Source organism: Kribbella sancticallisti, from assembly GCF_039530625.1.
Classification (GTDB): Bacteria; Actinomycetota; Actinomycetes; order Propionibacteriales; family Kribbellaceae; genus Kribbella; species Kribbella sancticallisti.
On the sequence record NZ_BAAAOS010000048.1, the window covers coordinates 1 to 113283 of the forward strand.

Consider the following 113283-nt stretch of genomic DNA (forward strand, 5'->3'; position numbering starts at 1 on the left):
TATGCCAGGTTCTCGGTTTCCTAAACCGTGCGTCGCAGGTTCGAATCCTGCCGGGGGCACAAATCGGCCTCTGATGCGATGAAGGAGCGGGGCCTCTGCTCCTCGTGGGTCCCCGGCGGATGCTGGGGTTGCTCGCGTTTCACGACGAAGGAGGCCCCTGATGGAAGGCTACGCGGGACGGCAGTTTGTGGGTATGGATCTGCATCGTCGCCGGTCGGTGCTGGTGCGGATGACGGCCGCGGGAGATGTGCTCGAGCGGGTCCGGATCGTCAACGATGTCGATCGGTTGGCGGCGGTGATCGCCCGGGCCGGGGTGAGCCCGGAGGTGGTGTTGGAGGCCACCTATGGCTGGTATTGGGCGGTGGATGCGCTGCGGGAACAGGGCGCGGCGGTGCATCTGGCGCATCCGTTGGGGGTGAAGGCGTTCGAGTACCGGCGGGTCAAGAACGACGAGCGGGATGCCGCCGACCTGGCGGACCTGTTGCGGATGGGACGGCTGCCCGAGGCGTGGATCGCGCCGCCGGCGACCCGGGAACTGCGAGAGCTGGTCCGGCACCGCCAGAAACTGGTCGGGCTGCGTTCACATTGCAAGGCCGAGGTGCACGCGATCCTGGCCAAATGTGGGGTGCAGGTCTCGATGAGCGACTGTTCGGTGTCGATGGCACCGCGCTGCTGGACCGGTTTGGACCTGGCGGCGCCCTATGCGGCCAGGATCGGGTCGCTGCGGCGAATCATGGACGGGCTCGACTTCGAGATCGACCACGTGGCCGCGATGGTGCGGGGCCGGCCGGCGGGCGACCCGGGGTATGTCGCGGTGCAGCAGATCCCCGGGATCGGGCCGACCCTGGCCGCGGTCCTGGTCGCCGAGATCGGCGACATCACCCGGTTCACCCGGCCCGAGCAGCTGACCTGCTGGGCCGGGCTGACACCAACCCACCACGAGTCCGACGCCCACGTCCACCGGGGCCGGATCACCAAGCAGGGATCCCGGCTGGTCCGGTGGGCGGTGGTCGAGTCGGTGCAGATCCTGCCCGCGACCACCATGGTGGGGCGGTTCCGCGACCGGGTCGCTGCCCGCCGCGGCCGCAACATCGGTGTCGTCGCCGCGGGGCCGCCGCCAACTCGAGTACGTCTTCTACGCGCTGCGCGACCACCACGTGCGCGCCTTGGACCGAGCCCTGGACAAGACCACCCACCAACCCGCGACCGTGGCATGAACCGTGGTCGCCGCGGACCGGTCGCCGCGGATCGTGCAGGTCAAGACCCCCACTCGTGGGTGGCGTGGTCGCTCCTCTGATTGATCCCGACCGACCGGCACACTGCGAACCCCATCACGCCGCTACCTGACCGCGGCGAAGGGATGACAGCAGCCATCCAGGCCTGCCACCACCGGGGACACCCAGGCCATGACGAGCGCTACGTCAACACCTCGCTGAACCCCCAGGGAGCGACCCCAGATCTCTTCTCCGCTGTCCAGATCGTGCGCCGACGGCGCCGGCGTCAAGGCCCTCCGGCCGCTCCGCGGTCGGGCTTCGCCCGAGCCCTGACCCCGACGCCCTATCTCGGCGCGCCCAAACCACACCGAAGAAGCAGGAAAACAACGGTCACACACCTCTTGACCGACCCCGCTCCTTCAGGGATGACCTGCGGAAACACCGCAGTCAGGGATCGATTCGGGCCTTCAGGCGGGTAGCAACTAAGAGGGTGGACACACAGTTTCGGGAGCGGTTCCCAGACCGATCCGGAGGACTGTTCCATGACTAGCGCTCCAAGCCGTGCGCCGCACCGGCCAGCGCGTGCCCTGCGCGCCGTACCCACCACACCCGGTCAGACCACCCGCGCCGAACAGCGCGACCTGTTCGCCGACATCCTGCGCGCCGAGCCGAGCAAGCGCGGCAAGCCGTACAGCGAGCGCACCATCGGTGCATACCTGGATGCCGTCGATTCTCTCGGTCGCTGGCTGACCGGTACCGGTCACCCTGATCGCTTCGACACCCTGACCGTTGCCGAGTTCAACAGCTACCTCAGCGACTACCTGAAGCGGCACACCCTCGGCGGCACCGTCACCAAGCAGGGCAACCTGCGCGTGTTCCTCAAGCACCTGACCGAGGAGTACGGGACCGAGAACATCTGGGATCACTCGAAGCGCAGCCGCTATGGGCGACAGGAGGAGCGGACACCAATCCTCGCGTCCGACCTGATCACCGCACTGCTGAAGTGACCAGCGGTAAGGCATTCGAGGACCGTCGCGACCATGCGCTGATCCGCGTAGTGCTTATCGCGCCGAGGCGGCAGGAGGTCGCCAGCATGCACGTGGAGCATCTGGACCTCACATCCGCTGTCCGGTCAGCTGCAGTGGTCGGACTCAAGGGCCGCCCCAGTCGCCGCATTCCGCTCGAGCCGCGACGTGCTGGCGCTCAAGCGTTGGCTGCAACAGCGGGCTAGCATCGTCGGGTTCAGTCTGCGGATGAGGGGCCTCTGTGGATCGCCGAGAAGACCGGCGCGGACCTGAAGGGCGATGGCATCTACCAGATGCTGCGTCGTCGCGCCGTACAAGCGGGCTACCCGCGCGAGGCCGTGCGACCGCACCTGTTCCGCCACACCTTCGCCCATGAGGCCAAGGCGGCAGGCATGTCCGATGAGCAGATCATGGCCATTGCTGGATGGAAGGACCCGTCAATGCTCCTCCGGTATGGCGCAACTCTGGCCGAGGAGCGCGCCCTGACAGCGTTCACCCAATCTGGGTTCGGCAACCGCTACTGATCGGCCACCAGCGCCGCGGCACCTCCCCAGTGGGTGCCGGGGCGCTGGCATGTCAGCCCCCGCGTCCACCGCCCGCCTGGCAGCCTCGCAGCCCCCAGACACCCGCGCCCACCTGCGGCCGGTCAGCACCCAGCGGAAGCGCCTCAGCCGCGATCTCCGCGCTACAGTCGGCATTGCCCGGACCGGGAAGGGGGAACCTCTAGCGCGAGCGGGCGACCTGCAACCCTCGGCCAGCATCGCGCGTACTCTGGCGATCGGGCCGAACCGGCACAGGTACGCGCGATCCGTTGCCCGCCAGGCGCAGGCCAACTCAGCGCCCAGACGGTCATGTGATGAACTCGATGCCGAGGCCCTCGGCGCGCTTCTTCCAGTCTTGGACGATCTTGCGCATGTGGCCGGGATGGCACCGGTTACCCAGTGCTTCACCGACCAGGTGTGCCCTGACCGGTTCGCCTGCTCGGGCGCGCCGCGCGCACTCGGCATAGACGAGATCTCGGAATGCGATGCGGCGGGGCGGCTGCGCAGCGGTCCTGTTCCGCAGCAGCCACCCACAACACCTATCCTCTGTTCGAAACTGCGTCAGCCGGTCCAGCAGTTGGTCAGCCAGATTGATGAGCCCGTCGAGTTCGTCTGCGGTGCTGTGTGGTCTCGTCATGGACACGAAGGTACGGCCGGACTGAACCGATCCCCGAGCGTTTCTCGCGGCGTGTCGCTTGCAATATCGCTAAGCGGGTATACGCTTACGCTCTTCTCTGGGCACCAGCCAGGCCTCGACCTCGGCCAGCTCGCCGAAGTCGGCGTCGCTGTCCTCGTCGTGGTCGTGGCAGTGGTAGGAACCATCCTGGTTTAGCGTGATCTTCATCCGCGAGGCTCCGAATGCACCGATGCTCCACATCGCCTCACCATCATTGACGATGTCAAAGTGCCACCCGGGGCGGTGGCCTAGCAGGTCACCCAGACCTTGCCAGTGCTTGGTGAAAGCCCACCCACCGCCGAAGGCTTCACAGGCGGTCAAGCACTCGAAATCAAATCCGACGTCGATGCGTACGGGCTCTTGGCGTTGCTCGTTCATGGCCGGCGAGGTCATCGCCGTACTCGCGGTGCCGTTCTGAGCATGCCTGGTTGGTCAAGCCGCACCAACCACTCGCGGTCACATCCGCGTCTTCCCCTCTGCTGTCTCGTGGGTCTCTCAGAGTCAAGACGGCCCGATCTAGAGTGACCTGGATACGCCTGAGGATGTCTATGTCGGTGCGGTGGGTCGGTTTTCCTGAACCGTGTGTGAGTCACCTGAGCCTCACACACCCTTTCCTGCCCCGATCCGCTCTGAGCGAGCTGACGAGACGATCTGAGGACCGGCCCACGCTCGCGGCGCGACGGAGGGACCAACTGCCGGCACGAATGCCGAAGCGCTCGGTCTCACACCTCAGCAACGTTACTTCCCGACGATGAGTACGCCGAGCACTCCCGCCACAACGCCGATCACCAGGGCTGCGCCCACCCCGTTTGTAACGTCTAGCTTGCCGATGGTCACGTAGTCACGCCAAGAGGAGCGGCGCAACGTCAGACGATTGGTGGTGGAAAGGCGACGAAGGTAGCGGCGCTTGCTGAGTCCGAACCCAGTCCAGTCCGCCGCAATCATTCCGATCAGCGCAGCGAGAACTCCCGCCAAACAAATGATGGTGTACCAAAGTGGTCCGGTGTAATCGAATTCAGGTGCCTTCGCGGGATCTACTGAGGGCAGTTCATGCGACCAAGCGCTGTACATAAGCCAGACAACGATCAGCATGCCCGCGGGCCACCAAAGGTAGAACCGACGGCCACGGATGCGGCTCTTCACAGTCCTTTTGAACCCAACTGCCGCATCCTGTGCATCGCCTGAGGTACTCCAGCGCCACCGGTCAGTTCCTCCCGAATCGAACCATAGGCGAGATCCATCGCCGTACGTAGCCTGAAGGACGAATCGGCGCGCGTCAGCCAAGACGAGCGCGAACTCGGTGGCGGAGCATTGACCCGTCCATTCGCGCTGCACCAGCCTGTTGTCCTCCTTCGAAGCGGTCAGGGTTAACTCGGCATCGCTAGTCGCGAGGCAGGCAAGAGCCTCGACGAAAGTCGGGTAACTGGCGCCCCCAAGTGGGAGCTTGATGTCAAAGCGATTTTCCTCACGATCCCAGCTCGGCGGCGTAGGAACCGCTTGTGGAACTGCACCCTGCGCACTACTCACTGTGGTCTCCCCCCACATGACAGAGGTACATTGTCTACCGAGCGTGTTCTTTCGTCTACAGCAACGCACCATCGACGGAGTTCAACTCGCGTGCCCAGCGCAATCGATAGGGCAAACGGGATACCTCGGGCGTCTAACGAGCCGCCTCGCAGCAGACGGTTCTTCAGCCTCAGATGTAGTGCCCAGAGTCGACTTAGTCCTGTGGCCTAAGTTCTACAACATCTCCGAGGCCTTCTGTCTCCTTGGCCAACGGGCCAAGGACTAGTGTTGGGCGTTTACCGCGAGCAGGCTCGACCAAGCCCGCGGCCACCAGGACAGCCATCGCACGGTGGGCTGTACTGGCCGCCACGCCGTACCTGGCTGCCAGCTTCGCCTCAGGGGGTAGCCGGTCGCCAGGCGAGAGGATGCCACTGTCGATTGCTCCTCGGAGGTCTGCTGCGATTCGTTGGTATGGCTGGACGTCGTCGTCAGTCGTGCTGGGAAGCGTCGGGGCCTTGAGAGGCTCGACCGCTCCGCTCAATGTCGGGCGCGGAGGTTTTCGACCTGTGATCGGTCCGGCGGCCCGTTGGTCGGCTTCTGACACTCTCGCTGTGTAGACCTTGAGTGTTGTCGTCCCGCCACCGCCGTGTCCCAGGCGAGCCGCGACTGTACCCAGCCTGTGGTTTGCATAAATCAGCTCGGTCGCGTTGTAGTGCCGCATGTTCTTGATCGACGTGTCGATTCCGAGCCGCTTCGCCAAACGGGCGTATCGCTTTGACACCAGTGTGAGGTCCTGGGGCCGACTGCCATCCGGAACCGCGGAGAACATATAGCCGGCGGAGTTGAAGTCCATGCTGACGACATCTGCGGGCTCTCGAGCGCGAGCTTCAGCTTCGTCGAGAACCGTGTCCGTTTCGGGATCGAGGACTAGCCCGCGCTGTTGATGGGTCTTGGTGTCTTTCTCCGCAAGCTTGCCGTCATCGTCGTAATAGAGCGCTCGCGCCACTCGAAGTATTGACGGTTCCCCCGGCTGTCGCTCACGGTCGGTCCAGCGCAGCGCGCACATTTCGCCGCGGCGGTTGCCGGTGGTGGTCTTCAACCACAAGAACGACCCCCAGTCTGGGTCCTCGTCCCATGCAGCGAGGATGAGCTTTGCAATCTCGTCCTGTGTGGGTGGCTGTGGGTTTGGGATGGGCAGACCTGGCTTGTCTGCCTGCTCGGCCGGGTTCACCGAGATCCATTTCCAAACGACGGCTCGGTCCAATGCACCACTCAGGATCCAGTGCATCTGTCGAATCGTAGACGCGCTCAAGCCCCTGCACTTGTGGGGCTTGCACATCCGCCGGCAACGACCACAGTTCTGGGGATTATTGCGCAGGCAACGGTCGTCTTCGTGCTCGTCGCACTGGTGCGGCCTGTCGGTCCGATGCTCGATGAACTTGCGTCCGCGGCTATGAGTGCGACATGTTCGGAGCATCGAGTAGAAGGAATCCAGCATCTCGATATCGAGGCGAGTCAGCTGCTGAGAGCCGAGGAGCGGCTTGATGTGGTTCTCGTACTTCGACTTGTAGCCGCGCAGGGTCTGGGTGTCGACGTCGATGACCTCGAAGTACTTGGCGATCAGTTGGTCGACCGATGCGCTGGTCTTCGGATTGCGCTTCTCGTCGACCTGATTGAGCAATCTCGTGCGTGCCTGATCGGCCAGCTTGGCCTGTCTTGGGCCAGCGGGGACCGCCTCAGTCAGATCGAGCCGACGCTTCGAGACTGGGTCGATACCCGCATACACACGGACCCGAAGGGCCCCTGACGGAAGCTCGTCGATCTGACGGAAGCTCGTCGATCTGTCCACGTTGGCGCTTTCGCCCTACCGGTCGACCGGTAGGGCGACCATAGCAGCACTCGCGTCACGAGGCGAGTCACGCCAGCCTCTGAGCCAGCGTTGAACGGAGCCGAAGATGGCCTCTGACCTGCAAGTTCGTACTGTGGGGCGGGTGGGACTCGAACCCACGACCCAGGGATTATGAGTCCCCTGCTCTAACCGGCTGAGCTACCGCCCCGGGCGGCGGTGCCGCGTGGTGATGGTATCGGAAACCAGGGGTGGGTCAGGGGGATGACTGACCGGATGGCTACCAGGGGTAGGCGATGATGGGGAGAGTAGGGCCTACTGAAGGGAAGTCCGATGGGCTGGTTCATTTTGCTGGTGCTCGTGGTGGGGGCGGTGGCGGCTTACAAGTTCCGGGTGCCGTTGATCGCGAAGCTGACGGGGCAGCCGCAGCACCGGATTCAGCGTGCGATCGACAAGCGCAAGGACAAGGGCCGCTGACAGGGATTTAGGGACGCTCCGTGGCTTTCGGGGTGCGCTGCGGTGCGCACCGGAGGCCGCGGGGGTCTCAGGACATGCGAAAGGCCGGTTCCTGGTGTGGAACCGGCCTTGTCTTGTTGCTCCCGCGACTGGACTCGAACCAGTAACCTGCCGGTTAACAGCCGGCTGCTCTGCCAATTGAGCTACGCGGGATCGAAGCACTTCCCGCCCTCGATCCCCGAGGACCTGAGTAGGTTAGCAGGCCCGGGACCAACTACAAAAACGGGATTGGGATCGCTTCCAGCTCAGATTCCGAACTCGTCGCGGACCGCTGCCAGGGCCGCCTCGGCGCGGTCGACGAGGCCGGGCTGGTCGGGCTCCAAGCCCTTGTCCAGAACGAAGTTCCAGGTGACGGCGGCGTCCGGTTCGGACGGGTTGCGGCGGCCGACGACCCGGACGCCCTTCTTGCCGACCAGGGGGACGTGGCGCTGGACCAAGACGCTCGCGTCGATCCGCTCGCGCAGGAGCTGCCCGAAGCGGCCGGGGTCGTCGACCTTCAGCTCGGTGGCGCGCAGCGGAGTACCGAAGGCGGTGGTCTCGTAGACACGGAGGATTGATTCCTCGGAGTCCCAGCCGGCCCGCTCGATCTTCTCCCAGCCGACGCGGCGTACTGCGCCCTCTGTCTCCGTCGGCAGGTACAGCGCGGCCCGGCTGCCGGCGACCCACTGGCCGTCGATCAGCTGTACTGCGGCCAGGATGTCCTCCTTGCCGCCCGGGGAATGCCTGGAGGCGATGGTGACCGCCTCGGTCAGCTCGCGCGGCCACGACGTACGACGAAGTCTCAGCACAGCGCCATGATCTCAGCCTGCTCCAAAGGTCAGGCGGCATAGTCCCGCAAACCGATCCGGCAGCGCCTTCGAAGCTCGCGCAGCGCCTCGGCCTCCAGCGCGCGAACCCGGTCGGGATCGAGGCGCAGGATCGCGGCGGTCTCGTCGACCGTGGCCGCGGCCAGGCCCGACAATCCGAAGCGCAGTCGCAGGATCGCCCGTTTGAGGTCGTCCAGGAACTCGAGCTGATAGTGCAGGTCGCGCCGCAAGGCGGCCCGCAGGACGATCCCGTCGTCATCGATCTGCTGGTCCGCCTCGTCGACGTCCAGCGTCTCTGGGCGCAGCTTCCAGGCACGGGCACGCTCCACCCGCGCGATGGTCAGGCACGCGCCGGCGGCGACCTCGGCGGTGGACGGCTCCCGCCCGAGCCGTTGGGTGAGCTCTCTCTGCACGACCGTCACCTGGCTAGCGTCGGTGTAGGCCTGGGCCGGCATCCGGACCAGCCGGGAGCGGTCCGAGATCGCCCGGCCGATCGCCTGCCGGATCCACCAGATCGCATAGGTGGAGAAGCGGTTGCCGAGCCTGTGGTCGAACCGCTCGACCGCACGCATCAGCCCGAGGTTGCCCTCCTGGATCAGGTCGAGCAGCGAGATCCCCTTCCCCGTGTACCGCTTGGCGAGCGAGACCACGAGCCGCAGGTTGCCCTCGATCATCCGCCGCCAGGCCTCGTCGCCCAGGGCAACCACCGCCGGAAGCTCGGGCTCCGCACGACCCGCCGCCACGTGCTCGGCCGCGAGCACGCCTGCCTCGATCCAGAACGACAGCTCGGCGACCTCCTCGACGGTCAGTAGTTCATGGCGCCCGATCTCGCGCAGGTACGCGACGAGCGCGTTCACGTCCGCCGGGTCGCAATCCAGTTCAGCCACGGCGATCTCCCCTCTCTCACCAGGGATCCTGCCGGGATTCGGCCGCTCAGAACGGGCGAATTGCCGACCGGTGGACAACTACGACAAGTAACCGCGCAGTAACAGAGAGCCTGTGGACAGGCTCAGGACGCCAGGAAGGCGCGAGGCTTATCCTGCGCTCGAGCTCATCAGATGGCGCCGGAGATGGCCTGTTCGCGGAGTTCGGCTCGGTAGCGTTCGAGGGCGATGAGTTCGCCGAACATGCGGTTGTAGTCGTCGGCTCGGTCGATCGGGTTGGTGCGCTGGAGCTTCGACTTGAGGTCGGCGATGCGGCGTAGGCAGGTGAGTTCCTGGAGGCGGGCCAGGTGGGCGCGGGCGTAGGTGTCGTCGGGGTCGCGGCCGAGGCGGATGGGGTCGACGGCGAGGGCGCTGACGACGGCCGCGGCCGGGTCGATCCCCATGGCCTCCCGTACTGCGACCACCCACGCCTCCCCCGGCGCCGCCTGCGACGGACCGCCGAGCTTCGCCATCGCGGACCGGACCGCCGCGAGCCACGGATGCGTGAAGTCCTGGTCATCCAGTTCGTCGAACGCCACACCCATCAGATGCGGGTGCTGCATCGCGATCTTCAGCACGTCCCACTCGATCACGAACCGCTGGTCCCGCGGCGACGGCAGGTCCACGCGAGGCGGCGGCGGAGCCTCCGACGTCACCTGCACAGGCCCACGATCCGGAGCAGGGGCAGGAGCGGCAGGACGAGAAGCAGCCCGGTGTACTTCGGTCCGCACCTGGTCCACCTCCATCCCCAGATGTCCGGCGAGTTCGCGCGTGAACGCGTCCACCTTCGACCGGTCCCGGATGCTCACCACGAGCCGGGCCGCGTCGCGCAGCGCGTCGATCCGGGTGTCGGCCCGATCCAGGTCGTACTTCGTCAGCACGTTGGACAGCACGAACCGATACAGCGGAACCCGTCGCCCGATCAACTCCCGTACCGCGGCGTCGCCCTTCTGCAGTCGCAGGTCGCACGGGTCGAGCCCGTCCGGTTCCACCGCCACATACGTCTGCGACGCGAACGCCTGGTCCCCCTCGAACGCCTTCAGCGCGGCTCGCTGCCCGGCAGCGTCCCCGTCGAAGGTGAAGATCACCTCGCCGCGGAACTGGTCGTGATCCAGCAGCAACTGCCGCAGCACCCGCGCGTGGTCGTCGCCGAACGACGTACCGCAGGTCGCGACAGCAGTCTGTACTCCGGCCAGGTGGCACGCCATCACATCCGTGTAGCCCTCGACGACGACCGCCTGCTTGCCCTTGGCGATCTCGCGGCGGGCCAGGTCCACGCCGTACAGGACCTTGGACTTCTTGTAGATCGCGGTCTCGCCGGTGTTCAGGTACTTCGCTTCGATCTTGTCGTCGTCGAACAGCCGGCGCGCGCCGAACCCGATCACGTCACCGCCGGCGTCGCGGATCGGCCACATCAGCCGGCCGCGGAACCGGTCGTACAGTCCGCGCTGCCCGTCCGCGCACAACCCGGAGGCGACGAGTTCGGTGTTGGTGAAGCCGCGGCCGCGCAGGTGCGCCACCAGCGCCTCACCGCCACGGGGCGAGAAGCCGACTCCGAAATGCGCAGCGGCGTCGCGGTCGAAGCCACGCTTGTCCAGGAACTGCCGGCCGAGCATCGCCTCGGGCGCGCCGAACAACTGCTCCGCGTAGTACTCCGCCGCGACCTTGTGGGCCTCGACCAGCCGTGGGCGCTGGTTGCTCTGCGACCGCTGGATCGGGGCGCCGGAGTCGTCGTACCGCAGCTGGATGCCGACCTTCGCGGCCAGCGTCTCGACCGCCTCGTGGAAGCTGATCTGATCGATCTTCTGGATGAAGTCGATCACGTCGCCGCCCTCTTGGCAGCCGAAGCAGTAGAAGAAGCCGCGGGCCGGGGTGACGTTGAAGGACGGCGACTTCTCGTCGTGGAACGGGCACAGCCCCTTCAGCGATCCGCCGCCGGCGTTCTTGAGCGTGACGTACGAGCCGACGATCTCGTCGATCCGGGCCCGCTCGCGGACCAGCGCGATGTCTTCTTCCTTGATCCGGCCTGCCACGCGGTGAGTCTACGGTCCAGCCGAAGCGAACGGGACCATCGGGCTTCCGCCCCGGACGCTAGACCTCGGACAGCTCCACCGAGGAATCGGCGAGCCGCGCGGGGTCAACAGTCTTCTTGGACCGGATGAGGTCCTGTACCGCGTCGATCGCGCCCCAGGTGTTCACGTGCATCCCCGCCAGCACCTGGTTGTCGTCGGACAACCAGAACGCTAGGTAGGCACCCGAGGCCGGATCACCTCGCAGTACTACGTGGTACGACATGCCGCGCGGTACGTCGCCCGCGTACTCCATGCCCAGGTCGTACTGATCGGTGAAGAAGTAGGGGATCGCGTCGTGCGCGACATCCTGACCGAGCATCGCCTTCGCGGCCGCGGCGCCACTGTCCTTCGCGTTCTGCCAGTGCTCCACCCGGATCGAGTGGCCGAGCAGCGGGTGGTCCCAGCGAACCACGTCGCCGGCCGCGTACACGCCCGGCACCGAGGTCTGCAGGTCCGGCCCGGTCACGATGCCCGAGCCGCTCTCACGGTCGGCGACGTCGATCCCGGCAGCCTCGGCGAGCTCGGTGTTCGGCTGGACGCCGACGCCGACGACCACCAGGTCCGCGGGCAGCACGTCACCGCCGGAGAGCCGGACGCCGGTCACCTTGTCATCGCCCTCGAACCCCTCGACGCCGGTGCCGAAGCGCAGGTCGACGCCGTGCTGTCGGTGCAGGTCCGCGTACAGCTCGCCGACCTGCTCCCCCATCACCGCGGCGAGCGCGGTCGACTGCGGCTCGACCACCGTCACCTCGCAGCCGCGTTCACGCGCCGCCGAGGCAGCCTCGAGGCCGATCCACCCGGCGCCGACGACGACCACGCGCGGCTTCGCGGCGTACGCGTCGGTCAGGGCCTGGGACTGCTGCGCGGTGCGGAGGTAATGGATGCCGGGGAGGTCAGCGCCCGGTACGTCGAGCTTGCGGACCCGGCTGCCGGTGGCGATCAGCAGCTTGTCGTACTCGACCTGCGAGCCGTCGGACAGCGTGACCGTCCGGGCGTTCGTGTCGATCGCGGTGGCTTCCACTCCGAGCCGCAGGTCGACGTTGTTCTCGTCGTACCAGGCCTGGTCGTGGACCTCTCCGACGTTGGGCTTGTCCTTCCCGAGCAGCACCCCCTTGGACAACGGCGGTCGCTCGTAGGGCAACTCGGTCTCGTTGCCGATCAGGACGATCTGTCCGTCCCAGCCCTCGCTCCGCAACGTTTCGGCGGCCTTCGCGCCTGCCAGGCTCGCTCCGATGATGACGATCCGCTCCGAGTCGCTCATGGTGAGAGATTAGTGCTTCAGGCCTCCGCGCGCAGGCCGACATAGGATCTCCGCTGAAGAGCAAAGGAGACTCGGATGCGGACGGGGGCGGCGCTGGAGGAGCGGATCATCGCGCTCATCCACGAGCGCGGGCTCGTTCCCGGCGCGGCGATGCCGACCGAGCCGCAGTTGACGGACCTGCTCGGCGCGAGCCGGAACAGCGTGCGGGAGGCGATCCGCGCTCTGCAGGCGCTCGGCATCGTGGACATCCGGCACGGGCACGGGACGTTCGTCGGGCAGGCCTCGCTCAGCGGGCTGAGCACCTCGCTGGCGTTCCGGGTCCGGTCCAGCGACAGCATCCGCGCCATCCGCGAACTGGTCGAGGTCCGCGAACTGCTGGAGATCGGGCTGATCGGCGAGGTCGCGAGCGGGCCGCCGGACGATGCCCGACTCGATGCGCTGGATGAGTTGGTCAGCGCGATGGCTGAAGACCTCGAAGCCGATCGCGCGTTCCACGCGCTGCTGTACGAGGACTGCGACAACGAGTTGGTCCTGCAGTTGATCGACTTGTTCTGGGACACGTACCACCAGGTCGAACACTTCCTTGGCGCGCCGGCCGACAAGAAGGACGTCGTCGCCAACCATCAGCGGATCGTCACCGCACTGAGAGAGCGCGACCCCGACGCAGCCCGCGAGGCGATGCGCCGGCACTTCCTCGACGTCCGGCTACGAATCGCGCGGGCCGACGAGTTGGGTGTGCCAGGCCTGGGCTGACGGATCGGTCAGCGAGGCGACCTGGTCGATGATGACGCGGCGGCGGGCGTCGTCGTCGGCCGCCTCCTTGAAGTCCGCGGCGAAGGCGGCGTCGAGGTGGTTCGGGGCCGAGGTGAACAGGGCCTCGACCAGTTCGGTCAGGAGTTCCCGCTGGACTGCTCGGCGAGCCTGTCTTTCAGGGGAGTTCAGGGCGTGGAACATGCCGATGCCCTTGAGCAGGCCGATCTCGGTACGGACGCCGTCCGGCACCACCAGGTCCGCTTCGTACCGGATCAACCGCGACCGGCCGAATCGCGCGTGCGTCGCCTGCTCCGCCGCGGTGACGAAACGGCCGATCAGCTGGCTGGTCAGGTCCTTCAACCCGCCGTGTGCGCGCCGGCTGTCGTCGAAGGCCACGGCCGGCCAGTACGGCAGGCTGGTCAGCCGCCGCCAGCTCTCGTCCAGCTCGGCATCGGTTGCCTCAGGCAAATAGAGCCGCCGGACCGTCTCCCAGTACTGCGCCCGCTCCGCGCCGACCCGGCGCAGGTCGATCTGGTGCGCCACGATCCCGTCCTCGACGTCGTGCACCGAGTAGGCCACGTCGTCGGCGAAGTCCATCACCTGCGCCTCGAGACACCGCCGGTACTGCGTACTCACCCCCGTCGCGTCCACCCCCTGGCGCAGCCACTCGAACACCGCGGCGTCATCGTCGTACGCGCCGAACTTGCGCTCTCCGGGACGGCGGAACCACGGGTACTTGGTGGCGGCGTCCAGGGTGGCGCGGCTGAGGTTGAGCCCGACGCTGCGCCCGGCCGGGTCGAACGTCTTCGACTCCAGCCGGGTCAGCAGCCGCAACGTCTGCGCGTTCCCCTCGAACCCGCCGATGTCCTGCGCGAGTTGATCCAGCGCCCGCTCGCCGTTGTGCCCGAACGGCGGATGACCGAGGTCGTGCGCCAGGCACGCAGCGTCCACGATGTCCGGGTCGCAGCCCAGTGTGCTGGCCAACTCCCGGCCGATCTGCGCGACCTCCAGGCTGTGGGTCAGCCGGTTCCGGACGAAGTCGTCGCTGCCGGCCGTGACCACCTGGGTCTTGGCCGCGAGCCGCCGAAGCGCGGCGCTGTGCAGCACCCGGGCACGGTCACGCGCGAAGGCGGTGCGGCCGGGCCGTTTGACCGGCTCCGCCACCCACCGCTCCGCGTCGTGCTCGTCATACCCCTCATGCTGCTTCCTCATCACCGCTCACATTAGCGGCGATCACCGACAGTTTTCCCCGGCGCAGAAGAACGTCAGCCCCAGCCGCCCTGGACCATGGACTGGAACTTCCAGTCGCCGTCGACCTTGAGGAGCAGGTCGCCGTAGCGGATGGGTTGGGTGTGGCCGCCGTACGTCATCGTGCCGTCGGTGACCACGAAGACCAGGCCGGCGGAGAGGAAGTGCGGGGTGCGAGTGGTCTCCATGGTCACGTCACCGCCGCCGCCCATCACCTGCGCCATCTGCGCGACGTAGCCGGCCCGGTCGTACTGTGCGGCCGAGGCGTTGCCCTTGCCGTCGTCGGTCACCTCGTTGAGCGGGAAGACGGCCTGGTCGGCCATCCCCTCGTAGTCCCGCGCCGCCGCGAGCGCGTCGAATCGCACGAACCAGGCGTGGACACTCGCCACCTCCGCCTCGCTCGGCACGAATCCCGCCGGGCCCGGAATGCTCTGCGCCTCGGTCAAAACCAACTCCTTCATCACGTCGAACCAGGAAATTCGTACAGTGTACCCAGTTTGGGCCTGGAGGCAAACCTCGGGCCGAAAGGAAAGCTCAGGCGGTGCAGTAGCGGAGCCAGACGATGCCGCCCTCGAAGACCTCGGTGTTGGCGAGTCTCAAGTCGAAGCGGCCGTCGAAGGCGCCATGCCAACGAGGGCCGGCACCGACGACAACCGGATGGACAAGCAGGCTGAGCTCGTCGATCAACCCCAGCGACAGCAGTACTCCGACCAGCGTCCCGCCGCTGTCGACGCGAACCACCTGGGCGCCTCTGCGATGGAGAAGTTCGAGCGCTTCGGCGAGGTCCACCTGCTCGTAGCCGGCCACCAACTCCCCGGTGGTGCTGTCAGGTGCGCGCGCGGGCGTCTGGTCGGAGTACAGACCGATGACGTCGGACCAGTAGCCGAGGTCGCGCAGGTCCTCCAGATTGTGGACGCGGTGGCGACTGTCGACGACTGCGAGCAGCGGGCCGGCCGCACGAGGACCGGGGCGATCGGCGGTCCGCACGGCGCTTTCCTGGGCCAGGATCGTGTCGGCTCCGACCAGCGTCACGTCTTCCTGCCACAGCGTCGCCATCGCGTAGAAGCGCGCTTGATCGGCCTCGAACCCGGTCGTCGCACCGTCGATCGAGACCGCTAGATGAGCCACCACATGAGGTCGCATAGCTCGAACGTAGAACCCGGCACCGACAGAAAATCTTGCAGAGGACCCTTTGCAGAGGCTTCTCTGCAGAATACGATGAGGGCATGGACCGACCGATGCGACGGATCGACGCGCGCAGCCTGCGCGGTCTCGCCCATCCCCTGCGGATGCGGATCCTGGAGGCGCTGGAGCTGGACGGATCCGCGACGTCGACCGGGCTGTCCGCGCGCCTGGGCGAGAGCACCGGCACGATCAGTTGGCATCTGCGGTTACTCGCGGAGCACGGCTATATCGAGGAGGAAGTCGAGCGCGGGACCAAGCGCGAGCGCTGGTGGCGGGTGCCGCAGGGGCGGACCGAGTTGAATCCAGCCGACTTCCGCGATGACCCGGAGACCAGCGGCGCGCTGAAGGTCTATCTGCAGCAACTCGTCCAGCAGTACTTCGAACGGGTGCAGGACTACGTCGCCGAGGACTGGCCGGGTGAGTGGCAGCATGCGGCCGAGTTGTCCGACTGGCGCGATCTGAGGCTGACGCCGGCGGGGCTGATCGCTCTGAACGACGAACTGAAGGCCGTGATCGAGCGGCACGTCGAGGAGAACAAGACGCTGACTGAAGGCGGGGAGCAGCAAGCAATGCCCGTGGTGGTGCAGGTGCAGTCGTTCCCTCGGATGCCGGGATGAGTCTTCTGGTGCGGCACCGCGACTTCCGGTGGTTGTGGGTCGGCGAGACGGTCAGCCGGTTCGGGAGCGCGGTGTCGACGGTCGCGTTGCCGTTGATCGCGGTTTCGGTGCTGCAGGCAACGACGTTCGAAGTGGGGTTGCTGAGCGCGGCGGCATGGTTGCCTTGGCTGCTGATCGGGTTGCCGGTCGGCGCCTGGGTCGATCGGCTCCCCCGGCGTCCGATCATGCAGCTCGCGACGGCGGGATCACTGCTGTCGTTCGGCTCTATTCCGCTCGCGGATCAGCTGGGACTGCTGACGATCGAGCTGCTGCTGGCGATCGCAGTACTGACCGGGACGGCGGCCGTGTTCTTCCAGACCGCCTACACCGCCTATCTTCCCGAGCTGCTGGAGCCGGCCGATCAGGCCGAGGGAAACGCCAAGCTGCATGGCAGCGCGTCGGCGGCGCAGATCGCGGGTGTCGGTTGTGGCGGGCTGATCGTGCAGGCGATCGGAGCCGTCGACGGCATGCTCGTGGACACCTCGACCTTCCTGATCGCACTCCTTTGCCTGACCGCGATCCGCCACCGCGAGCCGCGAGCCACCTCCGACCGGAAACCAGCCCTCGTTGGCGAAGTCATCGCGGGCCTGCGCCTTGTCGCGGGTGATGTCTGGCTGCGCACGATCACCATCTTCGGCGGCGTCTCCAACCTCGGCCTGATGGGCTACCAGTCGATCATCGTGGTCTTCCTGGTCCGCGAAGTCGGCCTGACACCTGGCGTCGTCGGCGCCCTCATCGCGATCGCCAGCAGTGGCGGAGTCGCGGGCGCCTTCGCAGCCCGTCGCGTCGCGAACAGAGTCGGTACTGCGCGCGCCATGCTCCTGTTCGAACTGGTCCTCCCGACCCTGGCCCTGCTGATTCCTCTCACCACTGGCGGCGGGCTCGCCTTCTACCTGGTCGGCGCCTTCAGCATCGGAGTCGGAGTGGTCGCCGGCAACACGATCAAGGCGACCTTCCACCAGTCCTACTGCCCGCCCGAACTCCGCGGCCGCCTTGCCGCCAGCTCCGCGTTCCTGAACTACGGCACGATCCCCCTCGGCGCCCTGCTCGGCGGCACCCTCGGAGAAGCCCTAGGACTCCGTACTGCGCTGTGGATCACGACCGCGGGTGTCCCCCTGGCCGGCCTGATCCTGCTCTTCTCGCCCATCAGGCGCCAGCGCGACCTCCCCGATCACCAGGGCAGCGCAGTACCGGCGGCGGCGGCTTCGAGCCGGGCGCGGATCGACTGACGAGCTCGCTCGTACACGGTGTCGTCGTTGTCGCGCAGCAGCGACGCCATGTTCGCCGAGTCGTAGAAGGCGTTCAGCTCGAAGGCGAGTTGGCCCGGGTCGGCCTCGAGTTCGCCGCGTTCGATCGCCTCGGAGATGGTCTGCTCGACCAGTTGCATCCACTCCTGGTTCACCTCGGCCAGGTAGTCGTGCACCGGGCCGCGGCGAGCGCCGTACTCGTGGGACGCCTTCGCGAAGAAGCAGCCGCCGGGGAAGACGCGGCGGCGGGAGTACTCCAGCCAGCTCTCGCTCATGGCCCAGACCCGCCCGAGGCCGGGCTCGACGGCGAACGCGGGCTGCACGACGGCGTCGGCATAGATCCGCCGGGCCGCGCGGATCGTCGCCAGTTGCAGCTCTTCCTTCGACCCGAAGTGCGCGAACACTCCGCTCTTGCTGACGTCGAGCTCCTTGGCGAGCCGGCCGATCGACAGCCCTTCCAGGCCGTCCACCGAGGCGATGTCGACCGCCTTCCGCAGTACCAACCGCCGGGTCTGGTCGCCCCGGACCAGCCGTCCGTCGACTCGCGTCTCCATCGCCACCTCCGCTCCGGTCAGGCCAGGTCCAGCACCGCATCTTAGTTGGGTTGACGCCGCCGGTCCGGCAAACTAATAATACGATCGTTCGTACAGTTTATCGACAGCAGGAACGGATCCTCATGAGCTCAGTGCTGAGTGACCTCGATCCCCGCGCCCTCGACCGAGCGGCGACGGCGTTGTGCCTGGACGCCGTCGCCGCGGTCCGACCGGACCAACTCGATCTGCCGACGCCGTGTTCGGAGTGGAACCTGGGCGAGTTGGTGGCGCATCTGGTCGCGGAGAACCGCGGCTTCGCGGCGAACTCCGCGGGCGTGGTGGACCGGACCGCCTGGCGACCGGGCCCGCCGGACGAGATCACGCTGGCGAAGTTCCCGGCGTCCGTGGCGAGGGTCGGCGCCGCCTTCGCGGGGTACGACGTACTGGATCGGCCGGTCGAGGTGCGCGAGTTCGGGGTGTTCCCGGGGCGGGTCGCGGTGGCTATGCACTTCCTCGACTATCTGGTGCACGCGTGGGACGTGGCGCGCTCGATCGGACGGCCCGATCCGATTCCGGACGACCTGGCCGAGGCGGCGTTGCGGATGAGTCCGCTGTTTCCCGCCGATCGACCCGCGGGCGGGGCGTTCGCGGCCGTCGTACAGGTTCCGCACGACGCGCGGCCGAGTGAGCGGCTGCTCGGGCTGACCGGACGCGACCCCGAATGGAGCGCACGATGAACCTCAAGATGCTGAACCTGCTTCCGTCGAGCATCGCGGGGCGGATCGCGTTCGAGTTGTGGCAGCGGCCGTTCAAGCGCGGCCAGGTGCGCGACACCGAACGCAAGATCCACGAGGCCGCCAAGGTCGAGATCGTCGACGGGGTCGTCACCTACGCGTGGGGCGACGGCAGGCGGCCTGTTCTGCTCGTCCACGGCTGGCGTTCGCGCGCTTCGCGCTTCCACGCCTTCATCACGCGGTTGCTCGACCTCGGCTACAGCCCGATCTCGTACGACGCGCCCGGGCACGGCGACTCCCCCGGTCCGGTCGCCTCGATCCTCGGCCACCAGCGCATCATCCAGGGCCTCGAGCAACGGCACGGCCCGTTCGAAGGCGTGATCGCGCACTCTCTCGGCGTCCCGTTCGCCCTGTACTCCGTCCGCGAGGGCGTCGCGGCCGGCCGGGTGGTCGCGATCAGCGGGCTCGCGGAGTTCGACTACCTGGTCAACGCGTTCTGCCGCGCACTCGGGCTCGGCGCGAAGGTGAACCGGGCTTTGCGGCGGTCGATCGAGCGCGGCTATTTCGGCGGCGACGACCAGATCTGGACGAAGTACTCCGTGTCGGCCGGTGAGGTCGACCTGCTGGTGATCCACAACGACGAGGACGACGTGGTGGATCCCACCCAGGCGCCGGTGCTGCTGGCGGCGTACGGGCCGCGGGCGCACTTCCTGCAGACGTACGGCCTCGGTCACCGCCGGATCATGATCGATCCGGCGGTGATCACCGAGGCCGTGGCCTTCCTGCAAGAAGGAGACAGGCTGCGGGAAGGAGACAGGCTGCGGGACTCAGATGTCGCGGAACGTCTCGATCTGGGCGCCTAGCGAGTTGAGCCGGGCGGCCAGTTCCTCGTAGCCGCGGTTGATCACGTACACGCTGCGCAGCACCGAGGTGCCCTTGGCCGCCATCATCGCGATCAGCGTGACCACCGCCGGGCGGAGCGCCGGCGGGCACATGATCTCGGCGCCGGAGAAGTGCGTCGGGCCCTCGACCATCACCCGGTGCGGGTCGAGCAGCTTGACCCGGCCGCCGAGCTTGTTCAGGTCGGTCAGGTAGATCGCGCGGTTCTCGTAGACCCAGTCGTGGATCAGCGTCTGCCCGGTCGCGGTCGCCGCGATCACCGCGAAGAACGGCAGGTTGTCGATGTTCAGACCCGGGAACGGCATCGGGTGGATCTTGTCGATCGGCGCGTGCAGGGTGGACGGCCGGGTGGTCAGGTCGACCAGCCGGGTCCGGCCGTTCTCGGCCAGGTACTCGTCGCTGCGGCTGTAGTCGAGGCCCATCTCCTCCAGCAGCGCCAGTTCGATCTCCAGGAACTCGATCGGCGCCCGCCGGATGGTGATCTCCGAACTCGTCACGATGGCCGCGGTGAGCAGGCTCATCGCCTCGATCGGATCCTCGGACGGCGCGTAGTCGACGTCCACGTCGATCTCGGCCTGACCGTGCACGGTCAGCGTGGTGCTGCCGACGCCGTCGATCCGGACGCCGAGCAACTCGAGGTAGAAGCACAGGTCCTGGACCATGTAGTTCGAGCTCGCGTTGCGGATCACGCTGACGCCGTTGTGCCGGGCGGCGGCCATGATCGCGTTCTCGGTCACCGTGTCGCCGCGCTCGGTCAGCACGATCGGCTTGCCCGGCGTGATCGCCCGGTTGACCAGCGCGTGGTACTCCCCCGCGGTCGCCTTGATCTCCAGACCGAACGGGCGCAGCGCCGACATGTGCGGCTCGACCGTCCGGGTGCCGAGGTCGCAGCCACCGGCGTACGGCAGCGCGAAGGTGTCCTCGCGGTGCAGCAGCGGGCCGAGGAACATGATGATGCTGCGGGTCCGGCGGGCCGCCTCGGCGTCCATCGCGGCGAGGTCGAGGTGCGCCGGCGGGACGATCTCCAGGTCGCCGGCGTCGTTCAGCCAGGTGGTCTTGACGCCGATCGAGTTCAGTACTTCGAGCAGCCGGTTGACCTCTTCGATCCGGGCGACCTTGCGCAGCGTGGTCCGGCCCTTGTTGAGCAGGCTGGCGCACAGCAGCGCGACCCCGGCGTTCTTGCTGGACTTCACGTCGATCGATCCGGACAGCTGCCGTCCACCGGCCACACGAAGGTGGACCGGGCCGCCACCGAGAGAGACAATCTCAGAGTCGAGTGCTTCGCCGATCCGGGCGAGCATCTCGAGAGTGAGGTTCTGATGGCCCTTTTCGATCCGGTTCACCGCACTCTGACTGGTGGCCAGCACGTCGGCGAGCTGGGTCTGCGTCCAGCCGCGGTGCTTGCGGGCGTCCCGGATGAGGTTGCCGATCCGGCTCAGGTAGTCAACAGTCATGCGCCGGACCTTATCTCACATGTGAGATATCCCTGCATCGACCCGCCGCTCAGAGCGTAGCCGATGTCACGCCGCACCGACCGGCTGCCCCGGCCGACACTCAAGCCCCTTACAGTAGGCGCACCCCGCCGCCGCCCGGAGAGGACCATCTGATGCCCGACGACGTCAACACCTCCGGGGTGGTGACCGAGTTCGAGGCGGAGTCCTGGCCGTTGGAAGCGGCCGCCGAAGGCCTGCACCAGGTCATCGACGGCTTCCAGAACGGCGACACCCGGCCGCTCGTCATCGGTGACGGCGACCAGCCCGTCCTGGTGGTGCTGGCGATCGCCGACCTGGCCGACTTCCGCGCCCGGATCGCCGAACTGCTCGGCAATCCGGTGGATGCGGGCTGGCTGCGCTATTACCTGCGCTCCACCTTCGACATGAGCTCCGAGACGCTGGTCGAGCAGCTCGGGGTGGACGCCGACCACGGGTTGTCCTCGCTGGCGAGCCAGGTGAATGTCGAGCAGGCCGCGGCGCTGCTCCCCGACCACCTGCGCCGGACCGAGGCCGGCGGCAACCCGCTGATGCTGATCGGCGACGGAATGCTGGCGACGGCGGCGCTGATCGCGTTCCCGGCCTTCTCGGTGCTGCTCGCGATGGAGAACGAGGGCAAGACCGACGACGACTCCTGCGTGCACGACGAGGAGGAGAAGCCGACCACGCCGCTGGAGGTGCTGGCCGAGCGGCTCGGGCCGATCTCGACCCAACTGGTCGCGCAGATCAACGCCGGCCGCGAGCCCGGGCTGCCGAAGTACGACCTGCATTTCGAGGACGAACTGGTCGAGCACCTGCGGGATCTGGAGAAGCGCGCCCAGGCGGCCCCCGGCGGTGGCGCGTTCGCCGAGCTGAGCGACCTGCTGCACTCGTTCGACCAGATGCGCAGCGGTGAACTCGGCGAGGACGGGGAAGAGGAGCCGGCCGAGGCGCCGTACATCGAGGTGACGGATCTGCCGGCCGCGCTCGGCGAGGTACGGGACGCGTTCCGGGCCGGCACGGACGACCCCTACCTGATCGGCATCGACGGGAGCCCGCTGGCCGGGCTGATCTCCTTCGACCTCTACGAGATGCTGCAGCAGGTGTCGGTCGACCTGGGCGGCACGGACGAGGCGCCGGTGTTGCCACTGCCGGCGCCGCGCTGGGAGGACGGACCGGCACCGGTGTCCTTCGACGCGGCGGTCGCGGTGTGCGGCGCGGTCGTCGAGGACATCTCGAACGGCGAGGTGTCGATGATCTTCGTCAACGACGAGGTGGACGAGCCCGAGATGGTGCTCGCTCCGCTCGTCTGGCTGTGGGCCTACGTCGACCACCTGGACTTCGAGACCAGCGAGGCCTAGAGCCGGTCAGGCCGGCTGCACCGGGAACAACGGCTGCCACTCCTGCAGCGACGCGATCTCGTAGACGTCGGCCGGGGTGTAGGGGTCGTTCGCGAGGATCTCCCGTACCTCGGCCTCGTCAGCGACGTCGTAGATCAGCAGCGCGCCGGTCTGGTCGGCGTACGGACCGGCGGCCAGGAGCTTGCCCGCCTGGTGCAGTCGGGTGAGGTACTCGCGGTGCGCCGGCCGGACCTGCATGCGGCCGTCGGGGTCGGTGAACCGGAGTTGGAGCGCGAAAAGGGCCATGACCGCAACTGTATAAGCTGCCCGGCCAGGGCCCCCGCGACAGGAATTTGGTGCGGGAAGGGAGTCACGAGCCGCCACAGCGGCTGGTTCAGGTCGGACCCGAAAGTCGACGAGTGATCGCCCTTCCCGCTCGGTTATTTTGACCACCGAATCACTCGGATGCAAGAGGCTGGTTAAGGCGATTTGCTGCAGTCAGTTCTGTCAGGTAACGCTTGGTGATCGCGCCACCCTCGGCCTCGATGCGAGCGCCGATACAGTCGTACAGTCCGTCACGGGCCTCCGTTGTCAAGGCTCGATGTCCTGAGTACGACGAGATCAGATCGAGGTACTCCGAGGTCGTGTAGGTCTGTTCCCACTCGTACCGGCGGAAGATCACCGGCCCGAACAGCCCGCTCTCGTCGATCTCGGCGGAGTCCTTCGGGATCGCGTCGGCCGGGCGCAGGCCGACCTCGTCCGCGTCGTCGGTGAACCGCCGATAGCAGTCCTGGACGTCGAGCCAGTACTGCGCACTGCCGCCGGCGATGTGGTGCGTGGAGACGATGGCGAGCAGACCGCCCGGGCGGAGCGCGTCGGCCGACTTCGGCACCCGGACCTCCGGGTCGATCCAGTGGAAGGCCGTCGCCGAGACAACCAGGTCGAACCGCTCAGCGGGAAGCGGCCAGTTCTCGAAGTCCGCGATGATCACCTCGAGCTCCGGCAGCTTCTGCCGCGCCACCCGGCCGAGCTCCGGGCTCAGCTCGACCGCCTTGACCGACCAGCCGCGCTTGATCATCGGCGCGGTCGCCTGCCCGGTCCCACACCCGATCTCCAGCACCCGCGGGCGCCGTGGATTCCCCAGCAACTCGGACAGGTCGTCGTACAGGCGAGGTGGGTACGTCGGCCGGACCCGGTCGTACAGCTCCGCGTCCTCCCCGAACGTCTTGCGCAGTCGCTCCCGGCTCATTGCGGCAGGCTAGCGCCCTCCGGGCGAAGAAGGTGACGAATCTGTGGAGGACTCGGAGTCGTTGAGTCGCTGTGTAGGCCTCGCCGCGAAGCGACAGCCCGAGGGCGACCGCGCCGGTGGTGCTGATGCGGACCTCGCCGCTCTCCTGGGAGCCGTCGGCAGCGGTGAGCGTGGTGCGGAGGGTGGTGAGGTCGCGCCAGATGTTGCGGGAGCGCTGTGTCTTGGTGCCCGCCAGCGACCACTTCGTGCCGCTGGACGCGGTGAGGGTGAGGTCGTAGCGCATCGCCACGTTCTGGTTGTCGGGGAAGAGTGCAAGGGTGCCGGCCACTGTCGCCGACGCGCCATGAACGGTCGCCTCGCCGGTGACCTCGAGCTTGTGATTCTCATCCGCCGCGAACGCCTTCCATCCCGGTAGACGGACCTGCAGCTTCAGATCGAGGTCGTCGCCGGTCATCCGCTCGCTGAAGTGCACGCCGAAGCCGGCGGTATCGCGCTGTGCCCGGGCCATCGCCGCCATCGCCGCGTCCTCCGGAGCCGCCGTCTTCACCACGTACTGCGTTTCCGGCGCGCGCCAGGTCTCGTCGCCGAGGATTCCTCGCACGGCGTGCTCGACCATCCGCTCGGCCATCGCCAGGATCGTGCCGGACGGGTTGGTCCCGGTCGCGCCGGGCACGGCGGCGCCGTCCACGACGTACAGGCCGGGGTAGTTGTGCACCTGGCCGTACTCGTCGATCACGCCGTCCGGGCCCATCGGAGTACCGCCGAGGTTGTGGACGGTGACGGCCCTGCGGAAGAACCGCCAGGTCGGGGCGACCACACCGCGGCCGGTCAACTGCTTCGCCATGGCCCGCGAGGCGCGGCTCTGGGCGCGGTACAGGTCGCGGTTCGCCAGGTTGTCCCACTCGACGGCTGCCTCGTCTTTGTGGTCGAGCACGAGCCGGCCGTCCGAGGTGTCGCGGCCCATCAGCAGCAGGGTCATCATGTTCCGGTCCTTGGGGCGGCGGAACGGGGTGAGCCCGTCGACGAGCATGCCGAGGCGCTCCGGGTAGCTGCCGTCCTGCACCTGGAACCAGACCTTCCGCCCGTCCACCTCACAGTCGACGATGCTCGTGGTGGTGATCGTCGGCCCGTGCCCGGGATCGAGATCCGCCTTCGGCTTCCGCACGAACGCGAGGAAGTCGCCGTTCCCGGAGAATCCCTCCCCCAGCCGATCCGACAGCTCGGGCAAGCTGGTCTTCTTCGCCTTCAACAGCAACTCAGTCGTGCCGACCGCCCCGGCGGCGAGAAAGACCCGTGCTGCGTGGATGGTGCGGAGCCGTCCCCCCGCCGCAAGATCGCCCTTGGCGCGAATGTCGCTTTCCCTTGAGCGGTCGACGTAGGAGACCCCGTAGCCGTCAATCGTTTGCTGGATGGCTACTACCTCGCAGTCCGTGCGGGACTCGGCGCCGTGCTGCTCGGCGACGGACAGGTAGTTGTAGTCGAGGCTGTTCTTCGCGCCGCGGTTGCAGCCGAGGACGCATTCGCCGACGAACGTGCAGGCGCGCTGCTCGGTGCCGTGCCGGTTGACGATCGGCTGGTCGGTGTCACCGAACCGCACGGCCAGTTGCGGCCGGACGACGCCGGCCGGGCGGCCCATCCGCTCCCCCGCCCGGTCCATCAACTCGGTCCGCTTCGGCAACCTCCCGGTCCGCGGATCGGTCGGCAACTGCCGTACTTCGAGCATGTGCGCGGCCAGGTCGAAGTACGGATCGAGCGTGTCGCGCCGGTAGCCCGCCGGCCAGTGGTCCTCGAAGACCTGCGCCGGCGGCCGGGCGAAGACGTTCGCGTAGACGAGCGAACCACCTCCCCACCCGGCCCCCTGGACGCTGATCATCCGGTCGAGCCAGCGCACGTCGTACAGGCCGCGGCCCGAACTCCACAGCCAGCCGTCGCGCAGGCTCTGACCGCGCGGGAAGTCGCCGGCCCGCCACCGCCGCCCGCGCTCCAGCACGACCACCCGCTGCCCGGCCTGAGCCAACCGGGCCGCCGCGACGGCGCCACCGAACCCGCTTCCGACCACCACGACGTCAGCCTTGTTATCCATAGTCAGAAAAGTTACACCCTCTAACTATGGTGACACAAGGCCTAACTAGGCGCTGCTCAGTCCAGCGTCGCCCGGCCTGCCTCCAGCCGGGCGACCGGCAGCCGGAAGGGCGAGCAGGACACGTAGTCCAGACCGACCTCGTCGAAGAAGTGGATGCTGTCGGGGTCGCCGCCGTGTTCGCCGCAGATGCCGAGCTTGAGGTCGGGCTTGGCGGCCCGGCCCTTCTCGACGCCGGTCCGGACCAAGGCGCCGACGCCGTCGCGGTCGATCGACTCGAACGGGGAGACCGCGAAGATGCCCTTCTCCAGGTAGCGGGAGAAGAACGAGCCCTCCACGTCGTCCCGGCTGAAGCCCCAGGTGGTCTGGGTCAGGTCGTTGGTGCCGAAGGAGAAGAAGTCCGCCGCCTCGGCGATCTGGTCCGCGATCACCGCGGCCCGCGGCAACTCGATCATCGTCCCGATCGGGGTGTTCCACTCGACGCCCTCGGTCTCGGTGACCTCCCGCAGGACCCCTTCGACCTCGTCACGGGCGAGCTGCAACTCCTGGATCGCGCCGACCAGCGGGATCATGATCTCCGGGCGCGGGTCCTTGCCCTGACCGCGGAGCTCGGCCGCGGCCGACGCGATCGCCCGGACCTGCATGGCGAACAACCCCGGCACGACGAGGCCGAGCCGCACACCGCGAAGCCCGAGCATCGGGTTCTGCTCGTGCAGCCGCTCGACCGCGGCCAGCAGCACCTTGTCGCGGCCCGCGTCCTCGCCGCGCTCCTCGGCCAGCGCGACCTTGACGGCCAGCTCCTCCATCGACGGCAGGAACTCGTGCAGCGGCGGGTCGATCAGCCGGATCGTCACCGGCAGGCCGTCCATCGCGGCCAGCAGTTCGAGGAAGTCCCCACGCTGCAACGGCTCCAGCTCGGCCAGGGCGGCCTCGCGTTCGGCGTCGTCGTCGGCCAGGATCAGCCGCTCGACCGCCTCGCGCCGCTCCCCCAGGAACATGTGCTCGGTCCGGCACAGCCCGATGCCCTCGGCACCGAACCGCCGGGCTCGATCCGCATCCTCGGCCGTGTCCGCGTTCGTCCGTACGCCGAGCCGGCGGATCTCGTCGGCGTGGGTGATCAGCCGGTGCACGGCCGCGACCAGTTCGTCACCGGCGTCGGGCGCGAGCGAGCCCTCGAAGTACTGCACGACCGGGGAGGGCACGACCGGCACCTCGCCGAGGAACACCTCGCCGGTGGTCCCGTCGATCGAGATCACGTCACCGGCGGAGATGGTCGTGCCGTGGACCTTGATCCGGCCGGCGGCGACCTCGACGTCGAGCTCCTCCGCGCCGCAGACGCAGGTCTTTCCCATGCCTCGGGCAACTACTGCCGCATGCGAGGTCTTGCCGCCGCGGCTGGTCAGGATGCCCTGGGCGGCGATCATGCCGTGCAGGTCGTCGGGGTTCGTCTCGCGGCGGACCAGGATCACCTTCTCGCCCTTGCCGGCGGCCTCGACCGCCGCGGCGGAGGTGAAGACGACCTTGCCGGAGGCGGCACCGGGCGAGGCGCCGATCCCCTTCGTCACCAGGTCCCGGTCGGCGTCGGTGTCGAACCGCGGGAACATCAACTGGGCGAGCTGGGCGCCCTTGACCCGCTTCAGCGCCTCGTCGATGTCGATCATGCCCTCGTCGATCAGGCTGGTCGCGATCCGGAAGGCGGCGCCCGCGGTGCGCTTGCCGACTCGGGTCTGCAGCATCCAGAGCTTGCCGCGCTCGACGGTGAACTCGATGTCGCACAGATCGCGGTAGTGGCCTTCCAGCGTGGCCATGATCTCCATCAGGTTGTCGTACGACAACCTGTCGATCTGCTCCAGGTCGGCCAGCGGCACGGTGTTGCGGATGCCCGCGACGACATCCTCGCCCTGGGCGTTCTGCAGGTAGTCGCCGTAGACGCCGGGCTGGCCACTCGACGGGTCGCGGGTGAAGGCGACGCCGGTGCCGGAGTCCATCCCGAGGTTGCCGAACACCATCGAGCAGATGTTCACCGCCGTGCCGAGGTCGGTGGCGATCCGCTCCTGGCGGCGGTAGAGGATGGCGCGCTCGGCGTTCCAGGACCCGAAGACCGCCTCGATCGCGAGGTCCATCTGCTCGCGCGGGTCCTGCGGGAAGTCCCGGCCGGTGTGCTGCTTGACGGCGGCCTTGAAGTTCTTGACCAGGGCCTGCAGGTCGTCGGCGTCCAGGTCGAGGTCGTTCTTGGTGCCCTTGGCCTTTTTGGCCGCCTCGATCGCGTCCTCGAAGACGTCGCCCTCCATCCCGAGCACGGTCTTGCCGAACATCTGGATCAGCCGGCGGTAGGCGTCCCAGGCGAACCGCGGGTTGCCGGACTGGTGTGCGAGGCCGTTCACGGAGTCGTCGTTCAGGCCGACGTTCAGGACCGTCTCCATCATCCCGGGCATCGACACGGCGGCACCGGAGCGGACCGAGACCAGCAGCGGGTCGTCGGCCTGGCCGAGCTTCTTGCCCATCTTCTGCTCGAGCGCGGACACGTGGTGGTCGATCTCGTCGGCGAGCTCGGGCGGCACCGAACCGGTCGCCAGGAAGACCTTGCACGCCTCGGCGGAGATGGTGAAGCCGGGCGGCACGGGCAGTCCGAGGTTGGTCATCTCGGCGAGGTTGGCTCCCTTGCCACCGAGGAGCTCCTTCATGTCCTTGTTGCCTTCGGTGAAGTCGTAGACGAGTTTCGGCACGGTGACTCCCTGAGATGTGGGCGGCGAGTGGTCGCTCAGTCCGGTCGCGGCGTGGTGACCGCTGGCCCGACGACTCCGGTGGCGTGGACGTCTTTTCAGGGTAAGCCAGAAAAACAGTCCAGTTGAACACTGGTCTCACGATGAGTTCGTGATGCTGCCCACATGTCGTCGGGCGGAAAACCTTTGCCTCGTTGACAACGCAGGACAATCCGGGGTTTCACCGAGGAAACGTGAAAGCAGGCGCATACCCACCTTCGAGATGGGTATGCGCCTGCTGGTTCAGTGCTTGATCAGAGCCTGCGACGGGTCCTCAAGTAGTCGCCGACCACCGCGGCGCCGAGGCCGTCGGCGTCCGGGGCCAGGACCCGGCCGCCGCTGCGGCGGGCCAGGAGGTCGACGAAGGCGTTGAGTCGCGGGTCGTCGCCCAGGCGGAAGACCGTGAGCGACGCGCCCAGCTTGGCGAGCCGGTCGACCTCGGCGACCGTCTTGCGGAGAGTCGCGGGCCGAGGTGGGTAGTCGAACTCTGCGGTGCCGTCCGGTTCGAGGTGGGCCGTCGGCTCCCCGTCGGTCACCATCAGGACCACCGGCTGGGCGTCCGGATGACGTCGCAGGTGCCGGCCGGCGAGCAGCAGGGCATGGTGCGCGTTGGTGCCCTGCTCCCAGGTGCCTTCCAGTCCGATGAGCTGCGGCAGCTCGACCACTCCGGCGTAGCGGCCGAAGGTGATCAGCTGGAGGGCGTCGTTGCGATAGCGGGTCGAGATCAGCTGGTGCAGGGCGAGCGCGGTCCGCTTCATCGGGAGCCACCGCCCCTCCTGGACCATCGACCACGACGTGTCCACGAGCAACGCGACCGCCGCTCGCGCCCGGTGCTCGGTCTCGGCGATCTCCACGTCGGACACGTCGAGCTTCACCGAACCACCCCGCCCGGCACCCGCAGTACGCAGTACTGCGTTGCGCACCGTGCGCGGCACGTCCCACGGCTGGGTGTCGCCGAACTGCCAGGCCCGGGTGGACCCGCTCAGCTCGCCGGCGGCTCCGGCCGAGGCCGCGTCACGTTCGCCGGACTGGCCGCGGGCTGTCCTGAGCACATCGGCGAGCGCTGTCTGACCGAGTTGCCGCAACGCCTTCGGTGACAGCTGCAACGTGCCGTCGGGGGCTCGCTCCAGCAGGCCTTGGTCGCGCAGCTGCCGCTCGAGTTCCGACAGGCGCTTCGCGTCCACCGTCGCCTCGTCGCCGAGTTGACGGGTCAGGGCATCGAGATCGATGTCCTCCAAGCGCGCTCCCGGATACGACTGGGACAGCTGCTCGGCCAGGGCGTCCAGCTCGGCCAGATCGGACATCGCCCGGGCGCCTTCGGCCAGACCGAGCGGGTCGTCACCACTCATCCGCTCGGAGCCCGACCAGTCCTCCCCCGGCCTGAGCGCCTGCAGTTGGGCGTCGAGGTTCGCCAGCTGCTGGGACAGCTGAGGATTGCCGAACGCCTGCTGCGAGAGCTCGGCCAACTCGGCCCGCTGCTCCGGCGTCATCGAGTTGAGCATCCGCTGTGCGGCCGCCGCGCGGGCAGCCAGTACGTCGATCAGCTCGTCGACGGTGCGCGGGTTCTCCGGAAAGAACTCGCCGTGCTTGGCCATGAACTCGCTGAACAGCTCGTCCGTGTCGCGGCCCTGCGCATGAGCGGCCAGCAGCGCATTGAGATCGGACAGCATCTCGTTGATCCGCTCGATGTCTTCCGGCGTCGTGTTCTGCAGGGCCTCCTTCATGCCCTCGAACCGCGACCCGAGCAGCTCGCGGCCGAGCGTCTCCTTGATCTGCTCGTACTTCTCCCGAGCCTCCGACGACTGCCAGTCGTAGTTGGCCAGCTCCCGTACCGCGGCCGCCGTACCGGCGGGGAGCGCGTCCAGTTGCGCCTCGCGGAAGCGGGCGTCGTCGGACGGGTCCGGGAACAACTCCCGCCGCTCGGCGTCGAGCGCTTCGTTCAGCAGCCGCTGGACGTCGCGCAGGGTGCCGTCGAGGTTGTGCCGCCGCTGGATCTCACGGCGCCGCTCCCACAGCCGGCGGGTCAGGTCGTCGAGCCCCTGGGTGTTGCGGGTCCCGCGCCGGAGCAACTCCTCCAGCGCGGACCTCGGCGACGAACCGGCCATCACGTCCCGGCCGAGCTCGTCCAGCGCGTCGCGCAGATCCACCGGCGCGGCGAGCGGGTCCGGCCCTTCGTGCCAGGGCCCGTAGGACCAGCCTTCGGGTATCGCCGCGGTCATCGTCAGGCTCCGTAGACCGTGGTGTCGTCGTCGGCGTCCTTCGCGAGCCGTTTGGACAGGTAGAGCGCCTCCAGGGCGAGCTCGACCGCGGCGGCGATCCGGCCGGGTGAGTCGTCCGGCTCGACCCCGGCCCGGGCGGCCACGTCGTGGAGCACGGGCAGCTCGGGGAGCGCCGCGAGTACGTCGCGTCCGGGAATCCGCTCGCCCGTGCTCACCAGGTGGCCCTGGGCAACGGCATCCGCGAGCGGGGTGAGGTCGAGCCCGGCGAACCGCTCGCGGGCGGTGTCCGCCACCGAGCGACGCAGCAGGTATTCGAGCAGCTCGGTCTCGCGTCCTTCCTCACCCGGCTCGAACTCGAGCTTGCCCCGCAGTACGGCCGGGACGGCTTCAAGGTCGACCGGACGGGCGACAGCCGGCTCCTCACCGGTGATCGCGCTGCGGCGCAGAGCGGCGGCGGCAACGGTCTCTGCCGCGGCGACCGCGAACCGGGCCGAGACGCCCGACCGCTGGTCGATCGCGTTCGACTCGCGCAGGTGCCGTACGAACCGCGCGAGCACCTCCAGCAGCGGCTCGCCGACCTCGGCGGTGAGGTGGCTCTCCTGCCGGACGACGTCCACCTCGGCGTCGATGTCCAGCGGGTAGTGGGTCCGCACCTCGGCGCCGAACCGGTCCTTCAGCGGCGTGATGATCCGGCCGCGGTTGGTGTAGTCCTCCGGGTTGGCCGTTGCCACCAGCAACACGTCCAGCGGCAGCCGGAGCGCGTAGCCGCGGACCTGGATGTCGCGCTCCTCCATCACGTTGAGCAGCGCGACCTGGATCCGCTCGGCCAGGTCCGGCAGCTCGTTGATGGCGACGATGCCGCGGTGCGCCCGCGGTACCAGCCCGAAGTGGATCGTCTCCGGGTCGCCCAGGCTGCGGCCCTCGGCCACCTTCACCGGGTCGACGTCGCCGATCAGGTCACCGACGGAGGTGTCGGGCGTCGCGAGCTTCTCGGCGTACCGGAGGCTGCGGTGCAGCCAGGCGACCGGCAGGTCGTCACCGAGTTCGGCGGCGCGGCGCTTCGACGCCGGGGTGATCGGGTCCAACGGGTGCTCGGGCAGTTCGGCGCCCTCGATCACCGGGGTCCACTCGTCGAGCAGACCCATCAGGGTGCGCAGGAGGCGGGTCTTGCCCTGCCCCCGCTCACCGAGCAGTACTACGTCGTGCCCGGCGAGCAGGGCACGCTCCAACTGGGGAATCACGGTGCGGGAGAACCCGACGATGCCGGGCCAGGGGTCACGACCGGCGCGCAACTCCGTCAGCAGGTTGTCGCGGATCTCGGCCTTGATGGTGCGGGGAACGTATCCGGCGGCGCGAAGCTCACCGGCCTTACGAGGAAGATCGACAGGTGCACTGGTCACTCTGCCGACGTTAGCTCGCCCACCCCAAACACAACACGCGATATCTCGTACTACGGCCGCACGCGCGGAGTGACTCGGCCGGAGGTGAACAAGTAGCTGGGGAAGAAGGTGATGGGGGTCCACGGTTGGTCGGGGGCCGAGCGGGTGACGTAGTGGTTGCCGTCGGCGGGCGTGGTGGGGTGGAGTTCGTACTCGTGGGTGGGCTCCTCGGCGAAGGCGAGGCGGTCGCCGGTGGCTTGATAGAGCATCAGGAGGCGGTCGTCGCGGCGGAGCACTTCCAGGCGGACGCCTGCGCGTTCGTAGACGCCGAGGTGTTCCTCGCCGGCCGCCTCGTCACCGGGAGTAAGGTCCTTGACCGGCTCGGGCGGGAGTGGGGCAGCGGCGCCTACGTGGTGGGTGAAGACCTCCGAGACGAGCGCGTCGAAGAGCGCCTGGGCGTTCGCGGAGTTGGTGAGCAGGCAGACGGCCAGGCGAGCCTCCGGATCGACGCGGAGGAAGGCGAGTTGCGAGATGGTCGTGCCGTCGTGGCCGAAGAGCTTCCGGCCGGACCAGTCGTACAGGCGCCACGCCAGGCCGATGGCTTCTACTCCGTTCGCGCCACCGGGGAAGGACACCTGCGGCGCACGCATCTCGGAGTACGAATCGAGGTGCAGGCTTGCGAAGCGGAGGAGGTCGGAAGCGCTTGCGGTGATCAGTCCCGCTGGGCCGAGGCTTCGGGGCAGGTTCCAGGTGGTGACCGGTGAGCCGTCGGCGATGTGGCCGAGCGCCGCGCGGTGCAGGATCGCCTCTTCCGGCAGGGTCATGGTCGACCGCAGCTCGAGGGGCTCGATCAGGCGTGCCCTGAGGGACTCGTCCCAGGTGCGCCCGTCGAGCACCTCGATGATGCGGCCCAGTACGACGAAGCCGGCGTTGCAGTAGGAGTACGCCGTACCGGGGGTGAACAACTGGTCGGCCTCTCCCAGCAGGGCGACGTACCGGGCGAGGCAGTCGTCGCCGCGGCCGGTGTCGGTGAAGAGGTCGCCATCGATGCCGCTTTGGTGAGTGAGCAGGTGGCGCACTGTGACCGAGGCATCGATCGGTGCCTCGGGCAACAACTTGAGCACCGGGTCGTCGAGGTCCAGGCGGCCCTCGGCGGCGAGTTGGACGACCATCGTGGCCGTCCAGGGCTTGCTGACCGACCCGATCTGGAACACCGAGTCGGCCGTCGTCTCCACGCCGGTCCCGCGATTCAGCACGCCGTACGGCGTGACGGTCTGCTCGCCGTCGGCCCAGATCCCCAGCACAGCGCCCGGTACGTCGAACTCGGCGGCGAGGGCTTCCAGGCGAGAGTTCCAGTCAGGCATGAGCCTAAAGTTACTGGGCCTTCTCCAGGTTCTCGAGGACGGCCCGGATCGCGGCCCAGGCGGTCGATTCGTCCAGGCCGAGCCCGGTCAGGACGGTGGTCGCGACCCCGGCCGAGTCGCGGTAGAACGCCAGCAGGAGGTGCTCGGTGCCGACGTAGTTGTGCCCGAGCGCCAGCGCCTCGCCGGCCGCGCCTTGCAGCACGTGCGACGCGCGGCGGGTGAAGCCCAGTTCGTCACCCGAGCCGGTGCCGGCCGGAACCGCCGCGGTCACCGCCGCGGACACCGCCTGCTCGGTGATGCCGTGGGCAACGAGCACCTTCGTGCCGATACTGGCCGGCTGGGTGAAGAAGGCGAGCAGCAGGTGCTCGGTTCCGACGTACGAGTGGTTGAGTCCGCGGGCCACGTCGGACGCCGCGTCGACGACGGCCTTCGTCCGTGGCGTGTAGTACTCGATGGCTGGGCGGCTCGTCCAGGATTCGGCGAACCGTTTGTGCGCGGCTTGCTTGCTGACGCCGAGCACGGTGCTGATCTCGACCCAGGACCGGCCGGCGCCGCGGGCGCGGTCGACGAAGTACCCGAGGGCGGCGTCGCCGGTGCTGGTCAGGTCGCTGATCGTGCTCGCTGCCGTGCCGAGTTGGTCGAGGACGTCGTCGGTGCCGGCGTCCTGGCGGATCGTGTCGATGAGTTGCTGGAGGTCGGGAGCTGGGGTCATGTCGTCAACCCTAGGTTGACGACTTGATCGCGTCAACCCTGGGTTGACGATTGTTCGCGGGCTAGGGTTCTGGGGTGCAAGGGATAGCGGATGTCATCGCGCCTGGGCTGCGAGTGTTGTTCTGTGGGATCAATCCGGGGCTGGTGTCGGCTGCGACCGGGCAACACTTCGCTCGGCCGGGCAACCGGTTCTGGCCGGCGTTGCACCAGGCCGGCTTCACGCCGCGGCAGTTCCGGCCGGACGAGCAGAAGGAACTGCTCGAGCTCGGGTTGGGGATCACGAACGTCGTGGATCGGCCGTCCGCTCGCGCCGACGAGCTGAGCAAGGCCGAGTTCCTGGCCGGTGGCGAGAGTCTGGTGCGGAAGGTGCTCGCCTATGAGCCGCAGTGGCTCGCGGTCGTCGGCGTCACGGCGTACCGGGACGCATTCGGGAACAAGAAGGCGGCGATGGGGCGTCAGGACCGGCTGATCGGCAACACCAAGGTCTGGATCCTGCCGAACCCGAGCGGCCTGAACGCCCACTACACCCTCCCCAAGCTCGCCACCGCCTACGCCGAACTCCACCAAGCCAGCACCACCACCTGACGCCACCACATTGCGTGCGTCGCTGCCCGACTGACACCCGCAGTCGGCAGGATGTGGGGATGCAAGCGACCGATCTGCTGAGCGCTCTCGATCGACTCCCGTACGGCGAACGCGTCCGGCTGATCGCGCAGGAGGCGAGGCGGCTGCGAGGAACACCCGAGCTGGCGGAACTGGTCGCCGAGCTCGATCGCGGCGACACCTACGAACGACTCCTCGGCCTTCAACTCGCCCAGTTCGCGGAGGCCGTCGAGCACATCACCAACCTCCTCGCCGACCCGGATCCCGTCGTCCAGTGGCGCGCTCTGACCGCAGCCGGCCGAGGTGTCCCCGTCCCCGACGTCGCACTGGCCACCCTGTACTCCGACGCGCCTGCCGCCTTGCGCACCCGTCTCCTGAGCGTCATCCGGCGCACCGGGCGACAGGACCTGGCCGCTCGGCTGATCGACGAGCAGCGGGAACGCTGGGGCGACCGCGCCGCCGCGGGGATGCTCAGCAGCGCCGACGCGGCCACGGTCGAGCGTCTCCTTCCAGAGCTGGCCTATTCCCTCACCAGCGGCGAGTGGACACGCCTGGCGGGCCGCCATCCCGAAACCGTCCTCGACTTCGCCTCCCGGACGTTGCCGATGGGCGTCGACCGGAGCGAGTGGTGGCAGGGCGTCGGCTACGGGGTGATCGAGGTGCTCGATCGTTTCCCCGACCGGGTGCTGGAGTTGATCCGGGCGGCGCTCCCCCAGCATGAGCTTCCTTGGGCAGTGGTCGCGGTGGCCGGGCGGCTCGCGGACCTGGATCCACGTGGTCTGTTGACGATCCTGCTGGCACCGGATCGAGCCTCGACCATCCACCGCGCCCTCACCCCTGCGCTGCGGCGCCGCCTGTACCGGTTCGCGGACGAGGATCTGGTCGCGCTGGGCCACGCGCTCTGGCCCAACATCGAGGGACTGCTGTCCGACCTCCCGCCCTCGCGACGGGCCACCGTCTTCGAGGCGGTCACCGCCACCGTCGACTTGAGCCAGGCGATCCTCTCCGATCGCCTGCTGGAGGTCCTTCCCCGGGCTGTGCGGCACGAGCAGGCGCGGCGAATGCTCACGCTCCCGAACGTCAGCGAGAACGTCCACCGATGGTGGCAGATCACCGCCTACCTGCCCTATGACGAAGCCTTCTCGCTACTCGAACCAGAGATCGGCCGCTCGGAGGCCGGGGACCGTGCGGCGGTCTATCGAGCAGTCGTCACGGCCGCCGGTCACGCCCGGCGGCCGGCTTCGATCGAGCAGGCCCTCACCTGGGCGACGCGGGTCCGCAACGACCAGGATCCCGTTCGCCAAGCAGTGCTGGGCGCGGTCGCCGGCCTGCCACCGTCGCTGCTGACCGACCAGCACGTCGGCGCTCTGCAGATCCTGCTGACCGACGCGCTCGAGGCCCGGGACGCTTCCTGGGGTTCCCGCTCGGCCTTGAACCAGCTCGCCGAGACCGCCGTCCGGCAAGGTGCCCTAGGCAACCACTCCGCGTTGCTCGAGTGGGGTCTGCGGGCGCACGCGCGGCTGACCGAGAACCGTGGCACCGTCGGCCTGTACGGGCTCGTCGACGGTCTGCCGCGCGGCCGCGAGACCGGCGTCTACGAGGCGCTGCGCGCGTACGTCGAGAGCGCGGCGAAGCGGCGGGAGTTCGACCTCGCCTTCGCGATCGCGCACGCCTTCGGCCGCCGCGGCTGGACCAACGAGCACCTGCACGGCGTGCTCGAGAAAGCTGTCTGGTCGAACCAGGAGTACACGGTCGACCAGGCAGCCCGTCTCTGGCTCGCACCACCCGCCACCCGCGCGGAACGAACCGGCCGGATCATCGACCGCGAGGTCGGCATGGCCCGCTGGGACTCGGTCTGGCAGGCCGTCACCGAGGTCCGCACCGATCTGCTCGATCGCGTCCTCGCCAAACCGGACCGCATCCACCGCTTCAACCGCAACCACCCCGCCTGGCAAGTCTCCAGCGTCGCTCTCCGCCGCTGGCTCCCGCGCCAGCACACCCGGTACGCCGTACTGGTGGCTGCCGCGGCCCACGACGACCGCATGCCCGAGTGGGCCCGCTCGACGGCCGTCTCGACCCTGGGCCGAATCCCCGGCATCGGGCGAGCAGCGGTGGAGCCGTTCCTGACCAGCAGCCAGGTGCTTCTGCAGGAAGCTGCTCTGGGCGCTCTGGCCTGGACCGACCAGCCGGAACTGGTCCTGCCCGTTCTGCTGAGCCACGGAGGTGATGACCGCGCGCGGGTCGCCCTCTACGCAGCCACGCGAGCTGCGCGCTTCGCCAGGCCCAGCGTGCTCGCCGAGACCTTCCGGGCGGTGCTGGTGGGTGAGGGGATGAAGGTGACGTCGCGCAAGGAGGCGGCGCGGATCCTGGGCGAGCTACGTGCGCCGGGGGCGAGCGAAGTACTGGCTGAGGCTTGGGGCGGCGCGCATCGGGATGTGCGGGCAGCGATCACCAGTGCGGCCTCGCAGCACCTGCTGCACGAGCCTGCCAGCTGGGCCCTGCTGCAGGAGGCGGTGCATGACTCGGCTGCTACTGCGACGGTGTTGGTGCAGCGCTCGCCGTACGGGATGGCTTCGCAGTACAGGTCGCGCTATGCCGACCTGCTGATCGCTATTACGAATAGAGCTGAGCCGGAGGTGGTGCGGATCGCGCTGCTCTCGATGTCGAGGTGGGCGCGCTACAACCCGGCCGCTACTCCGGTCTGCGCGGCCTTCATCACCGACCTGTCCGTGCGGAACCAGAGTTGGAGCGATGCGACGACCGCGCTGGTCGCCATCACGGCGACGGATCCGGCGGCCGGGATGGATGAGTTGGTGGCGGTCGTGCGGCTGCTGGTTCGCCTGGAGAGCAACCCGAACGTGCCGAACGCGACGGCTGACCGCGACCACCCGGCCCGCCAGCGTCTTACCGCGGTGGTGACCCGGTTGTGCGCGGCCTTCAGCGGCAAGGGCAGCGAGGCGCGCCTGTCCCTGCGGCCGGTGGCGGACGAGCTGAGCGCACCGGAGTTCCTCCTGCTGCGCTTGCGGTTGCTGACCTACGCGCTGCAGTGGAGGCAACCGCTCGAAGAGCTGACTGCGCTGGCAGACCTGCTCGACAACCGTCCGCTCGCCGTGTCTTTCGCGGTCGAACAACTCAGCACCCGCCTCAGCGCATCCGAAGCCCACTGGTCCCCCGAGAACCTGCTCGGCCCCGCGACCCAGTTGGCCTCCAGCGGGCGCCCGGCCGACGCTCTTATCGCGCTGTCCCTCACCGAAGCCGCGAGCAGGCGCGCCAACTGGTCCTCCGACTGGCGAACTCTCCTGGCGACCGTGCGCACCCATCCAGACGCCGACGTACGTCAAGCGGCACTGGATGTGGTGACTGCCTCGGAGGGCTAGCCCTTCTCTTCGGCTTGGCGGCGGGCTCGGGCGCGGCGTTTGCCTTCGTGCATGGCTTGGACGCGGGCGATCGGGATGGTGTGGCCTTCCTCGATCAGCTCGGCCGGCAACGTCTGGGGAGCGGGTAGTTGGTCCGCCCAGGGGTCGCCGTCTGCCAGCAGCCCCGGCGCGGTGTGCAGGGTGAAGTCGCGCGGTGAAACCTGGGCGAGGTTGTCCCAGCCGACCGGGAAGGAGACTGTCGCGCCGGGCCGGATGCGCGGGCTGTACGCCGCGACGACGGTGGCTCCGCCCGCACGGGTCGAGTCGACGAACACCTTGCCGTGCCGGTCCTCCTTCACGAAGGCGGTGGTGGCGAGTGCGGGGTCGATCCGCTCGGCTCTCGCCGCGATCGCCCGGGTCGCGGCGGCCGCTTCCTCGATGGAGGTGGTGTCGTCGATCGGCACGAAGACGTGCACGCCCTTGGCGCCACTGGTCTTGACCGCCCCGGCGAGTCCGCAGTCGGTCAGCGCCTGCCGCACCAGGAGGGCGCCCTTCACCGCCAGGTCGAAGGTCTCCTCCCCCTCCGGCGGATCGAGGTCGAGCACCAACTGGGTCACCCGATCGGGTCGATCGAGCCGGAACAAGGTCGGGTGATACTCCACCGCCCGCTGATTCCCGAACCAGAGCAACGTCTTCCGGTCGTCGCAGACGGCGTACGAGACCTCGCGCTTGGAGGCCTCCGCCCACACCGTCTCCGTCCGCACCCACTCCGGCGTGTACTTCGGAACGTTCTTCTGCATGAACGGATCCTGCCCCGGCCGCACCCGAATCACCGACAACGGCCGCTCTCGCAACTCGGGCAGCATCCGCTCGTGCACGGCGTCGAGGTAGTCGACCAAGTCCCGCTTGGTCGCCCCCGCCCCGTCGAACAACGGCTGATCGAGATTGGTCAGCGGAACCCCATCACGCGTCTCATCCGGCTTACTCGCCATGACAGGACTCTAAGGGCTCAAAGAGCTAACCGCCTGTGGATGACTTGCCGCTCGTCCGTAGCTGCGCTTGTAGACTTGAAGCGGAAGGACAGTAGGCGAGTCAGAGCACTTACTCAGCCGCCGGAGACTCCGATTTCGGCGGCGGCCATGTCCTCGGTGAGGCCGTCGGTGTCGTCCAGCCAGCCGTGTGGAAGGACGACGTGGTCGCGGGGGCTGCCCTGGCGGCCTCGGGGGGAACCCAGTTCGTGGATCGGGAACGGGGCGGACGGGTCGAGTTGGGCCAGGAGTTCGTCCAGCTGGGCCAGGGAGTCGACCATGCCGAGGGCGGCGCGGAGTTCGCCGCCGGCAGGGAAGCCCTTCAGGTACCACGGGACGTGTTTGCGGAAGTCGCGCAGGCCGCGCTGCTCGCCCATCAGGTCCGCCAGGAGCTCGCCGTGGCGGCGCATCACCGTGGCGACCTCGCCGAGGGTCGGCAGGTTCAGAGCCTCGCCGCCGGCGAACGCCACCGCCAGGTCGCGGAACAACCAGGGCCGGCCCAGGCAGCCTCGGCCGACGATGACGCCGGCGCACCCGGTCTCGGAGACCATCCGGAGCGCGTCGGACGCCTCCCAGATGTCGCCGTTGCCGAGCACCGGGATGCTGACGTGCTCGACCAGTTCGGCGATCTTGGTCCAGTCGGCCTGGCCGGAGTACGCCTGGGCCGCGGTCCGGCCGTGCAGGCCGATCGCGGCCGCGCCGGACTCCTCGGCGATCTTCCCGGCATCGAGGTAGGTCTGGTGCGCGCTGTCGATCCCGATCCGGGTCTTCATCGTCACCGGAATCCCGTACGGCGTCGCCGCCTTGACCGCGGAGTGCAGGATCGCGCCGAGCAGATTCCGCTTCCACGGAAGGGCGGCGCCACCGCCCTTGCGTGTCACCTTCGGCACCGGGCAGCCGAAGTTCAGGTCAACGTGCGCCACGCCGTACTCCGCGCAGAGCAACTCGACCGCGCGCCCGACGTACACCGGGTCGACGCCGTACAGCTGGACCGAGCGGACCGTCTCCCGCTCGTCGAAGGTGAGCATGTCCAGACTCTTCTGGTCACCCTCGACGATGCCGCGCGAGGTGATCATCTCGCACACGTACAGCCCGGCGCCCTGCTCGGCACACAGCCGCCGGTACGCCGCGTTGGTGATCCCCGCCATCGGCGCGAGCACCACCGGCGTATCGATCGTCAGATTGCCGAGCTTCAGCATCGGCGACCGGGGTGATGGGGTGGGAGGAAGCATCCTAACTAGCTTTCGTCACCAGGATCTGGCCGTTGCCGGAGATCTGGGCCTTGTACGGCTGTACTGCGTTCTCGGTGGTCGTCGCGTCGCAGGCGATCCCCTCCGAGGTGTGCTTGACCACGGCCACGTTGTCCATCGTGCACGTCACCTTGGCCGCGCCGGGCACGGTCCGCAGGACCGCGTCGATGACCTTCGGCTTCACGATCGCGACCGAGTCGGAGGTGAACTTGTACGACGCCGAGTACTGCTTCGCCTCGACCGTCAGCTTGCCCGGGTAGGACTTGCCGGCATAGGTGACCGTGCAGGTCAGGTTGTGCGTGCCGGGCTTCTCGGCGTCCTCGATGCCGGGGCAGCTCACCTTCGTGGTGGCGGCCTTGCCGGCGGCGATCTGCGCCTGCTTGGCGATCGCGAACCGGATCCGCTGGGCCAGCGGCGCGTCCGAGGCCGGCTCGCCCTTGACCGACGGCGTCGGCCACGGCTTCGAGGGCGTCGGCAGCGGTGTCAGCGTCGGCGTCGAGGCGGTCGGGATCGGCGCCGGGGTGCTGGGCGCCGTCGCCGAGGTGGACGGTGCGGGCGTGCCGGACTGGGCGTCCGGCTCGCTGTCAGAGCAGCCGGCCAGCAGGAACACCGCCAGCGCCGACAGCACGAAGACGGTCAGACCGAACCTGGTGTGGCCGGGCGTCAGGAGACCACGCAACATCCGAGTGCTCATCGTCAGCAACCCACCAGACGCTGTGCCAGGTACCCGGTGACTTCAGTGAGAGCGACCCGCTCCTGCTTCATCGAGTCGCGCTCCCGGATCGTCACGGCCTGGTCGTCGAGGGTGTCGAAGTCGACGGTGATGCAGTACGGCGTACCGATCTCGTCCTGGCGGCGGTAGCGTCGGCCGATCGCGCCGGCGTCGTCGAAGTCGACGTTCCAGTTCTTCCGCAGCTCGCCGGCCAGGTCCTTGGCCTTCGGGGACAGGTCGGCGTTGCGGGACAGCGGCAGCACGGCCGCCTTGACCGGGGCCAGCCGCGGGTCGAAGCGCAGTACGGTCCGCTTGTCCACGCCGCCCTTGGCGTTCGGCGCCTCGTCCTCGGTGTAGGCGTCGAGCAGGAACGCGAGCACGTTGCGGGTCAGGCCGGCGGCCGGCTCGATCACGTACGGCGTCCAGCGCTCGCCCTTCTCCTGGTCGAAGTAGGACAGGTCGACACCCGCGTGCTTGGAGTGGGTGGACAGGTCGAAGTCGGTCCGGTTCGCGATGCCCTCGAGCTCGTCGAACTCCTTGCCGCCGAAGTGGAACTTGTACTCGATGTCGACGGTGCGCTTCGAGTAGTGGCTCAGCTTCTCCTTCGGGTGCTCGTACAGCCGCATGTTGTCCGGGTTCAGGCCGAGCCCGGTGTACCAGTCCCAGCGCGCCTTCAGCCAATACTCGTGCCACTCCTCGTCCGACCCCGGCGCGACGAAGAACTCCATCTCCATCTGCTCGAACTCGCGGGTCCGGAAGATGAAGTTGCCCGGGGTGATCTCGTTGCGGAAGCTCTTGCCGACCTGGGCGATGCCGAACGGCGGCTTCTTCCGGGCGGTGCCCATCACGTTCGCGAAGTTGATGAAGATGCCCTGCGCGGTCTCCGGGCGCAGGTAGTGCAGGCCCTCTTCGGACTCCACCGGGCCGAGATAGGTCTTCAGCAGGCCGTTGAACATCCGCGGCTCGGTGAAGGTGCCCTTGTTGCCGCAGTTCGGGCAGGCGATCTCGGCCAGCTTGACGTCGTCGGCGTCCTTGTTCTTGCGCCGGGCGAAGTCCTCGCGCAGGTGGTCGTCGCGGTACCGCTTGTGGCAGGACTGGCACTCGGTCAGCGGGTCGACGAACTCCTGCAGGTGGCCCGAGGCCTCCCACACCTTGGTCGGCAGGATGACGGAGGAGTCCAGCCCGACGATGTCGTCACGGCTGGTCACCATCGAGCGCCACCACTGGGTCCGGACGTTGTTCTTCAGCTCGACGCCGAGCGGTCCGTAGTCCCAGGCCGACTTGGTACCGCCGTAGATCTCGCCGCACGGGTAGACGAAGCCCCTCCGCTTGCTGAGGCTGACGACGGCATCGACGGTATCCACGGGCACTTTTCGACTCCAGTTTGGTGGTACGGGAAGGGTCCAGGCTATCGGGCCGGAGTGGCCCTCGTCGCATCCGTGCTGAGGACGGCCCCGCGACGGTCGATCCCCCGGTCAGCGCAGGGGGGAGAACTCGCTCAGATCGTCGTAGGCGGTCGGCTCGTCGATCGCCTGGGACAGCAGCGGCACGGCGGCCAGCTTCACCTCGTACGGCGACAGCGCGCGGCGGTAGCTGCCGATGTTCTCCCACTCCATGCTCAGCGCGAGCAGTTCGGGGTCGTCGGCGTTCCGCCCGGTCCGGGCCGCGACGAATCCCTTCTGCCGCGACAACACCTCGACAGCGGTCTCCAGCCGGGGCAGGAACTCCGGCTGGGCGGCCTCTTCGACCTGGAACCTGATCACCACGAACACGCGCGACAGCGTACGGCGTCACCGTCTGCTACCCACACCTGGCACCCACCTGACCCGGGGCCTGGAACAATGGGGAGATGAGCAGCGCATCGCCGAGTCAGCCGACCAGTCCGTTCCGGGCCCGGATCACCAAGCTCAGCTACCCGGCCGTGGCGAAGCTGCACACGATGCCGAAGCTGACGTTGCCGGGCCTCACCCTGGTGCTGGCACTGGTCGGAGTGTTCGCTCCGCTCGCGGTCGGCATCCCCGCGCTGCTCCTGCTCGCGTTGCTGCTCGCCTGGCTCGGCTTCCTGTCCTGGCCCGTCGTGAGCACCGGTCAGCGCGCCATCCGCGTCTTCACCGTGCTGGTCCTGGTGCTCTTCGCGGTCTCCCGCATCGCCGGGCGCTAGTGTCCTGAGTCGGGGCGCTAGAGCGCCGCGAGCTGTTTGAGTTGGGCCGCGCGGCTCGTCATGATCGACGCGGCCAGCTGCTTCGTCTCGGCGTCCTTGCCGTCGGTGGTGATGCTGCGGGCCAGCACGATCGACTGATCCAGGTGCTCCTTGAGGTTCTTCTCGAAGAGCGGGTCGAAGGCCTGTTCCGTTGATTTGCCTAAGGCAACGATTTCGGGCTCGGTCATCATGCCGGGCATGTCATGACCTTCATGCGGATTCCGGACCGGCAGTCCGGAGCGGGTGCGCAGGGCGACGAATCGGGCATGCTCGGCCCTGTGACCAGCGGCCACCTGCGTCGCGAACGCCCGTACCGCGGGGTCGGCCGCCTGCTGCTCGGCCATCCCCAGCACGCGCAGGAGTTGGTCGTCCATCGGGATCATCAACTCGATCCAGGCCAGGTCGGTGGCGTTGAACGCCGGGTCGATCTTCCACTCGGTCGCAGTCGCGGTCGCGGTCGGAGTCGCCGGCGTACTGGCTGGTGATGGCGATGCGGCGATCGAGGAACCGCAACCGGTCAGAGCGATCAGCAGAGCAGCAGAGGCAAGAGCTTTCATGGGGTGAACTCCTCGAAAGCAAAGGAGGGGGCGGTGGTGGCGAGCGTACAGAGAGTGTTACCACGAGTACAGAGGGTGTCGGAAAGCCGACAGCGGCCGGGCGGGTCCTGGGACGGGGGACCCGCCCGGCGGTCAGTGGCCTGGAAATGACACCTACGGATGGCCGTCGGCCCCGCACTTGATGATCGGGCGGATGCAGTCGTTGACGCGGCGCTCCATCTCGGCCACCGGCCAGGCGTTGAAGAAGTCACCGTGCATGGTGAAGCCACCCCCAGAGGCCAACCGGAACCCGGCCGTCGGGCCGTTCACCGGATACCGCAGTACCTGGCGCAGTTTCGGCACCGGCACCGGGTGGGTGGACGGGCAGTCTCCGTTGACCGGATACGCCATGTGGCTCTTGTGGTCCGGCGAGTCCAGGTCGCGCCCGTTCCAGCACTGCGGGAAGTCCAGGTAGGACTCGAGCATGGTGCCGGCCGGACAGGTGATGAAGTCGTGCCCGGAGCCGGCGTCACCGGCGTGCAGGCAGGACCAGCGGGAGATGGTGTTGTCGCCCGGGCCGGTCGCCTTCGCGTTGCCGGCCACGATCCGCAGCCCGAACGGCAGCGGCTGGGTCCGTGCGATGACGTCGTCGCGGACTCCCTCACCCAGGTAGTAGAAGGTCGTCCCGGTCGGCTCGACCGGCTGGTTGTTCACGTACAGCGTGGGCACCCAGTACGACGACTTGTCGGTCGCCGGGTTGCACGACGTCGGCGAGTTCACCAGGTCCTCGACGGTGGTGTTCGCGTTCGTCACGGTCGCACCGAAGAAGCTGTGCATGTGCGAGGCGCCCGGCAGGTTCGGGAACACGATCGGGCGTCGGGCAGCCGGTGCGTGTACGGGCAGTCCGCGAGGAACTCGGCCACCCGGACGATCGGGCCGCCACCCGGCGTACCGCCGTACACCTGGAACTCGAACAGCGAGGCACCCCACTGGGTGGCGCGCTGGGTGATCAGGATCCGCACGTACCGGCCGTTGCCGGTGACGACGAGACTCTGGTCGCCGCCGGCGCCGTTCGTGGTGGTCTGGATCGTGGTCCAGGCGTTGCCGTCGGGTGAGGTCTGGATCTGGAAGCCACGCGCGTACGCCGCCTCCCAGCGCAACTGGACCCGATTGATCGCCTGGGCGGATCCCAGGTCGACCCGCAGCCACTGGTTGTCGGTGAAGTTGCTGGCCCAGCGGGTGCCGTTGTCGCCGTCGACCGCGGCAGCGGCCGGGAACGCGCCACTCTCCACCGACGACGCGAGTGCTGGTTTGCCCTGGGACAGCAGGGTTTCGGCTGCCTGCGCGGGGCTGCCGGTGCCGACCAGGTACGCGCCGAGGAGGGCGATCAGGGCAACAGCCAGGGTGCTGACCCTGAACTGCCTGCGCGAGATCATCGGTACACCCGCACGTAGTCGACGAGCATCCGGGCCGGGAACGGCGTACTGGCGTCGGGCGGGCCCGGCCAGTCACCGCCGACCGCGAGGTTGAGGATGATGTAGAAGGGGTGGTCGAAGATCCACGGACCCCGGGTCGCCTCCACCTGCGCCTTGTCCAGGGTGAAGACCGTCCGGCCGTCGAGCGTGTAGACGATGCCCTTGCTGTCCCACGAGGCAGCCCAGGTGTGGAAGTCGTCGGAGAAGTCGGCGCTGTTCGGCAGCGTGTAGGAGCCGCCGATCCCGCCGCCGCCGTTGTAGGCCGGCGCGTGCACGGTCGAGTACGCCGTCTTCACGTCCTTGCCGAGCACCTCGAGGATGTCGATCTCGCCGTTGTACGGCCAGGGACGGCCGGTCAGGAAGTCGGCACCCATCATCCAGAAGGCCGGCCACAACCCGTTGCCCTTCGGAATCTTCACCCGGGCCTCGATCTTGCCGTAGGTGGTGGTGAACTTCCCGCCGGTGTTCATCCGGTGCGACGTGTACTGGCAGGTGCCGCTGCCGGTCAGCGGATCGATCGGGCAGGACGAACCCGGTGTGGCCTCCTTGCGGGCCTCCATCACCAGGTTGCCGTTGCCGTCCATCGAGGCGTTGTTGTTGTTCGTGTAGTACTCGAGTTCGTTGTTCGGTCCGGTGCCGGGATCAATCGTCCACTTGGCCGCGTCGGGCTTGCTGCCGGCCGTGCCGTTGAACTCGTCGGACCAGATCAGCTGCGGCGGGTTCGCCGGGTCGGCCGGCGGGGTCGGCGGCGTCTTCGGCGCACCACCGGTGCCGTAGACCTGGAACTCCCACAGCGAGTAGCCGTACGGCGTGTTGCGCTGCGTGCCGTACATCCGGACATAGCGGCCGGTACCGGAGACGGTCAGGGTCTCCTTGAAGCCCGGGCCACTCGTCGTCGTGTAGATCGGGGTCCAGTTGTTCGCGTCGTTGGAGACCTGGATCTGGTACGACCTCGCGGAGGCCGGATCCCACTGCAGGATCACCTTGTCGATCTGGGCGGTCGCGCCGAGGTCGACGTAGATCCAGCCCGGGTCGACCCAGCCGCTGTCGGTGGCGGTGGCCCAGCGGCTCGCCGGGTCGAGGTCGAACGCCCGGGCCGGCGTGCACTCCCAGCAGTTGCTGTCGTGCTGCTGCGTCGAGGCGAAGCCGGGCGCGTTGTAGGAGAGCAGCTTGCTGCCCGGGCCGGGGCCGGGGTCGCCGCCGGTGGTGCCGAAGACCTTGAACTCCCACAGCGAGTAGCCCCACTGGGTGGCGCGCTGGGTGCCGAGCACGCGGACGTAGCGGCCGGAGCCGGACACGGTCAGCGTCTGGTTGCCGCCGGTGCTCGTGGTCGTGGAGTAGACAGAGGTCCAGTCGGTGCCGTTGGCCGACACCTGGACCTGGAAGGCCTTGGCGTACGCCGCCTCCCAGCTGAGCGCGACCTGGTTGACGGTGGCGGTCTGACCGAGGTCGACCTGGATCCACTGCGGGTCGGTGAAGCCGCTGGACCAGCGGGTGCCGGGGTCGCCGTCGACCGCGGCGGTGGCCGGGAAGGCGACGTTCTCCGCGGACGAGGCGGTGGCGGGCTTGCCTTGCGAGAGGAGGGTGTCGGCGGCGCCGGCCGGCGGGCTGACGACCAGGGCGAGGATGAAGCTCATCGCGATGCCGATGAGGGTCGCGGCCTTGAGGCGCGCTGAGGGTCTGCGGGACGTGCTCCCCGGACCGGGGCGGTGGGGTGGGGACAGGGACGACATGGCAGCTCCAAGGGGGCGGACGTGAAGAGCGGGGGAACGTTCCCTAGGCCTGAGAGTTGCGTGCTCGGGGAACGGTGTCAAGACTTCGTAGTCATCTGGTGGCAACCTGTGCGCAACACCGCGGTCCGCCTTGACAAGGTTCCGGAACCGCCGGGATGCTCAGTGCTGGGGAACGCTCCCCTTTCCGATCCGCCGGCTGAGGGGGTACGCGTGCGACGACCGACGCTGCATGCCGTCGCGGCCCGGGCCGGGGTGTCCAAGTCGAGCGTGTCCCGGGTGATCAACGGCGAGCCGACGGTCGCGCCGGAGATCCGGCAGATCGTGATGGCGGCGGTGACCGAACTCGGCTACGTGCCGAACGGCGCCGCCCGCAACCTGGTCACCCAGAAGACGAACACGATCGCGATCATCGTCTCCGATCCCCCGGCCGGCCTGGTCTCCGACGACCCGATGTTCGCGATGGTGGTCCGCGCCGCCAGCCGGGAACTCGAGGCCGCGGGCAAGCAGGTCGCGTTGGTGCTCGCCGGGTCGGACGAGAGCCGCCGCCGCGTCGAGCAGTACCTCGCAGCGGGTCACGTCGATGGCGCCATGCTCGTGTCGATGGACGGGTCGGACCCGCTGCCCGCAGTACTGGCTCGGACGGGGTTGCCGGTGGTGTCGCACGGGCGGCTGGCGACGCCGGGCCTGATGCCGTACGTCGACAACGACAACCTCGGTGGTGCGACCAAGGCCGTGCAGCACCTGCTGGATCAGGGGCGTCAGCGGATCGCGACCATCTCGGGCCCGCTCGACATGCAGGCCGCGCAGGAGCGGCTGAACGCGTACCGGCAGGCGTTGAAGGACACCGGCCGCCGGTCGATCGTTGCCCTCGGCGACTTCACCCGGATCTCCGGCGCCGAGGCGATGCGCCAACTGCTCGACGACGATCCGCAACTGGACGCGGTGTTCGCCGCCAACGACCTGATGGCGATCGGTGCGCTCCGCACCCTGCGCGAGGCCGGCCGGCGGGTGCCCGAGGACGTCGCGGTGGTGGGCTTCGACGATATCGAGGCCGCGCTCTACACCGCGCCCCCGCTCACCACCGTCCGCAGCCCGATGGGCGAGCAGGCCGCCCGCACCGTCCGGCTCCTGCTCGAGCTCCTCGCCAACGGCAGCGCGGACTCCGTCATCCTCCCGACCGAGATCGTCATCCGCGAATCAGCTTGATCCGGCCTTCAGGATCAAGTCCCGTACTGCGGTCGCCGCGACCGCGCCCTCGGGCGTGAGCGTGGTGTCGGTGCTGAGCAAGACCGCGCCGTCCTCGGGTGAGGCCGGGAAGCGACCGTGCGAGCCGCGGACGACCGACGGATCGAGCGGGACGACCTGCATCGCATAGCGAAGGCCGACCTTCTTGCGGAGCAGGTACGACGCCGCGCGCGGCTTCACCCAACGATCGGCCGGGTCGAAGAACAGCTCGGCCGGGTCGTAGCCGGGCTTGCGGTGGATCTCCACTCCCCTGGCGAAGTCGGGCGCCCGCTCGTCGTCGAGCCAGTAGTAGTAGGTGAACCAGGAGTCCGCCTCGGCGACCGCGACCAGCTCGCCCGACCGCTCGTGGTCCAGTCCGTGCTCACGCTTGCCCTCGGCATCGAGCACTTCGGCGACACCGTCGAGGTTGGCGAGAAGCTTGCTGACGGCATCGACGTCCTGCGGCTCCTTCACGTAGACATGGGCCAGCTGGTGATCCGCGACCGCGAAGGCCCTGGAGCTCCAGGGATCCAGGTACTCCATCCCGTCCTGCGTGTAGACCTCCAGCAAACCCTCGCTCCGCAGCAGCCGATTGATGTCGACAGGTCTCGACACGTCCGTGATCCCGTACTCCGACAGCACGATCACCGTCGCTCCTGCGGCTTCGGCGTCATCAAGCAGCGGAGCCAGTACTGCGTCCAGCTCGATCGCCGCCCGGGTGGCCTCGACCGACGACGCGCCGTACCGCTGCAGGTCGTAGTCCAGGTGCGGGATGTACGTGAGCAACAGGTCCGGGTTGTCCTCGGCAAGGATCTGGCGCGACGCGGCAACGATCCACTTGCTCGACTTGATTCCGGCGGTGGGTCCCCAGTAGTGGAACAGCGGGAAGTCGCCGAGCTTGGACGTCAGGCGATCGTGCAGTTCGACGGGTCTGGTGTAGCAGTCCGGCGCCTTGCGTCCGTCGGCGTAGTAGATCGGCCTCGGGGTGACGAGCAGGTCGGTGTCGGCGCCCATCGCGTACCACCAGCACACGTTGGCGACCTTGTAGCCGGGGTCCTCGCGCCGGGCGACGTCCCAGACCTTGTCGCCCTGGACGAGCTGGTTGTGCTGACGCCAGAGGAAGACCTCGCCCAGGTCGCGGAAGTACCAGCCGTTGCCGACGACGCCGTGTTCGGACGGCAGCGTCCCGGTGAGGAAGGTGGCCTGCGCCGAGCACGTGACGGCCGGTAGCACGGTCTCCAGTTCTCGGCTGAGGGGTAGCTGCCTCAGCCGGGGCATCCGGCGCAGCAGCCGTGGGGTCAGTCCGACGACGTCGATCACGACGACCTGCTTGCTCATTTGATCTCCTCCAGGCCCAGGCCGACCAGGCGGCCGCGGAGCCACGCCAGCTCGCCCGCGATGCCTTCCGCCAGTTCCTGCTGGTTCTTGGGGGCGGATGGGAGCACGGACCAGGTGTAGGTCTCGGACTCCAGGTGGTGGGTCAGCGGATGGGCACCGCCGACCAGGTGCCGCAGGCTTTCGTCCAACACGTCCGTGGTGCTCGTGAGCGGTGGACGCGGCGCCGCGTGCACGGGGACGTGGAAGTGCACTCGCCACGACGCATGGCCGGACAGCTCGCCGACGAGGTCCAGATCGTCGACACCGGGACCGCCGTACTCGCGGGTCTGGTGCAGGAACTTCGGCTCGGCGAACTCGGCCAGCAACTCCCGCGCCGCCGGGTCGGACGGATCGGCGATCTGGAGAGCGGCCGAGACCTGGCTCTTGACGACCTCCACCCCTGCCCGCGCCAGTACTGCGAACGCGTCGACCGGCTGCTCGAACTGGACCGCGAGGTGACACGTGTCCAGGCACAACCCGATCAGCGACCGGCCGGAGTACGGGGTGAGCCAGTGGGCGGCTTGCGGGATCATCTCGAGGACGCAGCCGGGTTCCGGTTCGATCGCGACCCGGATCCGTCGGCCGGTGGTCGCCTCCACCTGCGCGAGGCGGTTCTCCAGCCGATTGAACGCGTCCCGGGCGGCTGCGTCGCGGGTGCGGCTCCACGGCACTCGCCAGGCCAGCGGCAGCGTCGAGATGGAACCGTACGACGCGTCGTCGGGCAGGAGGTCCGCCAGGACCTTGACCAGGTCGAGGGTGTAGTCCAGCCGCGCCGACTCGGTCCAGTCGGGCAGGTAGACCTTCTTGCCGACGACGCGATCGTGGAAGCCGGCGTACGGGAAACCGTTCAGGGTGACGACTTCCAGGTTGTTGCGGGCCAGGGCTTGTTTCAGGCGGTTGAGGGCGTCGGAAGAGTTGGCGAGGCGGTCTGCCAGGGTGTTCGCGAGCCAGAGGCCGACGCCGAGGACCGGCACGTCCAACTCCTTGCGGACCAGCGAGGAGCAGCCGTTGAGCTGGGCGATCACCCCGTCGAGATCCTCGGCGGGGTGGACGTTCGTGCAGTAGGCGAGGTGGACGATCGAGCCGTCCGGGTGCCGGAACCTCATTCCCGGGCACCTCGCAGGATCGAGTTGCCCGCGAACGTCTCGTCCCGCTCGCCGTCCGAGAGGTCGAGGCGGCCCGACTGGCCGTAGAAGGCGACCGGGTTGCGCCAGAGAACCTGGTCGACGTCGTCCTCGGTGAAGCCGGCGGCGAGCATCGCCTGACCGGTCGCGTGCGTGCGCAGCGGGTCGGACTTGCCCCAGTCGGCAGCCGAGTTGACCAGGATCCGCTCGGTCCCGAACTCCTGCAGGATCACGACCATCCGGTCCGGGTCCATCTTGGTGTCGGGGTAGATGGAGAAGCCCATCCAGCAGCCCGAGTCGGCGACCTCCTTCACCGTCACCTCGTTCAGGTGATCGACGACGACGCGGCCCGGCTCCAGGCCCGACTCTCTGACGACATCGAGGGTGCGGGTGGTCCCGGCCGCCTTGTCGCGGTGCGGGGTGTGAACGAGAACTGGGAGCTCGAATCGCCTGGCCAGTTGGAGTTGCTCGGCGAAGACCTCGTCCTCCTCCGCGGTCATCGAGTCGTAACCGACCTCGCCGACCGCGACCACGCCGTCCTTGGCGAGATAGCGCGGCAGCACTCCGAGTACTTCGCGGCAGCGCGGGTCGTTCGCCTCCTTCGGGTTCAGGGCGATCGTGCAGTGATGCCTGATCCCGTACTGCGACGCGCGGAACGGCTCCCAGCCGATCAACGCGTCGAAGTAGTCCACGAACGAGCCGACGCTGGTCCGCGGTTGTCCCAGCCAGAACGCGGGCTCGACCAGGGCTTGTACTCCGTGCGCGGCCATCGCCGCGTAGTCGTCGGTGGTTCGCGATGTCATATGGATGTGTGGATCGAAGATGCGCATGTCAGACCCCTCAGGACGGTGAGACGGCACTGCTCAGATAGGGCAACAGGTCAGGGGGAATCACCCGCCCCGCGGCCGTTCGCTCGGCGGCGAAATCCTTCATCATCCGGATCAACTCGTCGTCCGTCCGCGCCGGCAGTCCGTCGACCGCTGTCAGCGGAACCCCGGCGAACACGCACTTGAGGACGGCCTGCCGGAATGCTGCCTGAGGCAACCACTGGGTCGCGTACTCGCCGAGCGCCGCGGCCAGCAACCGCTGATCGTTGGTCCTGATGGCATCCGCTAGCAGGTCCACCGCGCTTCCGTCGACCTCCGCTGCCACCTCGGCGATCGACAGGCTTCGCAGTACTGCTTGCTTCTCCGCCGCGTCTCCGAAGCGATAAACAGCCAGCAGGTCGGCTGCCGGCTTTTCGATCAGCAGCAGTCCTCGGACCGCTTGATCGACCGTCCGGCCATCCGTTAGCTGCTCACGACCAACTGCACGAGCCGCCGCTGGGAACACCTCCTCGAGCGGCTTCTCGCGAGCCTCGGCCAGCCAGACGGCAGCTGGTGGTGGCAGCTGTGCGGTCAGCTCGTCGGCCGTGATCATGCGTGGATCCCGCTCGACATCGCCTGGCGGAGGAAGTCGATTGACTGCCGGGCGACGGTCGGGGCGGCGTGGGAGTGTCTGGGCAGTTCGACCGCGACCAAGCCTTGGTAGCCGACGGCCGCGAGGGCTTCGAAGACCGCCTCGAAGTCGACCTCGCCGGTGCCGAACTCCAGGTGCTCGTGGACACCGCGGCGCATGTCGTCGATCTGCACGTTGACGAGGTACGGCGCGCCGGTGGTGATGCAGGTGGCGGGTGGGAAGGGTTCGTTGCAGACGAGATGGCCGATGTCGAGGGTCAGGCCAAGGGTCTCGCTGCCTACCTCGGCCTGGAGTTTCAGGTAGCCGGCCAGGTCGTCGACGAGCATGCCGGGCTCTGGTTCGAGACCGAGCTGTACGCCGCGGTCGGCGGCGTACCCGACGAGTTGGTTGCAGCTGGCAACCAGGCGTTCCCAACCCAGCTCGGCCGGCACGTCGGCCGGCAGGGTGCCGGACCAGAAGGAGACTGCTTCGGCGCCGAGGTCGGCGGCGACTTCGATCGCCCGCTCCAGCAGCGCGATCCGCCACTCGGCGCCGTGGGTGTGGAGGAGGGTGGGCTCGTGCTTGCGGTACGGGTCGAGGACGTAGCGACCGCCGGTTTCGATCACCACGGTGAGGTTGTGCTCGGCCAAGAGTCGGCCGACCTCGGTGGTTCGTTGTCGCAGGTCTGGTCCGAAGGGGTCGAGGTGGTTGTGGTCCAGGGTCAGCGCGACGCCGACGTAGCCGAGGTCCGCGATGACGGCGAGTGCTTCGGGTAGACGGTGGTTGGCGAATCCGTTGGTGCCGTAGCCGAGTCTCATGTCGGTGAGACCTTCCTCGCTAGAGCACGCGCGAGCGGCAACGCGAGCACCAGAGCGGCTCCTAGGCGAGGTGCTCCCCCTCGCGCACACCAGGCAGCCTGCAGCGGGACCAGCCCGTGGATTCCTGCTCCCACCGCTTGTCTCAGGTTCGGGCCGCTGGGTTCACCCGCAGCCACCAACTGAGCCGGCCCCACAGCCCGCGCATACAAACCAGCAAACGCCGCAGCCGCCAACTCGCCGCCGGCTCCGAGGTGGTCGACGGCGGAAGCAGACCCAGGTAGGCGGGCGCCGGCCGAGGCCGAGCCGGCAGAGCGGGCGGCGGCTGAAACTGGTCCGCTCAAGCGCCGGGCAGCCGAGGCCGGCTTAGCCGGGCGCCCGGCCATTGCGGCCGCCACGGCCAAGCGGGCGGCGGCTGGGGTGTTGAGGGCGGTGCTGAGGGTGATGGTGGTGGTTGCTGCTACGGCTGCTTGGGCGGGGAGGGGGGTGCTGCCGTGGACTTCGCCTCGGGACATGGCGGTGACGCCGAGGATGTGGGTGCCGATGGCTAGGGCGGGGGCCCAGGCCTTTCGGCGGTTGGTGCCGGCGCCGACCAGGACGTCCAGGGAGCGGGCCGCGGCCATGAACAGCGGACCTGCGGGGGTGTTCTTGGCGCCTAGGTCGTAGGTCCAGGCAGTTGCAGCTAGAGCAGCGGAGGTTTTCAGGGCGGCGCGTCCGCCGGAGACGGCAGACAAGCCGAGGCCGACGGCGGTGAGGGCTGACGCCAAGCTCAGCGCAGTACGGGCGGGGACTCGGCCGGAGGGGATCGGGCGTTCGGGGCGTTCGATGGCGTCGACATGGCGGTCGGCCCAGTCGTTGAGTGCCATTCCGGCCCAGTAGATCGATACCGAGGACGCAGCCAGGCCGACCAGCCGAGCCGGGCGGAGGTTGCCTGCGGAGACCGCGCCGGCCAGTACGTCGCCCGGCACCGTCAGCGCAGCCGGAGCTCGCACCAACTCCGCCAGATCCCCCAACCGGACCCGCCCACGCTTCAGCATTCGCGCACCCAGCGGACTAGGGCGTCGTACTGACGGGCGAGCGCGTGCTCCGACGACTCGATCGGGTCCTTGAAGTAGAACCCGAGGAACGGCATCGCCCCGACATGCTTGCGTTCGAGGGCGAGCGCCGAGAGCCGCGCCAGGTCGAGTACGAGCGGCGCGGCGAGGGCGGAGTCGCAGCCTTGCCAGGTGAACTGCAGGGTCATCCGGACGCCGAGGAATCCGGAGAACACGACGTGGTCCCAGGCGGTCTTCCAATCACCCATCGGATCCACGTAGTCGATGTGCACCTCGCCCGCGACATCCCCGAGCATCTCCGACAGGCCGCGTTCCTTGGAGACGCCCTTCGACTCGGCCGCGCGCGGATCGGCGAGGGTCGCGCCGTCACCGCCGCCGAGCAGGTTGGTCCCGGACCAGGCGTGCACCGGAAGCGCGCGGTGCACGAACATCGGAGCCAGCACGCTCTTCACCAGGGTCTCCCCGGTCTTCGCGTCCTGCCCGCCGTACGGGAGGCCCTTCTCGATCGCCCACTCGCGGACGGCCTCAGGCTTGATCGAGGTCGACGGCGTGAAGTCCATGTACGCCGCTCCCGCCTCGAAGGCCGCGAGCGCTCCGAGCGAACTCGGCGGCAGCACGTCCCGCTCCCCCAGCGCCATCCGCAACTCCGCCGCACTGTCCACATCAACCTCGTACGGCGCTTCGGTGGAGGCGACGTTGATCGCCACCACGTGCTCGAGGTCGTAGCGCAGCCGAAAGGCCCGGATGTCCTCAGCCATCCGCCGCACCACCCCGAACTGGCCAGGCTGCGGGTCGGGAGGGTGGTGGGCGACGGCGCCCACAGGAAGGTCGCCGCCTTCGGCGGCATTCCGGTTGCCGGGCAGCAGTGTGATGTTTCGCTCGGCTTCAGCCAGTTCTGCGGTGATCAGGGTGCCTAGGCCGGCTGGGAGGACGCCGCCGGCGGTCAGACGTTCGACCTGTTTGCTGAGTGGGGTCTCAACGACGTCGTGGCCGCCGAAGACCAGCTGGTCGGTGGGGACCAACCCGGCCGAGCTGAAGTCAGGCAGTTCGGTGACCACGCCGGCAGCAGGGGCTCCGTGGTCGAGGGCGGCGGCTCCGGCGATGGTCGTGGTGGCGACCGATCCCCTGGCTCCGAACAACCAGACACCAACGCGTCGACGCATCCGTGGCTCCTCACGAGTCCAGCCACGGAAGGTGATAGAGGGCGGACAGTCCGTGACTGATCGGAACTCTAGATCGGCGGTCGGCAGCTTGGGAAGAACCTGCCGGACAGAATTCCGCAGGATCGCGGCATCATCCGGGCAACGTCCGGACTACTCCCCGGCTACTGCTCCGACGCGGATTCTCCCGCCGCAGCAACGGATTCCGGCTGGGCCACCAGGTCGCGGGACCGGTCCGCCACAGCCATTGCGGCCAGCGCGGTGGTCAGCGGGACGGCCGCGATGATGCCGAGACTGCCGACGAGACCTCGGACGACTTCCATCGCCACGATCTCCGTGGTGATCACATACCCGGTCGACACCCCGCCGATCGCGAACACCATCAGCACCGGCAGCGCGGCACCGGCGTACGCGAGGACCAGGGTGTTCACCACCGAGGCGACGTGGGCGCGCCCGATCCGCAGCCCGGCGCCGATCAGTTCCGCGCGGCCCGCGGCCGGGTTGGCGGCGGACAGTTCCCAGACCGCGCTCGCCTGCGTCACCGTCACGTCGTCGAGCACGCCGAGCGCACCGATCACGATGCCGGCCACCAGCAGTCCGGTCAGGTCGATGCTGGGAACGTAGGACTTGACCGTGGAGGCGCCCTCCGACGCCAGCCCGGAGAAGGCGCTCACCTTGACGAAGAACCAGCCCAGCAGCGCGGTCAGGCCCAAGGCGGTGATCGTCCCGGCGAGCGCAACGGACGACTGCGCGTTGATGCCGTGGGTGAGGTAGAGCGCGACCACCATGATCAGCGAGCCGCCGACCACCGCCACCAGCAACGGGTTCGACCCTCTCAGGATCGCGGGCAGGATGAACTGCGTGAGCGTCAGCGCGGTGACACCCAGCGCGATCAGCGCCGCCACACCCCGCCAGCGGGACAGGGCGATCACCGCGACGGCGAAGATGACAGCCAGCCAGATCAGCGGCGTCGAGCGGTCGTGGTCGACGTACTGGTAGCGCGACTCGATCGGCGCGTCCTTCTGGACGCCGAGCAGCACCTTGCCGCCGACCTCGACCGGTACGGCCGCGTTCTTGCCCTTGGGCACCTCGACCGGTACTTCGAGCCCCTTGTCCGCACCGGGGGCGCTGCCGAGCTTGACGGTCGCCAGGTCGCAGTCGGCCGGGGTCTCGGCGCAGGGCTCGATCGAGACCACCGTGCCGCTCGCGCCGGTCTGCTCGGCGGCGGGAATGTTCAGGTCGCCGCCCGGCCACATCACCGCCATCGCGATCACGGCGGCGGCGATCAGCGGGACCAGCAGCGCCGCGACCACGACCCGGACCCGCCGGGCGACGATCGCGTCCTCGTCGACGACCGAGGTGTCGACCACGTGGTCGCCGTGCCCGTGACCGTGGCCGTGGCCGTGCCCTTGACCTGGCCCCGGCGGAATTTCGATCCGGCTCCCGCGGTTCGACCTGGTGTCGGCCCGCCTGCGCCCTACGTTCCGCCGTGGCATGCGTCAACTCCCTGTTTTGACAACCATCCCCAATTAAATGAAAATGATTGTCATGAGATCTAGTCTTCGTGCTGTCGTGGCCGGCCTCGCCGCCCTTGCCGTCGTCACTCTGGCAGGTTGTGGTGACTCCTCCGCAGGCGGCTCCAGCGGCAAGCTCGACGTGGTCACTTCGTTCTACCCGCTCGAGTTCATCGCCAAGTCAGTGGGGGGCGACGCCGTGAACGTCACCACCCTGACCGCGCCCGGTGTCGAGCCGCACGACCTGGAGCTCACCCCCAAGCAGGTCGGTGAGATCAGCGACGCGAAGCTGGTCGTCTTCGAGAAGGGCCTGCAGCCGGCCGTCGACGAGGCGGTGGCGCAGAACGCCAAGGAGGCCGGCTTCGACGTCGCCCCGGCCGCGAAACTCGAGGCCACCGGCGCCGACTTCGAGGAGCACGAAGGTGAGGAGCACGAAGGTGAGGAGCACGAGGGCGAAGGCAGTGCCACGCCGTCCGGCAGCGTGAAGCCCGCCGCGTTCACCGAGGGCGACCTCGACCCGCACTTCTGGCTCGACCCGGTCCGGTACGCCGGCGTGGTCCAGGCCGTCACCGACAAACTGGTCGCCGTGGACGCTGCGAACGCGGACGGTTACAAGGAGCGCGCGGCCACCCTGCTCGGCGAGGTCAACAAGCTCGACACGGAGTTCAAGACCGGTCTGGCCGACTGCGAACTGAAGACGTTCGTGACGAGTCATGAGGCGTTCGCCTACCTCGCGAAGCGGTACGGTCTGACGATGGTCGGCATCGCCGGATTCACCCCGGACGCCGAGCCGACCCCGGCGCGGATCAAGGAGGTCCAGGACATCGTGCGCGAGCAGAAGGTGACCACGATCTTCTACGAGGAGCTCGTCAGCCCGAAGGTGGCCGAGTCGATCGCCCGCGACGTCCACGTCAAGACCGCGGTCCTCAGCCCGATCGAGGGGCTGTCGGACGCGAACTCCCAGGAGACCTACCTCTCGCTGATGCGCGAGAACCTGCAGGAGCTCCGGAAGGCGAACAGCTGCGCGTGACACAGCAGAACCCGGCGTCATCTCTGACCCCAGCCCATCACCCCGGTCAGGCCACGAAGGCCGTCCAGGTCGCCGATCTCTCAGTCGACCTGGGCGGTCGTCTGGTGCTTCGAGGCGTCGACCTGGAGGTCCGCCAGGGCGAGGTCGTCGCGATCCTCGGCACCAACGGCTCCGGCAAGTCCACCCTGATCCGGACGATCGTCGGCCTGCTGCCGGCGGCCCGCGGCCAGGTCAAGCTCTTCGGTACGCCGGTGCCGCGGTTCCGCCAGTGGCAGCGCGTCGGTTACGTACCGCAGCGGATCACCGCGGCGGGCGGCGTACCGGCAACTGTCCAGGAGGTCGTGTCGTCCGGGTTGCTGTCCAAGCGGAAGCTGTTCCGACCGCTCAGGGCGGCTGATCGTGCCGCCGTCGAGCAGGCGCTGGAGATCGTGGACATGGCCGATCAGCGGAAGGACGCGATCGCCGAGCTGTCCGGCGGGCAGCAGCAGCGGGTGCTGATCGCCCGGGCCCTGGTCGCCGACCCCGAACTGCTGATCCTCGACGAGCCGACCGCGGGCGTCGACCTGGCCAGCCAGGGCATCTTCACGCAGGCGATCCGCGAGCGCGTCGCCCGCGGTACGACCGTGATGATGGTGAGTCACGACCTCGGCCCGATGGACGCGTTGATCGACCGCTCGGTCGTCCTGCGCCGCGGCCGGATCGTGTACGACGGTCCGCCGCACGCGTCGCAGACCCACGCCCATGTCCACCCGCACGGGTCCAGCCAAGACGAGCCGGGGTGGCTGTCGTGACGTTGTTCGAGCTCGAGTTCATGCAGCGGGCCCTGATCGCGGGTCTGCTGACCGGTCTGTCCGCCCCGGCCATCGGGACGTACCTGGTCCAGCGCCGGCTGTCCCTGATGGGCGATGGCATCGGCCACATCGCGATCACCGGTGTGGCTCTGGGTCTCCTGACCGGGACCGCGCCCGTGCTGACCGCGATCATCGTCGCCATCGCCGGGGCTACCGCGATCGAACTGGTCCGGGCTCGCGGGAAGGCCAGTGGTGACGTGGCCCTCGCGCTGCTGTTCTACGGCGGCATAGCGGGCGGAGTACTGCTCATCGGACTGGCCGGGCAAGGTGCGGCCACGCTGAACACGTACCTGTTCGGCTCGCTGACCACCGTCTCCCCGACCGACCTGTACGTCGTCGTGGGGCTGGCCGTGGCCGTCCTGGTGGTGGCGATCGGCCTCGGCCCGCAGTTGTTCGCGGTCTGCCAGGACGAGGAGTTCGCGCGGACCACCGGGCTGCGGGTGCAGTTGCTGAACCTGCTGATCGCGGTGATGGCCGCGGTGACTGTCACGGTGGCCATGCGGACGGTGGGGTTGCTGCTGGTCAGCGCCTTGATGGTCGTGCCCGTGGCCACCGCGCAGCAGGTCACGCGGTCGTTCCGGAGTACGTTCGTGACCGCGTGTGCGATCGGGGTGACCGCCTGCCTGGCCGGCATCATCACGTCGTACCACGCGGACGTCGCGCCCGGCGCCACGATCGTCGTGCTCGCGCTGGCCGGCTTCGTGGTGGCGGCGACGGCAGGCGCGCTGATCAGGCGGCGCCAGGGCCGGGTCGCGCCGCTGCCGGACGAGGAGCCCGAGGTCGGCGTACCGGAGCCGGCGCCGCACGTCGTCAGCACCGCGCATCAGCACGCCCACGACCAGAAGTGCGGCCACCCGGCCGTCGAACACGGCGATCATGTCGACTACGTTCACGACGGTCACCTGCACGCGGCGCACGGGGACCACTGGGATGAGCACTGACTTGTTGACTTCTGAGAGAATTGGCGGCGTTGCCGCGGAAAACATGGTGACGGGATGACTGGAGGAACGGTGGCCATCGGAACACGCTCGACCCGTCAGCGCGCAGCGGTCGCTTCCGCGCTCGACAACCTCGACGACTTCCGGACGGCTCAGGAGATCCACCAGGAGCTCCGGACCGCGGGCGAGGCCGTCGGCCTGACCACGGTCTACCGCACCCTGCAGGCCCTGGCCGACTCCCGCGAGGTCGACGTGCTGCGCACGGCCGACGGCGAGACGGCGTACCGGCGGTGCTCGAAGGGGCACCACCATCACCTGGTCTGCCGTAACTGCGGCCGCACCGTCGAGGTGGAGGGCCCGGCCGTCGAGCGCTGGGCCGACAAGGTCGCCGCCGAGCACGGCTACGCCGACATCAGCCACACCCTGGAGATCTTCGGCACCTGCGCCGACTGCCAGAAGCCTGCCTGACCGGGTTCAGCCGGCCACACCGCGGCGGCGAAGGTCTTCGATCGCGTCGGCGTCCAGACCCACCTCGCTGAGTACGGCGTCGGTGTCCTGGCCGAGCGGGCGGCCGGTACTCCGGATCGAGCCGGGCGTTCTGCTCATCCGCCACATCACGTTCTGCATCCGGATCGGGCCCAGCGTCTCGTCCTCGACCGTGGTGACGAGGTCGAGCGCCTTCACCTGTGGGTCCTCGATCAACTCGCTCGGTTTGTAGACCGGAGCGACCGCGGCGCCGGCGTCCTCGAAGGCAGCCAGCACCTCAGACCGGGTCCGGGCCGCGATCCAGTCACCGACGCAGGCGTCCAGCAGGTCCGCGTGCTGCGCCCGCTCCCGCCCGGTGCCGAACCAGGGCTCGTCCACCACCTCCGGGTGACCGACGAGCTTGAGAACTCGTTCGGCCACCGTGTTGGCGCTGGTCGAGATCGCCAGCCAGTGCCCGTCCGCCGTCCGATAGGTGTTGCGCGGCGCGTTGTTCTGCGACCTGTTGCCGGTCCGCTCCTGGTCGATGCCGAGTTGGTCGGCGTAGATCACGCCGGGACCGACCGCCGTCATGATCGGGCTCAGCAGGTCGAGGTCGATCACCTGCCCCTGGCCGGTCGAGGCGCGGTGCAGCAGGGCCATCGAGACGGCCGCCGCCCCGGCCACGCCCGCGATCGAGTCGGCCAGTCCGAAGGCGGGCAGGGTCGGTGGCCCGTCCGGTTCACCGGTGAGGTGGGCGAAGCCGCTCATCGCCTCGACCAGGGTGCCGAAGGCCGGGCGCGCGGCGTACGGGCCGGTCTGGCCGAAGCCGGTGACGCGGAGCAGGATCAGGCCGGGGTTGGCTGCGGACAGCACCTCGTAGCCGAGGCCCCAGCGCTCCAGCGTGCCGGGACGGAAGTTCTCGACCACGATGTCGGCGGTGGCGGCGAGGTCCCGGAAGACGCGCGCGCCGTCGGGGTCGCCGAGGTAGAGGCCGATCGTCCGCTTGTTGCGGCTGATCATCTTCCACCACAGCGATTCGCCGTCCTTGTCGAGCCCGTGCCCGCGCATCCCGTCACCGCGGGCCGGGTGCTCCACCTTGATCACCTCGGCGCCGTAGTCACCGAGGATCTGTGCCGCCAGCGGACCGGCCAGGATGGTGGACGCGTCCAGTACCCGCAGTCCTTCGAGCGGTCCGCTCATCGGGTGCTGGGGCGGTGGACGTAGCGGCCCTCGGGGCTGCCGGTGATGTTGCCGTCGGCAAGAACCTGGCGGCCGCGGACCCAGGTGTCGGTCACGGTGGCGCCGACCTCGAAGCCCTCGAACGGCGTGTACTCCTGGGTGGACTCCGAGTCCTCGGCGTGCACGGTCCAGGACCGGTTCGGGTCGACCAGGCAGAAGTCCGCGTCGTACCCGGCGCCGATGGTGCCCTTGCTGAGCAGGCCGTAGCGCTGGGCCGGGTTCCACGAGGTCAGTTGCGCGATCCGCTGGTAGGACAGGCCGCGCCGGCGACCCTCGCCGACGAGCCCGGGCAGCAGGTACTCCGCCCCGCCGAAGCCGGACTTCGCCGCGAAGATGTCGTCGCGCGGATCGCCGAACTTCTGCTCGTCCTTGCAGCAGGCGTGGTCGCTGACCACCCAGTCGACGCTGCCGTCCAGGACGTACTCCCACAGCGCCTCGACGTCTTCGCGCGGCCGCAGCGGCGGGTTCACCTTGCCGCCCAGTCCGTGCGCGGTGTCCACGTCGGCGAGCAGGTGGCCGACGGTCACCTCGCGGCGGAAGTCGACGTGCTCGAAGGTGTTCGCCATCCGCATCGCGGCCTGCAGGGCCTTGCGCGACGACAGGTGCAGCAGGTTGACGTTCGGCAGGCCGGTCTCGTCGGCGAGGAAGGACGCGATCGTGACCGCGAGGCCTTCGGAGTGCGGCGGCCGGGAGGCGCTGTACGCGGCGAGCCCGGTCAGGCCGCCATCGGCCTCGACCAGTTTCGTGTACGCGGTCATGATCTCGGCGGTCTCGCAGTGCAGCGACAGCGAGATGTGCCGCGCCTTCTCGGCCAGTTTCTCCCGGGCCGCCTGGACGCCGCGCATGACGAACTCGAAGTGCGCGAGGTCGTACCGCTCCCCCTCGGGGATCATCAGGAACGAACTCTGGTCCGAGGACCGGCCGTGCAGTCCGTGACTGCCGTAGAACATGAAGATCTTGAACGAGGTGACGCCGAAGTCCTCGATGATGCTCGGGATCTCGTCGATGTGCTCGCGCATCATCGGAGCCAGGTGGAAGCCGTAGTCGATGTACGACCTGCCTTCGGACTGGGCCAGCACCTGCGGGAAGAACTCGGCGTACGGGCCGCCGCGGTTGAGGTAGTACTGCCCGGTCCGCATGTAGGTGAGGCCGGTGGTGACGCCGCCCTGGGCACTCGCCCGGCTCTCCGTCGCGGCGTCCTCGCTCAGCGGGTTGTAGATGCCCCAGTGCTGGTGGGCGTCGACCACGCCGGGGAAGGCGATCCGGCCGCGGCCGTCGACCACCTGCTCGGCGTCGGCCGGATCGATCGACGGCTCGACCCGGACGAACCGGCCGTCCAGGATGCCGAGGTCGAGTTGCTCGCCATCGGGCGAACCGTCGACGTCCGGGCGGACCACGGTGACATTTTTGACCAGGGTGTGCAGCTTGCTCATCGGGAACCTTCCTCAACAGGGGCCTCAACGGGGGCAGGTCGGGGGGCACCGAGGTGCTCCGCGGCCAGGAACGACAGGCCGAGTGCGGGCAGCAGGCCGTTGCCGGCCAGGTACCCCGAGGCGCCGTGGCCCGAGATGCCGGCGGCCGCGCCACCCGAGGCGTAGAGACCTTCGATCGGTACGCCGTCCTGGCGCAGTACCCGGGCGTGTCCGTCGACGACGAGACCACCCTGGGTGTGGAACAGCGCCGGCACCACTTTCACCGCGGCGTACGGCGGCGCCAGCGCCTGCTCGAAGTTCGTCCGCCCGAACCGGTCCGCGACAGATCCCTCAGCGGCTACGGCTGTCTCGGCGAGTTCCGCGACGACGGCGTCGGTGGGCAGCGAGGTGACCCGGGCCAGTTCGGCCGGGGTGTCGGCCCAGACCAGGGTGCCGGCTCCGACGGTCTCCTTGAAGTCGGTGAAGGACATGCAGAGGTTGAAGACGCGCTGGTCGAACACGAGCCAGCCGGTGGACTCGGGTCGCGCGGCGAGCGCCTCGGCGTACTCCGAGTAGCCGGTGGTCTCGTCGCCGAAGCGGCGGCCGGTCAGGTCGAGCATGAATCCACCGTGCATCACCGTGGCCCAGCCGACCAGCGTGGCCGATCGCTGGGCCAGCGCCGCGTGCCCCTGGTAGGCGTCGAGCAGAGCGGTGGCCGCACCGAGCCGGCTGCCGATGCGCAGCGCGTCACCCCGCGACGCCTCGCTGCCGTGGTACACGGCGCCGGCGATCCCCGGCAGGTGCCGCTCGACCAGGGACCGGTCGGCGCCGAACCCATTGGTTGCCAGCAGCACCGATCCGGTCGGGATCTCCTCCCGGGTGCCGTCCGGCTGCTCGATCACCGCCGCGACGACGTGGCCGTCCTCGACCCGTACGTCGACCAGCCGGGCCGGGACGAGCAAGTCGATCCGCGCCGACGACCGCACGGCGACGAGCAACTGCTCCAGCAACCTCGCTCCGTGCCGGCCTTCGATCGTGTGGCAGCGATCCACCGAGTGCCCCGGATAGCGGAAGTCGGTGACGAGGGTGAGGGGCAGGCCGATCTCGTCGGCGAGCCACTCCAGCATCGGCCCACTGGCGACGGCCAGGGCGCCCGCGAGCCCGGCATCGCCGGTCCCCTTGGTCTTCGCCAGCACATCGCCGACGAACCGGGCGGGCGAGTCCGAGACCCCCGCGTCGCGCTGCCAGCGGGTGCCGACGCCGGGGATCATCGCGGTCGACATCGACGTGTTGTTGCCGCGCCGGAAGTGCTCGCTCGCCTCGACCACGAGGACGTCGCGGCCATGCCGGGCGGCGCGCAACGCGCCCACCAGGCCGCCACCCGCGCCGGCGACGACAAGATCCGGCCCGTCGGCGCTCATCGGGCCTCACCGGTGGCCAGCAGCCGGAGCGCCAGCGCCGTCGGGTCGACCAGCCGCGCGCCGCCCGCGACCTCGCGGGGCGGCAGTTCGACGGCCGAGCAGCCGTTGATCACAGTGACCGCGCCGGTCTTTCCGAGCCGATCGACCGCACCGGCCGCCGCCTCGTCCCACTGGTTGCCCACGGCAATGGCCTCGACACCGAGGCCGAGCACCTCGACCCCGCTGAACGAATCCGCCCAGCCGTACGACGCGACCCGGTCGGCGAGTTCGTCCGCGATCGCCTGGTTCCGGGCGACCGCTCCGGGCCGGCGACCCGTGCACACCTCCCAGCCGAAGCTCATCCGGAGCAGGCCGAGCACCCGCACCTCGGACTCGGCCGCGAACTCGGGCCCGCCCGGATCGAGGATGCAGTCGGCGAGGACCGCGTCGTACCCGGACGGGACGGCTCGCAGTACCTCTACCACGCGTTCCTCGGACTCCCGGATGTCGGCAGCCGTCTCCAGGGATCCGGGCGCGTCGGGGTCGAGGTCCCGCAGGGTGATCCGGATCCAGTCGGGGCAGAGTTCGTCGTACCGGCTCTGGCGCCGGGCGAGCTCGGCTGAGCCGACGTGGATCGGGGTGGTGGCGAAGATCCGCATGGTGTCCTTCCGAGCGTTCATCAGGCGAGTCGTTGCAGCAAGGGCGCGACGTCGGCGCAGCCGGGCAGCCCGGTGGCCACCTCGTGCACGGCCCGCACGGTCGCTGGATCGTCGAGCAGGTCGGTCAGCAGCCGCAGTACCTGCTCTTCGTCGAGTGGGTGGTAGGCCGCGTCCCCGATCGGGTTCGGTACTTCGACCTGCCGCGACATCCCGTCGACGGTCAGGCGCACCCTGGTGGCCCGCTCGCTCGGCAACCGTGCGTCGAGGTCGTCGGCGCGCTGGACCGAAACCTTGGCAGCAAGACCTGCTACTTCGGGGTGGAACAGGAACTCCGGCTCCGAGACCGAAGGACCCACCTGGCCGTGGATCAGAGCGGACGCGACCACGAACGGGATGGAGAACAAGGCGGCCAGTCGCTCGTCCCACCGGGTCCGGTCGAGTCCTGCGGCCAGCCGATGGGTCTCGACGACCACCGAGTCGATCCGGCCCACTGCATCGAGGCCGATCTCCTCGCGGAGTCGCAGAGCGGCATCCGCGGCCGGGTGGGTGAAGGAGCAGGACGCGTGGCGTTTGAAGTAGCCCAGCTCGACGTCCCAGCGATCGCCGAGTTCGTCTGTCAGGGCCGAGGGGTCGAAGGTTCCGAGGAGTCCGCCGAGGCTGAGGGCCGCAGTACCGGTGCAGCGTGCGACGCCGGCGGCGGCCATCCTGGCAGCTGCCAGACCCGAGAGGTTCGAGGCCGCCATCCACGCGTCCCGGACCGGGTTGCCGTCGAGGGCCGAGTCGAAATGCCCTGCGACGGGTAGGCCCGCCCCGGTGTCGATGGCGGCGGCTACTGCCTCCGCGTCCAGCCCGAGCAGCCGAGCACATCCCGCTGCCGCGCCGGCGACACCCCAGCTGCCGTGCGGGTGTGAACCCGGATTGAGCCGCGTGGCCCGGCCGAACCGCGCCCCGACCTCGTACGTCGCCAGCAGCGCCGCCGCGGTGTCCACTCCGGCGGAGCCCAGCTCGGCTGCCAACGCGAGGACCGCGGGCAGACCGTGGGCCAGCGGGTGACCGGCCGCGAACTTGTGTCCCTCGTCCAGCTCCAGCCGAACCAGCGCCATCGCATTCAGCCACGCAGCGGTCTCGACGGAGGTCGAGCTACCACCGCCGAGGACGGGGGAACGCCCTGGTGACACAGGCCAAGCGGCCATGAGCGCACGCTGCTCGGCCTGGCGCGCGCCGACGATCGTGACGCCGAGCGAGTCGAGCAGGACCAGACCCAGGCGACGCTGCACCCGGTCCGGGACCTTGTCCCAGTGCAGGTCAGTCACCCACGCACCGAGCTCGCGGGTGGCAGCCGCGGCTTCCGCCTTCATCACAACCCCAGGTACGCCGCGCGCACCCGATCGTCGCGGGCGAGTTCCGGTCCGGGACCCGACAGCACCGAGGTCCCGCTCTCGAGGACGTAGGCCCGGTCCGCGAGAGCGAGGGCCTGGTGCGCGTTCTGCTCGACCAGCAACACAGCGACGCCGCGATCGCGGATCGTCTTGATGGCATCCAGCACTGCCCAGGTGAGCTTGGGCGACAAGCCGGTCGAGGGCTCATCCAGCATCAGCAGCTTCGGCCGCGCCATCAGCGCGCGGCCGATGGCGAGCATCTGCTGCTGACCACCACTCAGCGTCTCGGCCGCCTGCTTGCCGCGTTCGGCGAGGATCGGGAAGAGTTCGTGGACTTCGGCGAGAGCTTCGTCGAGCCGGTCGCGACCCCGGAGCCAACCGCCCATCCGCAGGTTCTCCTCGACTGTCAGCGGTCCGAACAAGGCGCGATCCTCGGGCACCTGGACCAGACCACGGGCGACCAGGTCGCTGGTGCGGGCCCCGTCGGCCCGGCGGCCGTCGAAGGTGATCGAGCCGCTGCTGGGCCGGACCATGCCCGAGATGGTCCGCAGCGTGGTGGTCTTGCCCGCGCCGTTGGCCCCGACCAGGGCGACGATCTCCCCCTCGCCGACGGTCAGGTCGAGCTCGTGCAGGATCGCCAGCCCGTGATACCCCGCGCTCACCGCCTCAAGACTCAACACCGGTGGGCTCCTCTCCCAGGTAGGCCTCGATCACCCGTGGGTCGCGAACGACCTCGGCCGGCGGCCCCGAGGTCAGCACCCGGCCCATGTCGAGCACCAGGACCGAGTCGGACAGCCGCATCACGGCGGCCATGATGTGCTCGACGAACACCAGCGTGGTGCCCTCGTTCTCGCGCAGGTCCTCGAGCAGTTCCATCACCGGAGCCCGCTCGGCCGGGACCAGGCCGGCCAGCACCTCGTCGAGCAGCAGCACCCGCGGCCTGCCGGCCAGCGCCCTGGCGAGCTCGAGCCGTTTCAGGGCCGCCGTCGGCAACCCGTCGCTGCGTTGGTCCCGCCACTGCCCGAGACCGACCCGTTCGACGATCTCGGCCGCCACCGTCCGCGCGGTACGCCGGGAGCCGCCGCCGGCCATCACGGCCACGGCGACGTTGTCGAGCACGGACATCGAGACGAACGGCTTCATCAACTGGAACGTGCGGGCCATCCCGGCGGCGGTGATCCGGTGTGGCGGCAGGCCGGTGATGTCGCGGCCGCCCAGATGCACCGCGCCCGAGTCCGGCGTGAGAGCGCCCGCGACCACGTTGAACAAAGTGGTCTTGCCGGCGCCGTTCGGTCCGATGATGCCGAGCACCGAGCCCTCGGTCACCTCGAAGCCGACGTCGTCGACCGCCCGCAGACCACGGAACGACTTGCTGACCCCCTCCACCGTGAGAAGCGTCATCGGCGGGACCACCTGTCTCGGAGGGCGCCGTAGATCCCCTGCGGGAGCGCCAGCACGATCACGATCAGCAGGACGGCGTACACGATCACGTCCAGTCCACCGCGGCCCTGCAGGAACTCGAGCCCGGGCGGTGGGTTGCGCAGCAGCGTCGCGGTCACGTCGCTGAGCGGACCGAGCACGGCAGCACCGATCAGCGGCCCCCAGATGGTGCCGACACCACCGATCACGGCCGGCAGGATCGCCTGGATCGACACCCCGGAACCGAAGGCCAGCTCGGGATCGATGAACAGGTAGTACTGGACGTAGAAGGCGCCGGCGACGGCGGTGATCGCCGCGGACAACGCCATCGCCATCAGCTTGCAGCGGACCACCGGGATCCCCACCGAGGCGGCGGCATCCGCGTCGTCCCGGGCAGCCTGGACGAACTGCCCGGTCCGCGAGCGCGCGAAGAAGATGCTCGCGGCCATCGCCAGGACGGTCAGCGCCGCCACGATCCAGACGTAGTTCGGCGAGCCCGGCTCGAACTGCAGCATCGCCCAGGACGATTCGGGTTCCAGCGGGATGTTGTAGCCCACCGCCCGGTTCACGAAGTCGCTGTTGGTGGCGAGCAACCGGAGCATCTCGGCGAAGGCGAAGGTGGCCAGGGCGAAGTACGCGCCCTTCAGCCGGTAGCGCAGCGAGAAGAAGCCGATGACGACGGCGAACGCCGCGGCGAACACGGCGCCCAGCACCATCCCCAGCCACGGGGTGACGCCCTGCTCGGCGACCAGCCGGGCCGTCGTGTACGCGCCGATCCCGAAGTACGCCGCGTGGCCGAATCTGAACATGCCGCCGAAGCCGCTCATCACGTTCCAGCCGATCGCCATCAGCGCGAAGATCAGCACCCGGACGGCGACCGCCTGCTGAGCCGCCGGCAGCACCAGCGGTAGCGGGATCATCACGACCGCCAGCACACCGAGCACGGCCAGGTGGCGGTTCCACGGCAGCCTGGGCAGCGGGGTTTCGGTCGCGCGGGGCTCCGCGGCGGTCGCGGTCATGACGACCTCCCGAACAGGCCCTGCGGACGGAGGAACAGCACCAGCACGAACACGACGAACACCGACAGCAGCGGGCTCTGGCCCGGCAGGTACAGGGCGCCGAGTTGCTCGACCAGGCCGATCAGGATGCCGCCGACGAGCGCGCCGACCACGTTGCCCATGCCGCCGAGCACCACGACCACGAAGGCGATGATGTTGAACAGGGCGCCGGTGTGCGGCTCGATGGTCACCAATGGCGCGAGCAGCGTCCCCGCCGCGCCGGCGCACGCCGTACCGACGGCGAAGGTGATCGCATAGATCCGGCGGGTGTCGATGCCGACCAACTGGGCACCCAGGTCGTTCGCGGCGACCGCCCGGATCGCGGTACCGAGCCGGGTCTTCTGCAGCAGCAGGAACAGCAGGCCGGCCAGCACCAGCGCGCCGAGGAAGGCGAGCACCCGGGACAGATCGGCGACCGCGCCGAGGATGTGGACGCCGCGCTCCCCCGGCAACTCGACCGACCGCGGATCCGCGCCGAAGAACAGCAGCAGGGAGTTCTCGATCAGCAACGAGATCCCGAGGGTGATCAGCAACTGGTTCTGCAGCGGCTTGCCCATCGCCCGGGACAGCACGCCGCGCTGGATCAGCACGCCCAGGCCGAACATCGCCGGCACGCAGACGAGCAGCGCCAGGTACGGATGGAGCCCGACGGCGGAGACCAGCCAGTAGGACACGAACAGGGCGAGGGCCAGGAACGCGCCGTGGGCGAAGTTGACGATGTCGAGCACGCCGAAGATCAGCGTCAGCCCCATCGCGGTCAGGCCGTAGACGCCGCCGACCAGGACACCGGTGACGATCGCCTGCATGACGATCGTGCCGCTGCCCGACCGGGCATAGGCGAGCACGATCGCCGCGACCACGAGGACGAGTGTCACCGCGATCCGCAGGTAGGGCCCGCGCCGCCACCGGCCGCGGTCGCGGGGCTCGGCCGCGACCGCCTCGGCGGTTGTCGTGTCGGTGCTCATCGGTGCGCGGCTCACTGTCCCGGTGACGCCGGGTAGACGGGCTTGGCCTCGGCCTTGTCGGCGGGGAACACCTGGACCACCTTCTGGCCCTGCACCTGGGTCAGGATCGGCATCGCGTTCTTGTTCTCACCGGTCTCGTCGAACGAGATCGGGCCCTTGGTCGCGATCAGCGAGGCCAGGTCGGTCTGCGCGATCGCGTCCCGGACCGCCGCCGGCTCGGCCTTGCCGGCCTTCTCCAGCGCGGCCGCGATCACCCGGACAGCGTCGTAGGACAGCACCGCACCGGTCCGCATCTCGGCCTTGTACGCAGCCTTGAACTTCGCCGCGAGCGCCACGGTCTCAGGGTTCTTGGCGTCGAAGTGGTAGTTGGAGTCGAAGAAGCCATCGCCCGCGCCGGCCGCCTCGGCCGGGAACTGCGGAACGTCGAAGGCACCGTTGGCGACCCCGAAGACCGCGTCCAGCCCGGGCTTCACCGTCTTCACCGCCTGGGCCAGCAGCACGCCGTCGCGGTAGTAGCCGGACACCATCAGCACGTTCGCGCCGGACGCCTTGACCGCGGCCACCTGGGTGGTGAAGTCCGAGACGCTGGCCGGGTCGTAGCTGACCGCCGACACGACCTGCATCCCGAGCTTGGCCGCCTCGGCCGCGAAACCGTCCTTGACCGTGGTGCCGAACGGGCCCTGCTCGTGCAGGATCGCCACCTTGGCGGCCGGCTTGCCGGCGGCCTTGGACACCTCGCTCAGGTACTGCGCGCCCTGGGTGCCCATCACCTTCGAGCTGGGCTGGATCCGGAACACGTTCTTGTAGCCCTGGGACAGTAGTGAGTCGGAGCTGGAGATGTCGATGACGAACGGCACCTTGTTGCGCTCGGCAACGGTCGAGACGGTCGCGCTGACCGCGCTCTGATAGGTCCCGACCAGCGCGACCGCACCTTCGGAGACGATCCGCTGCGCCTCGCTCTGGCCGACCTCGGGCTTGCCCTGGGTGTCGGCACTGAGCAGTTCGAGTTTGGCGCCGCCGAGCGACTTGATCCCGCCGGCCGCGTTCACCGCCTCGACGGCGAGCTTGGCGCCGTTCTCCATCTGCTGGCCGTCCGCGGCGGCCGATCCGCTCAGCGGATGCAGCGAGCCGATCTTGATCGGGTCACCGGTGGCCCGATCCTGCGCGCCGCCACCGGCGCCGGCCGGAGCCGAACCACCGCAGCCGGCGAGAGGCAGCGCCGCGACGACCGCGACGGCGATCCAGGTCTTCTTCATGTCCGCTCCTGGCAAGAGGGTAATGTTCCGGTGGCCGGAACAGCCTGAGGCACAACAGTGGCACCGGCACCCCGGCCGGTCAAGCAGTCACGGCAAAAAGGTGCGATTCTCCGTGTATATCAACGGAATTGAGCGTTGACGGAGCACACCGTGACGTGGTGAGATGATGTTCCGCTGAACGGAACGGCGACAGATCGGGACGTCGGGAGAGGGGCTGGGATGGCCGACAGTGCAGGCACGGAGGCGGCGGCCCGGGTCGCGGACGTACTCATGTTGTTCACCGACGGACCGGACTTTCTCGGGGTCTCCGCGATCGCTCGCGAGCTCGACCTGTCCAAGGCCGTGGTGCACCGGATCCTGCAGACGCTGCTCCAGCGCGGCCTGATCGCCAGCCACTCGGACAGCCGCGGTTACAGCCTCGGCCCGGCGGCCGCCGCCCTCGGCGCCCGGGCGCTGCGCGAGTCGCGGCTGCGCACCGCCGCGATGCCGGTCCTGCGGGAACTGCAGCGGCTGACCGGTGAGACCACCACGGTGTCGGCGGTCGTCCCCGGCGGACGGGTCTACCTCGACCAGGTCGAGAGCGGCCTCGAGATCAAGATGACCGTCGAGGTCGGCCGCCGGTTCCCGCTGCACGCCGGGAGTTCGAGCACCTGCATCCTGGCGTTCCTGCCGGCCGCCGAGCGGGACGTGGTCCTGGCCGGTGAGCTGACCGCGTTGACCGACCGGACCATCGTCGACGCCGCCGCACTGTCCGAGCGGCTCGACCGGGTGGCCGGCTGCGGCTACGCGCGATCCGACGGCGAGCGCCAGGCCGGTGCGGCGTCGGTCGCCGCGCCGGTGTTCGGGTTCGACGGCTCGGTGCTCGGGGCGATCTCGGTCTGCGGGCCGGGCGCCCGGATCGACGACACCACCACCGAGCGCTTCATCCCCGTCCTGCGCAGCGCCGCCGACGAGATCTCCCGCGCCCTCGGCTGGCGCGGCGGCCTTCCCACCCGCTGAACCCTCTCCCCTCCACCGACCCAGGAGTAGATGCATGACGACCGGCCAGACCATCTCGACGGCAGCCGACGCGTTGCTCGCCGCCGTCAGTTCCGGGGTGCGGGTGATCGAACTCGGTCACCCGTTCTTCACCGGGATGCCCTGCTCGCCGAACCACCCGGGTTTCCGGATGAGCCTGCAGCGGCGGCACGGTGACATGGTCCGGCCGGACGGCGGATCGGCCGCGAACGAACTGATCGTCACCGGCGGCCACGTCGGCACCCATGTCGACGCGCTGTCCCACGTGAGCCACGACGGTCTGCTGCACGGCGGCGTCGACGCCTTCGAGGCACAGACCGGTGGACGGTTCTCCGCGCTCGGCGCCGAGCACACGCCCGCCCTGTTGTGCCGCGGCGTGCTCCTCGACGTGGCCGCCGTGCACGGCGTCGACATCCTCCCCGCCGGGTACGGCGTGACCGCGGCCGACCTGCGGGCCGCCGCGGACCGGGCCGGTGTCGAGGTCCGTCATGGCGATGTCGCCCTGGTCCGGACCGGCTGGGCCCGCAACTTCGACGACGCGCCGACCTATCTCGGTCAGCAGGACGGAGTCCCCGGGGTCACCGAGGACGGTGCCCGCTGGCTGCTCGAGTCCGGAGTACGCGTGACCGGATCGGACACCACGGCGTACGAACAGATCTCACCGGGCGCCGGGCACAGCGTGCTGCCGGTGCACCGGATCCTGCTGGTGGAGGGTGGCATCAACATCATCGAGCACCTGGCGCTGGAGGATGCCGCGGCCGAGGGGCTGACCGAGTTCGTGTTCGTGATGGCGCCGCTCCGGATTGTCGGCGGCACCGGCTCGCCGATCCGACCCTTCGCGGCAGTGCAGGCATGAGCGCCACCATCGTCCAGCGGCTGGCCCGGCTCGCCGCCGACGTCAGAGCCGAGGGGTTGCCGGCCGAGTTGCGGGTGGACGTGGCCCGCCGCGTGCTCGATGTGCTGGGGAACAGTCTGGCAGCCACCTCCCAGCCGTCCGCGCGCGCGGTTTCCGGCGTGGTCGGGGCCTGGGGAGGCGCCGAGCAGGCGACCGCGATCGGCACCGGCCTGAAGGTCCCGGCGGCCGCTGCCGCGCTGGTGAACGGAACGCTCGCGCACAGTCTCGACTTCGACGACACCCACCTGCCGTCGGTGCTGCACCCCTCGTCGCCGGTGGTGCCGGCCGCCCTGGCGATGGCCGAGGCGCGCGGCGTCGCCGGTACGGCGTTGCTCGACGCGGCGGGCGTCGGGATCGAGGTGGCGGTCCGGCTCGGCATGGGTGGTTACGACCGAGAGCTTGGCAACTCCGAGTTCTTCGAGCGCGGTCAGCACGCGACCTCGATCTGCGGCGCCGTCGGTGCCGCCGTCGCCGCCGCGATGGTGGCCGGGCTGGACGAGCAGGGCATCGCCCACGCCGCCGGGATCGCGGCGAGCATGGGCTCCGGCCTGCTCGAGGCCAACCGGACCGGCGGCACGGTGAAGCGAGTGCACTGCGGCTGGGCGGCGCACGCCGGCGTGGTCGCGACCGAGCTGACCGAGCACGGGCTGACCGGTCCGCCCACCGTGATCGAGGGCCGCTTCGGCTTCCTGCACGCGTTCTGCGGCGAGCGAGCCGACGTGGACGCCGTGGTCGACCGGCTGGGCGAGCACTGGGAGCTGCCCGGCATCTTCTTCAAGCCCTACCCGTGCAACCACTTCACCCACGCGGGCATCGACGCGGCCCTGCGGCTCCGGGCCGACGGCATCAAGGCCGAGGACATCGACACCCTCGAGCTCGGCCTGCCGACGCCGGTACTGCGAACCGTCGCGCAGCCGGTCGCCGAGAAGGCCCGGCCGGAGTCGGGGTACCACGCCGCCTTCAGCGGTCCGTACACCGTGGCCGCCGCCCTGCTCGGCGGTGGCGGACTCGGGCTCGGCCATGACGACTTCACCGACGCCGCCGCTGCCGACGAGGCCCGGCTCGCGCTGGCCGCGCGGGTGACCTGCGTGGCCGACGCCCGCTGCGACGAGATCTTCCCGGCACAGTTCCCCGCCGTACTGCGGGTCCGCCTGATCGACGGCAGCCGGCACGAGGTACGGATCGACGTCAACCGCGGTGGTCCGCAGAACCCGCTGTCGAGCGAGGAACTGCGGACCAAGTTCGAGCTCAACGCGGTAGCGGCGATCAGCGGGGAAGCCGCGGCCGAGCTGGCCACGGCGGCCCTCGGTCTTCCGGACGGGGTTCAGGTGGCGGAACTGATGGCCCTGGTCGGGGGCCGGATCAGCTGATGTTGCCGACCTCCGCGGCGATGGTGGTGGTGTCGCCGTGGCCGGTGTGGACGACCGTGCCGGTCGGCAGGGTGAGCAGCCTGGTGCGGATCGACTCAAGGATGGTCGGCTTGTCGGAGTACGAGCGGCCGGTGGCGCCGGGGCCGCCGTGGAAGAGGGTGTCGCCGGTGAAGACCGCCTCGAGGTCCTCCGCGTAGAGGGACGTGCTGCCGGGGCTGTGGCCGGGCGTGTGGATCGCCTTCACCGTGCTCCCGGCAACCTCGAAGGTGGTGCCGTCGACGAGGTCGTGGTCGGGAGCGTCGTCGTACACCGCCTCCCAGAGCATGGTGTCGGCCGAGTTGATCCAGATCGGGCACTTCAGCGCGTCCCGGACCTCGCCGGCCGCGTTGATGTGGTCGTTGTGGCCGTGCGTGCAGACCAGCGCCACCACCTGGCGATCCCCGACCGCCCGGACGATCGCGGCGGCGTTGTGGGCCGCGTCGATCACCAGCACCTCGTCGTCGTCACCGACCAGCCAGACGTTGTTGTCGACGTCCCAAGTCCCGCCGTCGAGACTGAAGGTGCCGGAGGTGATGAGTCGTTCGATCCTGGCGACCATCAGAAGACCACCACCGAACGCAGTACGTCGCCGTGGTGCATCTTGCCGAAGGCCGCCTCCACCTCGTCCAGCGCGATCGTCTCCGACACGAACCGGTCCAGCGGCAACCGGCCCTGCAGATGCAGGTCGATCAGCATCGGGAAGTCGCGGCTCGGCAGGCAGTCGCCGTACCAACTGGACTTGAGCGAACCGCCCCGGCCGAAGAAGTCGAGCAACGGCATCTCGAGCCGCATCTCCGGCGTCGGGACACCGACCAGGACGACCGTCCCGGCCAGGTCGCGGGCGTAGAAGGCCTGCTTCCAGGTCTCCGGCCGCCCGACCGCGTCGATCACCACGTCCGCGCCGAAACCGCCGGTGAGTTCCTGGACCGCGGTGACCACGCCATCGTGGTCGAGGTCCTTGGAGTTGACCGTATGGGTCGCGCCGAGTTCCTGGGCGACGTCGAGCTTGCGCTGGTCGATGTCGAGCGCGATCACCTTCGCGGCTCCGGCGAGCCGCGCGCCGACGACGGCCGCCGTACCGACGCCGCCGCAGCCGATCACGGCGACGGTGTCACCACGGCCGACGGTGCCGGTGTTCACCGCGGCGCCCAGGCCGGCCATCACTCCGCAGCCGAGCAGTCCGGCCACCTCGGCCTTCGCGGCCGGGTCGACCTTCGTGCACTGGCCGGCGGCGACCAGCGTCTTCTCGGCGAAGGCGCCGACGCCCAGCGCGGGCGACAACTCGGTGCCGTCGGCAAGGGTCATCTTCTGCTCGGCGTTGTGCGTGTTGAAGCAGTACCACGGGCGGCCGCGCAGGCAGGCGCGACAGTTCCCGCAGACGGCCCGCCAGTTCAGTACGACGAAGTCGCCGGACGCGACGTCGGTGACACCCTCGCCGACCGACTCCACGATGCCGGCCGCCTCGTGGCCGAGCAGGAACGGGAACTCGTCGTTGATCCCGCCCTCGCGGTAGTGCAGGTCGGTGTGGCAGACCCCGCAGGCCTGCACCTGCACGACCGCCTCCCCCGGACCGGGGTCGGGGATCGTGATCTCTTCGATGGTCACCGGGGCGCCCTTGCTCAGGGCGACTACTCCACGCACGGTCTGGCTCATGCGCCGACGCTAGCCGCCGAGACCCGTGTCCGTCAGCCTTCCGCGCGTCGCGCCGCGGAATTCCCGGGCGGACGAACCGGAGAAATGGGCTGGACTGCCGGGGTCTGTCCACCGGTCGGGGGACAGCCGGTCCGCCATCCGGCGCTCCCCGGGCCGGTGCCGGGAACGGGAAGGTTGAGCCATGACGCAGACAGACGATGCGGTGCGGGTCCGGGGACTCGTGAAGCGCTATCCGGGCAAGGTCGCCGTGGCCGGGGTCGATCTCGACATCCACCGCGGCGAGGTGTTCGCCCTGCTCGGCCCGAACGGCGCCGGCAAGACCACGACCACGGAGGTGCTGGAGGGGTACCGCCGTGCGGACGAGGGCGAGATCAGCGTCCTCGGGGTCGACCCCGGCAAGGGCGACCGGGTCTGGCGCAGCCGGCTCGGGATCGTGGCGCAGACCTCCCGGGACGAGGCGGAACTGACCGTCGCCGAACTCGTCAGCCACTACGCCGGCTACTACCCCGCGCCGCGCGACGCGGACGAGGTGATCGCCTCGGTTGGGCTGGAGGAGAAGCGAAGGACCCGGACCCGCAAGCTGTCCGGCGGCCAGCGGCGCCGCCTCGACGTCGCGCTCGGCGTCGTCGGCAACCCGGAACTGCTGTTCCTGGACGAGCCGACGACCGGGTTCGACCCCGAGGCCAGGCGCCAGTTCTGGACCCTGATCGAGAACCTGCGCACCGAGGGCACCACCGTCCTGCTCACCACCCACTACCTGGATGAGGCCGAGCACCTGGCCGACCGGGTCGGCGTGATCGCGGACGGCCGGATGATCGAGGTCGGGACCCCGGAAACCCTCGGCGGTCGCGGAGCCCGCACCGCGCGGGTGTCCTGGCTGGACGCCGACGGGGCGCACGAAGTACGGACTGATCGGCCGACCGCGGAGGTCGCGGCGCTGATGGCTCGGTTCGACGGTGAGGTACCAGAACTCGAGATCCGGCGGCCGAGTCTGGAAGACATCTATCTGGAACTGATCGCTTCTTTGGAAGGAGCCGTTCGATGAGCAGCGCCACCGCGCCGGTCCGCGAGGTCACCGCCAAGCCGCTGCCGTCGACGCTCACGGTCGGCCTGTCCAGGGTCGGGCTGGAGGTGAAGCAGTTCTTCCGCGAGAAGGAGCAACTGCTCTTCACGTTCTTCTTCCCGATCATCTTCCTGGCCATCTTCTCCGCCGTCTTCGGCGACTCCGACTTCGGCGACGGCGTCAACGCGGCCACCTACTTCACCCCCGGGATGATCGCCTCCGGCATCTTCCTGACCAGCTTCCAGTCGCTCGCGATCACCATCGCGATGGAACGCGACGAGGACCTACTGAAGCGGCTGCGCGGTACGCCGATGTCGCCGCAGTCCTACTTCATCGGCAAGATCGGGCTGGTCCTGGTCACCTCGGTCGCGCAGTTCGGGCTGCTGCTCGCGATCGCCGGGCTGCTGCTCGGGGTGGACATCCCGACCGCTCCGGAGAAGTGGCTGCACTTCCTGTGGATCTTCGTCCTCGGTACGGCGTCCGGCTCGGTGCTGGGGATCGCGTTCTCCGTCGTACCGAAGTCGGGTAAGGCGGCGTCCGCGGTCGTCACGCCGGTGGTCCTGCTGCTGCAGTTCATCTCCGGCGTGTACTTCGTGTACAGCAGCCTCCCGGCCTGGATGCGCGGTGTCGCAGAGATCTTCCCGCTGAAGTGGCTTGCGCAGGGGATGCGGTCGGTGTTCCTGCCGGAGGGCTACGAGGTGAACGAGCCTGGTGGGTCTTGGCAGTTGGGGCTCGGTGCTCTGGTGTTGTCGGCTTGGCTCGTGGTCGGGCTGGTCGTCGGGCAGCGGGTGTTCCGCTGGACCCGCCGGGATGCCGGCTGACCATGCTGGCGAGCGTGCGCCGCGGCTGGAGGAAGATGGTGGGCATGGAAGAAGCCAGCGGGAAGGTCGACGAGCCGGTCTGGGTTCGTACGCTGGTCGCCTGGCACGTCGTGTTCTGGACCCTGCTCGGCGTCATCGCCTCAGCCTCGCTGATCTCCCCCGACTTCAGTGCGCGGCAGCGGATCGTCTACCTGAGCCTGCTGGGCCTCCTCGGCCTCGGATACCAGTTCATCGCCAAGCCGGCGATGGTGTCGCGGCACGAACTGCCGTCCCACCTCTACCGGTTGCTGATGATCTGCTGCGTCGCCGGCGCGGTGGCGATCTACCCGCAGTCCACCTTCATCATGTTCATCGTCTCGCCACAGATCTGGCTGCTGAGCGACCGGATCCTCGACGCGGTGATCTTCAGCCTGCTGCTGATCACCGCGGTCGGGACAGCCCAACTGTGGCAGGCCGGCTTGACCATGGACGCGTTCTGGAACATCCTGCCGTGGATGCTCATCAGCCTGGTGGTGAGCCTGCTGCTCGGCATCTGGATCGACAAGGTGATCAACCAGAGCGAGCAACGCGCCGAACTGATCCACGAACTCCAGGCCACCCGCGACGAACTCGCCGCCGCGCACCACACGGCCGGGGTGATGGCCGAGCGCGAACGGATGGCCCGCGAAATCCACGACACCCTGGCGCAGGGCATGACCAGCATCGTGATGCTCGCCCAGACCGGCGCCGTCGAGCTCGCCCGCGGTACTGCGGAACCGGTCGCCGCCCGGCTGGCCGCGATCGAGGACACGGCTCGGGAGAATCTTGCCGAGGCACGTGCGCTCGTGGCGGCCTTCACCCCGGTGGCGCTGTCGGGCGCGACGCTGACCGAAGTACTGCGGCGGCAGGCTGAGCGGTTCGCGGCGGAGACGGGCGTCGACGTACAGGTCTCGCTTGACCTGCCGGACGACGAGGTGGCCGCGCTGCCGCAGGGTCAGCAGGTGGTGTTGCTGCGGGCGGCGCAGGAGTCGCTCGCCAACGTGCGCAAGCATGCGGGGGCTACTCGGGTGCTGATCACGCTCGGCATGTCGGCTGACGGGGTGGCGATCGAGATCAGCGATGACGGGTCCGGCTTCGAGCCGTTGGCCGCGGCTGCCGGGTTCGGTCTCGCGGCCATGCGGGGTCGGGTCGAAGAGTCCGGCGGGACTGTTCAGGTGGACACCGCGCCGGGTCGCGGTACTCGGGTTCAGGTACTCATCCCAGCGACAAATCGGGAGGCTTCGTGAAGGTACGGGTGCTGGTGGTCGACGATCACCCGGTGGTTCGGTCCGGCCTGATCGGGATGCTGGCCGTCACCGACGACATCAAGGTGGTTGGCGAGGCCGGCGACGGCGAGGAAGCACTCGCGCTGGTCGAGGCGACCCGCCCGGATGTCGTCCTGATGGACCTGCGGATGCCGCGACGAGACGGCGTCTCGGCGACCGGCGCCATCGTGTCGGGGTATCCGTCGACGAAGGTGCTGGTGCTGACGACGTACGACACGGACACCGACATCCTCCACGCCGTCGAAGCCGGCGCCGCGGGCTATCTGCTGAAGGACACCCCGCACGCCGATCTCCTGGACGGCATCCGCGCCGCCTCCCGCGGCGAAACCGTCCTAGCCCCACCGGTAGCCGCCCGCCTGATGTCCCGCCTCCGTACTCCGGCCGCACCCGCCGCGGCCCAGCCGTCCCCGCGCGAACTAGAGGTCCTGGCCGCGGTCGCCCGCGGCCTGAGCAACGCCGAAATCGGCCGAGAACTCTTCATCGGCGAGGCCACCGTCAAAACCCACCTACAACGCCTCTTCACCAAGCTGGACGTAGACGACCGCACCCGAGCAGTGACAGTTGCCATAGAGCGAGGCCTACTACCGTCGCCCCGCCGCTGAGCTACCTGCCGCGGTCGGAGTCCTGGGCGGGTCCAGAGGTGCGCTGCCGCAGGTCGCGCTCCGCGCCGTCCGTCTGGACGCGCTGAGCCGACCGCGGGGTCGGGTTCATCGCGGCGCGGGCTGCCATCGCCAGGTCGACGCTTTCCTGCGCCGCGGCGTTCGCGGTCGGTTCGGCGTCTTCGAGGCCCGACCGCAGACCGCGCAGTCCGCCGCGGACATCCATCACGCCTTCGTCGACACCCCGGCTCGCTCGGCGGATCGCGTCAGCGGCCTCCTCGCGGTCGTGGACGCGGTCCGGCTGGTTGCGCAGCCGGTTGAGATCGACGCTGGTCTCCTCGAGCCGCTCACCGGCCCGGTCGGTGCCCCGCCCGGCGTCCTGGATGACCTCGGCGAGAGAGTCCAGCCGTCCCCGCAACAGCATCGTCGCCTCGCCTCGCTGACCCGGCAACTGCTCGAGCTCGTCGAGGGTCTGCAGTCCGGCGTTGAGGGCGACAGAGGCCTTCCTCAACTCGCCGCGGACGTCCTCCAGCCCTTCGTGCCCCCGATTGATCCGCTGCCTGATCCCGTACGCGGCCTCCTGCGCGATCGCCATCTGCCGCTCCGGCAGTTCGGAGTCGTACATCCGGTTCGCCTGGGCGGACAGCTCTGAGATCTCGTCCTCGGTCCGGCGCAGCACGTTGTCGACGTCGTCGGCCGCCTCGGCCGCGAACGACAGCGCGGTACGGGCCGCGACCAGTGCGTTCGCGGTCCGGTCGGTCAGCTCGACGGCCGCCGCCTGCTCGGTCTCGACGCTCATCGCGGGGTGTCCTTCCGACCGGCCAGCTCGTCATCCTTCGCCAGCGCCTGCCGCAGTGAGGCACCGACAGCCCGGATCTCGGCGCGCGCGGCGCGCAGGTTCGGGTCCGGCACCTGCTCGTCCGGCAGTCCGGGCATCGGCTCCGTCGGTTGATCTGGCACGGTCGGCACTCCCTTGTCGATGACGCTGAACAGTCGCACACGAGCGTAGACGGCCCGGAGTTCACCGGCGTTCCCGCCTGTTTCCTACTTCAGCCGCGCCGGCGCGCCGCCGCACGCAGTACGGGTGGTCAGGTGGGCTCGACCTGGTTGGGGACGGCGCCGCCGTAGCGGCGGTCGCGTTGGGCGTAGAGCTCGATCGCGCGCCAGAGGTCGCGGCGGTCGAAGTCGGGCCAGAGGGTGTCGAGGAAGACCATCTCCGCGTACGCCAACTGCCAGACCAGGAAGTTGGAGGTGCGCTGCTCCCCCGAGGACCGGACGAACAGATCGACCGGCGGGATGTCGGGCGCGTACAGATGCCGCGCGATCGTCTTCTCGGTGATCCGGTCCGGGTTGAGCTTGCCCGCGGCAACCTCCGCGGCGATAGACCGCATCGCGTCGGCGATCTCCGCCTGGCCGCCGTAGTTCACGCAGAACTGCAACGTGATGGTGTCGTTGTCCTTAGTCCGTTCCTGGGCGTCCTCGAGTTCGGAGATCACGCTCTTCCACAACCGCGGCCGCCGCCCGGACCAGACCACCCGCACCCCCATCGCGTCGAGTTCGTCGCGGCGGCGGTGGATCACGTCCCGGTTGAACCCCATCAGGAACCGGACCTCTTCCGGCGACCGGGCCCAGTTCTCGGTGGAGAACGCATAGGCCGAGATGTACTTCACCCCGATCTCGATCCCACCCTTGATCACGTCCAGCAGCGAGGCCTCCCCCGCCTTGTGCCCCTCGGTCCGCGGCAGATTCCGGGCCTTGGCCCAGCGCCCGTTCCCATCCATCACGATCGCCACATGCCGAGGCACCAACTCAGCCGGAATCCCCGGCGGCCGAGCCCCCGACGGATGCGGCTCAGGAGCAACCACTTCCCCGCGCCGAACCCGCTCCACCCGACCCCGACGACGACCAATAGGCGACATACCCCAGATCCTTTCAAACCGCGTTCGCCCACCAGGCTCTAGGGGCAGGGACGAGGCGCGGGAGTGGCTTGAACACCGGCAGAGACGTTGTCCGGGGCTCCCGGTCAGGCCTCGGGGGTGAGATTCAGTTGGGGGTTTTCGGTCGTTAGGTCTAGATGTGGGAGGGAGCGGAGTTGGCGGTCCAGGTGCCAGGCTACGAAGGCGGAGACCAGGCCGGCGGCTTCTCGGCGGGTGCGGGGGTCGGTGCGTTCCGCGGTGGGCCAGTCGCCGGTTAGGAGGGCTGCCAGGAGGACGACAGTGGCGGGGGCGGGCATGGCGCAGGCGGGTGGGCGGCAGGTGGTGCAGACCATGCCGCCGGCGGCGGGGTTGAAGGCTCGGTGGGGGCCTGGTTCGCCGCACTTGGCGCAGTCCTCGAAGGAGGGGGCGTAGCCGGAGATCGCCAGGGAGCGTAGGAGGAAGGAGTCGAGGACGAGGCCGGGCGGGCGTTCGCCGGTGGAGAGGACTCGGAGGGCGCCGGCCAGGAGGAGGTGTTGCGGGGTGGCGGGCTCTTTTTCCTCTACTACGAGGCGGTCGGCCGTTTCCAGGAGCACGGTGCCGGTGGTGTAGCGGGCGTAGTCGCCGACGATGCCTTCGCCGTACGCCGAGATCGACTCGGCCTGGGTGACCACGTCGAGGGTCCGGCCGGTCGCGAGTTGCAGGTCGACGTAGCTGAAGGGTTCGAGCCGGGCGCCGAAGCGGGACGACGTACGGCGTACTCCCTTGGCGACCGCGCGGATCTTGCCGTGGCTGCGGGTCAGGAGCGTGGCGATGCGGTCGGCTTCGCCCAGTTTCTGGGTCCGGAGCACGATCGCCTCGTCACGGTAGAGCGGCATCCACCCATTCTCTCAGGTCCGCGCCAGGTACTCGGCGAGGCTGATCGGTGGGCGCCCGGTGAGGTCCTCCACGGCGCTGCTGACGCCGCTGAGTTCCCCGCTCGCGATCGCCGCGTACGACGTGACCCAGCCGGCCACCTCCCACGACGGCGCGCCGAAGCACTCCCGGGACCGGTACGCCTCGTCCAGCGTCTCCGCCTCGTACCGCACGGGCCGGCCCAGGGTCCGACCGAGCAACGCGGCCGCCTCCGCCAGGGTGAACGCGGACGGCCCGGTGAGGTCGTACGTCATCCCCGAATGCTCCCTCGACACGAGCACCCGGGCGGCCACCTCGGCGACGTCATCGCGCGCGACCGCCGCCACGGACCCGTCACCGGCCGGTCCGCGCAGCACCCCGTCCTCGCCGACGAAGCCGGGGACGAAGTCGAGATAGAGGTTGTCCCGCAGGAAGGTGAAATCCACTCCGGTCCCGCGGATGTGCTGCTCGGTGTGCCAGTGGTCGCGGGCGAAGGTGAAGGTCGCCGCGGGCGAGGCGCCGACGAACGACGTGTACACGATCCGCCGTACGCCGGCCGCCACCGCGGCGTCAACCGTTGCCTTATGCAAGGAAACCCGATCGGCGGATTCCGTGGCACTGAGCATCAACAGGGTGTCCACCTCGTCGAGCGCGTCCAGCAGCGCCGCCTGCTCCCCGTACGCCGCCCGCGCCACCTCCGCGCCCGGCAACTCCGGCGCACGCTGCGGGTCTCGCACAACCAGCCGCTGCCGTACACCGGACTCCGCCAGCCGCCGCGCGATCCGCGAACCCAGCTTTCCCGTGGACCCGGTGACTGCGATCAGGCCGGCCGGTACGCCCGGCAGCCCCGATCCCGGTCCGGCATCCGGCTCCACGGAGTACGTCATCGGCCCACCATCTCCATCCCGCCCGCGTTGTACCGATCCCCCGCGACAGCGTCGGCCGGGAACGCCGCATCCAGCTCGGCGAGATCCTCGGCCGTCAACGTCACGTCCACCGCGCCCAGGTTCTGCTCCAGATAGGTACGCCGCTTCGTCCCCGGGATCGGCGCGATGTCATTGCCCTGGGCAAGCAGCCAGGCGAGCGCCAGCTGACTCGGCAGCACCCCCTTCGACTCGGCCAGCGAACGGACCTTCGCCACCAGGTCCAGGTTGCGCTGGAAGTTCTCCCCGCTGAACCGCGGCATCCCGCGGCGCATGTCGTCGGCCGGGAAGTCGTCCGGCGAGGTGATCTGCCCGGTCAGGAATCCCCGTCCCAGCGGGCTGAACGGCACGAACCCGACCCCGAGTTCCCGCAGCGTCGGCAGTACGCCGGTCTCCGGGTCGCGGGTCCACAGCGACCACTCGCTCTGCACCGCACTGATCGGATGTACCGCGTGCGCCGCGCGAACCGTGTCGCCGGACACCTCGGACAGCCCGAGATACCGCACCTTTCCGGCCTCGACCGCCTCCGCCATCGCCCCGACGGTCTCCTCGATCGGCACCTGCGGATCCCGCCGGTGCAGGTACCACAGGTCGACGTGGTCGACGCCGAGCCGGCGCAACGAGGCGTCGATGGCGCTCCGGGCATACTCCGGGCTCCCGTTCACGCCGCTCGGCAGCGACTGGCCCGCGGCCGGGCTCTGGAAGCCGAACTTGGTCGCCAGCACCACCTCGTCCCGGCGCCCGGCCAGGGCCCGCCCGACGAGTTCCTCGTTCGCGCCGTCGCCGTACACGTCGGCGGTGTCGATGAAGGTGCAGCCGGCATCGATCGCGGCGTGCACGGTCGCGATCGACTCGTCGTCGTCGCCGCGGACGCCATAGGACTGTGACATCCCCATGCAGCCGAGTCCGAGGCTGGAAACGGTCAGTTCTCCGAGCTGGGATTTACGCATACCCCGAACCTACCGCCACACCGCGAGCGCTGTAGCGCAGGTGGGGCGTCTACAGACCCTGATAGCTCGGGGCGGCCGGTGCGCCGTCTTCGAGGAGGGTCGCGAGGAGATGCGGGCGCGAGCGCGGCGAGAAGACGTCAGGTCCCCGGTGGGACTGGAGCTCGGCGAGGGTTCCCAGCGGAACCGCTGGGAACCGAAGCGGGCGTTGACTTTCCGCATCGGGGTGTTCGACTCGGCCGTCCACGGGTGCAGGAGTTTCTGCGTGGACCGGTGCCAAACAGACGCGGGGTCCACCCGCCACTCGAACAGCAGCGGATGGACCCCGAAAAATGCGTCAGCGAGTCGCGCGGTTGATCGCCGAGACGACCGCCTTCAGCGAGGCGGTGAGGATGTTCGCGTCGCGGCCGACACCCCAGTACACGTCGTCGCCGACCTCGCACTCGACGTACGCCGCGGCCAGGGCGTCACCGCCGGCCGAGAGCGCGTGCTCGTGGTAGTCCAGCACCCGTACGTCGTACTTCAGCGGCTTGATCGCGTCCACGAAGGCCGAGACCGGGCCGTTGCCCTCGCCGACCAGTTCGTGCGGTACGCCGTGGGAGTACACCTGGACGCGCAGTGTGTCGTTCTGGCCCTCGCTCGACGACGAGTTCACCGTCAGCAGCGACAGCGGGCCGGGCTCCAGGTACTCGGCGGAGAAGATGTCCCACATCTGCTGGGGGCCGACCTCGCCGCCCTCGGAGTCGGTGTGCTGCTGGATCACCCGGCTGAACTCGATCTGCAGCCGGCGCGGCAGGTCGAGCCGGTGCTCCGACTTCATGATGTAGGCGACGCCGCCCTTGCCGGACTGCGAGTTGACCCGGATGACCGCCTCGTACGACCGGCCGACGTCCTTCGGGTCGATCGGCAGGTACGGCGCCTCCCAGGCGATCTCGCCGACCGGGCGGCCCTCGGCCGCGGCCTGCTTGTCCAGCGCCTCCAGACCCTTCTTGATCGCGTCCTGGTGGGAGCCGGAGAAGGCGGTGTAGACCAGGTCGCCGGCGTACGGCTGGCGCTCCGGGACCCGCATCTGGGTGCAGTACTCGACCGTGCGGCGGATCTCGTCGATGTCGGAGAAGTCGATCTGCGGGTCGATGCCCTGGCTGAACAGGTTCATGCCCAGCGTGACCAGGTCGACGTTGCCGGTGCGCTCGCCGTGGCCGAACAGGCAGCCCTCGACCCGGTCCGCCCCCGCCATCAGGGCCAGCTCGGTCGCGGCGACCGCACTACCGCGGTCGTTGTGCGGGTGCAGGCTGATGGTGGAGTGCTCGCGCCGGGTCAGGTTGCGGCTGAACCACTCGATCTGGTCGGCGTACACGTTGGGCGTCGACATCTCGACGGTGGCCGGCAGGTTCAGGATGATCTCGCGGCCCTCGGCGGGCTGCCAGACGTCGCTGACCGCCTCACACACCTCGAGCGCGAACTCCAGTTCGGTGCCGGTGAAGATCTCCGGGCTGTACTGGTAGCCGAACTCGCAGTCGCCCAGCATCTCGTCGGCGTACTTCATCACGGTCTCGGTGCCGCGGACCGCGATGTTGCGGCACTCGGCCTTGTCGACGTTGAAGACGACCCGGCGGAACAGCGGCGCGGTCGCGTTGTAGAGGTGGATCGTCGCCTTCGGCGAGCCCTGCAGCGACTGCACGGTCCGCTCGATCAGCTCCTCGCGCGCCTGGGTCAGCACCGAGATGGTGACGTCGTCGGGGATCGCGTCGCCCTCGATCAGGCTGCGGACGAAGTCGAAGTCGTACTGGCTGGCGCTCGGGAAGCCGACCTCGATCTCCTTGTAGCCCATCCGTACCAGCAGGTCGAACATCCGCCGCTTGCGGGCCGGGGACATCGGCTCGACCAGCGCCTGGTTGCCGTCACGCAGGTCGGTGGAGAGCCAGCGCGGGGTCCGGTCGACGGACTTGGCCGGCCAGGTCCGGTCGGGCAGCGCGATCGGCGGGAACGCGCTGTAGCGCCCGATCGGCATACCGGAGGGTTGCTGGACGGGCTGAGGCTGGTTCTTCGGTGCCATGATGCGGGTTCTCCTCGCGGGAAAGGGTGTACTGCGGTGGTCGAGTTCGACCGGCGCAGTGCGACCGGAGTACGGCGAGACTCCGCGGCGAGGGAACCGGCCTACGTCAGGCCTCGCCGCGGCAGCGAAGGAGGAGAATCTGGTGCCGCATGATGTCAAGGAGTCTAAGCACAACCCGATCCGGAGGTCGAACCGGGGGTCTCGACCCGTGAGATACGGAGCGTGACGAGTTGCCTTCAAGCTTGGTTGAATTTCTAAGCTCTCAGACATGAGCGAATCCCTGCAGGACCGGGTCGGCAGCCGCGGACTCGGCGTTCTCGTCACTCTCAAGCGCGACGGCCGCCCGCAGCTGTCCAACGTCAGTTACACCTACGACGCCGCCCGCAAGCTGGTCCGGGTCTCACTCACCGACGGCCGCGCCAAGACCGCCAACCTGCGGCGCGATCCGCGGGCGAGCCTCTACGTGAACGGCCCGGGCGGCGGTACGTACGTCGTGCTCGAGGGCAAGGCGGAGCTCAGCGCGGTGGCAACGGATCCGCACGACGAGGTGGTCGAGGAACTCATCGACCTGTATCGGCACGCGGCCGGCAAGGAACACCCCGACTGGGACGACTACCGCCGGGCCATGGTCGACGATCACCGATTGGTCTTCTCGATGACCGTCGACCACGCCTACGGGATGCCGACGCCCTGAGTCAGCGCAGGTCGAACCGGTCGAGCTCCATCACCTTCACCCAGGCCGCGACGAAGTCCCGGACGAACTTGTCCTGCGCGTCCTGGCTCGCGTAAACCTCCGACAGTCCCCGCAGTTGCGAGTTGGAGCCGAAGACCAGGTCGACAGCAGTCGCCGTACCCCTGACCTCACCGGTCCCGACGTCGCGGATGTCGAAGACGTTTTCCTCCGACTCCGAAGCCCGCCATTCGGTGCCCGCGGCAAGCAGGTTCACGAAGAAGTCGTTGGTCAGGGCGTCGGACCGGTCGGTGAAGACGCCGTGCCGGGTCCGGCCGAAGTTGGCGCCGAGGGCGCGCAGGCCGCCGACCAGGACGGTCATCTCCGGTGCCGTCAGGCTCAGCATGTAGGCCCGGTCCAGCAGCAGTGTCTCCGGTGGGAGCTTCTCCCCCGCCTGCAGATAGTTGCGGAAGCCGTCGGCCCTCGGCTCGAGCATGCCGAACGACTCGACGTCGGTCTCCTCCTGTGACGCGTCCGTCCGGCCCGGGTGGAAAGCGACGGTGACGTCCTGCCCGGCGTTGCGCGCCGCCTGCTCCACGGCCGCGGAGCCGCCGAGCACGATCAGGTCAGCCAGCGACACACGCTTCCCGCCGGTCTGTGCGGCGTTGAAGTCCTGCTGGATCTGCTCGAGCGCCTGCAGCACCTTCGCCAGCTCGGCCGGCTCGTTGACCTCCCAGCCGCGCTGCGGCTCCAGCCGGATCCGCGCCCCGTTGGCACCTCCACGCTTGTCGGTGGTGCGGAAACTGGCCGCGGACGCCCAGGCCGTGGAGACCAACTGCGAGACCGACAGGCCAGAGGCGAGAATCTTGTCCTTCAGCGCCGCGACGTCCTGGTCGTCGATCAGCTCGTGGTCGACGGCCGGGACCGGGTCCTGCCACAGCTGAGGCTCCGGAACCCACGGACCGAGGTACCGCGAGACCGGGCCCATGTCACGGTGCAGCAGCTTGTACCAGGCCTTGGCGAAGGCCAGCGCGAACTCGTCCGGGTGCTCGAAGAACCGCCGCGAGATCCGCTCGTACTCCGGGTCGACGCGCAGCGCCAGGTCCGTCGTCAGCATCGTCGGGCGGTGCTTCCGGGCCGGGTCGTACGCGTCCGGCACGTTCTCCTCGGCGTCCGTCGCCACCCACTGGTGGGCACCGGCCGGGCTCCGGGTGAGCTCCCACTCGTGGCCGAAGAGGTTCTCGAAGAAGCCGTTGCTCCACTGCGTCGGCGTACTGGTCCAGGTCACCTCGAGACCACTGGTGATGGTGTCGGCGCCCTTGCCCGTGTTGAAGCTGCTCTTCCAGCCGAGACCCTGCCCTTCGAGCGGGCAGCCCTCGGGCTCGGGGCCGACGTGGTCCGCGGGTCCGGCGCCGTGGGTCTTGCCGAACGAGTGACCGCCGGCGATCAGGGCGACGGTCTCCTCGTCGTTCATCGCCATCCGGCGGAACGTCTCGCGGATGTCGCGCGCCGCGGCGACCGGGTCGGGGTTGCCGTTCGGGCCCTCGGGGTTGACGTAGATCAGGCCCATCTGGACGGCTCCCAGGGGCCCGGACAGGGCCCGGTCGCCGCTGTAGCGCTCGTCACCGAGCCAGGCGTCCTCCGGACCCCAGAAGATCTCCTCCGGCTCCCAGACGTCCTCGCGCCCGAAGCCGAACCCGAAGGTCTGGAAGCCCATGTCCTCCAGCGCGACGTTGCCGGCCAGCACCAGCAGGTCGGCCCACGAGATCTTCCGGCCGTACTTCTGCTTCACCGGCCACAGCAGCCGGCGGGCCTTGTCGAGGTTGGCGTTGTCCGGCCAGCTGTTCAGCGGCGCGAACCGCTGGGCGCCGTCGCCGGCGCCACCGCGGCCGTCCTCGATCCGGTAGGTGCCGGCCGAGTGCCAGCTCATCCGGATGAAGAGCGGTCCGTAGTGGCCGAAGTCGGAGGGCCACCAGTCCTGGGACGTCCGCATCACCTGGACGATGTCCGACTTGAGCTCGTCGACGTCGAGCTTGGCGAACTCGGCCGCGTAGTCGTAGTCGGGGTCCATCGGGTTGGACCGCGTCGCGTGCGGGTGCAGGACCGACAGGTCGAGCTGGTTGGGCCACCAGTCCTTGTTGGTTCTCGGCCGGCCGACCTTGGCGGTCGGGGCGTCGATCGCGGGATTCTCGCTCTCGCTGCCGTGGTGGGACACGGCGGGCGTCTCGGACATGCTCAACCTTTCGGTGCAGAGGGTGGATCAGGAACCGGCGGCGGTACAGGAGGGGCATAGGCCCCAGAAGACGACCTCGGCCTCATCGACGGAGAAGCCGTTCTGGTGGGACGGCGACAGGCACGGAGCCTCGCCGACGGCGCAGTCCACGTCGACGATGACGCCGCAGGACCGGCACACCAGGTGGTGGTGGTTGTCCCCCACCCGGGCCTCGTAGCGGGCCACCGTTCCGGCCGGCTGGATGCGCCGCAACAGACCTGCGTCGGTGAGCGCGCGCAGTACGTCGTAGACGGCCTGGTGGGACACGTCAGGCAGGTCCCGGCGGGCCGCCTGGATGATCGAATCGGTGTCGGCGTGCGGATGCGCGTGTACGGCGTGCAGCACCGCCACCCGCGGCCGGGTGACGCGGAGCGCCGCACTCCGCAGCAACTGCTGGAGGTCAGACTCGGTGGCCACCTTTCGCAGTCTTGTGTTTTGCCTGGAACCAGTCAAGATTTCGGCCCCCGTCCGGCGCGTCTGGGGTGGCCGGCCGGCGGGGAACATGGTCACCGGGCATAAATCACTCGCGGTGATCGGCCCTCCGGGTGGACTCTGGCGTCGTGGACATCATCAGGGTTTCCCCCGACGACGACGCCGGCTGCGCGGACGCAGTGGCACTGATCACCGCCACCCACGCGGTGGACTGCCCTGCTGCCCTGGTCTCAACGCCCCTCGGCTATGCGGCTCACCTCCGCCACGGCTGGGACGGCGACCCGGGCCGCAGCTACCTGGCGCGCGAGGCGGACGGGTCCCTGGTGGGTCTGCTCCACCTCCAGGCACCGACGTACGACAACACCAACCTGGCCTGGGTCAATGTCGAGGTCCATCCGGACCACCGCGGCCGTGGCATCGGCAGCGAACTGATCCGGTACGGCGAGCAGGTGGCCGCCGAGCTCGGCCGGAACTCGATCGGCACCGACACCTGGGACCTGCCGAAGGCGGACTCGTTCGTCAAGCGGCACGGGTTCGAGCAGAAGGCGGTCGAGGTGAACCGCCGCCAGGACATCGCGAACCTGGACTGGGCCGCCGTGCAGAAGCTGAACGACGAGGCGGAGCAGGCGTCGCAGGCCTACGAGCTGATCAGGATCTCCGGGAAGCTCCCGGACGAACTGCTCGACGGCATGGTCGCGGTGACCGCCTCGATCAACGACGCGCCCAAGGACGACCTGGACATCGAGGACGACCTGTTCACCCCGGAGCGGCTACGCGCGTACGAGACCGCTCAGGAGGCGCACGATCGGAGCCTGTACCGGGTGATCGCGCGGGAGCGGAGTACCGGGGAGCTGGCGGGGCACTCGACCATCACGGTCGAGCGGGAACGCCCGCACATCGCCGAGCAGGCCGACACCGCCGTCTCCCGCGCCCACCGGGGCCATCGCCTCGGCGCGCTCGTCAAGACGGGCATGCTGCTCTGGATGCGCGAGGCCGAGCCGGCCGTGACCCAGCTGGACACCTGGAACGCGGAGTCCAACGACCACATGATCGCCATCAACGAACAGCTCAACTACCACATCGTGGCCCGCGTCCTCGCCTACCAGAAGGCGCTCTAGACCTTCTCGATGACGGTGACGGACATCTGGTTGGTGACGGTGAAACCCAGGCTGTCGTAGAGGCGGATGGCAGTGGCGTTGGTGCCTCCGGCGTGCAGGAACGGGCGGGCGCCGGCCTGGTGGATGCCTGCGGCAACCGCACGGATCAGCCGGGTGCCCAGGCCTTGGCCCCGATGGTCCGGGTGGGTGCAGACGGCACTGATCTCGATGTAGCCGGGCGGGCGCAGGCGCTCGCCGCCCATCGCGATCAGCTCGCCGTCGCGGCGGAGGCCGAGGTAGCGGCCGAACTCGATGGTGCGGGGGCGGAACGGGCCTGGTTCGGTGAGGAGCGTCAGGGCGAGCATCTCCGGGACGTCCTCCGGGCCGAGCACAACCGCCTCGGGGTCGTCGGCACCGAAGGACTCGGGAGCCACGAACTGGATGAGGTCGAATCGGCGGTCGACTGTGAAGGTGTCCGGGATCGGCAGGTCGGGGCGCATCAACGCGACGCTCTGGCCGGCATCGAGCATCGCGGCCGCGTCGGCCCAGTCCTGGTCGGTCACGTCGTCCGGCAGGCCGAGGAACGGGCCGACCTCCTGGGGATAGAGCCGGACGCGCCCGCGGGTCTCAGCCAGACCGGCATGCGCGGCCGACAGGGCGTAGTACGCGGGATTGGTCAGTACTCCGCCCCTGGTGGAGGTCGGCGGCACTAGAACCCCAGTTTGCGCAGGTGCTTGGCGTCGGTCTGCCAGTTCTTGGCGATCTTGACGTGCAGGTCGAGGTAGACCGGCGTACCGAGCAGGGCCTCGATCTGGCGGCGCGCGTTCGCGCCGACCTCGCGCAGCCGGGCGCCCTTGTGGCCGATCACGATGCCCTTCTGGCTGTCCCGCTCCAGGAAGATGTTGGCGTAGATGTCGAGCAGCGGCTTGTCCTCCGGCCGGCCCTCGCGCAGGCCCATCTCGTCGATGGTGACCGCGATCGAGTGCGGCAACTCGTCCCGGACGCCTTCGAGCGCGGCCTCGCGGATCAGTTCGCCGACCAGGATCTCCTCGGGCTCGTCGGTCACGTCTCCGTCGGGGTAGAGCGGCTGGCCGACCGGCAGGAACTTCACCAGTTCGTCGGCGACCACCTCCACCTGGTAGCCCGACGTCGCCGAGACCGGGACGACCGACGCCCACTCGATCCCGACGGACTCGCCCAGTTTCTGGATCTCCGCCAGGTGCTCGACCATCCGCTCCGGCGCGACCAGGTCGGCCTTGGTCGCCAGCGCCACCTTCGGGGTCTTGGCGACCTTCGCGGCCTCGGTCACCAGGAACCGGTCGCCCGGGCCGATCTTGTCGCTGGCCGGCAGGCAGATCCCGATCACGTCGACCTCGGCCCAGGTGGTCTTGACGACGTCGTTCAGCCGCTCACCGAGCAGGGTGCGCGGCTTGTGCAGCCCCGGGGTGTCGACCAGGATCAGCTGCGCGTCGGGGCGGTGCACGATGCCCCGGACCGCGTGCCGGGTGGTCTGCGGCTTCGACGAGGTGATCACGATCTTCTGCCCGACCAGGGCGTTCGTGAGCGTGGACTTGCCCGCGTTCGGCCGGCCGACGAAACAGGCGAAGCCGGACTTGAACTCGGCGATCACGTTCTCAGGTGTGGTCGACATCACGAACCTCTCCGTTGCCGTTGGCAACGACTACCGGAAGAGCGGCACCGCCGAAGTGGCGGACCACCTCGACATCGACCTGCTCGCTGTCGGTGACCACCGCGGCGGCCTCGATCCCCTTCACCCCTGACGATACGGCCATCGCCACCGCCAACTGCAGGGCGGACAGCAGGACGGTGTCCAGTTGCACCGTGCAGGCGGCGTACGTACGGCCGTCGGTGTCCCGTACGGCGGCGCCTTCGGCGGCGCGGGTGCGGGCCCGGGCGGCCCGGGCCAGGGTGACGAGCTTGGCGTCCTCGGCCGTGAGGTCGGCAGACAAAGATGGCTCCATAGGGTCGAGGGTGGTCAGGCGGTCTGGTGACTGCTGTCCTGCGGCTGGTCGACGGGCTCGGCACGCCGGACCAGCACAGTACCGACCTGGTTGCGCCGACCGGACGGCCGCTCCGCGGTCAGGGACAGCCCGAGTCCCTCGATCTCGACCTCGGCGCCCGGGATCGGCACCTTGCCGAGCAGCTTGGCCATCAGCCCGCCGACCGTGTCGACGTCGTCGTCGTCCAGCGGCAGGCCGAACAGTTCGCCGAGTTCGTCGATCGGGAACCGGCTGGAGACCCGGTAGGCGCCGTCGGACAACGCCTGCACCGATTCCGGCGCCTCGTCGTACTCGTCGGTGATCTCGCCGACGATCTCCTCCAGGATGTCCTCGATGGTGACCAGGCCGGCGGTGCCGCCGTACTCGTCGACGACGATCGCGACGTGCATCCGGGCCGCCTGCATCTCGCGCAGCAGTTCGTCCACCGGCTTGGAGTCGGGGATGTACATGCACGGCCGCATCACCGACTCGACCCGCTCGGTCGACTCGGCCGAGGCGTTGTCGTAGACCCGGCGCATCACGTCCTTGAGGTAGACGACGCCGACGATGTCGTCCAGCGACTCGCCCACCACCGGGATCCGCGAGTAGCCGCTGCGCAGTGCCAGCGAGGTGAGCTGGCGCAGCTTCTTGTGCCGCTCGATGTAGACCATGTCGGTCCGCGGCACCATCACCTCGCGGACGATGGTGTCGCCGAGTTCGAAGACGGAGTGGATCATCTGCCGCTCGCCGGACTCGATCACCGACGACTTCTCGGCCAGGTCGACCAGCGCCCGCAGCTCGGCCTCGGTCGCGAACGGGCCGGCCGCGAAGCCCTTGCCAGGTGTCAGCGCGTTGCCGATCAGGATCAGCAGCTTCGGCAGCGGCCCGAGCACGCTGGTCAGCGCCATGATCGGCCCGGCCGACAGGATCGCGAACCGGTCCGAGTGCTGCCGGCCCAGGGTGCGGGGCGCGACGCCGATGATCACGTAGGAGACCACCACCATCACCACGGAGGTGACCAGGATGTGCTGCCAGGTGACCTCGAAGGCGGTCGACAACGCCTGGGTGACCAGCACGATCGCGGTGATCTCGAAGATCAGCCGGACCAGCAGCAGGGTGTTCAGGTATCGCGGGGCGTCCGACAGCAGCTCGCGCAGCTTCACCGCCCGGACGTTGCCCTGCTCGACCTGCTCGTTCGCCCGGACCTTCGAGTACGCCGACAACGCCGCCTCGGCACCGGCGAACAAGCCGGCCAGCAGAACGAGCACTGCAGCCACAACCAGCAGAACGCCGTCGTGGTAGCTCACTGGAACGTCACTCCTGTCCGAGCCGGTTTCCCGGGGCTCGCCATGCTTCCAGAAGACGCCCCTGCACGTCCCACATCTCCGCCTTCTCGGCGGGTTCGGCGTGGTCGTAGCCGAGCAGGTGCAGGATGCCGTGCACTGTCAGCAGCTCGAGCTCGGCCCAGGTCCCGTGACCGGCCTTCGCGCCCTGCGCGGCCGCGACCGTCGGGCACAGCGCGATGTCGCCGAGATGTCCCAGCGGCAGGTCGGCGTCGTCGCCGGAGTCGTTGCTCCCCGGGCGCAGCTCGTCCATCGGCCACGACATCACGTCGGTCGGGCCCGGCAGGTCCAGGAACTCGACGTGGTAGCGGGCCATGGTGTCCTCGTCGACCAGCTTGATCGACAGCTCGCATTCCGGGTGCAGGCGCAGCGACGACATCACGAAACGACTCAGCCGCATCAGTCCGTTCGCGTCGATCTCCACGCCGGACTCGTTGTTGACCTCTACGTTCATCTGTTCGGCTCAGCCCTGAATCCGTCGCTGCCTTCGTAGTTCTCGTACGCGGACACGATCCGGCCGACCAGTTTGTGCCGGACGACGTCGTGCGAGGTCAGCCGGCAGAAGGCCAGGTCCCGGACACCTTCGAGGATGTCCTGGACGACCCGCAGGCCGGAACTCGTGCCGGTCGGCAGGTCCACCTGGGTGACGTCGCCGGTGACGACCATCTTGGAGCCGAAGCCGAGCCGGGTGAGGAACATCTTCATCTGCTCCGGCGAGGTGTTCTGGGCCTCGTCCAGGATGATGTAGGCGTCGTTCAGGGTCCGGCCGCGCATGTAGGCCAGCGGCGCGATCTCGATCGTGCCGGCCGTCATCAGCCGCGGGATCGACTCCGGGTCGAGCATGTCGTGCAGCGCGTCGTAGAGCGGCCGCAGGTACGGGTCGATCTTCTCCGACAGGGTGCCGGGCAGGAAGCCGAGCCGCTCGCCGGCCTCGACGGCCGGCCGGGTCAGGATGATCCGGTTGACCTCTTTGGCCTGCAGCGCCTGGACCGCCTTCGCGACGGCCAGGTACGTCTTGCCGGTACCGGCGGGGCCGATGCCGAAGACGATCGTGTTCTTGTCGATCGCGTCGACGTAGCGCTTCTGGTTCAGCGTCTTCGGCCGGATCGTGCGGCCGCGGCTGGACAGGATGTTCTGGGTCAGCACGTCGGCCGGGCTCTCGACCGTCTCGGCCTTGATCATCGCGATGCTGCGCTCGACCGAGTCCGCGGTCAGGCCGTGGCCGGTCCGGACGACGGCGATCAGTTCGTCGATCAGCCGCTCGGACAGGGCCAGTTCGGCCGGCTCCCCGGTCATGGTGATCTCGTTGCCGCGGACCATGATGTCGGCGGCGAACTCCTTCTCGATGATGCGGAGGAACTCGTCCCGGGCTCCGAGCAGCGCCACCATGTTGATGCTGTTGGGTACAACGATCTTGTGGGTGGCTTTGGGTGCGCCGGTGCTACCAGCGCGCGTCGCATCCGGGTGCGACGGCTCGATACTGCGTGGCCTGGACAGCCTTTCCTCCTTCAGCGGGGTGTTCGTGTCCGACCATGCTAGCCGCCCGCCCCGACAGCCTCACCCGATAAAACCCCGATCAGTCCCGGTTGTGGCTCTGACCTGCGCTTTTACCGCGTACTCCGGCGTCCCGGCCGGCGGGTGCCGCCGCCCGCTCCAGGGTGAGGCGGCGGTCACGCTCCGCCGCCCACTCGCGGCTCGGGGTGACGTGGACCGTGACGCCCGCGGCGGTTGCCCGCAGCATCGGCTCGAGGGCCGCCCGCAGCGTCCGCCCGGCTTGCTCCGGGTCCTGGCCGAACCGGGTCTCGTGCGCCTTGAGCATCCGGTACGTCGCCTCCACCGCCGCCCGGGTGGTTCCTGACTCCACCGGCGGCCGGTCGAACTCGTCCCAGTGGGTGTTCCTGCCGTCGTCGATACCGAGGACGTGGGCCGGGGTGAAGACGTGTAGCGACAGCACCGGCGCCGTCGGATCGCCTTCGTAGACGGAGTCCTCGCGCCACGCGTGCGCCCCGGAGTAGCTGTCCTGCAAGGCGTGCGCGGCCGCGCCGAGATGCCGGAACTCGTCGCCACCGCGAGCTGATCCGGCCGTCGGACCCGGCCAGGCTCCGGAACAGCCGCTCCACCGCCGCGTGGGTGATCTCCCGATGACCGGACCACTGCTGGTTGCCGTGCTGTTTCATCGGTTCTCTCCGAATGGTTGTCAACCTGGAACCCAGCCTTCGCGTCTTCGGTACGTGGCACAACCGGCCGTGGTGTACGAAGAGTGCGTGGCACATGAGTCCTCGTGGGATGCGGACGAGGCGCTGACGGCTGTCTACACGGCGCACTACACGTCGTTGGTCCGCCTCGGCGCCATGCTGTTGCGTGACAGCGGCGCGGCGGAGGAGATCGTGCAGGACGCCTTCGTGGCGATGCACGGCCGCTGGAACCGGCTGCGCGATCCGCACAAGGCCCTGGCCTACCTGCGGACGACGGTGGTGAACCGGTGCCGGTCCCGGCAGCGGCATCTGGTCGTGGTGGACAAGCACCTGCCGAGGACGTTGCCGGACGAGCCGAGCGCGGAGCAGGCTGTACTGCGTACGGCGGAGACCGACCGGGTGATCGAGGCGATGCGCACCCTGCCGGAGAAACAACGCACCGTGATGGTGCTGCGGTACTACGGGGACCTGTCCGAGGCGGAGATCGCCGACACGATGGGAATCAGCCGTGGGTCCGTGAAGAGTCACGCCGCGCGAGCGACCAAGTCGCTGCGCCAGGTCCTGGAGCAGAGGGCATGAACGAGCGCAGCGAGTTCATCATCAAGCACAGCACGACTTGCGCCTCATCCGTGCCCGGAGCGAAGCGAGGACGGGGATGAGTGAGCATCCGGACGACCGGTTCGACGAGTTGATCCGTCGTGCCCTGGCCGACGAGGCCGACAAGATCGAGTCGGCCGGCGGGCTGCACGAGATCCAGGCCCGGGTCCGCGACCAGCGCCGCCCGGTCTCCCGCCGCCCGTGGGTGCTGACGGCCGGCGCCGCCGCGATCGGCACCGCCGCCGCCATCGGGGCGTTCGCCATGCTCAACGACACCACCAAGAACGCCGACGAGCCCATCGTGGCCGGCCCGGCCGACACCGCCAGTGCGACCCCGCAGCCGAGCGCGAAGGCCAGCACCGCGCCCCCCACGGCGAAGACGGCCCCGAGCGTGGCCCCGAGCGCGTCGAGTACTTCGAGCGCCTCCGCGCCCAAGACCCGCGCGATCCCGGAGCCGACGGTGAAGGACAAAGCCGTCCCGGTCTACTGGGTCGGCAAGACGGTCGGCAACGAGACCGGCGCCGGCATCCGCCTGTTCCGCACCTACAGCAGAATCTCCGGCAGCCCCACCCTCGAGGCGGTCCGGCTACTCACCAGCGGCCGCGCCGACGACCCCGACTACTACACCTTGTGGCAGGGTGCCGCGGTCAGTTCGGTGACCCGTGCCGACGGCGTAGTGACCGTGGACTTCAAGGCCCTGCCGAAGAATCGGCTCGACTCCGGCACCGCGGCGATGGCGATCCAGCAACTCGTCTACACCGTGCAGGGCGTGCTCGGCGACTCCGGCCAGAAGGTCCTGGTGACGGAGCAGGGCCGATCCGGGGCCACCCTGTTCGGCCAGACCAGCACCCGCGACCCCTTCAGCCGAGCCCAGGCCCTCGACGTCCAGGCGCTGGTGTGGATCAACTCGCCCGCCAACGAGCAGGTCCTCAGATCCCCGGTCAAGGTCAGTGGCCAGGCCGCGGCCTTCGAGGCCCAGGTGGACTGGAAGGCGACGAACCTGAAGACCAAGCAGGTCGTCAAGGGCTACACATCGACCGCGGAAGGCCAGAAGTTCTCGCAATACGCCTTCACTGCCGACCTCGGTCCGGGCCAGTGGCAGCTCGAGGCCTACCTGTCCTCCGGCGAGGACGGCAGCGCCACCAACACGGACTCCAAGGTCATCTACGTGAAGTGAAGGCGCGCTAGGACCAGCGCGAGCGGCCCAGGAGTACTGCGGCTGCGGCGACGCCGGCGGTTGAGGTGCGGAGGACGGTGTCGCCGAGTCGGACTGGTTCGGCGGTGAAGGCGTCCAGTTCGGCGGGGGCGATGCCGCCTTCGGGGCCGACGACGATCACCACGTCGCCCTCGGCCGGCACGGTGAGGGAGGCGAGCGGGACCGTCGCCTCCTCGTGCAGGACGACGGCGAGGGCGGCATCCGCGAGGAGCTTGCTCACCTCAGCGGTCGAGGCGATCGGCGCGACCTCGCAGAACCAGGACCGGCGCGACTGCTTGCTGGCCTCGAAGGCCCAGGCCTGCCACTTCGTCAGCGTCTTCGCCACCCGCTCCGGGTTGGCGCGGAACTGGCTTCGCTCCGCGTTCCACGGGACCACCAGGTCGACACCGACCTCGGTCAGCATCTCGACCGCGAGTTCGGCCCGCTCCCCCTTCGGCAACGCCTGCACGACGATCAGCCGCGGGCTCGGCTGATCGACCTGCCCGCGGTGGTCGACCGCGACCGTCAGTCCCGCCTTCGAAGCAGCCGTGACCGGGCCTTCGGCGAAGGACCCGCGCCCGTCGGTCAGGCGGATCCGCTCGCCCGGACCGATCCGGCGGACGACGGCGGCGTGGCGTCCCTCGGCGCCGTCGAGCACCAGTTCCGGCCCGTCGAGGTCAGGCAGGTGAAAGACCGCGAGTCCCATCGCCCGGCAGCCTAGGTCGTTCTCAATGCGCACCGAAGGCGTCGCGCAAGCGCCCGAACACACCCTTGTGCGCCGCCTGGACCTGGCCCTGCGGACGCTCCTCGCCACGCGCCGCGGCGAGTTGCCGCAGCAGTGCGGACTGGGAGTCGTCGAGCTTGGTCGGGGTCTCGACGATCACCTGCACGATCAGGTCACCGCGACCCGCGTGCCGCAGCCGCGGCACACCCCGCGCGGTGAGCGTCATCGCCGTACCGGACTGCGTGCCCGGCCGGATCTCCAGCGGCGTGGTCTCGCCCTCGAGGGTCGGCAGGTCGATCGTGGTACCGAGCGCGGCCGCCGTCATCGGCAGCGTCACCGTGCAGTGCAGGTCGTCGCCGCTGCGGGTGAAGATCTCGTGCGGCTCGACCTCGATCTCGACGTACAGGTCGCCGGCCGGGCCGCCGCCGGGGCCGACCTCGCCCTGGCCGGACAACTGCACCCGGGTGCCGCTGTCGACGCCGCCGGGGATCTTGACGGTGACGGTGCGGCGGGAGCGGACCCGGCCGTCGCCGGCGCACTCGACGCACGGGTTCGGGATGGTGGTGCCGAAGCCGCGGCAGTTCGGGCACGGCCGCATCGTCCGGACCTCACCGAGGAACGACCGCTGGGTGTGGGTGACCTCGCCGCGACCGTGGCAGATCTCGCAGGTGACCGGCTCGGAGCCGGCCGCCGCGCCCGATCCGGTACAGGTCGGGCAGACCACCGCGGTGTCGACCTTCAGCTCGCGGGTGGTCCCGAAGGCCGCCTCGGCGAGGTCGATCCGCAGCGGGATCAGGGCGTCCTGGCCGCGCCGGGTCCGGGGCCGCGGCCCGCGGGTGGCGCCGCCGGTCTGACCGAAGAAGGCGTCCATGATGTCGGTGAACGTGAACGCCTGGCCGAAGCCCGCGCCCGCGCCGCCGGGGGCGGTGGCGAAGGGGTCGCCGCCGAGATCGTGCATCTGCCGCTTCTGCGGGTCGCTCAGTACCTGGAACGCGCGGCCGATCTCCTGGAACTTGTGGTGCGCGTCCTCGGAGTCGTTGACGTCGGGGTGGTACTGGCGGGCGAGCTTGCGGTAGGCCTTCTTGATCTCGTCCGGTGAGGCGTCTCGGCTGACGCCCAGGACGGCGTAGTAATCGGTGCTCATACTCCAGACCAAATGTCGGTGGTAGTCGTCATGAGTCGGCCAGGATCTGGCTGACGTAACGCGCGACGGCGCGGACCGCGCCCATCGTGCTCGGATAGTCCATGTGGGTCGGGCCGACGATGCCGAGGGTGGCCAGCGCCTCCGACTTCGACCCGTACCCGGTCGCGACCACCGAGGTGGTGGCCAGTCCCTCGTACGGGTTCTCGTGCCCGATCCGGACCGTCAGGGTCTGCGGATGCGTCGCCTCGCCGAGCAGTTTGAGCAGGATCACGTGCTCCTCGAGCGCCTCCAGCACCGGCTTCACGTTGCGCTCGAAGTCGTCGCCGTAGCGGGTCAGGTTGGCGGCGCCGCCGACCGCGATCCGCTGCTCGCCCTCGTCGGTGAAAGCCTCCAGCAGCGTCGTCACGATCGCGGCCACCAGCGGCCGGTCGGACGGCGCGAAGGTCTCGGTGACGCTGGCCAGCGCGGTCGCCGCGTCGGTCAGCCGCTGCCCGGTGAGCGCGGTGTTCAGCCGGGACCGCAGGTCGGCGATCAGGTGCTCGTCGACGTCGTTGTGGGTCTCCACGATCCGCTGCTCGACCCGGCCCGCGCTGGTGATCAGGACCAGCAGCAGCCGCCGCGGCGTCATCGTGACCACCTCGACGTGCCGCACGCTCGACCTGGTCAGCGTCGGGTACTGCACGATCGCGACCTGCCGGGTGATCTGCGCGAGCAGCCGGACGGTACGCCGTACGACGTCGTCCAGGTCGACCGCGCCGGCCAGGAAGGAGGAGATCGCCTTCTTCTCGGCCGGTGACAGCGTCTTCACCGTGCTCAGTTTGTCAACGAACAGCCGGTACCCCGCGTCGGTCGGGATCCGGCCCGCGCTGGTGTGCGGCTGGGTGATGTACCCCTCCTCCTCCAGCGCGGCCATGTCGTTGCGCACCGTCGCCGGGGAGACGCCCAGGTTGTGCCGGTCGACCAGCGTCTTCGAGCCCACCGGCTCATGGGTCGCGACGTAGTCCTCGACGATGGCCCGGAGCACGTCCAGTTTGCGTTCGTCCAGCACGCACACCACCCTCTCTCCCACGTCGACGGGTTGGCACTCCCGAGTTTCGAGTGCCAGTCTACCGAGCCTGGGTAGGACCTACCGACGCGTAACGGCGTGGTACGGCTCTCAGCGTCGATTCCGGCCCCACCGCACCGCCCCGGTCAGGGGAGTTCGGGCGACGCCCCCAACGGTACGGCGGCCGGGCGGTCTACCGTGCTCGCCACGTCCACCGGCTGGTCATGAGCCGCCGCTTCGAGCAGGGACTCCAGTACGTCGAGCACGTGGTACGCGAGCGCTCCGTCGGCGCGGTGCGGTTCTCCGGTACGGATCGCGCGAGCCATGTCGGCGACACCCACGCCGCGGCCCGCTCCGGCGTACCCACCGGCTACCGGGAGTTCCGTCCAGTCGCGGTTGGTCGCGGTGGCGATCTCCACCTTGCCGTCGAAGTTGTTCGGATCCGGGACGGACAGGCTGCCCTCGGTGCCGTAGATCTCGATCCGCGGGAGCCGGCCCGCCCAGACGTCGAAGCTCATCAGCACAGTCGTCAGTGCACCCGACTCATGCTCGAGCACTCCGGTCACGTGAGTGGGGACCTCGACCGGGAAGGTCTCGCCCGCTCGTGGGCCGGAGTGGATCTTCCGCTGGTCCTGGGAGCGACCCGCTCGCCCGGTGACTCGGCGTACGGGTCCCAGGAGGGTCACCAGGCTCGTCACGTAGTACGGGCCCATGTCGAGGAGTGGGCCGCCTCCGGGCTGGTAGTAGAACTCCGGAGCCGGGTGCCACAACTCGTGCCCGGGAGTGACGAAGGCAGCCATCGCAGCAGTCGGTACGCCGATGTCGCCGCGGTCCAGGGCGACTCGTGCGGTCTGGGTTCCGGTGCCGAGCACGGTGTCGGGAGCGCAGCCGATCCGCAGGTTGTTGGCGGCCGCGAGTTTCAGGAGCGGTTCCGCCTCGGCGCGATCGACGGCGAGCGGCTTCTCGCCGTACACGTGCTTGCCGGCCTGCAGCGCGGCCTGGTGGACCGGGGCGTGCGCTGCCGGGATGGTCAGGTTGAGGACGATGTCGACCTCGGGATCGGCCAGCAAGTCGTCGGAGGACAGCGCGCGGATCCCCTGGTGCTGGTCGGCGATCGCCTGGGCCCGGCTGATGTCGAGGTCCGCGACGGCGACCACGTTGACGCCGGGGAGCTTGCCGAGGTGTTCCAGGTAGGTGCCGCTGATGACGCCGGTGCCGACGATGCCGATCTTCGTCACCTGGTCGTTGGTGACTTGGTCGTTGGTCACTTGGTCGCCCACAGCAGCCCCCGCTCGATGATGGTGCGGACCTCGGGGACGTCCAGGTCGGCGAGGCTGTGGCCCGGAGTACAGACGAAGATCTTGCCGTCGCCCCAGGTGCGGGTCCAGACCGCCGGCATCGTCGCGCCCTCGATCCACGGGAAGTCCGGGTGAGCCCGGAACGTGGTCGTCGCGAGCACGTTGTTGGTCGGGTCGGCGTGCACGTAGTACTGCTCGGTGTGCAGGTCGAAGTGGGTGATGCCCTCGACGATCGGGTGGTCGGCGACGACCTCGATCCGGTGGTCGACGAAACCGCCGGGGTGCGAGACGAACTGTCCGCCGGTCATGAAGCTGTAGTCGGCGTTGCTGCGGAACGAGTCGACGATGCCGCCGTGCCAGCCGGCCAGCCCGGTCCCGGCGCGGACCGCGGCCTCCAGGCCCTTGGCCTGCTCGTTGGTGATCTTACCCATGCTGATGCACTGCAGCACCAGGTCCGTACCGTCCAGGTCGAGGTAGCTCTCGGTCGTCTCGGAGACCACGACCTCGAAGTCGTTCTCCCGCAGGAAGGGGATGAACAGCTCGGTCGCCTCGACCGGGAAGTGCCCCTCCCAGCCGCCCCGGACCACCAGTGCCCGTCGTGTCGTCACGCCGTCCGCCCTTCGTCGTTGACCTCAGAGATCGGATGAATCGCCGACCGCTCTCGCGACCCTAGGCGGCGGACACCGGGCCTTCAAGTGCCTTTCCAACGGCTGGATAGGGCTTGCCGGAATCGGCCACCGAATGAGCGCACCGGTAGCGCCACGGAACTTCCGGCACGGGGCGCTAGGGTCGGGGCCATGGGCTGGAAGTTCTGGAAGCGCGAGCCGAACCCGATGGATCCGCAGCAGTTGCTGAACCAGGCACACGCCGGCTCGCCCGATCGCCCGCAGGACGGCCGGCCCGACGGACCGCACGACAGGGCCGATCGCGCGCCGGACCGACCGCAGGACGGCGTACCGGTCGGGGTGTTTCTGCTGACGGTCGAGGACGTCTTCTCGATCACCGGGCGCGGCACGGTCGTCACCGGCCGGGTGACCGCGGGCATGGCCGAGGTCGGCGACCAGGTGACGATCACCCGGGCCGGGCTGCCGATCGCGACCAGCCGGATCACCGGCGTCGAGGCGTTCCGCAAGACGCTCACCGCGGCCCGCGCCGGCGAGAACGTCGGCCTCCTGCTCGAAGGCGTGGCCCGGGACCAGGTCCTCGCCGGCGACGTCATCTCCCGCTGACCGGACCGTGAGCGCGGCCGGTTAGGGTCGCGGTATGAGTGCGTGGGTTGAGCTGGGCGATCGGGTGTGGGTCCGTCGATACCCGGAATGGGATCTGAACGTCGGGCTGGTGGTCGGCAGCGAAGGCGCGCTGGTGATCGACACCCGGGCCTCGACCGAGCAGGCCGAGGAGTTGCTCGCCCACATCCGGGAGCTCACCGACGCCCCGATCCGCTGGGTGGTGAACACGCACGCCCACTTCGACCACACCTTCGGCAACGGCGTCTTCGCCGAGGCGACCAGCTACGCGCAGGAGCACGCCGCGGCCGCGCTGGCCGAGCGAGGACCCGCCCTGCAGCAGAAGTACCGCGCCACCCCGGGCGTCGATCCGGACTACCCCGAGATCCCCGAATCGGTGATCGCGGCAGTGGCCGCGACCGAACTGGCGGCGATCGACACCACCTTCGCCGTCGCCAAGGTGATCGAACTCGGCGACCGGCGGGTGGAACTCCTGCACCTGGGCAACGCGCACACCGACGGCGACGTGGTGGTCGTCGTACCGGATGTCGACGTGTTCTTCGCCGGTGACCTGGTCGAGGAGTCCGCGCCCCCGTCGTACGGCGACGACTCGTATCCGCTCGAGTGGCCCGACACGGTCGACCGGCTGATCGGGTTGCTCTCGGCATCGGCCACGGTGGTTCCCGGGCACGGCGCCGTGGTGGACGCGGAGTTCGTCCGCGATCAGCGCGACGACCTCGGCACGGTCGCCAACACGATCTCCGGGCTGCACCACAACGGCACCCGGCTCGAGGCCGCTCTGGCCCACACCGAGGACTGGCCGTGGCCGTTGGCGCACGTCGAACAGGCCATCCGCCGCGGCTACGAGGCCCTCGGCACTCCCCGCCGTCCGGAACTCCCGCTGCTGGGCCTCGGCAAAGCAGACTGACTGCCCCTACCTGAGCGACTCCGGGGGCGGGTGACGCTCTGGGGTTATGCGTTGACATGGCGTCCGCGATCCCGCACTTTGGTCCGAAACGACTGCGGACGAGGTGGCGACCATGACCGACGTGGCAACATCATCCGAACAGCTCACCCACCCCGACGGGCGGGTCGAACTCGCCGATCCGGCCGCCATCGCCGACAGCCGCTACGGCAACGCCGAACTCGCGCCGACCCGGATCCCCGAGCGCCGCTGGACGACGTACAACTACGCCGCGCTGTGGATGGGGATGGCCCACAACATCCCCAGCTACCTGCTCGCCGCCGGCCTGGTCGCGCTCGGGATGAACTGGCTGCAGGCGTTCATCACGATCACGCTGGGAAACCTGATCGTGCTGCTGCCGCTGCTGCTGAACAGCCACGCCGGGACGAAGTACGGCATTCCCTTCCCGGTGTTCGCGCGGGCCTTCTACGGCGTCCGCGGCGCGAACTTCCCGGCGCTGCTGCGGGCCTTCATCGCCTGCGGCTGGTTCGGCATCCAGACCTGGATCGGCGGCCAGGCGATCTACGTGATCGTCGGCGAACTGGCCGGCTCCGGCTGGACCGAGTCGGCGTCCGTCGGCGGTCATCCGTGGACGCTGTGGCTCAGCTTCCTGTTCTTCTGGGTGCTGCAGATGGTGCTGATCTGGCGCGGCATCGAGGGCCTGCGCCGGTTCGAGAACTGGGCGGCGCCGTTGGTGACGGTGGCGTTCCTGGCGCTGATGATCGCGATCCTGGTGAAGGCCGGCGGCCTCGGCCCGATCCTGTCGCAGCCCTCGAAGCTCGGCTGGGACGCCGACTTCTGGAAGATCTTCGCGCCGTCGCTGATGGGCATGATCGCGTTCTGGGCCACCCTGTCGCTGAACATGCCCGACTTCACCCGGTTCGGCAAAGGCCAGCGCCAGCAGGTGCTCGGCCAGATCATCGGCCTGCCGACCACGATGTCGTTCATCGCGCTGGTCTCGATCATCACCACCTCCGGCACCGTGGTCGTCTACGGCAGCGCGATCTGGGACCCGGTCGAGCTGACCCGCCGGTTCGAGAACCCGGTCGTGGTGACGGTCGGCCTGGTGATGGCGATCCTGGCCACCATGTCGTGCAACGTCGCCGCGAACGTGGTCAGCCCGTCGTACGACTTCGCGAACGCGTTGCCCCGCTGGCTGAACTTCCGTACCGCGGGCCTGCTGACTGGCGTCATCGGCATCCTGATCCAGCCCTGGCGGCTGATTTCGGACCCGTCCATCTACATCTTCGTCTGGCTGTCCTTCTACGGCGGCCTGCTCGCGTCGGTCGCCGGCGTACTGATCGCCGGCTACTGGTTCGTCGACCGCACCAACCTGTTCCTCGCCGACCTCTACCGCCCCAACGGCCGCTACTGGTACTCCGCCGGCTGGAACTGGCGAGCGGTAGTCGCCACCCTCTTCGGCTCCGTCCTCGCAGTGGGCGGCGCCTACTCCAACCCCGGCGCCGGCCCATTCCCCGAAGACGGCCTGATCCCCTTCCTCCAACCCCTCTACGACTACTCCTGGGTCGTAGGCCTGATCGCCGGCTTCGTCGCCTACCTCGCCCTCACCATCACCTCCCCCGTCCGAGAACCAACCGCCGGCCACGCGGCCCCGACTTCCTGATTCCGCAGTAGGGCCCGGGATACGGTTGGGCGGTGACTGACCGGTATGGGAATGACGTGCTCTCGGGTGACTGGCGCAAGCCCAAGAACGGGCGGACCGTCGATCTGGTGATCGAGAAGGGGCTGGTGGTCGAGGAGCCCAGTTCCGGGTACGTCGGGGCCGTGGTCCGGTGGGAGCACGGCGTCGTCGATCTGGAGGATCGGCACGGCAAGATCAAGACGTATCCGCTCGGGCCCGGGTTCTGGGTGGATGGGAAGCCGGTCAACCTGGTCGCGCCGAAGAAGGCTGGGCCGGTGAAGAAGACCCGTACTGCGTCTGGCTCCGTCGCGGTCTCCAACGTGCGGGCTCAGGTTGCCCGGGCGAGCCGGATCTATGTGGAAGGGCGGCACGACGCCGAGTTGGTCGAGCGGGTCTGGGGTGACGACCTGCGGATCGAAGGGGTGGTTGTCGAGTACCTCGAAGGCGTCGACGATCTGCCGGCGATCGTGAATCGGTTCCAGCCGGGGCCGGGGCGGCGGCTCGGCGTCCTGGTGGATCACCTGGTCGAGGGGTCCAAGGAGTCGAAGATCGCGGCGCAGGTGACGAACAGGCACGTACTGGTCGTCGGCCACCCGTTCATCGACATCTGGGAGGCGGTCAAGCCGTCGTCGCTCGGGATCGCCGCCTGGCCGAAGATCCCGCACGGGCAGGACTGGAAGAAGGGCGTGCTCCAGACCTTCGGCTGGCCCGCCACCGATCAGGCGGACGTGGCCGCGGCCTGGAAGCACATCCTGTCGAAGGTGCGCAGCTTCGCCGACCTGGAACCGGAACTGCTGGGCCGGGTCGAGGAACTCATCGACTTCGTGACGATGGACTGACGGCGCGCGCTACTTCCGCGCCGAACTGATCGGCGGCATCTTCGTCTCGATCCAGGCCCGGATCCGGCGGCGCTGACGCCGGACGTACCACGACATCACGAACAGCGAGGCGCCGACGGTCAGCACCAGGCCGGCCAGCAGCGCCGCGATGATCCGGACCGCGGCGAGGTCGACCACGCCGGCCACCACCAGCAGCAGGACGCCCGCGCCGAGCAGCGCCAGCGGCGGCCACTGCTGGAAGATCAGTGGGCGCTTCGCCGGAGTCAGCTCGACGTTCTTCACCAGCCGGTGCCACAGGCTGAACCGGGCCGGCTCGGTAATCCAGCGAGCGACCTGCAACAGCCATGAGTCCGGCTTGCTCTTGCGGCCCGCCATCGCCTTCGTCCAGTTGCCGATCGCCGGGCTCAGCCCACTCGACACGTCGACCATCCGGTCGGCGAGTCCCTTGGTGGTGGCGACACCTTCGCGGCTGGTGTTGAGCTCGTCCCGCATCGTCGTCAGCGCGGCCAGCCCGGCGTCCACCGGGAAGTCCTCGGCCAGCCGCTGCACCCGCTCGGCGACCTTCTCCAGCTTCCAGTCCTCCGACTCGAGCACCTGACGCTGGGTCTCGCGGACCCACTCCGGGTCGGCGCCGAGCATCGCGCCGAGGTGGGCGACGCAGTGCAGCCGGCCCATCAGCCAGTCCCAGCGCCGCCAGTCCGCCGCCCCGAAGGCGCCGAAGTGGCCGACCTGGGTGCCGTACAGGATCCGGTCCTTGAGGTCGTTCGCGATCGACCCCTCGGGCAGTTCGTCGAGCAAGGTCAGCGGGATGTCCGGTCCGAGCCGGAGGAACTGGAACGGCGCGCTGCGCTGCTGCGGCGTCCGCGCCGACGTGCAGCGCGACACGATCTCCACCTCGAGCGCGGCCTCGACCACGTCGATGCCGACCACCTCGATCAGCGCGGCGAACTCGTCGCCGAGCGCGCGCTGCACCTGCAGCATCTCGAAGATGTCGTTCAGCCCGACCGCGACCGCCTCGGCTCCCCCGGCCGGCTGCAGGTCGAGATCGGCCTCGGCAAGCTCCTCGGCCAGCGCGTCCCGCACCGCCAGCACCTTCTGCAGGCTGTCGCTGGTCGCCTTCAGCCGCCGCTCCAGGTCGACGCGGACGTCACCTTCCGCGCTGTCGATCCTGGTCCGCAACGACCGCAGTACCAGCCGTACTACGCGCTCCGCGGCGCCGGTGCCCCAGGCCCAGACAGGGTTGCCCGCGGCATCCTTCGTCACCGGCGCGGTCGATCCGTCCGGACCGGGCACCCACGGGTGGTCGGTGCCCAGGACGTCGTCGATCTCCGACTCCGACAGCGCCGTCGCCGCGTCCAGCACGGTCGACTGGTCGTGCGTCGCGATCGTCACGGCCTCCCAGACGCCACCGGCCGCACGGCCCCGCGAGTACGCCGGTTGCAGCAGTTCGGCCGCCTTCCGCAACCGGTCCCGCTCGTCTGGTTGCTCGATACAACGATCGAAGAGCCGCTGCGAGTCCGACCAGGACGCGTCGGCCTCGAGCAGCAACCGCTCGAGTTGTTCCACGTCGGACCGGAAGTCCACCTCGCGCGGGAACTGCACGGCCGACAGCGCCGCCACCCGCCAGTTCGGTTCGGTCGCGTCCACCAGCCGGGTCGCGGCCGACCCGATGCCGGCCGACGGTACGACGTACAGCACGTACCGGCTCGCGCGGCCCGTCACCGGCCGCCGCGCGACGACGTCGAGCACCGGCCCGAACGGCGCGTTGTCGAGTACGCCGCCGTCCACCAGCCAGGCGCCGGAGTCCGCCTGATACGCACCGGGCTGCATCCGCGGCGGCGTCGCCGCGAGCTTCGGCGTCTCCAGCACCGGCCCGAACGCGGCCGGGAACGAGGCGGACGCGCGTGCTGCCCGGGCCAGCAGGTTGGTGTCCTTCAGCCCGTTCTTCTCGGTGAACGAGAAGGTCCGGTGCTTGCCGTCGTAGCTCGCGGCGGTCTCGCTGGTGAAGCAGAACAGATACCGATGATCCGGTACGACGAACCGCTGCCCGGCCGCGTCCTTCGCCTCGAACTGCTGGACCCCCAGCCCCGAGGCGGTCACGAACAACGTCACCGGCTCCGCGTCGTTCGGCTTGCCCGCATCGGCGACACCGTCGAGCAGGTTCTTCAGCTCTTTCAGGAAGTACTTGCCGTCGAGCACCGAACTGGACGCGACCCCGACGGCCGGCACCAACTTGCCGACCTCGAGCGAGCCGAGCCCGACCCAGCGCTGCCGCAACCACGGCCCGCCGTCGCCGTCGGGATCGAGGGTCGAGCCGTGCGAGATCGCTGTCGCGAGCAACGATCCGTTCAGCCCGCCCGCACTGGTGCCGGCGATCACGTCGACGACCACCCGCCGCTGTTCGCCGTCGCGGTGGCACAGTTCGCGCCACCGGCCGGCGAGCACCTCGTCGTACGGCTGCGCGGCCGGCTCGGTACTGGCTCCGGAGGCGCGGCGGATCAGGTCGAGCTCATGCGTGACACCGCCCATCCAGACCGCCAGACTGACGCCCCCGTTGAGAACCAACGCGATCCGGATCTCGTGATCAGTCATGTTTCCCCCACTAGTCACCCCGTACTGATACCACGATCGTGACCGGCATTGACAGCCATCGCAGCGGAGAGTGAACAAAGAGGTACCCGAACTGTTGTCGCGGGCTGCGCACGAGTTCATCCTGAAGGCGGGGGTGGTCGTCATGAACCTGTGGCGCACCGCGGCATCGGCCTGCCTGCTGGTGCTGATGATCGGATGCACCGATACCGACGGCGCCGGGACCGACCCGGGAGTCGCGTCGGAGAGCCTGCCGGCCGGCTCGGACAGCGAGCCGCCGGTCGAACCGACCGAGCCCGAGGAAACCCAGTCCACCCTGCGCCGGCCGTCGATCGAGCTCGCCTCGGCACCGATCGGCGGCAACGTCCAGGCCGACGGCGCCAACCAGTGCGCCGAGGTGAACTGGCTCGGCACCAACCCGATCCCGGACGGCACCATCATCAGCATCGGCACGCCACACCTCGAACCGGGCGGCGTCTTCGAGCTGAACCAGTCCGCCTGCGCCGAGGAGCTCCGGCCCTGCCCGTCGGTGCAGTGGCAAGGGGGCAACTTCAATGCCTGTTACGTCGGCGTCCGCCAGGTCGCGAACAGCGACACCACGATCCAGCTGATCATGCCGGTCTCGGCGACCTGTGCGACCGAGGAGGACTGCAAGAGCCTGGAGGGGGACAAATCCGGCAGCCAGATCTCCTTCAGACCAGGCCCCCCGAGTGGCTGACGAACGCTCCCAGGCCGAGCGCTGGGTGAGTTTCGCCGCCGGCATCGTCGCACCCGTCACGCTGATCAGCGGGTTGCTGTTCTACTTCGGCTACGTCTCGGCGCGGTCGGAGTACGAGTACTTCGGGATCGACGTCGACACGATCGGCCTGAGCACCCGGGACTACGTGATGCGCAGCCCGCAGCCGCTGCTCGTCCCCTTGCTGGTGATGACCTTGATCGCGGTGGCCGGACTCCTGCTGCACAACGCGGTCCCGCTCACGGCGACCGGAGTACGCCGCGCCAAGGTCGTCGCGGTCGTGTTCCTGCTCCTGGGTGTGCTCGCGCTGATCGGCTACCCGTTCCTCGGCGACCTCCCGTACTACGCCCTGTTCGTCCCGCTGGTGATCGGCCTGGCCGCGGCGGCACTGGCGTATCTCTCGTACGCCGACCGCAAGCTGCGGAAGCTCGCCCCGCAGTACGTGCTGATCGGGCTGCTCGCGGTCGTCACCACGACCTGCGCGTTCTGGGCGACCGCGACCACCGCCCAGTACTCCGGCCGCGGACTGGCCAAGTCGCACGCGGCGGACCTGAGCCAGTTCCCGGTGGTCATCCTCGACACCAAGGAGAGGCTGCAACTGCGCTCCCCTGGGATCGAGGAGACTACGCTGCGAGCGGGAGCCGGGCAGACGTTCAACTACCGGTACCGCGGACTCCGGCTGCTCGTCGTCGGGCAGAACCGGCTCTTCCTGGTCCCGCAGAACTGGAATGCCTCGAACACGACGCTCGTCCTCCCGCTGGACGGCTCGATCCGGGTGCAGTTCCAGTTCCAGAACGACCCGCCCTAGCTCTAGCCCTAGCCCTAGGCCGAGCCGCGGATGATCAGTTCGGTGTCATAGATCTCCGGGCTGGTCAGGTCGGCGCCGCCGATCTTGGCGAGCATGATCTCCGCCAACCGCGCGCCCAGCTTCTCCACCGGCTGCCGGACCGTGGTGAGCTTCGGGGTCGTCGTGGTCGCGACCACCGAGTCGTCGAACCCGACCACGGCGACGTCGTCCGGAACCCGCCGGCCGAGCTGGGACAGCACCCGCAGGGCCGCCGTCGCCATCAGGTCGCTCGCGACGAACAGACCGTCGAGGTCCGGGTGCTCATCGAGCAGCCGCAGCGCGGCCTGCTCACCGCCGTCCGCGGTGAAGTCGCCGTAGGCAACGGCCTCGGTCAGGCCGGCCTCGGCGGCGACCTGCTGATAGCCGGTCAGGCGATCCAGCCCGGCCGTCATGTCCAGCGGACCGGCGACGGTGCCGATCTTGCGACGCCCGATGGACAACAGGTACTCGACCGCGGTCCGGGCCCCGGCCACGTTGTCGACGTCGACGCTCGCGACCGGTACCTCGACGCCGAGCGGGCGGGCGCTGAAGACGATCGGCAGCGGCAGTTGGGCCAACTCCTGCAGCACGTTGTCGCGGCCGTGGTGGCTGACGATGATCGCGCCGTCGACGTGACCGCCGCGCAGGTACCGCAACAATCGCTGGTCGTCGCCCTCGGCCGGCTCGATCAGCAGCACCAGTTGCGACGAGGTCGGCGCCAGCGTCATGCTCACGCCGCGCAGGATGCCGGCGAAGAACGGGTCCGAGAAGACCCGGCTGTCCGGCTCCGGGACGACCAGGGCGACCGAGTCCGTCCGGCGCGTCACCAGCGCCCGGGCGGCCCGGTTCGGCACGTAGCCGAGCTCACCGATGGCCCGTTCGACCGCGGCGACCGTGTCCGGCAGCACCTTCGGCGAACCGTTCACCACCCGCGACACGGTGGCCCGCGAGACCCCCGCGAGGGCGGCGACCTGCTCCAGGGTCGGGGATCCACTGTCTTGCCTCTGCATCGACAACGGACCTCCCCGGCTGATTATGACGTTCACACCGTAGTACTTCGGGGCTCCGCGCGCCGGTTAGCCGCCCCTGCGAGTGTTGGCCGCTTTCTCGGCTTCCCGCAAAGCCTGCTGCCAGGCGTCGTCCGGCGTCTGCTTGCCTTCGTCCACCCGGGCCAGGGCCTGGGTGAACACCTGGTTGATCTCGCCGTCGCGGGGACCCTTGTGCTGCTTGAGGATCACGTTCTTGGCGCGGTCGATGAAGATCCGGCCGACCGGTGCCTTGTTGAAGTACTCGTTGACCTGACTCTTCACCTGCGGCGCGTCGTAGGCGTCGACCGTGGACGGGAACGAGCCGACCTTGCGGAACACCTTGATCTGCTGCTCGGGCGCGGTCAGCCAGGCGGCCAGCTTCGCGGCCTCCTCCGGCTGCTGCGACTGCATCGGCACGGTCAGGTACGAACCGCCCCAGTTGCCACCGCCGCCGGGGAACACGTTGGCGACGTCCCACTTGCCCTTGCCGAAGCTGCCGGCGTTGTCCTGGATGACGCCCAGCAGCCAGCCGGGGCAGGCCATCGTCGCGAACTTGTCGGTGCGGAACGCCTTCGTCCACGCCGGACTCCAGGCCGGGAGCTTCGCGGACAGACCGTCCTGGCTGCCCTTCACGATCTGGTCCCAGGTCCTCTTCAGCAGCGGGTTCTCGGCGCCGAGGTAGCGGTCCTGGTTGGAGTAGTAGGCCTGGATCAACTGGTTGCGCATCGCTTCCCAGGTGAGCACCGCGGAGTCGTACCAGGCGCTGTTCGGGACTTTCTGCTTGAACCTGCGGCCGGTGGCGAAGTACGAGGACCAGTCCGGGAACAGCTTGGCGACCTCGGCCCGGTCGGTCGGCAGGCCGGCCTTGGCGAACAGGTCCTTGCGGTAGCAGATCGCCTCGGGGCCGATGTCGGTGCCGTAGCCGATGATCTTGCCGTCGCCGGTGGTGGCGCCGGCCACCTTCCAGTCGAGCCAGCGTTCCTTCAGGTCGTCGGCGCCGTACTGGCGCAGGTCGACGAACTTGTCCGCCTTGGCCAGGTA

The 113283-nt window shown here is 69.0% G+C and carries 108 protein-coding genes, 2 tRNA genes and 1 pseudogene (1 of these 111 only partly in view); 35 read left to right on the top strand and 76 right to left on the bottom strand.

Annotated features, from left to right (window positions below; translation table 11 throughout):
• Positions 1-193: 193 nt before the first annotated feature.
• From ABD255_RS29355 to ABD255_RS29365, 3 genes are all read left to right on the top strand, one after another.
• Positions 194-1297 carry an IS110 family RNA-guided transposase gene (locus ABD255_RS29355; RefSeq protein ID WP_344219679.1) on the top strand — a complete coding sequence of 368 codons (1104 nt, stop codon included), beginning with the start codon at positions 194-196 and terminating at the stop codon, positions 1295-1297.
• Positions 1298-1756: 459 nt separating this feature from the next.
• Positions 1757-2221, top strand: a complete 465-nt coding sequence (locus tag ABD255_RS29360) for a phage integrase N-terminal SAM-like domain-containing protein (RefSeq protein WP_344219681.1) — start codon at positions 1757-1759, stop codon at positions 2219-2221.
• A gap of 263 nt (positions 2222-2484) precedes the next feature.
• Entirely contained in the window at positions 2485-2763 is a 279-nt protein-coding gene (locus ABD255_RS29365) for a tyrosine-type recombinase/integrase (RefSeq protein WP_425554574.1), read from the top strand.
• A 325-nt stretch (positions 2764-3088) separates the two neighbouring features.
• On the opposite strand, the gene ABD255_RS29370 is transcribed toward ABD255_RS29365, so the two are convergent.
• From ABD255_RS29370 to ABD255_RS29390, 5 genes are all read right to left on the bottom strand, one after another.
• On the bottom strand, positions 3089-3418 hold the full coding sequence (locus tag ABD255_RS29370) for a hypothetical protein (protein ID WP_344219683.1): 330 nt from the start codon (positions 3416-3418) through the stop codon (positions 3089-3091).
• 69 nt (positions 3419-3487) lie between these two features.
• Positions 3488-3835: a hypothetical protein gene (locus tag ABD255_RS29375; protein ID WP_344219685.1), complete on the bottom strand. Its 348-nt coding sequence runs from the start codon at positions 3833-3835 to the stop codon at positions 3488-3490.
• A gap of 360 nt (positions 3836-4195) precedes the next feature.
• The gene (locus tag ABD255_RS29380) at positions 4196-4984 is read right to left on the bottom strand and encodes a hypothetical protein (protein ID WP_344219687.1); all 789 of its coding nucleotides are present in this window, start codon (positions 4982-4984) and stop codon (positions 4196-4198) included.
• 193 nt (positions 4985-5177) lie between these two features.
• Positions 5178-6812, bottom strand: coding sequence for a GntR family transcriptional regulator (locus tag ABD255_RS29385; RefSeq protein WP_344219689.1), 1635 nt, complete (start codon positions 6810-6812; stop codon positions 5178-5180).
• 134 nt (positions 6813-6946) lie between these two features.
• Positions 6947-7020: transfer RNA gene (locus tag ABD255_RS29390), tRNA-Ile, on the bottom strand.
• A gap of 122 nt (positions 7021-7142) precedes the next feature.
• On the opposite strand from ABD255_RS29390, the gene ABD255_RS29395 reads away from it, so the two are divergent.
• Positions 7143-7286 carry a hypothetical protein gene (locus ABD255_RS29395; protein ID WP_344219691.1) on the top strand — a complete coding sequence of 48 codons (144 nt, stop codon included), beginning with the start codon at positions 7143-7145 and terminating at the stop codon, positions 7284-7286.
• 119 nt (positions 7287-7405) lie between these two features.
• Here ABD255_RS29395 and ABD255_RS29400 read toward each other — a convergent pair.
• From ABD255_RS29400 to ABD255_RS29420, 5 genes are all read right to left on the bottom strand, one after another.
• Positions 7406-7478: transfer RNA gene (locus ABD255_RS29400), tRNA-Asn, on the bottom strand.
• A gap of 92 nt (positions 7479-7570) precedes the next feature.
• The gene (locus tag ABD255_RS29405) at positions 7571-8113 is read right to left on the bottom strand and encodes a hypothetical protein (protein ID WP_344219693.1); all 543 of its coding nucleotides are present in this window, start codon (positions 8111-8113) and stop codon (positions 7571-7573) included.
• 29 nt (positions 8114-8142) lie between these two features.
• Positions 8143-9018, bottom strand: coding sequence for a sigma-70 family RNA polymerase sigma factor (locus ABD255_RS29410; protein ID WP_344219695.1), 876 nt, complete (start codon positions 9016-9018; stop codon positions 8143-8145).
• Positions 9019-9185: 167 nt separating this feature from the next.
• Positions 9186-11087 (bottom strand): DNA primase, encoded by a 1902-nt coding sequence (dnaG, locus tag ABD255_RS29415; protein WP_344219697.1) that lies wholly within the window; start codon positions 11085-11087, stop codon positions 9186-9188.
• Between the two features lie 58 nt (positions 11088-11145).
• Entirely contained in the window at positions 11146-12387 is a 1242-nt protein-coding gene (locus ABD255_RS29420) for an NAD(P)/FAD-dependent oxidoreductase (RefSeq protein WP_344219699.1), read from the bottom strand.
• Positions 12388-12462: 75 nt separating this feature from the next.
• On the opposite strand from ABD255_RS29420, the gene ABD255_RS29425 reads away from it, so the two are divergent.
• Positions 12463-13140 carry a FadR/GntR family transcriptional regulator gene (locus ABD255_RS29425; protein ID WP_344219701.1) on the top strand — a complete coding sequence of 226 codons (678 nt, stop codon included), beginning with the start codon at positions 12463-12465 and terminating at the stop codon, positions 13138-13140.
• Here the strand turns inward: ABD255_RS29425 and ABD255_RS29430 are convergent.
• The 3 genes from ABD255_RS29430 to ABD255_RS29440 form a co-directional block, all read right to left on the bottom strand.
• The gene (locus ABD255_RS29430; protein ID WP_344219703.1) at positions 13093-14352 is read right to left on the bottom strand and encodes a deoxyguanosinetriphosphate triphosphohydrolase; all 1260 of its coding nucleotides are present in this window, start codon (positions 14350-14352) and stop codon (positions 13093-13095) included. The two genes, ABD255_RS29425 and ABD255_RS29430, sit on opposite strands and share 48 nt — an antisense overlap.
• A gap of 53 nt (positions 14353-14405) precedes the next feature.
• Positions 14406-14849 carry a nuclear transport factor 2 family protein gene (locus tag ABD255_RS29435; protein ID WP_344219705.1) on the bottom strand — a complete coding sequence of 148 codons (444 nt, stop codon included), beginning with the start codon at positions 14847-14849 and terminating at the stop codon, positions 14406-14408.
• A 73-nt stretch (positions 14850-14922) separates the two neighbouring features.
• Positions 14923-15531, bottom strand: coding sequence for a dihydrofolate reductase family protein (locus tag ABD255_RS29440; protein WP_344219707.1), 609 nt, complete (start codon positions 15529-15531; stop codon positions 14923-14925).
• A gap of 83 nt (positions 15532-15614) precedes the next feature.
• On the opposite strand from ABD255_RS29440, the gene ABD255_RS29445 reads away from it, so the two are divergent.
• Both ABD255_RS29445 and ABD255_RS29450 read left to right on the top strand, forming a co-directional pair.
• Complete coding sequence (locus ABD255_RS29445) at positions 15615-16190, top strand: ArsR/SmtB family transcription factor (protein WP_344219709.1); 576 nt, start codon at positions 15615-15617, stop codon at positions 16188-16190.
• On the top strand, positions 16187-17458 hold the full coding sequence (locus ABD255_RS29450) for an MFS transporter (RefSeq protein ID WP_344219711.1): 1272 nt from the start codon (positions 16187-16189) through the stop codon (positions 17456-17458). The genes ABD255_RS29445 and ABD255_RS29450 overlap by 4 nt, the downstream gene beginning before the upstream one ends.
• Here the strand turns inward: ABD255_RS29450 and ABD255_RS29455 are convergent.
• Complete coding sequence (locus ABD255_RS29455; protein ID WP_344219713.1) at positions 17401-18030, bottom strand: TetR/AcrR family transcriptional regulator; 630 nt, start codon at positions 18028-18030, stop codon at positions 17401-17403. The two genes, ABD255_RS29450 and ABD255_RS29455, sit on opposite strands and share 58 nt — an antisense overlap.
• Before the next feature lie 122 nt (positions 18031-18152).
• Between ABD255_RS29455 and ABD255_RS29460 the strand changes: the two genes are divergently transcribed.
• The gene (locus tag ABD255_RS29460; RefSeq protein ID WP_344219715.1) at positions 18153-18746 is read left to right on the top strand and encodes a TIGR03086 family metal-binding protein; all 594 of its coding nucleotides are present in this window, start codon (positions 18153-18155) and stop codon (positions 18744-18746) included.
• Positions 18743-19606 carry an alpha/beta hydrolase gene (locus ABD255_RS29465; RefSeq protein ID WP_344219717.1) on the top strand — a complete coding sequence of 288 codons (864 nt, stop codon included), beginning with the start codon at positions 18743-18745 and terminating at the stop codon, positions 19604-19606. Before ABD255_RS29460 ends, ABD255_RS29465 begins: the two co-directional genes overlap by 4 nt.
• On the opposite strand, the gene ABD255_RS29470 is transcribed toward ABD255_RS29465, so the two are convergent.
• The gene (locus tag ABD255_RS29470) at positions 19571-21097 is read right to left on the bottom strand and encodes a helix-turn-helix domain-containing protein (RefSeq protein ID WP_344219719.1); all 1527 of its coding nucleotides are present in this window, start codon (positions 21095-21097) and stop codon (positions 19571-19573) included. The genes ABD255_RS29465 and ABD255_RS29470 overlap by 36 nt on opposite strands.
• A 152-nt stretch (positions 21098-21249) precedes the next feature.
• On the opposite strand from ABD255_RS29470, the gene ABD255_RS29475 reads away from it, so the two are divergent.
• Complete coding sequence (locus ABD255_RS29475; protein WP_344219721.1) at positions 21250-22473, top strand: hypothetical protein; 1224 nt, start codon at positions 21250-21252, stop codon at positions 22471-22473.
• A gap of 6 nt (positions 22474-22479) precedes the next feature.
• On the opposite strand, the gene ABD255_RS29480 is transcribed toward ABD255_RS29475, so the two are convergent.
• From ABD255_RS29480 to ABD255_RS29515, 8 genes and pseudogenes are all read right to left on the bottom strand, one after another.
• Positions 22480-22758, bottom strand: a complete 279-nt coding sequence (locus tag ABD255_RS29480; protein WP_344219723.1) for a YciI family protein — start codon at positions 22756-22758, stop codon at positions 22480-22482.
• Between the two features lie 151 nt (positions 22759-22909).
• The gene (locus ABD255_RS29485; protein WP_344219725.1) at positions 22910-23701 is read right to left on the bottom strand and encodes a class I SAM-dependent methyltransferase; all 792 of its coding nucleotides are present in this window, start codon (positions 23699-23701) and stop codon (positions 22910-22912) included.
• A gap of 634 nt (positions 23702-24335) precedes the next feature.
• Positions 24336-25784 (bottom strand): annotated as a pseudogene (locus ABD255_RS29490) (GMC oxidoreductase); the annotation flags it as partial.
• 56 nt (positions 25785-25840) lie between these two features.
• Positions 25841-28507: a pyruvate, phosphate dikinase gene (gene ppdK, locus ABD255_RS29495; RefSeq protein WP_344219727.1), complete on the bottom strand. Its 2667-nt coding sequence runs from the start codon at positions 28505-28507 to the stop codon at positions 25841-25843.
• Positions 28508-28797: 290 nt separating this feature from the next.
• Positions 28798-30762 (bottom strand): vWA domain-containing protein, encoded by a 1965-nt coding sequence (locus tag ABD255_RS29500; protein WP_344219729.1) that lies wholly within the window; start codon positions 30760-30762, stop codon positions 28798-28800.
• Between the two features lie 2 nt (positions 30763-30764).
• On the bottom strand, positions 30765-32162 hold the full coding sequence (locus tag ABD255_RS29505) for an ATP-binding protein (RefSeq protein ID WP_344219731.1): 1398 nt from the start codon (positions 32160-32162) through the stop codon (positions 30765-30767).
• Between the two features lie 50 nt (positions 32163-32212).
• Positions 32213-33505 (bottom strand): serine hydrolase domain-containing protein, encoded by a 1293-nt coding sequence (locus ABD255_RS29510; RefSeq protein WP_344219733.1) that lies wholly within the window; start codon positions 33503-33505, stop codon positions 32213-32215.
• A gap of 10 nt (positions 33506-33515) precedes the next feature.
• Positions 33516-34217: a Clp protease N-terminal domain-containing protein gene (locus ABD255_RS29515; RefSeq protein WP_344219735.1), complete on the bottom strand. Its 702-nt coding sequence runs from the start codon at positions 34215-34217 to the stop codon at positions 33516-33518.
• 74 nt (positions 34218-34291) lie between these two features.
• On the opposite strand from ABD255_RS29515, the gene mug reads away from it, so the two are divergent.
• Together mug and ABD255_RS29525 are read left to right on the top strand one after the other, a co-directional pair.
• A complete protein-coding gene (mug, locus tag ABD255_RS29520) occupies positions 34292-34801 on the top strand; it encodes a G/U mismatch-specific DNA glycosylase (protein ID WP_344219737.1) in 510 nt (169 codons plus the stop codon).
• A 59-nt stretch (positions 34802-34860) separates the two neighbouring features.
• Positions 34861-38196, top strand: a complete 3336-nt coding sequence (locus tag ABD255_RS29525; protein ID WP_344219739.1) for a hypothetical protein — start codon at positions 34861-34863, stop codon at positions 38194-38196.
• Here ABD255_RS29525 and ligD read toward each other — a convergent pair.
• From ligD to ABD255_RS29550, 5 genes are all read right to left on the bottom strand, one after another.
• A complete protein-coding gene (ligD, locus tag ABD255_RS29530) occupies positions 38193-39167 on the bottom strand; it encodes a non-homologous end-joining DNA ligase (protein WP_344219741.1) in 975 nt (324 codons plus the stop codon). The two genes, ABD255_RS29525 and ligD, sit on opposite strands and share 4 nt — an antisense overlap.
• Before the next feature lie 113 nt (positions 39168-39280).
• Positions 39281-40435: a tRNA dihydrouridine synthase DusB gene (dusB, locus tag ABD255_RS29535; protein WP_344219743.1), complete on the bottom strand. Its 1155-nt coding sequence runs from the start codon at positions 40433-40435 to the stop codon at positions 39281-39283.
• A gap of 1 nt (position 40436) precedes the next feature.
• Positions 40437-41147 carry a hypothetical protein gene (locus ABD255_RS29540; RefSeq protein WP_344219745.1) on the bottom strand — a complete coding sequence of 237 codons (711 nt, stop codon included), beginning with the start codon at positions 41145-41147 and terminating at the stop codon, positions 40437-40439.
• A 2-nt stretch (positions 41148-41149) separates the two neighbouring features.
• A complete protein-coding gene (locus tag ABD255_RS29545; protein ID WP_344219747.1) occupies positions 41150-42535 on the bottom strand; it encodes a glycine--tRNA ligase in 1386 nt (461 codons plus the stop codon).
• 105 nt (positions 42536-42640) lie between these two features.
• Positions 42641-42937, bottom strand: coding sequence for an antibiotic biosynthesis monooxygenase family protein (locus ABD255_RS29550; protein WP_344219749.1), 297 nt, complete (start codon positions 42935-42937; stop codon positions 42641-42643).
• Between the two features lie 77 nt (positions 42938-43014).
• On the opposite strand from ABD255_RS29550, the gene ABD255_RS29555 reads away from it, so the two are divergent.
• Complete coding sequence (locus ABD255_RS29555) at positions 43015-43326, top strand: DUF6703 family protein (RefSeq protein ID WP_344219751.1); 312 nt, start codon at positions 43015-43017, stop codon at positions 43324-43326.
• A gap of 17 nt (positions 43327-43343) precedes the next feature.
• Here ABD255_RS29555 and ABD255_RS29560 read toward each other — a convergent pair whose 3' ends face one another.
• The 4 genes from ABD255_RS29560 to ABD255_RS29575 all read right to left on the bottom strand — a co-directional run bounded on the left by ABD255_RS29560 (position 43344) and on the right by ABD255_RS29575 (position 47109).
• Positions 43344-43922, bottom strand: a complete 579-nt coding sequence (locus ABD255_RS29560; RefSeq protein WP_344219752.1) for a DUF305 domain-containing protein — start codon at positions 43920-43922, stop codon at positions 43344-43346.
• A 153-nt stretch (positions 43923-44075) separates the two neighbouring features.
• Positions 44076-44714, bottom strand: a complete 639-nt coding sequence (locus tag ABD255_RS29565; protein ID WP_344219754.1) for a DUF1996 domain-containing protein — start codon at positions 44712-44714, stop codon at positions 44076-44078.
• Positions 44711-45337, bottom strand: a complete 627-nt coding sequence (locus tag ABD255_RS29570; protein WP_344219756.1) for a discoidin domain-containing protein — start codon at positions 45335-45337, stop codon at positions 44711-44713. The genes ABD255_RS29565 and ABD255_RS29570 overlap by 4 nt, the downstream gene beginning before the upstream one ends.
• On the bottom strand, positions 45334-47109 hold the full coding sequence (locus tag ABD255_RS29575; protein WP_344219758.1) for a discoidin domain-containing protein: 1776 nt from the start codon (positions 47107-47109) through the stop codon (positions 45334-45336). The genes ABD255_RS29570 and ABD255_RS29575 overlap by 4 nt, the downstream gene beginning before the upstream one ends.
• A gap of 210 nt (positions 47110-47319) precedes the next feature.
• Here ABD255_RS29575 and ABD255_RS29580 point away from each other — a divergent pair, with 210 nt between their 5' ends.
• Positions 47320-48315 (top strand): LacI family DNA-binding transcriptional regulator, encoded by a 996-nt coding sequence (locus ABD255_RS29580; protein ID WP_344219760.1) that lies wholly within the window; start codon positions 47320-47322, stop codon positions 48313-48315.
• On the opposite strand, the gene ABD255_RS29585 is transcribed toward ABD255_RS29580, so the two are convergent.
• The 8 genes from ABD255_RS29585 to ABD255_RS29620 form a co-directional block, all read right to left on the bottom strand.
• On the bottom strand, positions 48307-49671 hold the full coding sequence (locus ABD255_RS29585; protein WP_344219762.1) for an alkaline phosphatase family protein: 1365 nt from the start codon (positions 49669-49671) through the stop codon (positions 48307-48309). The two genes, ABD255_RS29580 and ABD255_RS29585, sit on opposite strands and share 9 nt — an antisense overlap.
• Positions 49668-50816 carry a metabolite traffic protein EboE gene (eboE, locus tag ABD255_RS29590; RefSeq protein WP_344219763.1) on the bottom strand — a complete coding sequence of 383 codons (1149 nt, stop codon included), beginning with the start codon at positions 50814-50816 and terminating at the stop codon, positions 49668-49670. Before eboE ends, ABD255_RS29585 begins: the two co-directional genes overlap by 4 nt.
• Positions 50813-51664, bottom strand: coding sequence for a TatD family hydrolase (locus ABD255_RS29595; RefSeq protein WP_344219765.1), 852 nt, complete (start codon positions 51662-51664; stop codon positions 50813-50815). Before ABD255_RS29595 ends, eboE begins: the two co-directional genes overlap by 4 nt.
• Positions 51665-51674: 10 nt before the next feature.
• Complete coding sequence (locus tag ABD255_RS29600; RefSeq protein ID WP_344219767.1) at positions 51675-52253, bottom strand: EboA domain-containing protein; 579 nt, start codon at positions 52251-52253, stop codon at positions 51675-51677.
• Entirely contained in the window at positions 52250-53089 is an 840-nt protein-coding gene (locus tag ABD255_RS29605) for a sugar phosphate isomerase/epimerase family protein (protein WP_344219769.1), read from the bottom strand. The genes ABD255_RS29600 and ABD255_RS29605 overlap by 4 nt, the downstream gene beginning before the upstream one ends.
• Complete coding sequence (locus ABD255_RS29610) at positions 53086-54123, bottom strand: SCO3242 family prenyltransferase (RefSeq protein ID WP_344219771.1); 1038 nt, start codon at positions 54121-54123, stop codon at positions 53086-53088. Before ABD255_RS29610 ends, ABD255_RS29605 begins: the two co-directional genes overlap by 4 nt.
• A complete protein-coding gene (locus ABD255_RS29615) occupies positions 54117-55304 on the bottom strand; it encodes an inositol-3-phosphate synthase (protein ID WP_344219773.1) in 1188 nt (395 codons plus the stop codon). Before ABD255_RS29615 ends, ABD255_RS29610 begins: the two co-directional genes overlap by 7 nt.
• 161 nt (positions 55305-55465) lie before the next feature.
• Positions 55466-56797, bottom strand: a complete 1332-nt coding sequence (locus ABD255_RS29620) for a YibE/F family protein (protein WP_344219775.1) — start codon at positions 56795-56797, stop codon at positions 55466-55468.
• A gap of 52 nt (positions 56798-56849) precedes the next feature.
• Between ABD255_RS29620 and ABD255_RS29625 the strand changes: the two genes are divergently transcribed.
• From ABD255_RS29625 to ABD255_RS29640, 4 genes are all read left to right on the top strand, one after another.
• Positions 56850-57845, top strand: a complete 996-nt coding sequence (locus ABD255_RS29625) for a metal ABC transporter substrate-binding protein (RefSeq protein ID WP_344219778.1) — start codon at positions 56850-56852, stop codon at positions 57843-57845.
• Complete coding sequence (locus ABD255_RS29630) at positions 57842-58636, top strand: metal ABC transporter ATP-binding protein (RefSeq protein WP_344219779.1); 795 nt, start codon at positions 57842-57844, stop codon at positions 58634-58636. The genes ABD255_RS29625 and ABD255_RS29630 overlap by 4 nt, the downstream gene beginning before the upstream one ends.
• Positions 58633-59637 carry a metal ABC transporter permease gene (locus tag ABD255_RS29635; RefSeq protein ID WP_344219780.1) on the top strand — a complete coding sequence of 335 codons (1005 nt, stop codon included), beginning with the start codon at positions 58633-58635 and terminating at the stop codon, positions 59635-59637. The genes ABD255_RS29630 and ABD255_RS29635 overlap by 4 nt, the downstream gene beginning before the upstream one ends.
• A gap of 69 nt (positions 59638-59706) precedes the next feature.
• Positions 59707-60102: a Fur family transcriptional regulator gene (locus ABD255_RS29640; protein WP_344219781.1), complete on the top strand. Its 396-nt coding sequence runs from the start codon at positions 59707-59709 to the stop codon at positions 60100-60102.
• A gap of 6 nt (positions 60103-60108) precedes the next feature.
• On the opposite strand, the gene ABD255_RS29645 is transcribed toward ABD255_RS29640, so the two are convergent.
• The 10 genes from ABD255_RS29645 to ABD255_RS29690 are packed head-to-tail and all read right to left on the bottom strand — an operon-like array spanning position 60109 to position 70886.
• The gene (locus tag ABD255_RS29645) at positions 60109-61299 is read right to left on the bottom strand and encodes a CaiB/BaiF CoA transferase family protein (RefSeq protein ID WP_344219783.1); all 1191 of its coding nucleotides are present in this window, start codon (positions 61297-61299) and stop codon (positions 60109-60111) included.
• Positions 61296-62771, bottom strand: coding sequence for a dihydroorotase (locus ABD255_RS29650; protein WP_344219785.1), 1476 nt, complete (start codon positions 62769-62771; stop codon positions 61296-61298). Before ABD255_RS29650 ends, ABD255_RS29645 begins: the two co-directional genes overlap by 4 nt.
• Complete coding sequence (locus tag ABD255_RS29655) at positions 62768-64171, bottom strand: FAD-dependent oxidoreductase (protein WP_344219787.1); 1404 nt, start codon at positions 64169-64171, stop codon at positions 62768-62770. Before ABD255_RS29655 ends, ABD255_RS29650 begins: the two co-directional genes overlap by 4 nt.
• Positions 64168-64830, bottom strand: a complete 663-nt coding sequence (locus ABD255_RS29660; RefSeq protein WP_344219788.1) for an aspartate/glutamate racemase family protein — start codon at positions 64828-64830, stop codon at positions 64168-64170. The genes ABD255_RS29655 and ABD255_RS29660 overlap by 4 nt, the downstream gene beginning before the upstream one ends.
• A complete protein-coding gene (locus ABD255_RS29665) occupies positions 64830-66167 on the bottom strand; it encodes an MmgE/PrpD family protein (protein ID WP_344219789.1) in 1338 nt (445 codons plus the stop codon). The genes ABD255_RS29660 and ABD255_RS29665 overlap by 1 nt, the downstream gene beginning before the upstream one ends.
• Positions 66167-66868 (bottom strand): ABC transporter ATP-binding protein, encoded by a 702-nt coding sequence (locus tag ABD255_RS29670; RefSeq protein ID WP_344219790.1) that lies wholly within the window; start codon positions 66866-66868, stop codon positions 66167-66169. Before ABD255_RS29670 ends, ABD255_RS29665 begins: the two co-directional genes overlap by 1 nt.
• Positions 66855-67589 (bottom strand): ABC transporter ATP-binding protein, encoded by a 735-nt coding sequence (locus ABD255_RS29675; RefSeq protein WP_344219791.1) that lies wholly within the window; start codon positions 67587-67589, stop codon positions 66855-66857. Before ABD255_RS29675 ends, ABD255_RS29670 begins: the two co-directional genes overlap by 14 nt.
• Complete coding sequence (locus ABD255_RS29680) at positions 67586-68626, bottom strand: branched-chain amino acid ABC transporter permease (protein WP_344219793.1); 1041 nt, start codon at positions 68624-68626, stop codon at positions 67586-67588. The genes ABD255_RS29675 and ABD255_RS29680 overlap by 4 nt, the downstream gene beginning before the upstream one ends.
• A complete protein-coding gene (locus tag ABD255_RS29685; protein WP_344219795.1) occupies positions 68623-69630 on the bottom strand; it encodes a branched-chain amino acid ABC transporter permease in 1008 nt (335 codons plus the stop codon). Before ABD255_RS29685 ends, ABD255_RS29680 begins: the two co-directional genes overlap by 4 nt.
• An 11-nt stretch (positions 69631-69641) precedes the next feature.
• The gene (locus tag ABD255_RS29690) at positions 69642-70886 is read right to left on the bottom strand and encodes an ABC transporter substrate-binding protein (RefSeq protein WP_344219797.1); all 1245 of its coding nucleotides are present in this window, start codon (positions 70884-70886) and stop codon (positions 69642-69644) included.
• A gap of 219 nt (positions 70887-71105) precedes the next feature.
• On the opposite strand from ABD255_RS29690, the gene ABD255_RS29695 reads away from it, so the two are divergent.
• Genes ABD255_RS29695 through ABD255_RS29705 form a run of 3 tightly spaced genes read left to right on the top strand, consistent with a single transcriptional unit; the run spans position 71106 to position 74168 of the window.
• Positions 71106-71885, top strand: a complete 780-nt coding sequence (locus ABD255_RS29695) for an IclR family transcriptional regulator (protein ID WP_344219799.1) — start codon at positions 71106-71108, stop codon at positions 71883-71885.
• Positions 71886-71919: 34 nt separating this feature from the next.
• Positions 71920-72759: a cyclase family protein gene (locus ABD255_RS29700; protein ID WP_344219800.1), complete on the top strand. Its 840-nt coding sequence runs from the start codon at positions 71920-71922 to the stop codon at positions 72757-72759.
• The gene (locus ABD255_RS29705) at positions 72756-74168 is read left to right on the top strand and encodes an MmgE/PrpD family protein (protein ID WP_344219802.1); all 1413 of its coding nucleotides are present in this window, start codon (positions 72756-72758) and stop codon (positions 74166-74168) included. Before ABD255_RS29700 ends, ABD255_RS29705 begins: the two co-directional genes overlap by 4 nt.
• On the opposite strand, the gene ABD255_RS29710 is transcribed toward ABD255_RS29705, so the two are convergent.
• Positions 74161-74766 carry an MBL fold metallo-hydrolase gene (locus ABD255_RS29710; protein WP_344219803.1) on the bottom strand — a complete coding sequence of 202 codons (606 nt, stop codon included), beginning with the start codon at positions 74764-74766 and terminating at the stop codon, positions 74161-74163. The two genes, ABD255_RS29705 and ABD255_RS29710, sit on opposite strands and share 8 nt — an antisense overlap.
• Positions 74766-75860, bottom strand: a complete 1095-nt coding sequence (locus tag ABD255_RS29715) for an S-(hydroxymethyl)mycothiol dehydrogenase (RefSeq protein ID WP_344219805.1) — start codon at positions 75858-75860, stop codon at positions 74766-74768. The genes ABD255_RS29710 and ABD255_RS29715 overlap by 1 nt, the downstream gene beginning before the upstream one ends.
• A gap of 181 nt (positions 75861-76041) precedes the next feature.
• On the opposite strand from ABD255_RS29715, the gene ABD255_RS29720 reads away from it, so the two are divergent.
• Genes ABD255_RS29720 through ABD255_RS29735 form a run of 4 tightly spaced genes read left to right on the top strand, consistent with a single transcriptional unit; the run spans position 76042 to position 79650 of the window.
• Complete coding sequence (locus tag ABD255_RS29720; protein WP_344219807.1) at positions 76042-76905, top strand: ABC transporter ATP-binding protein; 864 nt, start codon at positions 76042-76044, stop codon at positions 76903-76905.
• The gene (locus tag ABD255_RS29725; protein ID WP_344219810.1) at positions 76902-77744 is read left to right on the top strand and encodes an ABC transporter permease; all 843 of its coding nucleotides are present in this window, start codon (positions 76902-76904) and stop codon (positions 77742-77744) included. Before ABD255_RS29720 ends, ABD255_RS29725 begins: the two co-directional genes overlap by 4 nt.
• Positions 77745-77788: 44 nt before the next feature.
• Positions 77789-79009: a sensor histidine kinase gene (locus ABD255_RS29730; RefSeq protein WP_344219812.1), complete on the top strand. Its 1221-nt coding sequence runs from the start codon at positions 77789-77791 to the stop codon at positions 79007-79009.
• Complete coding sequence (locus ABD255_RS29735) at positions 79006-79650, top strand: response regulator (protein ID WP_344219814.1); 645 nt, start codon at positions 79006-79008, stop codon at positions 79648-79650. Before ABD255_RS29730 ends, ABD255_RS29735 begins: the two co-directional genes overlap by 4 nt.
• Position 79651: 1 nt before the next feature.
• Here the strand turns inward: ABD255_RS29735 and ABD255_RS29740 are convergent, their stop codons facing one another.
• From ABD255_RS29740 to leuA, 7 genes are all read right to left on the bottom strand, one after another.
• Positions 79652-80446, bottom strand: a complete 795-nt coding sequence (locus ABD255_RS29740) for a hypothetical protein (protein ID WP_344219815.1) — start codon at positions 80444-80446, stop codon at positions 79652-79654.
• Positions 80443-80607, bottom strand: a complete 165-nt coding sequence (locus ABD255_RS29745) for a hypothetical protein (RefSeq protein ID WP_344219816.1) — start codon at positions 80605-80607, stop codon at positions 80443-80445. The genes ABD255_RS29740 and ABD255_RS29745 overlap by 4 nt, the downstream gene beginning before the upstream one ends.
• 128 nt (positions 80608-80735) lie before the next feature.
• Positions 80736-81566, bottom strand: a complete 831-nt coding sequence (locus ABD255_RS29750) for an isoprenyl transferase (protein WP_344219818.1) — start codon at positions 81564-81566, stop codon at positions 80736-80738.
• 104 nt (positions 81567-81670) lie between these two features.
• Entirely contained in the window at positions 81671-82438 is a 768-nt protein-coding gene (recO, locus tag ABD255_RS29755; RefSeq protein ID WP_344219820.1) for a DNA repair protein RecO, read from the bottom strand.
• Between the two features lie 12 nt (positions 82439-82450).
• Entirely contained in the window at positions 82451-83341 is an 891-nt protein-coding gene (locus ABD255_RS29760; protein ID WP_344219823.1) for an SDR family oxidoreductase, read from the bottom strand.
• Positions 83338-84327, bottom strand: a complete 990-nt coding sequence (locus ABD255_RS29765; RefSeq protein WP_344219825.1) for an aldo/keto reductase — start codon at positions 84325-84327, stop codon at positions 83338-83340. Before ABD255_RS29765 ends, ABD255_RS29760 begins: the two co-directional genes overlap by 4 nt.
• A gap of 334 nt (positions 84328-84661) precedes the next feature.
• A complete protein-coding gene (gene leuA, locus ABD255_RS29770; protein WP_344219827.1) occupies positions 84662-86380 on the bottom strand; it encodes a 2-isopropylmalate synthase in 1719 nt (572 codons plus the stop codon).
• Positions 86381-86648: 268 nt separating this feature from the next.
• On the opposite strand from leuA, the gene ABD255_RS29775 reads away from it, so the two are divergent.
• Positions 86649-87074 (top strand): PPOX class F420-dependent oxidoreductase, encoded by a 426-nt coding sequence (locus ABD255_RS29775; protein WP_344219829.1) that lies wholly within the window; start codon positions 86649-86651, stop codon positions 87072-87074.
• A 1-nt stretch (position 87075) separates the two neighbouring features.
• Here the strand turns inward: ABD255_RS29775 and katG are convergent, their stop codons facing one another.
• Positions 87076-89283 carry a catalase/peroxidase HPI gene (gene katG / locus ABD255_RS29780; protein WP_344219831.1) on the bottom strand — a complete coding sequence of 736 codons (2208 nt, stop codon included), beginning with the start codon at positions 89281-89283 and terminating at the stop codon, positions 87076-87078.
• 27 nt (positions 89284-89310) lie between these two features.
• Positions 89311-89739, bottom strand: coding sequence for a Fur family transcriptional regulator (locus ABD255_RS29785; protein ID WP_344219833.1), 429 nt, complete (start codon positions 89737-89739; stop codon positions 89311-89313).
• A 143-nt stretch (positions 89740-89882) separates the two neighbouring features.
• On the opposite strand from ABD255_RS29785, the gene ABD255_RS29790 reads away from it, so the two are divergent.
• The gene (locus tag ABD255_RS29790) at positions 89883-90872 is read left to right on the top strand and encodes a GNAT family N-acetyltransferase (protein WP_344219835.1); all 990 of its coding nucleotides are present in this window, start codon (positions 89883-89885) and stop codon (positions 90870-90872) included.
• On the opposite strand, the gene ABD255_RS29795 is transcribed toward ABD255_RS29790, so the two are convergent.
• The 7 genes from ABD255_RS29795 to ABD255_RS29825 form a co-directional block, all read right to left on the bottom strand.
• Complete coding sequence (locus tag ABD255_RS29795) at positions 90869-91561, bottom strand: GNAT family N-acetyltransferase (RefSeq protein ID WP_344219837.1); 693 nt, start codon at positions 91559-91561, stop codon at positions 90869-90871. The two genes, ABD255_RS29790 and ABD255_RS29795, sit on opposite strands and share 4 nt — an antisense overlap.
• Positions 91561-92502 carry a GTPase Era gene (era, locus tag ABD255_RS29800; protein ID WP_344219839.1) on the bottom strand — a complete coding sequence of 314 codons (942 nt, stop codon included), beginning with the start codon at positions 92500-92502 and terminating at the stop codon, positions 91561-91563. The genes ABD255_RS29795 and era overlap by 1 nt, the downstream gene beginning before the upstream one ends.
• Positions 92486-92821: a cytidine deaminase gene (locus ABD255_RS29805; RefSeq protein WP_344219841.1), complete on the bottom strand. Its 336-nt coding sequence runs from the start codon at positions 92819-92821 to the stop codon at positions 92486-92488. Before ABD255_RS29805 ends, era begins: the two co-directional genes overlap by 17 nt.
• Before the next feature lie 26 nt (positions 92822-92847).
• Positions 92848-94158 carry a hemolysin family protein gene (locus ABD255_RS29810; protein ID WP_344219843.1) on the bottom strand — a complete coding sequence of 437 codons (1311 nt, stop codon included), beginning with the start codon at positions 94156-94158 and terminating at the stop codon, positions 92848-92850.
• A gap of 7 nt (positions 94159-94165) precedes the next feature.
• The gene (ybeY, locus tag ABD255_RS29815) at positions 94166-94648 is read right to left on the bottom strand and encodes an rRNA maturation RNase YbeY (RefSeq protein WP_344219845.1); all 483 of its coding nucleotides are present in this window, start codon (positions 94646-94648) and stop codon (positions 94166-94168) included.
• Positions 94645-95583 carry a PhoH family protein gene (locus tag ABD255_RS29820; protein WP_344219847.1) on the bottom strand — a complete coding sequence of 313 codons (939 nt, stop codon included), beginning with the start codon at positions 95581-95583 and terminating at the stop codon, positions 94645-94647. The genes ybeY and ABD255_RS29820 overlap by 4 nt, the downstream gene beginning before the upstream one ends.
• Positions 95584-95770: 187 nt before the next feature.
• Positions 95771-96220, bottom strand: coding sequence for a hypothetical protein (locus ABD255_RS29825; protein WP_344219849.1), 450 nt, complete (start codon positions 96218-96220; stop codon positions 95771-95773).
• A gap of 238 nt (positions 96221-96458) precedes the next feature.
• Here ABD255_RS29825 and ABD255_RS29830 point away from each other — a divergent pair, with 238 nt between their 5' ends.
• Both ABD255_RS29830 and ABD255_RS29835 read left to right on the top strand, forming a co-directional pair.
• Positions 96459-96968, top strand: a complete 510-nt coding sequence (locus ABD255_RS29830; RefSeq protein ID WP_344219851.1) for a SigE family RNA polymerase sigma factor — start codon at positions 96459-96461, stop codon at positions 96966-96968.
• 76 nt (positions 96969-97044) lie between these two features.
• Positions 97045-98163 carry a Gmad2 immunoglobulin-like domain-containing protein gene (locus ABD255_RS29835; protein ID WP_344219854.1) on the top strand — a complete coding sequence of 373 codons (1119 nt, stop codon included), beginning with the start codon at positions 97045-97047 and terminating at the stop codon, positions 98161-98163.
• Between the two features lie 7 nt (positions 98164-98170).
• On the opposite strand, the gene ABD255_RS29840 is transcribed toward ABD255_RS29835, so the two are convergent.
• The 5 genes from ABD255_RS29840 to ABD255_RS29860 form a co-directional block, all read right to left on the bottom strand.
• Positions 98171-98887, bottom strand: a complete 717-nt coding sequence (locus tag ABD255_RS29840) for a 16S rRNA (uracil(1498)-N(3))-methyltransferase (RefSeq protein WP_344219856.1) — start codon at positions 98885-98887, stop codon at positions 98171-98173.
• 22 nt (positions 98888-98909) lie between these two features.
• Positions 98910-100049 carry a molecular chaperone DnaJ gene (gene dnaJ / locus ABD255_RS29845; RefSeq protein ID WP_344219859.1) on the bottom strand — a complete coding sequence of 380 codons (1140 nt, stop codon included), beginning with the start codon at positions 100047-100049 and terminating at the stop codon, positions 98910-98912.
• Positions 100050-100077: 28 nt separating this feature from the next.
• A complete protein-coding gene (hrcA, locus tag ABD255_RS29850; protein ID WP_344219861.1) occupies positions 100078-101097 on the bottom strand; it encodes a heat-inducible transcriptional repressor HrcA in 1020 nt (339 codons plus the stop codon).
• A 143-nt stretch (positions 101098-101240) separates the two neighbouring features.
• On the bottom strand, positions 101241-102362 hold the full coding sequence (locus ABD255_RS29855; protein WP_344219863.1) for a Gfo/Idh/MocA family protein: 1122 nt from the start codon (positions 102360-102362) through the stop codon (positions 101241-101243).
• Positions 102359-103000, bottom strand: a complete 642-nt coding sequence (locus ABD255_RS29860; RefSeq protein WP_344219865.1) for a ThuA domain-containing protein — start codon at positions 102998-103000, stop codon at positions 102359-102361. The genes ABD255_RS29855 and ABD255_RS29860 overlap by 4 nt, the downstream gene beginning before the upstream one ends.
• A gap of 189 nt (positions 103001-103189) precedes the next feature.
• Here ABD255_RS29860 and ABD255_RS29865 point away from each other — a divergent pair, with 189 nt between their 5' ends.
• The 4 genes from ABD255_RS29865 (at position 103190) to ABD255_RS29880 (ending at position 107063) form a co-directional block, all read left to right on the top strand.
• Positions 103190-103621 carry an EF-Tu/IF-2/RF-3 family GTPase gene (locus ABD255_RS29865; RefSeq protein WP_344219867.1) on the top strand — a complete coding sequence of 144 codons (432 nt, stop codon included), beginning with the start codon at positions 103190-103192 and terminating at the stop codon, positions 103619-103621.
• Positions 103622-103655: 34 nt separating this feature from the next.
• Positions 103656-104546, top strand: coding sequence for an MBL fold metallo-hydrolase (locus ABD255_RS29870; RefSeq protein WP_344219869.1), 891 nt, complete (start codon positions 103656-103658; stop codon positions 104544-104546).
• Positions 104547-104658: 112 nt separating this feature from the next.
• Positions 104659-106206: an NCS1 family nucleobase:cation symporter-1 gene (locus tag ABD255_RS29875; RefSeq protein WP_344219871.1), complete on the top strand. Its 1548-nt coding sequence runs from the start codon at positions 104659-104661 to the stop codon at positions 106204-106206.
• 32 nt (positions 106207-106238) lie between these two features.
• Positions 106239-107063, top strand: coding sequence for a DUF3097 domain-containing protein (locus ABD255_RS29880; RefSeq protein WP_344219873.1), 825 nt, complete (start codon positions 106239-106241; stop codon positions 107061-107063).
• A gap of 9 nt (positions 107064-107072) precedes the next feature.
• Here the strand turns inward: ABD255_RS29880 and ABD255_RS29885 are convergent, their stop codons facing one another.
• Complete coding sequence (locus tag ABD255_RS29885; RefSeq protein WP_344219875.1) at positions 107073-109655, bottom strand: DUF3376 domain-containing protein; 2583 nt, start codon at positions 109653-109655, stop codon at positions 107073-107075.
• A gap of 70 nt (positions 109656-109725) precedes the next feature.
• Here ABD255_RS29885 and ABD255_RS29890 point away from each other — a divergent pair, with 70 nt between their 5' ends.
• Entirely contained in the window at positions 109726-110370 is a 645-nt protein-coding gene (locus ABD255_RS29890; protein ID WP_344219877.1) for a hypothetical protein, read from the top strand.
• The gene (locus ABD255_RS29895; protein ID WP_344219879.1) at positions 110363-111196 is read left to right on the top strand and encodes a hypothetical protein; all 834 of its coding nucleotides are present in this window, start codon (positions 110363-110365) and stop codon (positions 111194-111196) included. Before ABD255_RS29890 ends, ABD255_RS29895 begins: the two co-directional genes overlap by 8 nt.
• Positions 111197-111210: 14 nt before the next feature.
• Here ABD255_RS29895 and ABD255_RS29900 read toward each other — a convergent pair whose 3' ends face one another.
• Positions 111211-112224 (bottom strand): LacI family DNA-binding transcriptional regulator, encoded by a 1014-nt coding sequence (locus ABD255_RS29900; RefSeq protein WP_344219881.1) that lies wholly within the window; start codon positions 112222-112224, stop codon positions 111211-111213.
• Positions 112225-112290: 66 nt separating this feature from the next.
• On the bottom strand, positions 112291-113283 hold the 3' portion of the coding sequence (locus tag ABD255_RS29905; RefSeq protein WP_344219884.1) for an ABC transporter substrate-binding protein. It continues 330 nt past the right edge of the window; only the last 993 of its 1323 coding nucleotides appear in the window; its start codon lies off the right edge, out of view; its stop codon occupies positions 112291-112293.

Bases quoted from the DNA above. Each gene is read 5' to 3' on its own strand.
- ABD255_RS29690 (WP_344219797.1), bottom strand. From the start codon at position 70,886: ATGAAGAAGACCTGGATCGCCGTCGCGGTCGTCGCGGCGCTGCCTCTC.
- ABD255_RS29620 (WP_344219775.1), bottom strand. From the start codon at position 56,797: ATGCCACGGCGGAACGTAGGGCGCAGGCGGGCCGACACCAGGTCGAAC.
- ABD255_RS29445 (WP_344219709.1), top strand. From the start codon at position 15,615: ATGGACCGACCGATGCGACGGATCGACGCGCGCAGCCTGCGCGGTCTC.
- ABD255_RS29585 (WP_344219762.1), bottom strand. From the start codon at position 49,671: ATGAGCAAGCAGGTCGTCGTGATCGACGTCGTCGGACTGACCCCACGG.
- ABD255_RS29355 (WP_344219679.1), top strand. From the start codon at position 194: ATGGATCTGCATCGTCGCCGGTCGGTGCTGGTGCGGATGACGGCCGCG.
- ABD255_RS29655 (WP_344219787.1), bottom strand. From the start codon at position 64,171: ATGAGCGCCGACGGGCCGGATCTTGTCGTCGCCGGCGCGGGTGGCGGC.
- dusB (WP_344219743.1), bottom strand. From the start codon at position 40,435: ATGCTTCCTCCCACCCCATCACCCCGGTCGCCGATGCTGAAGCTCGGC.
- ABD255_RS29900 (WP_344219881.1), bottom strand. From the start codon at position 112,224: ATGCAGAGGCAAGACAGTGGATCCCCGACCCTGGAGCAGGTCGCCGCC.
- ABD255_RS29575 (WP_344219758.1), bottom strand. From the start codon at position 47,109: ATGTCGTCCCTGTCCCCACCCCACCGCCCCGGTCCGGGGAGCACGTCC.
- ABD255_RS29870 (WP_344219869.1), top strand. From the start codon at position 103,656: ATGAGTGCGTGGGTTGAGCTGGGCGATCGGGTGTGGGTCCGTCGATAC.
- ABD255_RS29450 (WP_344219711.1), top strand. From the start codon at position 16,187: ATGAGTCTTCTGGTGCGGCACCGCGACTTCCGGTGGTTGTGGGTCGGC.
- ABD255_RS29685 (WP_344219795.1), bottom strand. From the start codon at position 69,630: ATGAGCACCGACACGACAACCGCCGAGGCGGTCGCGGCCGAGCCCCGC.
- ABD255_RS29610 (WP_344219771.1), bottom strand. From the start codon at position 54,123: ATGCTGAAGCGTGGGCGGGTCCGGTTGGGGGATCTGGCGGAGTTGGTG.
- ABD255_RS29605 (WP_344219769.1), bottom strand. From the start codon at position 53,089: ATGAGACTCGGCTACGGCACCAACGGATTCGCCAACCACCGTCTACCC.
- ABD255_RS29600 (WP_344219767.1), bottom strand. From the start codon at position 52,253: ATGATCACGGCCGACGAGCTGACCGCACAGCTGCCACCACCAGCTGCC.
- ABD255_RS29570 (WP_344219756.1), bottom strand. From the start codon at position 45,337: ATGATCTCGCGCAGGCAGTTCAGGGTCAGCACCCTGGCTGTTGCCCTG.
- ABD255_RS29395 (WP_344219691.1), top strand. From the start codon at position 7,143: ATGGGCTGGTTCATTTTGCTGGTGCTCGTGGTGGGGGCGGTGGCGGCT.
- ABD255_RS29775 (WP_344219829.1), top strand. From the start codon at position 86,649: ATGAGCGAATCCCTGCAGGACCGGGTCGGCAGCCGCGGACTCGGCGTT.
- recO (WP_344219820.1), bottom strand. From the start codon at position 82,438: ATGCCGCTCTACCGTGACGAGGCGATCGTGCTCCGGACCCAGAAACTG.
- ABD255_RS29485 (WP_344219725.1), bottom strand. From the start codon at position 23,701: ATGAGCCGGGAGCGACTGCGCAAGACGTTCGGGGAGGACGCGGAGCTG.
- ABD255_RS29760 (WP_344219823.1), bottom strand. From the start codon at position 83,341: ATGACGTACTCCGTGGAGCCGGATGCCGGACCGGGATCGGGGCTGCCG.
- ABD255_RS29840 (WP_344219856.1), bottom strand. From the start codon at position 98,887: ATGGGACTCGCGGTCTTTCACCTGCCTGACCTCGACGGGCCGGAACTG.
- ABD255_RS29515 (WP_344219735.1), bottom strand. From the start codon at position 34,217: ATGACCCCAGCTCCCGACCTCCAGCAACTCATCGACACGATCCGCCAG.
- ABD255_RS29740 (WP_344219815.1), bottom strand. From the start codon at position 80,446: ATGAGCGTCGAGACCGAGCAGGCGGCGGCCGTCGAGCTGACCGACCGG.
- ABD255_RS29375 (WP_344219685.1), bottom strand. From the start codon at position 3,835: ATGAACGAGCAACGCCAAGAGCCCGTACGCATCGACGTCGGATTTGAT.
- ABD255_RS29595 (WP_344219765.1), bottom strand. From the start codon at position 51,664: ATGCGCATCTTCGATCCACACATCCATATGACATCGCGAACCACCGAC.
- ABD255_RS29650 (WP_344219785.1), bottom strand. From the start codon at position 62,771: ATGAGCAAGCTGCACACCCTGGTCAAAAATGTCACCGTGGTCCGCCCG.
- ligD (WP_344219741.1), bottom strand. From the start codon at position 39,167: ATGGCGAGTAAGCCGGATGAGACGCGTGATGGGGTTCCGCTGACCAAT.
- ABD255_RS29370 (WP_344219683.1), bottom strand. From the start codon at position 3,418: ATGACGAGACCACACAGCACCGCAGACGAACTCGACGGGCTCATCAAT.
- ABD255_RS29875 (WP_344219871.1), top strand. From the start codon at position 104,659: ATGACCGACGTGGCAACATCATCCGAACAGCTCACCCACCCCGACGGG.
- ABD255_RS29835 (WP_344219854.1), top strand. From the start codon at position 97,045: ATGAGTGAGCATCCGGACGACCGGTTCGACGAGTTGATCCGTCGTGCC.
- ABD255_RS29470 (WP_344219719.1), bottom strand. From the start codon at position 21,097: ATGACTGTTGACTACCTGAGCCGGATCGGCAACCTCATCCGGGACGCC.
- ABD255_RS29435 (WP_344219705.1), bottom strand. From the start codon at position 14,849: ATGAAGGAGTTGGTTTTGACCGAGGCGCAGAGCATTCCGGGCCCGGCG.
- eboE (WP_344219763.1), bottom strand. From the start codon at position 50,816: ATGAGGTTCCGGCACCCGGACGGCTCGATCGTCCACCTCGCCTACTGC.
- ABD255_RS29695 (WP_344219799.1), top strand. From the start codon at position 71,106: ATGGCCGACAGTGCAGGCACGGAGGCGGCGGCCCGGGTCGCGGACGTA.
- era (WP_344219839.1), bottom strand. From the start codon at position 92,502: ATGTCGACCACACCTGAGAACGTGATCGCCGAGTTCAAGTCCGGCTTC.
- dnaJ (WP_344219859.1), bottom strand. From the start codon at position 100,049: ATGAGCACCGATTACTACGCCGTCCTGGGCGTCAGCCGAGACGCCTCA.
- ABD255_RS29525 (WP_344219739.1), top strand. From the start codon at position 34,861: ATGCAAGCGACCGATCTGCTGAGCGCTCTCGATCGACTCCCGTACGGC.
- ABD255_RS29625 (WP_344219778.1), top strand. From the start codon at position 56,850: ATGAGATCTAGTCTTCGTGCTGTCGTGGCCGGCCTCGCCGCCCTTGCC.
- ABD255_RS29465 (WP_344219717.1), top strand. From the start codon at position 18,743: ATGAACCTCAAGATGCTGAACCTGCTTCCGTCGAGCATCGCGGGGCGG.
- ABD255_RS29500 (WP_344219729.1), bottom strand. From the start codon at position 30,762: ATGACCGCGGCGATACCCGAAGGCTGGTCCTACGGGCCCTGGCACGAA.
- ABD255_RS29885 (WP_344219875.1), bottom strand. From the start codon at position 109,655: ATGACTGATCACGAGATCCGGATCGCGTTGGTTCTCAACGGGGGCGTC.
- ABD255_RS29720 (WP_344219807.1), top strand. From the start codon at position 76,042: ATGACGCAGACAGACGATGCGGTGCGGGTCCGGGGACTCGTGAAGCGC.
- ABD255_RS29440 (WP_344219707.1), bottom strand. From the start codon at position 15,531: ATGCGACCTCATGTGGTGGCTCATCTAGCGGTCTCGATCGACGGTGCG.
- ABD255_RS29680 (WP_344219793.1), bottom strand. From the start codon at position 68,626: ATGACCGCGACCGCCGCGGAGCCCCGCGCGACCGAAACCCCGCTGCCC.
- ABD255_RS29645 (WP_344219783.1), bottom strand. From the start codon at position 61,299: ATGAGCGGACCGCTCGAAGGACTGCGGGTACTGGACGCGTCCACCATC.
- katG (WP_344219831.1), bottom strand. From the start codon at position 89,283: ATGTCCGAGACGCCCGCCGTGTCCCACCACGGCAGCGAGAGCGAGAAT.
- ABD255_RS29360 (WP_344219681.1), top strand. From the start codon at position 1,757: ATGACTAGCGCTCCAAGCCGTGCGCCGCACCGGCCAGCGCGTGCCCTG.
- ABD255_RS29725 (WP_344219810.1), top strand. From the start codon at position 76,902: ATGAGCAGCGCCACCGCGCCGGTCCGCGAGGTCACCGCCAAGCCGCTG.
- ABD255_RS29700 (WP_344219800.1), top strand. From the start codon at position 71,920: ATGACGACCGGCCAGACCATCTCGACGGCAGCCGACGCGTTGCTCGCC.
- ABD255_RS29715 (WP_344219805.1), bottom strand. From the start codon at position 75,860: ATGAGCCAGACCGTGCGTGGAGTAGTCGCCCTGAGCAAGGGCGCCCCG.
- ABD255_RS29730 (WP_344219812.1), top strand. From the start codon at position 77,789: ATGGAAGAAGCCAGCGGGAAGGTCGACGAGCCGGTCTGGGTTCGTACG.
- ABD255_RS29765 (WP_344219825.1), bottom strand. From the start codon at position 84,327: ATGCGTAAATCCCAGCTCGGAGAACTGACCGTTTCCAGCCTCGGACTC.
- ABD255_RS29475 (WP_344219721.1), top strand. From the start codon at position 21,250: ATGCCCGACGACGTCAACACCTCCGGGGTGGTGACCGAGTTCGAGGCG.
- ABD255_RS29675 (WP_344219791.1), bottom strand. From the start codon at position 67,589: ATGACGCTTCTCACGGTGGAGGGGGTCAGCAAGTCGTTCCGTGGTCTG.
- ABD255_RS29615 (WP_344219773.1), bottom strand. From the start codon at position 55,304: ATGCGTCGACGCGTTGGTGTCTGGTTGTTCGGAGCCAGGGGATCGGTC.
- ABD255_RS29420 (WP_344219699.1), bottom strand. From the start codon at position 12,387: ATGAGCGACTCGGAGCGGATCGTCATCATCGGAGCGAGCCTGGCAGGC.
- ABD255_RS29425 (WP_344219701.1), top strand. From the start codon at position 12,463: ATGCGGACGGGGGCGGCGCTGGAGGAGCGGATCATCGCGCTCATCCAC.
- ABD255_RS29510 (WP_344219733.1), bottom strand. From the start codon at position 33,505: ATGCCTGACTGGAACTCTCGCCTGGAAGCCCTCGCCGCCGAGTTCGAC.
- ABD255_RS29555 (WP_344219751.1), top strand. From the start codon at position 43,015: ATGAGCAGCGCATCGCCGAGTCAGCCGACCAGTCCGTTCCGGGCCCGG.
- ABD255_RS29710 (WP_344219803.1), bottom strand. From the start codon at position 74,766: ATGGTCGCCAGGATCGAACGACTCATCACCTCCGGCACCTTCAGTCTC.
- ABD255_RS29660 (WP_344219788.1), bottom strand. From the start codon at position 64,830: ATGAACGCTCGGAAGGACACCATGCGGATCTTCGCCACCACCCCGATC.
- ABD255_RS29540 (WP_344219745.1), bottom strand. From the start codon at position 41,147: ATGAGCACTCGGATGTTGCGTGGTCTCCTGACGCCCGGCCACACCAGG.
- ybeY (WP_344219845.1), bottom strand. From the start codon at position 94,648: ATGAACGTAGAGGTCAACAACGAGTCCGGCGTGGAGATCGACGCGAAC.
- ABD255_RS29750 (WP_344219818.1), bottom strand. From the start codon at position 81,566: ATGTCGCCTATTGGTCGTCGTCGGGGTCGGGTGGAGCGGGTTCGGCGC.
- ABD255_RS29455 (WP_344219713.1), bottom strand. From the start codon at position 18,030: ATGGAGACGCGAGTCGACGGACGGCTGGTCCGGGGCGACCAGACCCGG.
- ABD255_RS29480 (WP_344219723.1), bottom strand. From the start codon at position 22,758: ATGGCCCTTTTCGCGCTCCAACTCCGGTTCACCGACCCCGACGGCCGC.
- ABD255_RS29705 (WP_344219802.1), top strand. From the start codon at position 72,756: ATGAGCGCCACCATCGTCCAGCGGCTGGCCCGGCTCGCCGCCGACGTC.
- ABD255_RS29820 (WP_344219847.1), bottom strand. From the start codon at position 95,583: ATGGTGGCGCTGCTCGGAGCCCGGGACGAGTTCCTCCGCATCATCGAG.
- ABD255_RS29460 (WP_344219715.1), top strand. From the start codon at position 18,153: ATGAGCTCAGTGCTGAGTGACCTCGATCCCCGCGCCCTCGACCGAGCG.
- ABD255_RS29665 (WP_344219789.1), bottom strand. From the start codon at position 66,167: ATGAAGGCGGAAGCCGCGGCTGCCACCCGCGAGCTCGGTGCGTGGGTG.
- ABD255_RS29865 (WP_344219867.1), top strand. From the start codon at position 103,190: ATGGGCTGGAAGTTCTGGAAGCGCGAGCCGAACCCGATGGATCCGCAG.
- leuA (WP_344219827.1), bottom strand. From the start codon at position 86,380: ATGGCACCGAAGAACCAGCCTCAGCCCGTCCAGCAACCCTCCGGTATG.
- ABD255_RS29560 (WP_344219752.1), bottom strand. From the start codon at position 43,922: ATGAAAGCTCTTGCCTCTGCTGCTCTGCTGATCGCTCTGACCGGTTGC.
- ABD255_RS29430 (WP_344219703.1), bottom strand. From the start codon at position 14,352: ATGAGGAAGCAGCATGAGGGGTATGACGAGCACGACGCGGAGCGGTGG.